This window comes from Dokdonia sp. PRO95 (genome assembly GCF_000355805.1).
Lineage (GTDB): Bacteria > Bacteroidota > Bacteroidia > Flavobacteriales > Flavobacteriaceae > Dokdonia.
On record NZ_CM001837.1, the window covers coordinates 1720108 to 1826054 of the forward strand.

A 105947-nucleotide genomic window follows, 5' to 3' on the forward strand; every position below is an offset into this window, starting at 1 on the left:
TGGTACTGCACTCGTGGGAGAGTAGGTCGCCGCCTTTTTAAAGCTCCAATACAACAGTATTGGAGCTTTTTTTATGCCATTAAGTTAAGGAAACACGAGTCTTAAATATCTTAAGCAATATATAGATGTGGATTCAGTAGCCTCGATCGCTTACTTTACTTTAAAAGCTTAAAAGGACTATGATAGTCATTATCTTTTGGACTTCCCTTAGGATTATAGAATGCTGTAGTTTTTGTATCAGATCTATAATGCTGTCTTTCTAATGTTGATACCTCAATAGTGATAAAATCAAACTCGGATACTACTTTACCGGTTATCTTATAAACTGCTTTACCTTGTATAGGGTATTTCTTTAGTGTAGGTGGAAAGTGAACAGTATCTATCCAGTCACCCTTATAATCTAAGAAGGTTCCAAAGCACATGCGATTACCATTTGAGGTACCTGTGTTCTTTGCCGTTACCAGATATCCATAGATCGCTACAGTATTATTTAAATAGCCAGGCAAGTCTTTTGCTAAGACTTTTATAGTAGGTGTAGACTGAAGTAAAATGAATGGGTCATAAAGTGAAAGACTCAGAATTTCTATCTGATCAAATGCTTTTTCTACTTCTGGAATATAAAATTCAGGTAACTTATAATTAGTAATGGATACTTTGAATAACTCTTTTTGATTGATTATTGATGGTTTTGCATTGTTTTTATAATGAGCTTCCCATAGTAGTGAGCGCTGATTGTCTTTTATGCTTCTAAAAGCTTCTACTCTTATAAGTAGGTCTAACTGCTCTAAGCTTATAGGAACCCGCTCTAAGAAGTCGTCTAATGACTTAAAAGGACCATCTACACGAGCATTTATAATCAACACTATATTTTTCTTTTCAAACGTTTGTAAATGTTGAAATCCTAAATAAATATCTTTTCCATGAATAGTTGTTTGAATATCGCTAGTATTAATACATGGTGGATGTACAGTTGCACCTTTCTTTTTGGCTTCGTGCACATATGTTTCTGTTTTATAGAAACCTCCTCCATTATTGATGGTTGCTACCATGTATTCTAAAGGGAAATAACATTTGAGATATAAACTTTGATAGGACTCTACAGCATATGAAGCAGAATGACCTTTCGCGAAAGCGTAACCAGCAAAGCTCTCAATCTGACGCCATACTTCATTTACAACTGCTATGGACTCTCCTTTTGCAAGGCAGTTTTTTTTAAACTTTTCCTTGACTTGTAAGAACTCTTCTCTTGATCTATACTTGCCGCTCATGCCTCGTCTCAATACATCTGCCTCACCTAGATCTAAACCAGCATAATGATGAGCTACTTTAATAACATCCTCTTGATATACCATCACGCCATAAGTGTCTGGCATGATACGCAGTAATACCGGATGTCCTTCTCTTTCTGCTCGTTTAGGATCTTTGTGACGTAATATATACTCGCGCATCATACCGCTTTTTGACACGCCTGGACGTATAATAGAACTTGCTGCAACTAGCGTTAAATAATCGCGAACACCTAGTTTTTTTAGTAGCATGCGCATAGCTGGAGACTCTACATAGAAACAGCCGATACAGTCTGCTTGTGAGATCATTTCGTTTATGCGATCATCTTTAAAAAACTGTTTTGCGTTATGTATATCTGGAAGTTTAATTCCGGGATGATTCTGTTTTATGATAGCTACTGCGTCTTTTATTTTTCCGAGACCACGTTGCCCAAGGATGTCAAATTTGTAAAGCCCTACATCTTCTGCTATGTGCATGTCAAATTGTACCGTAGGAAAACCTTTAGGAGGTAGATTTGTAGCAGAAAAGTAATGAATAGGTTTACTAGATATCAATATGCCAGCAGCATGGATACTCGTATAATTAGGTCTGCCATGTAATACCTGCGCATATTTTAAAACTAGTCTTTTTATATCATCTAGACTATTTGGATCATAGCGACCATCGCTTAGTTTGTCAATTTCGTACTTAGGCAAGCCAAATACTTTACCTAATTCTCTTACTGCTCCACTGTGTTTAAATGTCACATATGAGCCTAGCAGTGCAACTTGATTTTTTCCTTTGAACTCCTTAAAAATATAATCTGTAACGTCCTCACGATCCCAGGTAGAAAAATCTATGTCAAAATCTGGAGGTGTAGCTCGATAGAGATTCATAAAACGTTCGAAGTACAAATCGAGTTCTATAGGATCTACATCTGTAATACGTAATAAGTATGCCACAATACTGTTTGCGCCACTCCCTCTCCCTACGTAGTAATAGTCTTTACTACGAGCATATTCTATAATTTTCCAATTTATAAGAAAGAATGCGACGTAGTCAAGATGTTTAATAAGATCTAGCTCTTTCTTTAAGCGATTTTTGATGATATCATCTACAACTTCATAACGTTCTTTTAATCCCCTTTCACAAAGCTCGAGTAGCTTTTTATAATCTGCTTCGGGACTTTCTAATAGTGTAGTTAAGTTTTGTGAGGGTTTATTTTTACTGAAATTGAAATCAATGTTACATTCTTGTAAGAGGTTAATTGTGTTATCAATAAGTGATGGATAGTCTTTAAAAACCTGAATAATCTCTTTTCGTGAGTACATGAAGTCATTAGGACTTCCTTGATCTGTAGGTGATAGCGTGCTAAGTAACACATTAGTATCTATAGCTCTTAATAAACGATGCGTGTTGAAATCTCGCTTATCGCGAAAGCTTACCGTGTGAAGAATAACTAACTTTTTTGATAAAGAATTAAGAGAAGAAAATTTGAGTTTGTAAATATCTTTTGCTCGCACACCTATGTATTCATTATCAGCGAAAGTTATTTTATCTAACTCCATTACATTTTCAAAAGGATAAACAATAATTGCATTTTCAAAATGCGGAGCTTGGTCTGGAAATGGAGTTTTGTTATGTAAGTGTTTTGATAAGTAGTTATTTATCTCAAGGAAGCCTTGGTTATTCATTGCGAGTGCAACGTAGCACTGCTTCGTATCGTTTCTAAAATCGACACCTACGATAGGTTTTATATTTTTTTCTTTTGCGCGACGCACAAAATTTAGACAGCCAGAGGTATTATTAATATCTGTAAGTGCAAAATGAGTACATCCTTCATGTATCGCAAGGTCTAGTAATTCCTCTTCAGAAATTGTTCCATACCGTAAACTATAATATGAGTGATTATTGAGGTACATTGTTTTAATCTTGGGTTTTGATAAAATAAAGAGTCACCTTTTACTGATGTCTATGAGCTAACAGTATAGGAGGCTCTCCATTAAAAGGATTACCTTGATTACCTATGGTTCTAGATCCTTCACCTATAGTATTTGCTCGTCGCACGCTATGATCACCATATTTATTTCTTAATTCATCCATTGCTTTATACAGATTTACGGTCTTATTAGTATTTTCAAAAAGGTCTATTTGATAATGTCCCTCTGTAAGACCACCAAAGCGTACGCCTACTAACCTGATAAGCATCCTACGATTATTGAGTTTATTAAAAAGTTCTGTTACGGTGGGGATGAGAACATGATCTGCAGCAGTGTAGGGAACACGTAGCTGTTTTGAGTATGTTTGAAAATCTGAATATCTGATTTTTACTGTTACGACAGAAGTGAGTTTGTTGCCTCGTCTAAGTTGGAAAGCTAGATTTTCTGCCATGGCAGTTATAGTAGTATGTAACTTAATCATATCAATAGTATCTTGACCATACGTGCGTTCACTAGAGATAGATTTACGTTCGTGATACTGCACAATAGGGCTGTCATCAATACCATTACAACGCTCCCAGATAATGCGTCCATTTTTTCCAAAAACAGAAGTCATCATTTCTACAGGCATTTGTTGTACAAGATCTACCGTGCGCACACCGAGATTACAAAACTGAGTAAAAGTCTTCTGTCCTACCGAAGGAATTTTTTTGATAGATAATGGTGCAAGAAATACTTTCTCATAACCAGGGTCAATTTTAATCTCATTATTAGGTTTTGCTTCTCCAGTAGCTACTTTTGATACCGTTTTATTAGGAGACATCCCGAAGGAAATAGGTAAACCTGTTTCTCGCATAATACGCTGGCGAAGCTCTTTTGAATATTTATAGGCTCCAAAAAACTTATCCATCCCAGTGAGATCACCATAAAACTCATCTACACTTGCTTTTTCAAGAACAGGGAGTTCTTCTTGTAGAATTTGCGTTACCTCTTTAGACATTTTTGAATACGTACCACCATTTCCTCGTATGTAAATCCCATTAGGGCATAGCTGTCTAGCTACTTTAATAGGCATAGCGCTATGTACACCATAGGTACGAGCTTCATAACTTGCAGCACTTACCACGCCGCGATCACCAGTACCACCTACAATAACGGGTTTGCCCATAAGGCGACTATCTAACCTACGCTCACAAGAAACGAAGAAAGTATCAAGATCAAAATGAATAATTGTACGTTGCATAATATAGAATTAATCCAAAATTATGGAAATATTCCTATTTAAGTCGTAGGTAAACTCATTTTAGTTATTAACATTGGTTATTTGTGATTAATCGCGTTAACACTATTTAACAACTTTTCGGTTTCTGTTTTGGTTATCTTGATCCTCTTTAATTTTAATATATTTTCGATGAAAATCACACGTCTTATAGCCCTTATTGCGCTGGTAACTATCACATTCTCGTGTAAGCAAGAAGGTGGAGATATTACCGCTTTCGCGAAAGCGGAAACCCCACAATTCAACGTTCCATTTGAAAAGTTTACGCTAGATAATGGACTTACCGTAATCTTACATCAAGACGACTCAGATCCAGTAGTCGCAGTAGCACTTACAGCACACGTAGGATCTGCAAGAGAGATAGAAGGACGTACAGGGTTTGCTCATTTATTTGAACACTTATTATTTTTAGAATCTGAAAACTTAGGAAAAGGTGGGCTAGACGCAATGAGTGCGCGTATAGGTGGTTCTGGAGCAAACGGATCTACAAGCCGTGATCGCACAAACTATTTTCAAACAGTACCAAAAGATGCTCTTGAAAAAATGATTTGGGCAGAAGCAGATAAGCTTGGATACTTCATAAATACGGTAACAGATCCAGTACTTGCCAAAGAAAAGCAAGTGGTAAAGAATGAAAAAAGACAGTCTGTAGATAACCGTCCTTATGGTCACGCACGTTATGTGGTAGGGAAGAATCTTTACCCAGAAAATCACCCATATAACTGGCAGGTAATAGGATCGCTAGAAGATTTACAAAATGCAACATTACAAGATGTAAAAGATTTTTATAATCGATGGTACACGCCTAATAATACAACGCTTACCATCGCTGGAGATTTTGATATCGCGCAAACTAAGGAGTGGGTAGAAAAATATTTTGGCGAAATTCCTAGAGGAGAGGAAGTTCCAGCAATGGAAAAGCAACCAGTAACAGTAGCAAATACAAAGCGACTGTATTATGAAGATAACTTTGCTAGATTACCACAATTATCAATGACATGGCCTACGGTGCCTAATTATGATAAGGACTCTTATGCACTTGAAGTGCTGGCTAGTTACCTCTCTAAAGGAAAGAATGCTCCGTTTAATAAGATTTTAATTGATGAGAAGCAGCTTACGGCTGGTGTGAGAATGTTCAATTTTGGTTCTGAACTTGCTGGAGAATTTGGTCTAAGTGTAAATGCATATCCTGGAAAAGATCTTGACGAGGTACTTGTAGGAGTTAATGAGGCTTTTACAAAATTTGAATTAGAGGGAATCTCACAAAAAGATTTAGACAGAATTAAAGCAGGGCAAGAAACACAGTTTTATAACGGCTTATCAAGTGTATTAGGAAAAGGATTTCAGCTAGCGCAGTATGAGATTTTTGCTGGTGATCCTGCATACATCACAGAAGATGTAGATCGTATTCTTGCAGTGACTAAGGAAGATGTACAACGCGTTTACGAGCAGTACATAAAAGGGCATAATTATATTGCTACTAGTTTTGTGCCTATAGGTCAAACAACACTTGCACTTGAAGATTCTGATCTTGCACAAGTAGTAGAAGAAAAAATAGTAGAAGGAGCAGAGGAGACATTTGATGCGAGTATCGCAGCAGATTATGAGCGTACTCCTTCATCATTTGATCGTAGTAAAGAGCCAGCATATGGCACTACTGCTCAAGTTGCTGTTCCTAATGTGTGGGAAGATAAACTCTCTTCTGGACTTGAAGTGTATGGAATAGAAAATGACGAAGTACCTCTTGTACAATTCCAAATGAATATACGTGGAGGATTACTTCTAGAGGATATCAATAAAGTAGGCGTTTCTAGCTTACTCGCAGATTTACTTTTGAAAGGAACTGCAACAAAAACTACCGCTGCTCTTGAAAATGAGATAGAAAGCCTAGGAGCAAATATTTACACGTATTCAGACAAGGAGAATATATACATAGGTGGGAACACACTGGCTAAAAACTATGATAAAACCATTGCCTTGGTTCAAGAAATCCTCTTACAGCCGCGCTGGGATAAGACGGAGTTTGATTTATTAAAGCAGAGTACATTAAGTCGTCTGGAGCAGCAACAGGCAAATCCTAATAGTATTGCGGCCATACAATTTGATAAATTAATATATGGAGAGCGTAGCTTACTAGCTCAAAATACATTAGGAACTCCAGCCTCTGTAAACGCAATCACGATTGAAGATTTAAAGAGTTATTATACTAATTATGTAGTTCCTAATCTTGTTAAGATGCAAGTAGTAGGTGCCGTAGGTAAAGAACAAGCAACAGCAGTTCTTGCAGGACTTAATGATAACTGGAAGGCTAGAGAATTTACAATACCCGTAGTAGCCGTTCCTAAGGCTCCAGAGCAGTCTAACGTGTATTTTTATGATGTGCCAGATGCAAAACAGTCTGTACTTCGTTTTGGATATCCAGCAATGGCAGAAACCGATAAAGATTTTTACCCAGCACAAATGATGAATTACCGTTTAGGTGGTGGTGGTTTTGCCTCACAACTCACACAAGAGCTTAGAGAAGGAAAAGGATACACTTATGGCATACGTTCAGGTTTTTCTGGATCTACACTACCTGGAGCGTTTGCTATCTCAAGTGGTGTGAGGTCTAACGTTACCTATGAATCTTCGGCGCTAGTAAAAGATATTCTTAAGAACTATGGGAAAAACTTTACCCAACAAGATCTTGACGTCTCAAAAAGTTTTCTATTAAAAAGTCAAGCACGTGCTTTTGAAACTATGGGAGCAAAGCTCAATATGCTAGATGATATTGCAAACTTGGGTATATCTCCAGATTATATCAAGGAACGCCAGGCTATCGTAGAAAATATGACAGTAGAAGAAATCAAGAAGTTATCAGATAAATATCTCAATCCAGATAAAATGATATACTTGATAGTAGGCGATAAGAAAACGCAGATGGATAAATTAGAGCAGCTAGGTTATGGTACTCCGGTACTTTTGAATGAGAGTAAAGAGCCAGTGAAGAACTAGAAACTCAAATGTCTTAATTAAAAAAAGCGAACTCTTGATGGAGTTCGCTTTTTTTATGCTTTCGCGAAAGCGTAATTCTATATATAACCTATACTACAGCTATTTTAAGCTCTTCTCTTTACCCAAACGTTAAGGAGCATCCCTATAACCAGAATTCCCATTCCTACAAGAGGAGCAGTATCGTAGCGTTCATTAAAAAGGAAATAACCTAAGATTAACGCATATACGAGTTCCATGTATTTAATAGGAGCTACGGTAGCTGTGTCTGCAAGCTGAAAAGAACGCGTTAAGAAAACTTGTCCAAAAAGCCCGAACACTCCAATGCCACTCACATACCACCACTCAACACCCACAGGCATACGCCAGTGTTGTATGAAGAAAAGGCTTCCTATGATGGAGATTACCATAAAGTAGTTGATTATGGTTAAAAAGTGCTCACGTGACCCTAAGTAACGCACGATGGTAAACACACCACCTACGAGTACAGAGGACAGAATAATGAGTATAAAACTTATGGTATCTATTCTAAAATCTACTCCTTTTAAAACCAGTGCTCCTATGACTGAAATTACTAGCGCAACCCATTGCCATGGTTTTACTTTTTCCTTTAAAAACCACAACGCAAAAATGGCACTAAATAAAGGAGCTGTATATCGCAAGGCAACGGCAGATCCCAATGGGATGCGCTGTATGACTACAAAATAAAGAGCGAGAGAAACAAAACTCAATATCCCTCTAGTTATGAGCCAAGAAAAATTATTTCCTATAACGGGAACTTTCTTGATTAGCATGTAAGGAAAAATAAAAATAAAGGTGCCCACGCATCTAAAGAATACAACTTGTAGCGGGTGAAAATCTTCTAGGTATTTTGCCAGTAAGTTCATCCACGTAAACGCAAATGCGGCAATAAGCATGTAAACAACTCCTTTTATCACTGGAAGAATTTTGCCGCAAAGGTATCTGATATTAATCTTAAAATTATGAATAATATAAGTTAATTGTAACTACTCATTAACAGTGCTCCATGAACAGTAGCAGTACTTTTACACTCTAACCAATAAACAATCATTATTATGAAAAAAGTATTTGTAGTACTAGCACTTGTAGGATTTACATTTTCAACAATCTCTTGTAGAGAAACAACTCAAGATAAAATTGAAAACTCTGCAGAAGCAGCTGGACAAGATATAGAAAATGGACTTGAAGAAGCTGGAGATGCTATTGAAAATGCAGCCGAGAAAACTGGTGATGCTATTGAAAATGGAGCTAACAAAGCTGGTCAAGAAATAGAAGAGGAAATCGAAGGAACAGACGATTATAATGGTGATGACGATAACAATTAAGAAGTCGTTATTAGTGTAAAAAAAGCGAGCAGTGATGCTCGCTTTTTTTGTGCGTTAGATTTTTACGCTTTCGCGAAAGCGGACTTAAATCACCACTCGTTTACTCTATTACCATCTAGTTTTACAAAGATAAATAGCAATATAGTGAAGCCCCATAACCCTGAGCCTCCGTAACTGAAAAATGGTAGCGGTATTCCTACCGTAGGCAAGAGGCCGATTACCATCCCTATGTTTACCACAAAGTGAATGAATAAAATCCCTGCCAGGCTGTAACCGTAAATCCGAGAGAAGTCATTTTTTTGTTTTTCTGATAGTTGGATGACTCTTAAAATAAGTGCTATAAATAAAATAATGACAAGCGTACTCCCAAAGAATCCCCACTCTTCACCTACCGTTGAAAATATATAATCTGTATGTTGTTCTGGAACAAACTTACCTTTAGTTTGTGTTCCTTCAAGAAATCCTCTTCCAAACCAGCCACCATTACCTATGGCAATCTCACTTTGTTGAGTGTTGTAGCCTATACTTTTTGCATCTACTTCTTTACCTAAAACAATATTAAAACGGTCGCGGTGTCGTTGTTCGAAGATATTTTCAAAAATGTAGTTTACAGAAAATGCAAAAAGACATGCAGCTGCTACGAGACCTATGTAAAGACGTTTGGAAGGTCGTTTTTTTCTATTTCTAGCAAACAGTATCAAGGCAATCGCAATTACAATCACTGACACATATATAGGTCCTAAAACTAGTGTAAGCACAAATAAAGTAATCGTAGATGCTCCTAGAATTAAATAACTAGCGGCAAGTCCCTCTCGATATAATGGAAAGAAAAATGCAGCATAAACTAGTGCACTTCCAGGGTCTGGCTGCGGCACAATGATAAGTGCTGGTATTGCGATAATAGCAAGCGCCCGAACTTGATCTTTTATGGTTTTTATATTGGTTTGTATATCGCTCAAGTATTTGGCAAGCGCTAGTGCGGTAGCGGCTTTGGCAAATTCACTAGGCTGCAAACTCATAAATCCAAGGTTGTACCAACTTGTGGCTCCAGATATGGTCTTACCAAAAACGAATAATAATATTAATGAGAGCAACGAGCCTATGTAAATAACACTAGAGAATCGCTCAAAGAATTTTGAATCTAAAAATAGAATAAATGTAATAATAAGAAAGCCTAAGAATATCCATACAAGTTGCTTGAAGTACAAGTTGTTCATACTTACAAAGGCTTCTGTGTCTGGATCAAAGGCAGCAGAGTAGATGTTAACCCAGCCTATAGCTACAAGAGCTAAGTATAATAGAATAAGTAGCCAGTCAAAACTACCAACATTCCGTGAAAATCGGCTCATTAGTAATTTATTTTAAAAGGTTTACCACTTAGTGGTTTTGCATATTCTTCTTCTAGAGAGTGGGTGAGTATCCAGTTTTCTAAGTCTTTACGAGTCACTTCTCTATTGATGTATTTTTCAATCATAAGTGATGCAATACGTCCTCCATAACGAGATCCCCAATATCCATTTTCTACAAAGATGGCTATGGCAATCTTAGGATTATCTTTAGGAGCAAATGCTACAAAAGTGGAGTGGTCTGTAAGTTGTGTAGTTACCCCATCTATTTTTGTATAATTTTCTGCTGTCCCTGTTTTACCAGAGATGTCTATACCTGGGACTTTTAGATTTGCTGCAGTTCCATAATTGTACACATCATTGAGGCCTTGGATAACAGGCTCGAAATGTCTAGCATCTATAGTAGTATAATTTTTTTGTTCATAAAGTGAAGGGATTGAGTCCTGTCCTTCTATTTTTTTTATGATGTGTGGTCTGTAAAACCATCCTCTATTTGCAATAGTCGCTGTAAAGTGGGCCATTTGCATTGGGGTAAGGGAAACTTCACCTTGACCTATAGAATTAGAAAGCGTCGCAGCACTTCCCCACTTCCTATTAGGGTAATCATGTATTCTATTATAATAAGATGCTTTTGGTATAAATCCTGGTCTTCCTATAGGTAAGTCATATCCCATGAAATCTCCTAGTCCAAAACTTTCAAGATGGCTTTGCCATGCTGTAATTCCTTCTTGTGGAGTGTTATATTTATTAAGTGTATTTAAATAAGCGGTCCCAAAGTAAGCATTGCAAGAATATGCAATACCATCTATCATTTGTACTGGGCTTTTGTGGTGGTGACAGCCAAAGGTTCTTCCTCTCCCATAACGCATGCCTCCATTACAATAAACACGATCCTCTAGTGTAATTGCTCCTTCTTGAAGCGCAATAAGACCTGTTAGTGCTTTAAAAGGAGATCCGGGTGCATATTCTCCTAGTAGCGCCCTGTCATACATAGGTTTTGCAATGGAATCATTATCAAGTTTTGAGTAGTTTTTAGAACGCTCGCGACCTACCATTAATGCAGGGTCATAATTAGGAGCAGTTACTAATGCTAGTATTTCTCCAGTAGATGGCTCGATAGCTACAATACCGCCACGCTTACCTTGCATTAATTCTTGACCGTATTTTTGAAGCTCGGAATCTATAGTAAGATGTATATTTTTTCCTTCTTCAGGTTCTTGGTCAAGGGTACCTTCTTTGTAAGGGCCTATCACTCGGTTAAATCGATCTTTTTGAAGATACTTAATCCCTTTTTTTCCACGTAAGATTTCTTCGTACTTCTCTTCAACACCTTGTCTTCCTATAAGATCACCGCTTATGTAGTATGGTTTTTCTTTAATAATTCCTTGGTGTACTTCTTGTATGTAGCCTAGGAAGTTTGCACCAAAATCTATCTGATAGTCACGTAACGATCGTTTCTGGATAAAGAAACCCTCAAACTTGCGCATTTGCTCACCCAAGTATGCAAACTCTTCTTGTGACATGGTAGGTACGATAACAGAAGGGTGCCTAGGAGAATAATGTATTGCCTTGTTAAGTTGCTTTACAAGTCTCTCTTTATCAATGTTTAATAATGAGCATAGCTTAAGTGTATCAAAAGGTTTGATTTCTCGAGGTATCGCCATTAAGTCATATGAGGGCTGGTTTGATACTAGAAGTTTACCATAGCGATCATAAATACGCCCACGTTGTGGTATTTCATATTGTTGTTTTATTGCATTATTCTCAGAAAGAATAGCTGCAGAGGTGTCATAAACCTGTAGATAAAATAATCTAGCAATAAACAGTACACCCGTAGTCAAGACAATAAAGAGGAGGAGTAATTTTCTCATTCGTTACGGCTGCTAAAAAGGATATTAATAGTCAAACAAAGTATAATGGTAAAGATACTAGTGATTAACGTCTTGTTTAAGGTGTAGAGTATGTTACTTATGTTAAAAACCTCAAGTAAAAACAATACCAAATGGTGAATGAGTACCATTATAGAAATAAAGATGAATCGCTCGTAAAAGCTCACCTTAGATAATTTTATGGCATTGTATTCGTAGCTTACTCCAAAAGAGAAGCGCAATGCAACCGGCCTGAGATATGCAAGGAAGAGGCAGGCTGCCGCATGCACACCACCACTATTGCCAAACATGTCCATTGTAAGCCCCGTTAAGAAAGCGATAAAAATATATAAAGCTCTATTAGCTGTAAATGGAAAGACTAAAAGAAACAAAATGTAAGGATAAGGGTTGATGTACCCAAAGAGATTTACATTATTAAAAATATAAATCTGCACAATCATGAGTGCTATAAACCTAGCAATATTTACAGAGACACTATTCTTCATCCTGCTGTGTTTCTAGTGCTATAATTTCCTTCTTATAACTGTTTTCTACCACGTATACATGGCCTAGATTAGTCATGTCATTTATAAGCTTTATAGAAAGAGTATAGAAGTTTTTACTTGGATCTAATTCAAACTCATCAACTGTACCTATAGGAATCCCTTTCGGGAAAATTGCCGATTTCCCACTGGTTTCTATGGTATCACCTAGTTTTACAGGTGCTTGTTGTTGCATGTCAATAACCTGAACGATATTTGGATTTTTTCCGTCCCATTGCATTGTTCCAAAATGTTCTGACGCTCTTAGCTTTGCACTTGTGGTAAAGTTAGAGTTGAGAATGGATAGTACGGTGCTGTAGCCAGCAGATGTTTTGTCAATGATGCCTACGATTCCTTTGCTAGTAATCACTCCTTGGTCTTTGTGAATACTATCTTTTAATCCACCTAGAAGAGTAATGAAATTATCTGTCTTTGCGTAGTTGTTATTGAGAACCTTTGCAGGAATGTATGAGAATTTTCGCAAACTATCTGACGGGATAGGGGATGTTGCATCTGTAAGAACGTCAAGATCTAGATTATCCTCGTTAGGTGATTTCAACATTTCGCGTAAGCGGGCATTCTCTTCTAGAAGCTGTTTGTTGTATGTTTTGAGTTTAAAATAATCTTGAACACTAGTTACAGATCCATAAATGCCACCCGTAAACCAGTTTGCAGAGTTTACAAATTTACTACGGTGATAAGAATGAGATTGTATGGTAAAAACAAGCGACAGCATTAGTAAAAATGCAAACAGCAGGAAGTGCTTGTTCCTGATCAAGAAATTGATAATCTGATGCATAACTTAAGAGTTTTCTATTTAATGAGAACGCTCTTATACTTAGCAATATTTTTAAGGCAAATTCCAGTACCTCTTACTACAGCCCTAAGCGGATCTTCGGCAATATAAACAGGTAGATCTGTTTTTTGAGAAAGACGCTTGTCAAGACCTCGTAACATAGATCCTCCACCAGCAAGGTAGATTCCTGTGTTGTAAATATCGGCAGCGAGTTCTGGAGGAGTTTGAGATAATGTTTCCATTACTGCATCCTCTATACGAAGTATAGATTTATCAAGTGCCTTTGCAATCTCGCGATAGCTTATTTGCACTTGTTTAGGTTTACCTGTAAGAAGATCACGTCCTTGAACGCTCATTTCCTCTGGCGGAACTTCAAGATCCTCTGTAGCGGCACCTATTTGTATTTTAATTTTTTCGGCACTGCGCTCACCTACGTAGAGGTTGTGCTGGGTGCGCATATAATAGATGATATCATTTGTAAATACATCACCGGCTATTTTTACAGACTTATCACAAACAATTCCTCCTAGAGCAATCACCGCAATTTCTGTAGTACCACCACCTATATCTACAATCATGTTACCCTTAGGTTGCATGATGTCTACACCTATACCTATGGCCGCAGCCATAGGCTCGTGTATTAAGTAAACTTCTTTTCCATTTACACGCTCTGCACTTTCTTTTACTGCTCGCATCTCTACTTCTGTAATTCCAGAAGGAATACAAATCACCATGCGCAATGCTGGTGGAAAGAATTTCTTTTTAAGCGCAGGGATTTCTTTAATGAACATCGCAATCATTTGTTCACTCGCGTCAAAATCTGCAATTACACCATCCTTAAGAGGTCTAATTGTTTTGATATTCTCATGCGTTTTTCCCTGCATTTGAGCAGCTTCCTTACCTACAGCGATGATTTTTTTGGTCGTCCTATCCCTAGCAACTATGGAGGGGCTATCTACCACTACCTTGTCGTTGTGAATAATCAGTGTGTTTGCGGTACCGAGGTCAATTGCTATATCTTCGGTTAAAAAATCAAAAAATCCCATAGGGTTATTGTGGAGGTATTAAATGTTAGCAGTTACGCGTTTGTATAAATGTACAAATATTAAAGGGTAAAATTACGCTTTCGCGAAAGCGTACTCCCTTAAACTTATATTAATGTTTAAAATGTCTTGTTCCCGTCATTACCATTGAGATATTGTTCTCATTACAGTAATCGATGGTAAGTTGATCTTTTATAGATCCACCAGGTTGAATTACCGATGTGATACCTGCATTATCTGCAATCTCAACACAGTCTGGGAAAGGGAAAAATGCATCACTAGCCATCACAGATCCTTTAAGATCAAAACCAAAAGAGGTTGCCTTCTCTATAGCTTGTCTTAAGGCATCAACTCTAGAAGTTTGACCTGTACCACTTGCACAAAGTTGTTTGTTCTTTGCAAGTACAATGGTATTAGATTTTGTGTGCTTACATATTTTTGAAGCAAACAGTAAATCTTCTATCTCCTTATCTGTAGGAGCAGTGGTTGTTGCGTTTGTTAAATTTTCCTTCACATCTGTCTTGTTATCGCGACCTTGAACGAGTGTTCCGTTAAGGCAAGTGCGCACGGTTGTCTCAGGTAATACGATATTTTTGAGCGTAAGGACTATCCTGTTTTTCTTTCCTTTTAAAATTTCTAGTGCATCTGCGTCGTAAGACGGCGCTATCACTACCTCACAGAACAATTTATGAATTTCATTTGCAGTCGAAATATCTATGTTTCCGTTTGCGATTAACACTCCTCCAAAGGCAGAAGTAGGATCTCCAGCTAGTGCATCTACATATGCTTGATGCATAGTCTCACGCTGTGCAAAACCACAAGCGTTGTTATGTTTAAGAATAGCAAACGTAGGTGCTTCTCCTTGAAATTCTGAAATCAAGTTTACGGCAGCATCTACATCAAGCAGGTTGTTGTATGATAATTCTTTACCGTGAAGCTTTTCAAAAACTTCATCAAAATCTCCGAAGAAAAACCCTTTTTGATGCGGGTTTTCTCCATATCTAAGTGCTTTCCCATCATTACTACTATGTCTAAGTACCGGGATTTCTTGGTCTGTATTGAAGTAATTAAAGATTGCAGTATCATAATGAGAAGAAACTGCAAAACTCTTTGCTGCAAAACGTTTTCTCTCTTCTATTGTAGTACTTCCGTTACCAGCCGTAATAATGTCAAGAACTTCTGCATAGTCTTCCATAGAAGATATACATAGTGTGTCTTTAAAATTCTTGGCTGCGGCACGTATAAGTGAAATACCACCGATGTCTATTTTTTCTATAATATCTTGTTCTGGCGCGCCAGAAGCAACAGTTTTTTCAAAAGGGTATAAATCTACAATTACAAGATCAAGTTGCGGAATTTCAAACTCTTCCATTTCTTTTACATCACCTTCGTGATCCTGACGATTAAGAATACCTCCAAAAACTTTTGGGTGTAACGTTTTTACACGGCCACCTAAGATAGAAGGGTATGAAGTTACATCCTCAACAGGCACAACTGGGATTCCTAAATCTTTAATAAACTTCTCTGTTCCACCAGTAGAATAGAGGGTTACTCCTTGTTCGTGAAGCTTTTGAACGATAGGGGCTAAGCCGTCTTTATGAAATACTGAAATTAGTGCTGCGCCTATTTTTTTTGTTGTGCTCATTGTGAGAAAATTAATAGATTTTGGTTGATCCCGTTAAGGTGGGTTTTAAAAGCTTCAAAAATAGGTATTTCAAGCCTTTTTGTTTCGGGTTTCTATTAACAAATTGATATGACTTTGTAACAATTTTTAGTGTGTGGCGTCTTACTCGTATCTTTAGATAAAATCAATCAATGCTAATATATTTAAGAGCCTTAGGGGAGAGTTTTAGATTTGCTGTAAATGCATTGCGCAATAACAAGCTTCGTACGTTTCTTTCATTGATGGGAGTAACGGTTGGGATTTTCTCAATTATCGGGGTGCTAGCAGCGGTAGATTCACTTGAAAAAGACATTAAGGGAAGTCTTTCATCCCTTGATCAAGAGAGTATGATTATCTGTCATATCTCCTTTGGACCCACAGAGGTTCCACGCTGGAAGCGAGAGCGTTTCCCGCTTGTTACATACGAGGATTACCAGAACTTACAGCGCAATTTGCCTGGCTTAGGGGCTATAAATTATACCATGTCTATACCTTCACAAAAGATAAGTTATGAAGGTAAAGTAGTAGAGAGTGTTCAAGTAGATAATGCAACGGAGGGACTCTTTGAGATAGAAAAACTAGAATTTGAAGATGGACGTTTTTTTAATGAACAGGAATCTACAAATGGTGTTCCCGTTGCAATCATAGGATCTGTTTTGCGTGATAACCTCTTTGGGGAAGGTGTAGACCCAATAGGAAAACAAATAAAAACCTTAAGTAGAAAATTTACCATCATTGGAGTTCTTAAGAAGCAAGGTATCAACGCCTTTGGAGACTCTAAGGATGAGAAAATAGTAATTCCCGTAAATATTATAAGACGTATTTATGGGGATAATAATAGATCTACATTTCCTACAATGACAATCGTACCTGCAGAAGGTGAAGACGCAGACGAATTCTACGCTATTGCCGAACAGAAAATGAGAGCGGGTAGGTCTATAAAAGCTGGAGAAACTAGTGATTTCTTTATCAATAGACTTAGCGGCTTTACAGATGCTATTGATGGGATCATAGGAGTACTTACTACGGTAGGCTGGTTAATAGGTGGCTTTGCATTACTAGTAGGTGGTTTTGGGATTGCAAATATTATGTTTGTGAGTGTCAAGGAACGTACAAATCTCATAGGTATACAGAAGGCACTAGGAGCTAAGCGTCGTTTTATTTTATTTCAGTTTTTATTTGAATCTGTATTGCTATCTATTTTTGGCGGTTTTATTGGCTTAATTATGGTTCAGCTTATAGTATGGCTCTTAGATGTTTCAAAAATTGCAGGAGACTTTGAGTTTGTGTTATCATTTGATAATATTTTCTTAGGGCTTTTTACAACATTTATTATAGGCATCATCGCAGGGATTATCCCCGCAATAGGTGCTTCTCGATTAGATCCTGTAGAAGCAATAAGAACAGGGATGTAATAGCTTCACATATTATAAAAAAAAGCCTCAATTCTAAATTTAGAATTGAGGCTTTTTAATTAGTGGGAGGTACTTCTTACAGCAGTGCTGCAACTTGCACATTTACAAACTCAAGGAAATCTTCATCATCCTTTGTAAAAGGATCTACGTGACTTGAGTCTATATCTATCTGCCCTATGTTTTTACCATCTTTAAATAATGGAATAACAATCTCACTTTTTACAGTGATAGAGCAAGCAATATAATTGTCTTGTGCTTTTACGTCTGGCACTACAAAGTTTGCATTAGATTCTGCTACCTGACCGCATATTCCTTTTCCAAAAGGAATTACCGTGTGATCTGTAGGTTCTCCAGCAAATGCTTCTAGGTGTAATGTGCGCTTTTCATGGTTTGCCATGTAAAAGCCTACCCAGTCATAATATTCTATGCGCTCGCGCAATAACTCGCATATTGCAGTCATTTTGCTTGTAGCGCTATCTTCTTTTTTATCCGCGATGCGGCTTACTTCTATTTTTAAATCTTCAAAAGCCATTTTTCTTGTATTTTAGACGTCAAAACACGCCCCTTGCTTAAACTACTACGCAAATATAAGTCCGTACTTCGATTTCTCATTATCTTCATAGGAAGTTATTTGGTTTTTGTGGTGCTTTACCAACTATTTTTAACCTACGGAGGCAGTAGTCGCTATTTTCCCGACATTATTACACATACGGTTGCCAGGCAAAGTCAATCTGTCATCACATCATTAGGTTATGACATGCAAGTAGTGCCAAGTAAGTGGGAACCTGCTATGAATCTCACAATGAATGGAAAAACGCTTGCTCGCGTTGTAGAAGGTTGTAACGCTGTAAGTGTAATGCTATTATTTATTTCATTCATGCTAGCATTCTTTGGTGATATGAAGCGCACGCTCTTATTCATTTTTGGAGGAGTAGCACTTATTTATGGGATGAATGTCTTGCGCATTGCATTACTTACCATAGGTATTTATGAGTATCCACAATATGCAGATGTACTTCATGGAACCATCTTTCCGGCGGTAATTTATGGTACCGTGTTCTTGTTATGGATAGGTTGGATCAACTCTTATAAAAAACCGGTGAAGGATGAATAAGTTAATCCGCGTCCTGATAGGTGGATTGTTTTTGTTGGGGTTGTTGTATGTACGCTTTCGCGAAAGCGAACTATTTTACGATCCGCTTATTGATTACTTCCATGGTGATTATCAGAATACAGCAATACCTCAGTTAATTGAAGGGAAGTTTTTTTTAAATGTACTTTTAAGATATTTCATTAACATGCTACTGTCTCTTGGAATTTTATGGATAGTTTTTACAGATAGGAGTATTTTAAAATTCACGAGTATATTTTGCTTGATAGTTTTGGTGATATTATTACTGCCATTTTACTATTTACTGCATCATCATAACCCTTCAGAATACCTGCCTCTTTTTTATGTGCGTAGATTCTTAATACAGCCATTGTTAATTTTTATCTTATTACCTGCTTTTTTTTATTACCGTAAGGTTGATAAATAGGGTATGTGTATTTTTGTAGCCTAACATGTTATAAGATGAAAAACACTTTATTAGTAATAGCAGCTCTAGCGATTGTGTCGTGTAAACAACAAATAGTTTCAGATGTACAAACGGCACCTACTCAAATAGGTGTAAACGCTGTAGTTACAGAAAATGGAGATTTAAATGTGACTAACGCTGTTGAAGAGGTAACATTTAAGACGGATGAAGCGTCACAAATTCACGCAGCATATTTAAGTTTAAAAGGAGCCTTGGTAAATACAGATCCTTACGAAGCTGCAGAAATTGCTTCTAACTTTAAGAGCACACTTGAATCACAAACTGAAAGTGATATCGCAAAAGGTTTAAACGATGATCTTACACTTATCTCAGTGTCTAAGGATGCTGCAGAGCAACGTGTAGCTTTTGAAAATATTTCTAAAAAGGTAGAGGTGTACTTATCTAACGAGATTACATCTGGCACTATATATAAGCAATACTGCCCGATGGCATTTGAGGGTAAAGGTGCTTACTGGTTATCAAATTCTAAAGAAATACGCAATCCTTACTACGGTGATAAAATGCTTAAGTGCGGCGTAGTAGATAAGGAGATACAATAAGGACTTGTTTAATATATTCCTTGTCAATAACAGACCTACCTGTTGAAAGCAATTTACGCACTTATACTATTTTCCATTTTTGCATTACGTCCAGTTATGAACGTAAGCAATGTGCTGTACTATGAGCTTAATATAGATTATATAGTAGAGACGTATTGTGTAAATAAAGATAAACCAAAGCTACAGTGTAACGGTAAGTGTTATTTGTCTAAGCAGCTATCACTAGATACTTCAGATAGTAGTAAAGAAACTCTGGGTTTACGTATTGTAGAGGCGTTTTACCCCTTATACTTTCAGTCAGAACAGTCATTTTCTATAACATCTTTAGTAGGTAATTACACTCAGAATTTTTACTCTTTAATAGAGGGTAAAATAGCCTCCTATCAATCTGATATAGATTGGCCTCCACAACTATCAGTATAGTTATTTCCGAGAATGGTACGTATATGTACTGTTCAAAACCTTATGCATTCTCTATGAAGAGATATGCTCATTTTACTATACAATAATTTACATATAATAATGAAAAATTTTATAATGGTTTTGCTAGCTATAGCAATGACCACAGTATTAAGCGCACAAGAAACTCAAACTCAAAACCCTTGGTCAAGTAATCGTCCAGATGGGCATGCTCCTATATCTGTTATGGGTGACCATACTCACAAAAAAGGAGAATTTATGTTTTCATATAGATATATGAATATGCAAATGAATGATCTTAAAAGAGGTAATGATGATGTAAGTTTTGAGAGTGTATTACTTCCTAATGGTGGAGAGTATATGGTTACACCTACAGATATGCCTATGAATATGCATATGCTAGGAGGTATGTATGCCGTATCAGATAAAGTAACCCTAGCTGCAATGATAGGATACACATCTATGGATATGGAGCACCTTACTGCAATGGGAGGAAATTTTGAAACTTCATCTAGTGGCATCTCAGATCTTAAAATCTCTGGTCTAGTTACACTTTTTAATAAGAACAGACAGCAGTTACATGGTAAAGTAGGGGTGTCATTACCTACGGGAAGTATAGATGAAATGGATGTTACTCCTGCATCTAATGGTAATGAGGTGATATTGCCTTACCCTATGCAGATAGGAAGTGGTACACTAGATGCATTACTAGGTGCGACTTATATCTGGCAGTCAGACTCTTTTTCTGGTGGTAACCAGCTAGATGCTGTTGTGCGTACGGGTACTAATGATCGTGACTACCGTTTGGGTAATAGTTATGCTTTAAATAACTGGGTGGCCTACAAGGCAACAGATTGGATTAGTTTTTCTGCAAGGGTAAAAGGAACTGTAGTTTCAGAAATAGACGGAGCAAATCCAGATTTAAATCCGCTTATGGTAATCACTGCAGATACTAGAAACTCTGGTGGTACTTATATAGATGGAGGATTAGGGTTTAATCTTTATGCTTACAAAGGAGCATTAAAGAATGTACGTCTCGGTGTTGAGGTAGGTACACCTTTATTGCAAGATGTAAATGGAGTACAGCTTAAGCGCAAGGAAACTGTGACAGTTGGACTGCAATACTCATTATAATCAGTGCTACTATATAATTACTATGTGATCATATAGGCACAGTAATTGTTATTAAAAAGCCAAGTAACATCATTGTTATTTGGCTTTTATTTATTTTTGCATTAATGAAAAACGGTTTCCATAAAATAACATCTTTGTTTTTAGCGCTTTTAGTGCTAGGATCAACGATGTCTTTTAGTGTAGATAAGCACTATTGTGGAGATCACTTAATTGATGTTGCGATTTTTGGTGAAGCTGCTCCTTGTGAGATGATGCAATCCTTAGACGCTAAGTATGGCAAAGACACTTACAAAAAAATGGGATGCTGCAAGAATGAGCAAACCGTTTTTGAAGGTCAAGATGAGCTCAAAATACAATTTGATCAATTTACTACAGATCAACTTGTATTTTTAAAAGCCTTCACCTACAGCTATACATATCTTTTTGTAGAAGCAGATAAACACTCTGCATCGGTTACAAATCATCCTCCTCCCTTGATAATTACAGATTATCAAGTTGCTTACAATCAATACCTAATATAATACCTGTATACACAGGTATCTCTTCGTGCAATATCATTGCATATTTGGGATTCCGCTATGGTTTTTATGCCATAAAGATACAAGCTAGTTGCTCTTTTTAGTAACTACACTTTTATTACTAATTACCCAATCTTTGGGTATAACGAGAATCACAATGAAAAAAATATTTATAGTCTTATTGGTGACATTCGCTTTCGCGAAAGCGTACTCACAAGGACCACCACTTACCGCAGATAAACCTATCATGTTAGGTGGCGGAAGTTTTATAGCAAAAACACTCACCGAAATACGCGTTTCAGAAGATGGTACAGCAACGCGAGTACCTCTTATGCTGCATTATTTACCTTCAGCTAACACACTTGTAGCGGTGCATTTACCTTACGTAACTTATGATTATGACGATTTTCGCGGAAGCGGAAGCACATTAGGTGACATTAACATTGTAGGTAAATATCAGTTCTATAGAAAAGATGGAACGGGTAAAACCTTCCGAATGGTTGCCAAAACGTTACAGACCTTACCTACCGGAGAAGCTCTTGATATTGAGGGTATAAGTACCGGTAAATACTCAGGGTATTATGGTGTGGTAGCAGGTTATGAATCGCTTAAATATGGTATTTCTAACGAAGCAGGATATAGCTGGATGCCAGATGGTTCTCTTGATAAATTGGTTTATAAATTAGGATTTGGATTGCCATTGCTCAAACCTACGTATCCTGTAAATCAAGTAAACTTGTATTTTGAATATTCTAGCGAGTGGTTTTTAGAGCGTGATCAATTTGAATTGCTGTATGCTCAAGGAATTCAATATGCAAGAAAACAATGGACGTGGGAAGCTGGTGTTCAAGTACCGCTTAGCCAAAACGTTCCTGAGGCAATAGAGAGAAAATATTCTATATATCTAGGAACACGTTTTATACTTTAATAATAACAGTATCTCATATAGAGAATTAAATTAAATACTATGAAAACAATAATATCAATATTAGTAATTGCCTTGTTTGCCACTATGGGTGTGCAAGCGCAAAAAGAAATGGATCAATTTGAAGTACAGGTAGACGGTCTAGGTTGTCCATTCTGTGCATACGGATTAGAGAAAAAATTCAAAGAGTTTAAAGGAATAAAGAAAGTAGCCATCGATATTGAAACAGGCGACTTTAGTTTTTTATATCCTGCAGGAAAAGCACTTACGATGGATGCTGTCGTAAAACAGGTAGAAAAAGCTGGATATACACCTATTACCTCAAAAATCACTAGAGCTGATGGCCAAGTGGAACTCTCTGAAACGAATACTACGGAGCTAACAGAAGAGAGCATTGTAAAAACTCAGAAAATGCTTGTAGCAGGAAAGTGTGGAATGTGTGAGGCACGTATTTTAAAAGTTACAAACGGCATAGAAGGAGTGACAGACGCTGCTTGGAATCAGAATAATCAAATGCTCGAAGTTAGCTTTGATAACAGCCAGACTACAACAGATGCGATACAAAAAGAAATAGCTAAGGCTGGCCATGACACAAAAGCCCACAAAGCTACAGCAGGTGCTTATGACAATCTTCCGGCTTGTTGTAAATACGAGCGTTTAGTACAATAGTGTCTTTCACCCCTAAGGTAGAGACGAGTGAGGCAGTTATGTGATAAGCATGCCGCTGCCTCTCTTTTTTAAACACAAAACAACTATGAAAAATTTATACATTATACTCATTGCGGCTCTCACTGTATATAGCTGCAAGGAGGAGCCAAAAACTCAAGTCGCTTGGGTGCATACTAAAACAATTAATCTTCAGGGCATAAATCCAATAGGAATTGCACAAGATGAAAATGGACTATGGCTAAGTGATGGAGATCACAATAGGGTCGTTCAAGTCAACCTTAATGGAAGTGTACAGAATACTATAGATTCATTAGATAGACCTATGCACATTGCAGCAGATGCTGGTATTGTATACATCCCGCAATACGGTAATGATGAGGTGTTGTCTGTATTAGGGACTACAAAAAAGCCTATTGTAATCACAGATAGTCTAGATGCGCCTGCTGGTATAGATGCTAGAGGAAACGCCATAGCCATAGCAGATTTTTATAATAACCGTATTTTATATACTGAAGATGGTGTGACTTGGTCATCGTTTGGGAAAGAGGGTAAGGCAGCTGGAGATTTTTACTACCCTACTGATGTGCAAATCACAGATGATGCCATCTGGGTAGCCGATGCTTATAATAATAGGCTTCAAAAGTTTGATAAAAAAGGAAATCACCTGATGACAGTAGGCGAAGATCAAAAGATGAATGCAGCCACAGGTATTTATGTTTCAGATGATGAAGTGTTTTCTACAGACTTTGAGAATAATAGGGTGTTAGTTTTTGATCATGAGGGAAATTTTAAACAAGAAATTAATGATGCTGTTTTAAAACCTACAGATATGTTGTTAGTAGGTGAGATATTATATGTGACTAATTATAAAGGGAAGTCGCTGAGTGTTTATGAGCAAAAAGAAGTGCTCGTAGAAGCTCCTCTTGAGGAGGAACACCATGATGACCATAATCACTAATGGCTATGATAAAGCAAGCGTATACGGTAAAGGGAATGACTTGTAATGGTTGCAGGGCAGGTGTAGAAAAAAAGCTAGGCGATATTGATGGTGTTACAAATGCAATTGTTTCTCTAGAAGATGAAGAGGTTATCCTTATGATGGTTGATCATATTTCTATAAAGACACTGCAAGATGCTTTGCCAGAAAAATATAGCTTGTCATCAAAAATTGTCTCGAGAGCTGCTATTGAAACGCAAGAGAGCAGTTCTGGAGTGTTTGTAAATAGTGAGAAAGCTGCGCAAGTGGTTGAAGAATCAAAATTGCAACAACTCAAACCGTTGTTTTTGATATTGTTTTACATTACAATAGCATCTACATTACTTAATTATAGAGAAGCAAACTGGCAGTCTGCTATGCTAGATTTTATGGGCTTATTTTATATTGTCTTTAGCTTCTTTAAAATGCTAGATCTCAAAGGTTTTTCAACAAGCTTTTCTATGTATGATCCGCTGGCTCATTCAGTACCGGTTTATAGTAGGGTATATCCATTTATTGAAACTATACTAGGGCTTATGTTTTTAATGCGTTTTCAGGTAGAAATAGCACTTATAGCTACTATTGTTATTCTTGGTATTACCACGGTGGGTGTGAGTAAAACACTGTTGAGTAAAAAAGAAATTCAATGTGCATGTTTAGGTACAGCATTAAAACTACCTATGACAGAAGCAACATTTATTGAGAATGCTATTATGATTGTAATGGCAATAATTATGCTTATAAAATTTATATGAAACTAAAGTTTACCACTGCCCAGATTTGCACTATTATTTTAGTGTTCTTCTATATTGTATGGGAATATAATATTCAAGTATATTTAATTGATGAGAATCTCGATTATGGGGTTGAGGTTCGCTATGATTTGATTTTTATTATTCCATTATTGCTAGTTATGATAGGGGTTTCTCTATGGCAATATTTCAAAAAGAAGTAATTACGCTTTCGCGAAAGCGTAACAATAACCATAAAAAAACCTCTGCTTAAAAGCAGAGGTTTTTGATTTTTAGAACCACTCCGGGAGTAGCTCATAAATATATATGGCGATTCGCCATTACATCATTCCTGGCATTCCGCCTCCTCCCATAGGTGGCATTGCTGCTGGAGCATCTTCTTTAATGTCTGTAAGTGCACATTCTGTAGTAAGAATCATTCCTGAAACAGAAGCAGCATTTTCAAGTGCTACACGTGTTACTTTCTTAGGATCGATAATTCCAGCTTTAAGCATATCTGTGTACTCTCCATTTTTTGCGTTAAAACCAAAGTCTTTCTTTCCTTCTAGTACTTTAGAAATCACAACAGCTCCTTCACCACCAGCATTAGAAACAATCGTTCTAAGTGGAGACTCAATCGCACGGTTTACGATCTGCACACCAGTCTCTTGGTCTGCATTTTCTGTTTTGATTTTGTCAAGAGATTTCTTTGCACGCACAAGAGCAACACCTCCACCGGCAACGATACCTTCTTCTACAGCGGCACGAGTTGCGTGTAAAGCGTCATCTACACGGTCTTTTTTCTCTTTCATCTCAACCTCAGAGGCAGCACCTACATAAAGTACAGCAACTCCACCTGCAAGTTTTGCAAGGCGCTCTTGTAGCTTTTCTTTATCATAGTCTGATGTAGTAGTCTCTATTTGAGATTTGATTTGCCCTACGCGAGCTTTAATCATGTCTGAGTCTCCAGATCCGTTTACAACAGTTGTGTTGTCTTTGTCTATAGTAACTGTCTCTGCAGTACCTAGCATATCTAGCGTAGTGTTTTCTAGTGTAAAGCCTCTTTCTTCTGAGATTACAGTACCTCCAGTAAGGATAGCAATATCTTCTAGCATAGCCTTACGACGATCTCCAAAACCTGGTGCTTTTACAGCAGCAATTTTAAGAGCACCACGTAGTTTATTTACCACAAGTGTAGCAAGTGCTTCGCCATCTACATCTTCTGCAATGATAAGAAGTGGCTTTCCTGTTTGCGCCACAGGCTCAAGTACAGGAAGTAAATCTTTCATATTTGAAATCTTCTTGTCAAATAGTAAGATGTACGGGCTATCTAGCTCTGCACTCATTTTCTCACTGTTGGTCACAAAGTATGGAGAAAGGAAACCGCGATCAAACTGCATACCCTCTACAACATCTACATACGTTTCTGTTCCTTTTGCTTCTTCTACAGTGATAACACCTTCTTTACCTACTTTCCCAAAAGCTTCTGCGATAAGCTCTCCTATAACTTCATCATTGTTTGCAGAGATAGATGCTACTTGCTTTATCTTGTCTGAAGAGTTGCCCACTTTTGCAGTTTGCTTTTCTAGATCTGCAACGATAGCCTCTACTGCCTTATCAATACCTCTTTTAAGGTCCATTGGGTTTGCACCAGCAGCTACGTTTTTAAGTCCTTCTGTTACGATAGCTTGTGCAAGTACTGTTGCTGTAGTAGTACCGTCACCAGCAAGGTCATTAGTTTTTGAAGCAACTTCTTTTACCATCTGTGCTCCCATATTTTCAAGAGCATCTTCTAGTTCTATTTCTTTTGCTACAGTTACACCATCCTTTGTTACGTGTGGCGCTCCAAAAGATTTTGAAATAATCACGTTACGACCTTTAGGTCCTAAAGTAACTTTTACCGCGTTTGCAAGTTTATCTACACCACGCTTTAATCCGTCGCGTGCTTCTATATTAAATTGAATGTCTTTTGCCATTTTCTTTTTACTTTTTCAGAGGCTTTAAGCTGTATGCTCTAAGCACTATGTTTAAAATATTTTAATTTTTTCTTAGTACGCTTTCGCGAAAGCGAATACCTATTTATACAATCGCAAGGATATCATCCTCTTTCATAATCATATAATCTGCACCGTCAAATTTTAGTTCACTACCCGCATACTTTCCGTATATAACAGTGTCACCCACTTTAACGGTCATCTCGTGATCTTTTGTTCCAGATCCTACAGCTACTACTTTACCTCTTTGTTGTTTTTCTTGTGCGCTATCTGGAATATATAAACCAGATGCTGTTTGAGTTTCTGCCGCAACAGGCTCGATTACAACGCGGTCTGCTAATGGTTTGATTTTAATTGCCATTGTTATAGATTTAATTATTGAGTTGAATTGTTTTTGTAACGCTTAACTGGTTACGCGAGCGTAAAAGACAGAAATTATGCCACTCACTAAGCACTGACAAATTTTCATAAAACAAAAGAGCCAGCTAAAATAGCTGGCTCTTCTAATATGTTATGTTATGAGAGTCTATTGATCTCCTCCATTGTCAGGAAGGTTTACCGGTGCTGGTGCAGGAGTAGATTGCTCTACAGCATCTGCATCAAAAACTTGAGACTCATTTCTTACACTACCGTCAAAAATACTTAGGTTACTTGCAAGAATTAATACTAATAAAATAGTCGCAAGTGCCCATGTAGCTTTGTCAAGAAAATCTGTTGTTTTCTGAACACCACCCATTTGTTGTGTCCCGCCACCTCCAAAAGAAGAAGATAATCCGCCTCCCTTAGGGTTTTGTACCATAATAACGACTACAAGAAGGAAAGCTACTATAATAATCAATCCTAAAAATATATAAAACGTAGTACTCATAATATTCTAATCTTTTTGTTCTTCAAGTTGTTCTACTGCCCGAATTTGGTCTGCAAAGAAACCACTTTTTTCTGGATATTTCAAACTTAAAATGCGGTATGCTTGTTTTGCCTTTGCAAAGTTTTTTTGCTCAACATAAACACGTGCTAAAGTCTCTGTCATCAGGGCGTCAGGAGAATATGGCAACTCTTTAATAATCTTCTTTTTTTCTGACTTAACAGATTTTATGGCGCTTATTTTTGGATTTGTTTCTATAAAAGAATCTATGATTTTGCGCTTACGCTCCTTGCTATTGTCTTCTTTTTTGAGAGTTAAAATCTCGACATTGTCTTCACTTCTTGTTGATTCGGCATCTTCTTTCGTGTCACTAGTGTCAACTCCAACGGTGTCATCTTGAGAACGGTCAATAGGTGTGAAAGAAGAAAGCTGTAGCCACTCAGAAAAAGAATGTGCTTCAGATTTTGTAAAAGGAAGTGGTTTGCCTACTTGAAGTGTATCTTCTGCCTTTGCCCTAGTCATTATAGAGTCTTTTTTCTCTACAAATAAATCTGGGTCAAGAATTTGAGAGGCCTTCGCTTGTTCTTCTTGCTCAACCTGTACAGATACATCTAGTGCATCTGTTATTTCTAAATCCCTTAAGAGTTTTTCTTGATCTTTTATTTGAGTACTTACAGCCGTCTGTAAGAAATGCTCAGATGTTATGTAGTCAAAAAGTACAGCTCTATCTGCCGTGTGACTAGCTGTACGTTTTAGTGCTTTGTTATAAGCAAAGCTCTCTTGGTTTTTTAATCCTTTTAAATACAGTGCGTGAGCACTTTGAAAAAATGGAAATGCATCAATGATAGTGCGTAACTCGCCTGTCTGCTCAGTATTAATCTGGTCAGGATGTTCTAGTAAATATGTGTATTGTTCTGTAGTCATTTTTACCAGCGAGCTAGTGATGCGTTAAAAACATCTTGAGTGATACGCTCGTAAATTTCATCTAAGGCGCCATCGAGTGCACTACCTACTAATTGTGTCTCGCCAGGTACATCTGAGAAAAATGAAAACCTACGTTCAAAATCATACTCACCATCCTCACGAGTATTATTAAAAAATCTAACATTTACAGTAACTGTAAGTCGATTTTGTGCTGCTAGATTTTCAGATGTAGAAGCTTGTGGTGCAATGTAATATTCTATTATCTCGCCTTCATACACTACATCTGCGTTGCTATTTGTAAGCACTAGTGGTGATTGGTTTTGGATAATATCTCTAAGCTGTTCTGTAAACTCTCTATCTATTCCAGGCTCAACAATTGCAGCCTCGTTTTGAAAAAAGCGAACTTCAAACGTCTCTTCCTTATCTATAGATACGCCACTTAATGAATACATACCACAGCTTTGAATGGTCAAAGCTGTTATGATTAAAATGAATAGGTTATTTAAAGATTTCATGTGGTGTATGGTAAAACGATAATTTTTGAACTTTGGTACAATACGTTTGCTGCTACAAGTCAAACTGCTTAATTTTTCTATATAATGTGCGCTCGCTTATGCCTAGTTCTTGAGCGGCCACTTTGCGTTTGCCTTTGTGACGTTCTAGAGATTTCTTGATAAGTTCAAGTTCCTTATCGTGTAGCGATAGTGTTTCTTCTTCCTCGATTTCCTCTGCAAAATGATATGGATCTGTAGTAGGCTCTGGTTGAGGTGGAGTAGGGGTTTGTGCTTGTGATTTTTGAGGTATCTGTAGCACGTCCATTACTTCTTCTACGGTTTCATAAGAATCATCGTCGTCATCATAAATCTTCTTAATGAGACTTTCATTCTCTTGGCGTACATCTTGCGTATTCCCGTTTTTCATTAACTCTAGTGTGAGCTTCTTGAGATCATTCAAGTCGGCTTTCATGTCAAAGAGGACTTTGTATAGAATCTCACGCTCGTTTGAGAAGTCAGACTTTTCTTGAGACTTTACGATAGCAGGAAGTCTAGATCCTGTGTCGGGAAGATAGTTACTTATAGTTGCTGCCGATACTTCTCGATTAGTTTCTAGTACAGACACTTGCTCTGCTACGTTGCGTAGCTGGCGTATATTTCCATTCCATCGATATTGTAAGAGCAATTGTACAGCCTCGTCAGAAAGTCGTATGGTGGGCATCTTGTACTTCATCGCAAAGTCTGATGCAAATTTTCTAAACAGTAAGTGTATATCTCCTTTACGTTCCCTCAATGGTGGGAGTGGGATGTCTACAGTACTCAGTCTATAAAATAAATCCTCACGGAACTTCCCTTCCTCTATGGCTTCAAACATCGAGACGTTAGTTGCTGCAACGATGCGTACGTCTGTTTTTTGTGTTTTTGAAGAACCTACTTTTAAAAATTCCCCATTCTCTAAAACTCTTAATAAACGTACTTGGGTAGGTAGCGGTAGTTCTCCAACTTCGTCTAGAAATATAGTCCCACCATCTGCTTCTTCAAAGTATCCACTTCTTGTAGTGGTAGCACCTGTAAATGCACCTTTCTCGTGTCCAAAAAGCTCACTGTCTATCGTTCCCTCAGGGATTGCCCCACAGTTTACAGCAATATATTTGTTGTGTTTTCTATGAGAAAGCGAGTGTATAATGCGAGGGATACTCTCCTTTCCTACTCCAGATTCTCCTGTCACCAGTACAGAAATATCTGTAGGAGCCACTTGTATAGCCTTTTCGATAGCGCGATTTAGTGCAGGATTATCTCCTATTATGCCAAATCGTTGTTTTGTGGTTTGTATTCCTTCCATAGTAAACGCCCATTACAGTGGGTATCTATTTGATTAGTATAAAATATGTTACGCTTTCGCGAAAGCGTTATTCTAACAAAAAACTATTGCTAGTGCATCACTTTTGGTTTTTATTGCCAGTACTCTGCGTAGCCTGTTGCCTCACCTATAAGTGTGCCTGTTGTACATTCATTAATTTTTACATTAACGAAGTCGCCTACTTTGTAATCTCCTTTTGGGAAAACGGCAACGACATTCTGATCATTACGACCGCTCCACTCATCTTTATTCTTTTTTGACTCCTTTTCTATAAGAATCTCTACCGTTTGATCTTGGTAGCGAAGTAAATTGTCCCTAGAAATTGCTCTTTGTAGGTCAATCACATCTTGTAGGCGTCTCTTTTTTACCGCTAGCGGGATGTCATCTTCCATCTTACGTTCTGCCAGAGTACCTGGACGCTCAGAGTAGTAAAACATAAAGCCAAAATCATATTTTACATAGTTGATAAGATCAAGAGTGCCTTGATGATCTTCTTCGGTTTCTGTAGGGAAACCAGTAATCATATCTTGACTAATTCCAATATGAGGGATTAGATTTTTAATATTATCAATAAGAGTTTTATACTCTGAAACCGTATGCTGACGATTCATTAATTGTAAAATCCTATCGCTTCCAGACTGAACTGGCAGGTGAATGTAATTACATACATTCTTGTGCTTTGCCATTACCTCTATCACATCAAGCGTCATGTCTTGAGGGTTTGAGGTAGAGAAACGTATGCGCATTTTAGGCTGAGCCTTTGCAACGGTGTCCATGAGCTGTGCAAAATTTACCGCAGTAGCCTTTGCCATTTCACTAGCTTTATCAAAATCTTTCTTGAGTCCGCCGCCATACCATAAGTAGGAGTCCACGTTTTGACCAAGTAGTGTGATTTCTTTAAAACCTCTATTAGCAAGATCTTGTACTTCTTCTAGTATAGACTGAGGATCACGGCTACGCTCGCGACCTCTCGTAAAAGGAACGACACAGAACGTACACATATTATCACAACCACGAGTGATTGATACAAAAGCAGTAACACCATTAGTTAATAAACGTACTGGTGAGATATCTCCGTAAGTTTCTTCTTTGGATAAAATTACATTTACTGCATTTCTACCTTCTTCTACCTCGCTAAGTAAGTTAGGAATATCTTTATAGGCATCTGGACCTACTACGAGATCAACTATTTTTTCTTCTTCAAGAAATTTGCTTTTAAGACGCTCTGCCATACAGCCTAGCACTCCTACTTTCATATTAGGATTTTGCTTGCGCTTTACGGCTTGGTATTTTTCTAATCGTTTACGTACAGTTACCTCTGCCTTCTCACGTATAGAACAAGTGTTTACGAGTACGAGATCTGCTTCTTCAAGAATTTGAGTAGTATTATACCCTTCATTTGCAAGAATGGAAGCCACTACCTCGCTATCTGCAAAGTTCATCTGGCAACCGTAACTTTCTATAAAAAGCTTTTTTGTGTTCTCAAGTTTGCGCTCTAGTGTAAGCGCTTCCCCTTGTTTGTGTTCTTCTATTATTTTTTCCATCTGCTTATTCGTCCAAAATCTTTGTCAAGGTTTATGCAAAGATACGTCTAATGTGGAGTTGTGACAAAGTGGCAGACGTCAAGAATTACATAAAATTCTCGTTATTTGCTTTTATAAAACCCGAAGATTGCTACATAAACTATTTATCTTATCGTTGTTACTAGTCATTCAGACTGGTTATTCCCAATCTGTTGAGGAGACTAAAACACAACGATTGTTACAGCAAATCGCTGTGCAGCATGATAACGACTTTGTCTTTGCTATAGATCGTTATTATACAGCAGGAACATTCTTAAGTTATAGTAGGCAATTAAAAGGAGACTTTATTTTTAAAAAGCAAGAGTATCCGCTGCAATTAGATGTTACATTAGGTCAGGAAACCTACACGCCTAGGGAACTTTTTGAAACTAATTTTGATTTTTTTGAACGTCCATATGCAGGGTATCTTTTTGTAAAAGGCTCCGTTTCAAAAGCGCAAGAAGATGTGCTTTTTAAAATTGATGCAGAACTGGGACTTGCGGGTGAGCAGTCTAAGGCAGGCGATATACAAGTTGCTTATCATGAACTTATCAATGAATTCATACCTGTTTGGGAAGGTGAGATAGGCAATAGTTTGCATTTTAATGGCTATGGAACTTTTGTTAAAGACTATCATTTAGAAAATTCTAATTTGTTTAAAAACGTTGCATTTCAGTCTACGGTAGCGTTAGGTACACGAAGAGTTTTTGTAAGACAAGAAGCGCTCCTTTTCATAGGTGATCGTGATGTGGTAGCTAGCTCTTCGGCTTTTGGGAGATTGGGACGTAAGCATGAGTTTTATGGCTTTGCGGGAGTAGGAGCAGAGTATGTATTTCTTAACGCACTTATTGAAGGTCATCCCTTTGGAGATGATTCTCCCTTTACATTACCTGTAGTCTCAACCCTCTTGTCTTTTAAATCTGGTATTACGTACCGTGGAGAAAAAAATCTATACAGTGTTGTTTATAATTTTCGAACAAGAGAAACAAAACGCGAAGGCAGAAGTCAGTATGTTGCCTTGCAATTTGCTAGGAGATTTTAGTCTGACTGTCGATTAATCTTATATTTTTACGACCTTAATAAAAGATAAAAAATGATATTATCAGATATGCTTGTCAAAATTAGACAAGCACCACATATTGATTTTGGAGACTTGTTTGGTCGAGCGATTGATTTGTTTCAAAAAGTATGGCTTCAAGGTTTACTTATGCAAGTGTTAACGATTGCTGTTTCTTGGGGAGTGTCTATGGCGGTCATGTTGCCTATGGGCTTAGGTGGTGCTTTTATAGAATATGGCGATGTCTCTTATAATGATGATGAGGTAGGTATCGTTGCAGCTATTCTTATGATGGTGATGTATGTAGTGATTCTAGTGGTTATGTCTGTAGTCAACTTTGCACTTCAAGCGGCTTTTTACAGAATCATACGTATGAAAGACCGCAACCGAAGTGGAGATCGCGGAGTAGGTTTCGGGATGTTTATCAAGAAAAAGTTTCTCAAGAAGGTGTTAGTACTTTCAATGATGCAGGTGGGGATTGCTGTGCTAGCCACCCTGTTTTTTATAATTCCATTGTTTTATGTGTTGGTGCCGTTACAATTTGCCATTGTGATATTTGCTTTTAATCCTGATTGGTCCGTAAACGATATCTACAAAGCAGCTTTTGCACTAGGGAATAAAAAGTGGGGAATTACTTTTGGGACTTGTGTTGTTATTGGTTTTCTAGCTATTGTCGTTGGGGTTATGGCCTGCTTTATTGGTGTGTATGCAACCGTTTCTGTTGTCTATTTACCGGCTTACCTTATATATAAAGGTGTGGTTGGTTTTACGGAAGATGAAGATATGATTGCTCAGATAGGAGCGTAGTAAAGTTACGCTTTCGCGAAAGCTGCTATAAACAGACTTTTATGATTTAAATAAAAAGCAATTAATTAATGTAAACATTCTTGACAGCCTTCTCTTCAAGCTTCTTAAGTTTTTTTTGGCTTTTTCTTAGAAATAGAGTAATACCGATACCTAGTTGATCACCACTTAGAGAATAAGTTCCCTCTGTGCGTTCAGATATTTCTAGATTGTCAAAAAGATATTCTCCAGTGAAATAATTAGGTATAGCTTTCTGGTAAATGATAGACACTTGATATAAAATAGGTTTAGTCATATAATAAAAACCTGGACTAATCTTTAGATTTGGATAAATAGGAAATTTACGTGTTTGCCCCCTTATTCCAAAAATCTCTCTTCTCTCGTTTAGATCTTCTACAAAAGCGCTTACTGTTCCTTCTACCGAACCTTCTCGTAATAAGGTTAAGTTTACGCCAATTCTAGCAGAAAAATAGATTCTAGATCCCATCTGCTTTTTCAGTTCCATTTCAAGTGGTACTGAAATTATGAGTTGACCTAAAGTACGCTCGTTAGATTCAAAATTCGTAAATCCTGGTATATCCCCATCTGGTAGTCTAAATTGAATACTTTCTAAAGGCAGTAAATTAAGATGTACACCATATCTAAATGAAAGCTCTCTTTCTGGTTGAATTACTTTATTAAAACCAAAATTTACTCCAGGAATGCTATTTCCTTTAATATCAATGTTTCCTAATGTTCTAGTGTAGTTAGGGGCTCTGTTTAATACGGGATTAAAGGTGAATCCCCAAGTTTTATAACTAGCAAACTCTGGAAATTTATTTTTACTGTTTTGAGCGTAGGTCTTTTGTTTTGTTACAAAAATGAGAAGAATAGCAACTAAAATTTTTGTAAATCGAGATGTGTTTATCAAGTTAATTCAGGTTTTTGTTGCTAGTTGTTATTTGCTTTGCTCATAATAACCGCCAAACTCGGTGTTTATTATGTTGGTTCCTAAAGGATTTCTTTTTTTTGAGCGTTTTTTTTTGATTTTTTATTACGCTTTCGCGAAAGCGTAATAACCCCACAAAACCGTGATTTATGATGCTTCAAAAATTGAAATATCACAGAAATAATGCCCTTGCGGATTGCGATATAAATAAAACATCTACTTTTGTACCCTGAAAAATAAGATGTATGGCAAAGAATCTCGTCATTGTGGAGTCACCTGCAAAGGCTAAAACAATAGAAAAATTTCTAGGCTCTGACTATAAAGTTGAGAGTAGTTTTGGGCACATAGCAGACCTTCCCTCTAAGGAGTTAGGCGTTGATGTAGATGGAGATTTTACTCCTAAGTATAAAGTCTCAGACGACAAGAAAAAAGTGGTTAAGAATCTAAAAGCACTAGCAGCAAAAGCCGATATGGTTTGGCTAGCAAGTGATGAGGATCGCGAGGGTGAGGCCATTGCATGGCACCTCGAGCAAGAGCTTGGATTAACTGCAGACCGCACGAAGCGCATCGTTTTTCATGAGATTACAAAGACTGCGATTTTGAGAGCAATCGATAATCCGCGACAGATTGATTACGATCTCGTAAATGCACAACAAGCGCGTAGGGTTTTAGATAGACTTGTAGGTTATGAACTTTCACCAGTGTTATGGAGAAAAGTTAAAGGAGGGCTTTCGGCTGGGCGTGTGCAATCTGTTTCTGTAAGACTTATTGTGGAGCGTGAGCGCGAGGTGTTGAACTTTGAGCCAAAGGCATCTTATAGAGTAGATGCAGAGTTTACAACAGAAGATGGGAAATCTTTTAGAGCAAAACTTCCTAAAAATATTACTACTAAGAAAAAAGCACAGGAATTTCTTGAGAAAAACCTAAAAGCAACTTTTAAAGTAGATGCGCTTACAAAAAAGCCAGCCAAAAAATCACCAGCACCGCCCTTTACAACTTCTACACTACAACAAGAAGCGAGTAGAAAGTTATACTTCTCTGTGAGTAAAACGATGAATATGGCGCAACGTCTCTATGAGGCAGGGCACATTACTTATATGAGAACAGATAGTGTAAACCTATCTAAAGATGCAAAAGCCGGTGCGCAAGCAGAAATACTAGCTGCTTACGGTAAAGAATTTCACAAAGAGCGTAACTATAAAGGGAAATCCAAAGGAGCACAAGAAGCTCACGAAGCGATACGCCCAACAGATTTTTCTAAACATTCTGTAAATATGGATCGCGATCAAATGCGTCTGTATGAATTAATCTGGAAGCGTGCTATTGCTTCACAAATGAGTGAGGCGCAACTAGAACGTACTAATGTTCAAATAGCTTCTAGTGCTGGTACAGATAACTTTACTGCAAATGGAGAGATTTTAAAATTTGAAGGATTCTTAAAGGTATACCTAGAGGGTAGTGATGATGAAGATGTGGAAGAGACTGGATTACTTCCAGATCTTAAAACAGGAGAGGCGTTGCTTAACAAATACATTACCGCAACAGAACGTTTTACGAGACCACCATATAGATATACAGAGGCTTCGTTAGTAAAGAAATTAGAAGAGCTTGGTATCGGTCGTCCATCTACTTATGCACCTACTATTACGACGATACAAAATCGTAAGTATGTGGAGAAGGGAACTGTAGATGGTAAAGAGCGATCATATGATGTTTTGAGTCTTGAGAATAACGAGATAAAAGATAGAACCTTAACAGAAATGGTAGGTTCAGATAAAGGAAAGCTAGTTCCTACAGACGTGGGAATGGTAGTAAATGATTTCTTGGTACAGCACTTTGAAAATATTCTTGATTACAACTTTACAGCAAAAGTCGAAGCAGATTTTGATGATATTGCAGAGGGTAAGCAGGAGTGGACGAAGATGATGAAGGATTTTTACACAGATTTTCATCCTCATGTAAAAGATGTTGAGAAAAATGCAGAGCGTGAAGTAGGTGAGCGTATTCTGGGTAAGGACCCAGAAACGGGTAAGCCAGTAAGTGTTCGTCTAGGGAAATTTGGGCCTATGGTGCAAATAGGCTCTGTAGAAGATGAGGAAAAGCCACGTTTTGCAAGTTTAGGACCAGATCAAACGCTAGCAAATCTTACCTATGAGCAAGCAATGGACTTGTTTAAGTTGCCTAAAGATTTAGGGACTTTTGAGGAAGAAGAAGTTTCTGTAAATAATGGACGCTTCGGGCCTTATGTGAAGTTTGGAGCAACTTATGTCTCATTACCTAAAGGTCGCGATCCAATGGATGTAGACCTAGATGAAGCTATTGTATATATAAAAGAGAAGCAAAAGGCAGATGCTCCTATCTATATGTATGAGGATTTGCCAGTTCAGAAAGGTACAGGTCGTTTTGGCCCTTATATTAAGTGGAATGGTATGTTCATTAATGTAAATAAGAAGTATGATTTTGATAACCTTTCTGACGATGATATCGTAGAGCTTATAGAAATTAAGAAGCAGAAGGAGATAGATAAGGTTCTTCAAGACTTTCCAGAAGAAGGCATTCGTGTAGAAAAAGCTAGATGGGGTCGTTCTAATATCATCAAGGGGAAGACTAAAATCGAACTAAGTAAAGATATAGACGCGGCAGCGCTTACCTTAGATGAAATTAAAGCCTATATAGAGAAGAAAGCGCCCAAGAAAAAAGCAGCAGCAAAGAAAAAGGCTCCGGCCAAAAAGAAAGCTACTGCTAAGAAAAAGGCGCCTGTAAAGAAAAAAACGACTGCAAAAAAGAAGTAATATATGGCCTTTGAGGTGCTCAGCCCTATACCAGAAATTGCGCTTGCGCATATACAATTACAACACCACCAGTCACTAGGTAATAACATTAGATTACATAGCGGGGAGTTTGGAATGCCAGATCTAGAAGGTGTGCAAATTGCTATTATTTGCTTGCGCGAAAATAGGCGTGATCAAAATAACCTCGGAGAGTCATTATCATTTACAGAATTAAGGACTACTTTTTACGAACTCTTCCCTGGTAACTGGCACACAACAATTGCCGATTTGGGTGACATTCATGGAGGTGAAAGTGTAGATGATAGTTATTTTGCTATTAGAACCATCAACGAAGCACTTTTCAAGCGAGGAATTGTACCTATGTACATAGGAGGAAGCCAAGATTTAGTATATCCTATTTATAGATCGTATGATAAGTTGGATCAAATGGTAAATGTGGTGAATGTAGATAGTCGTTTTGACTTAGGAGATGCCAGCCAGCCTATCCATAATAAATCGTATGTAGGGAAGATTATTGTTGAGAAACCATATAACCTTTTTAATTACTCAAATATTGGATACCAAACCTATTTTAACCCTCAGGAGGAGATAGATTTGATGGATAAACTTTATTTTGATAGTTATCGATTAGGTAATGTCTCGGCCATGATGAATGTTGTGGAGCCCGTAATGAGAGATGCAGATCTCGTCGCGATAGATTTAAATGCTGTGCGTAGTAGTGAGCTGGGTACTAGGTATAATAAAATGCCTAATGGGTTTGATGGTAAGGAGATATGTACTATTGCTCGATATGCGGGTATTAGTGACAAGGTAACGTCATTTGGAGTTTTTGAATATAAGAATGATGCTCATGAGGAAAAAGCAGCGATGCTTGTTGCACAAATAATGTGGTATTTTATTGAGGGGGTGAATTTTCGCGCAAGCGAAAACATGGATGTTGAGAAAGGTAACTTTCTAACATATCAAGTTCCAATTGAAGATGAGGTGTTAACGTTTTACAAAAGTGAAAAAACAGCCAGATGGTGGATTGAAATTCCATTTATTATGGGCTTGAATAATAAATTAAAAAGGCACACGTTATTACCTTGCACGTACCAAGATTATCTGGATGCTTGTAACCAAAACATACCTGAACGCTGGTTCAAAGCAAGGAAGAAAAACGAAATTTGACTATGTGTTTCAACGATGAAATGATTATTTTTGGCGAATAAATTGTTTATTACAAATAAAATAAATAGGTTTACGCCCTTAACTTTAGAATACTTAACCTAATATCCTATGAAAAAGTATATTGCATTTATTGCGATAGTAGCTTTGCTGTCTAGTTGTGGCAAAGGCGATCGAGGGGAACTCGTCGGTGCCAAAGGCAAGCGATGGAACCCTGAAAAACCTTATGGAATGACCCTCGTTTCTGGAGGTGCTTTCATAATGGGTAAGAGTGATGATGATTTTGCTGCGGTAAATGATGCTCCTACAAAAACAGTGACTGTGCGCTCTTTCTATATGGACGAAACAGAAATCACTAACGCAGAATATAGACAGTTTGTGGAGTGGGTACGTGATTCTACAGTACGTACAAAACTTGCGATTCTAGCAGATGAGCTTGGAGAAACTCCAGGTAATGGTGGTATAGGTGAGTTTGCTTTTAGCGATGCAGATCCAGAAAATATGACGCCGTACGAACAATACATGTATGACAACTACTTTGGATTAGGTGAAACTGGTTTTGAAGGTCGTAAACTCAATAAAGATTTAGATATCATTTGGGATACGGCAGAGTATCCAGATGAGTATTATGCTGAGGTAATGGATACCATGTATATCCCAATGGAAGAGGCTTATAATGGACAGCGTACTATTGACGTTGATAAATTAGAATTCCGTTATACATATCTCGACATTCAAGAAGCCGCAAAGAAAAATGGCGGCCGTCGTAAAGATCATATCAAAACAGAAACAGTAAAAATCTATCCAGACACAACGGTTTGGATTAAAGATTTTGCATACTCGTACAATGAGCCTATGCATAATGATTATTTCTGGCATGATGCATATGGTGAATATCCAGTTGTTGGAGTTACTTGGATGCAGGCAAAAGCTTTTTGTGAATGGAGAACGATGTACAAAAACGCTCACCAAAAATCAAAAAAGAGACAATTTGTAAATCGTTTTAGACTTCCTGGTGAAGCAGAGTGGGAGTATGCTGCTCGTGGCGGACTAGAAAGTGGTGATTACCCTTGGGGTGGTCCTTATGCAAAGAATGATAGAGGTTGCTTCCTTGCAAACTTTAAACCTCTAAGAGGTGATTATGGTGCAGATCAGGCATTATATACAGTAGAAGCAGATGCTTACGAACCTAATGATTACAACCTGTACAACATGGCAGGAAATGTGTCAGAGTGGGTAGCTTCTTCTTATGATCCAGCTTCTTATGAATATATGTCTACTATTAACCCTAACGTAAATGACAAAGACAATCGTCGTAAAGTTATACGTGGTGGTTCATGGAAAGACGTTGCTTACTTCCTACAGGTAAGCTCACGTGACTATGAGTATCAAGACTCTGCTCGTAGTTATATCGGTTTTAGAACCGTGCAGGACTTTATGGGTGTTGATGAGAAAATCAACCTTAGAAAGCCGAACAAATAACGAATTGAATAATTCCCAAATTATAACAATTACTTAATCTAATTTAACTTACTTAACTAAACTTAACTAAAAGAATTTATCATGGCACAATCTCAAACAAGAAAAAAAATAATGAATGCCGTTTACGGTATTGGAGCAGCTGTAGTTATCATTGGTGCACTTTTTAAATTAATGCACTGGCCAGGCGGAGATTTAATGCTTATTATAGGACTTGTAACTGAAGCATTAGTTTTCTTTATCTCTGCTTTTGAACCAGTTGATTCAGATCTCGACTGGGCATTAGTTTACCCGGAACTAGCAGGTGGTGCAAGTGGATCAAAGAAAAAGGCAGCAACTCCTGTAGATGCTGAAGCTCAATTATCTAAAAAATTAGATAATATGCTTAAAGAAGCAAAGATTGACTCTGAACTTATGACGAGCTTAGGAACTAGTATCCGCAGCTTTGAAGGTGCAGCAAAAGGTATTGCTCCTACAGCAGACGCAATGACTTCTACAAAAAAGTATTCTGAAGAGATGTCTCTTGCAGCTGCGCAAATGGAATCATTAAATAGTCTTTACAAAGTACAAGTTGAGTCATCTAGCCGTCAAGCGGAAATCAACGAGCAAGTAACTCAAAATGCTGGTAAACTTAAAGATCAAATGGAAAGTCTAGCGACAAACCTTTCTTCTTTAAACGGAGTTTATGGTGGAATGCTTTCTGCAATGAACAAAAACTAATTTTAGTTGTTTACACAATTAATAAACTAACAACTAAAATTTAAAAAATGGCAGGAGGAAAACAAACCGCAAGGCAGAAGATGATAAACTTGATGTACTTGGTGTTTATAGCGATGCTAGCACTACAGATGTCAAGAGAAGTATTATCTGCTTTCGGATCAATAAATGAAAAGTTTGAGCGTTCAAATGTTTCATTTGAAGCTAAAAATGACTTAGCATTTGCAGATATATCAAAAAAAGCAAATGAGAATGAAGAGTTCAAAGCAGCTGCAGTTACGGCTAAGAATGCTAAGGAACTAGGTAACACGTTGTTTTCATTTTTAGAAGAGGAGAAAGCCGCGCTTACTGGAGATATGGAAGATCCTACAGATTATGAGGCAATGGATAAAACGACTTTCATAGATGAGAGATACTATGCTGGCGGAAAAATCACACCAAAAGGAAGTGAGTATCTAAGTCAAATGGACACTTACCGTGAAGGTATGTTGAAATTAGTTGGTGATAATGAAGCATTGGCTACTCAAATTAAAAATGACTTTAGTACTAGCGATGTAGTAACTGGGGGTGAAGGTGATGATGTTAAGAAAACTCAAGACTATATTTCTTATCACTTTGTAGGTTTCCCATCAGTTTCTTCTTTAACTAAGATGTCTCAATTACAGAATGATATTAAGGTTGTTGAAAACGAACTATTAACTAAACTACTTTCGGGTAATCTTAAGGAGCTTGCTTCTTTAGATAACTATGAAACTGTAATGACAACTTCAAAAGGAGCTTATTATACTGGTTCTACTTTTGATGGTGTTCTTTCTTTAGGTCGTGTAGATGCATCTACAAAGCCTTCTAGAGTAGAATTAAAGCTAGATGGACGCCCAATTCCAGAAAGTAAAGTTTCTTACGACGGTGGTAAACTCGTTTTAGGAGTTAATACTGGAGGAGTAGGTGATCATAAAATTACAGGATCATTGTTTTACCCTCAAGATGGTAAAGAAATTGAAGTAGCGGTTGAACAAGCTTTTACAACGATTAACAAGCCTAACTCTGCAACTATTGCTGCAGATAAAATGAACGTGGTATATCGTGGTGTTGCAAACCCGATGACTATATCATTTGCAGGTGTTGCAAATAATGCTGTAAGTGCATCTGGTGCTGGTCTTTCTAAAAGATCTGGTACTAGCTACACAATGACACCTGGTCAAGGACGTGAAGTAACTATTAATGTAACTGCAAAGCTTCCTGATGGAGGTGGTACGGTTTCTGATAAAGCTGTTTTCCGTATTAAAGATATTCCACGTCCAGTAGGTACTCTAGGTGGAGATGATAAAGGAAATCTTAAAAAGCCTAGAAATACAGTTGCAGCGGCACCAATAGGCGCTAGTCTTCCGGATTTTGATTTTGATCTTAACTTAAGGGTTAATAGCTTCAAGTTTAGAGCAGGAGATGCGGCAACAGTTTCTGTACAAGGAAACAAGCTTAATGCAGCTGCTAAATCTGCACTAAAGCGTGCAAAAAGAGGATCTACAGTACAGATCTTTGATATTAAAGCAAGTATACAAGGTAACTCAGGATACAGATTGAAGACAGTTTCTCCAATTATCATTGAGTTAGCAAACTAAAATATAAGTAATTATGAGTCTTAAACGTTTAATTTTTGTTGCACTCGGTCTATTGATGGCAGTCCCAGCTTTTGCGCAAGGAAATATCCTTAATGCAAAGACACCGGATGAAATGTTTGAAGTGACCGAAGAGCAAAAAGCAAAGGACAATGACAATCCATTGCCATATGGTTATGTTGAAAAACGTGACGTATTATGGGCAAAAAATACTTGGGAGGTTGTTGATCTTGATGAGCGCGTAAACTTCCCTTTATACTATCCTATCGATACTGTAAATATGGGGTCAGATCGTCGTTCACTTTTTGATGTTCTTGTCAAGAATATTAAGAACGGTAAAATAGATGCTATTTATAGAGACTCATACTTTACAGAAAAAATTCAGTTAGGAGATCTTTCTGCCGCAATGGTAAAAATTGATACTTCTGATGCTGGATATGATCAACTAAATGCTGGAGAATCTATCTCTGATTATAATATTGAGCGTACAGAGATTACTGCTTATGATATTAATGCATACCACATACGTGGTTACTGGTATATCGATAAGCGTCAGGGAGAGCTTAAATACCGCTTATTAGGTATTGCTCCAGTTTCTGGTGATGTAAACTTCTTAGATGATGCAAGTGCTGCAGATATTGAACTTTTCTGGATATGGTTTCCAGGAGCGCGTGACGTATTGCACAATGCAAAAGCATTTAATCGTAAGAATACATCAATGCCTATCTCATTTGATCACTTGTTAAATAGTAGACGTTTTAATGCTACTATCTATAAGGAGGACAATGTTCAAGGTGATCGTAAGGTTAAAGAGTACATCAATGATAACTCAATGATGCAGTTATTAGAGTCAGATCGTATCAAAGAACGCATTAGAGATATTGAACAAGATCTTTGGAATTACTAGAATAATTTCCAATCATATTATAAGCCACCTAAGCAATTCGTTTAGGTGGCTTTTTTACTTTATAACTTTTAACTTATAAATAGGAGTGCTACCTACAAGCTGTTAGGCTACTATTCTTGTATTTTTGTAAGGTGAAAGAAGTAGATTATATTATTGTAGGTCTGGGGCTGGCAGGAATCGCCTTTTGTGAAGAATGTGAGCGCAATGGGAAGACTTTTATTGTTATAGATAAAGGAATAGAAGGAGCTAGTCGTGTCGCCGCTGGTTTGTACAATCCAGTAATACTTAAACGTTACTCATTACCTTGGAAGGCTATTGAGCAATTTGATCTTGCAATACCGTATTTTAGAACTTTAGAAGAGAAACTTGGTGAGTCCTTTATGGAGGAGTTGCCTGTGCGCAAAGTATTCCATTCTATCGAAGATCAGAATAATTGGTTTACTGCAAGTGATAAGCCTGGCCTAGATCGGTTTGTGAAAACGGCGATAATAAAGGAAGAACGAGATGAGATTTCCGCACCATTTCACTATGGGGAAGTGCTAGAGACAGGGAGAGTTGCAATTACAAAACTGCAGTCTTCTTATGAGAAATATCTTGCGGGTAAGTCCGCTTTCGCGAAAGCGGTATTTGATTATGACTTATTACAATTACAAGACTCCTCAGTAACTTACGATGGTTATAGAGCCACTCGAATCGTCTTTGCCGAAGGTTATGGAGTGAAGAGAAATCCTTATTTCGGAAAATTGCCCTTAGTAGGTAATAAGGGAGAATATATAATTATCAGTGCGCCACAATTACAATTAAATGCAGCGATAAAATCTTCATTTTTCATCGTTCCATTGGGAAATGATCTTTATAAAGTAGGAGCAACTTATAATTGGACAGATAAAGACTGGCAAACTACAGTAGAGGCTCGTGAAGAGCTTTTAGAAAAGCTTGATGCGCTAATTAATGTGGCTTATGAGGTAGTTGGCCAAGAGGCAGGTGTGCGTCCAACAACGGGGGATAGAAGGCCACTGCTAGGTATTCACCCTATCTACAGCCAGCTAGCTATATTAAATGGGCTAGGTACAAGAGGTATTATGGCAGGGCCGTTGCTAGCAAAGTTGCTATATAATTTTTTAGAATATCAAGAAGCGCTCCCTACTGAAGTGGATGTGATGCGTTTTCCTAAAAAATTTAAGTAGTGAAAACTTTTATTTGCTTGATAGTTGATCTTTAGTGGGGTCATACTTCATGAAGAAGTTAATCCAAATATTGCGAGCTAGTCGCATGATCACAGGCATGAATATAATCATAGTTCCTACAATTGCAATAAATGTATTAACTAGCGTTGCCTCAAAAAAGAAGTAGGTGATTACAAATGCTGCTGTCGCAAAAGCAATCCCAACAGGGTAGCTTACATACATCGCTCCGTAAAAGAAAGAAGGCTCTATTTTATATTTGGTGTTGCAATGAGAGCAGCGTTCATGCATTTTAAGCGTTTGGGAAAGTACGTACGGATTTGGGTTTTTGTACATAGATTCATTTTGACAAACCGGACATTTTCCATTAATAATACTGTTTAGTTTGCTGCCTTTTAGAATTCCCATAATCTCTTTGGTTTATGAGTACAAATTTAAGCATCTTTGCAGTCCTCATACTTTATAAATCATAATATTTACTTATCTACTTATGCTTAATATTCATAACCTTTCTGTCTCATTTCAAGGTGAATATCTTTTTGAAGAAATCACTTTTCGTCTCAATGGTGGAGATCGTGTGGGACTTGTAGGTAAAAATGGTGCAGGTAAGTCTACTATGTTGCGCATTATTTCTGGAGAGCAACCTTATGATACAGGCTCAATTGCCATTGAGAAGGAAATAAGTATTGGTTTTCTTAAGCAAGATATTGACTTTATTGAAGGGAGAACTGTACTTGAAGAGTCATATGAAGCATTTAAAGAAATTAAAGAGCTAGAGGCAAAACTTGATGAAATTAACAATCAGCTGGCTACTCGTACGGATTATGAGAGCGAAGGCTATAACCAGCTGATGATTGATATTAATGATGTGCAACATCAATATGAAGTACATGGAGGTTATAACTATAAAGGAGAGACAGAACGTATACTTCAGGGATTAGGATTTAAACGTGAAGATTTTGATAAGCTTACAGATACCTTTTCTGGTGGATGGCGTATGCGTATTGAGCTAGCAAAGCTATTACTTCAAAATCATGATATCTTATTGCTGGATGAACCTACAAACCACTTAGATATAGAATCTATTATCTGGCTTGAGACTTTTTTAAAAGGATATTCTGGGGCTGTGGCAATTGTATCACACGATAAAATGTTTTTAGATAACGTTACAAATCGTACAATAGAGATTTCTTTAGGTCGCATATATGATTATCCAAAACCGTATACAGAATACCTCGTATTACGCAAAGAATTAAGAGAGCAGCAGCTAGCTTCTCAAAAGAACCAGCAAAAGCAAATAGAGCAAACCGAGAAACTCATCGAGAAGTTTCGTGCAAAAGCTTCTAAGGCTACTATGGCGCAATCGCTTATTAAAAAGCTTGATAAGATAGATCGTATCGAGGTAGATGAGGATGATAATAGCGTGATGACATTAAAATTCCCAGTATCTATTACTCCCGGAAAGGTGGTGGTAGAGGCAAATGATGTAGAAAAGAGCTATGGTGATAAAAAAGTACTTAATAACATAGATCTACTTGTTGAGCGAAATACAAAAACTGCCTTTGTAGGGCAAAATGGCCAAGGTAAATCTACGCTGGCAAAGATAATTGTAGGAGAGCTAGAGCATCAAGGGAATGTGAAGTTGGGTCACAATGTGCAAATAGGATATTTTGCTCAAAATCAAGCTGAATATTTAGACGGTTCAAAAACCGTTGAGGAAACTATGATTGACGCAGCAGATGAGCGCACCAGGCCACTTGTGCGTAATATTCTAGGTTCTTTTCTCTTTAGGGGAGAAGAGGTTGATAAATACGTACGTGTACTTTCTGGAGGTGAGCGTAACAGACTTGCACTGGCTAAGTTGATGTTACAGCCTTTTAATGTGCTTGTGATGGATGAGCCTACTAATCACCTTGATATAAAATCTAAGAATGTGCTTAAGGATAGCCTTAAGCAGTTTGAAGGAACTCTTATCGTTGTATCTCACGATCGTGATTTCTTACAAGGACTTACAGATCGTGTTTATGAATTTAAAGACCACCGTATACGCGAGTTTCTAGGTGATGTAGATTACTATCTTGAACAGCGCGAGGTGACTAACTTACGCGAGATTGAAAAAAGAGACGTTATTAAAAAAGAAGCTCCTGTAAAAAGTTCAAAAAAATCATACGAAGATCAGAAGAAGCTCAAATCGCTTAATAATCGGTTGAGTAAGGTGGAGTCTAATATCAATAAGTTAGAAAGAGAAGTTAAGCAGCTTGATGCAGACCTAGCAACTAATTATGATGAGACCGTGGCTAAGCCAGATTTCTTTGATAACTATAATAGTAAGAAAAAGAAACTAGATGGATACATGGAAGATTGGGGTAAGATAACGGAGGAGCTGGATGCGTTAAATTAAGATTTTAGTTACGCTTTCGCGAAAGCGTACTCATCACAACACATAAACTGTAGACCCCACTATTTGAGTGGGGTTTTCTTTTTGTAAACATTTTTTTTAGAAATAGTATCAAGTGTTATTTGGTTTTTATTAAGAATGAGGGAGTTAAGGGTGAGATTGTCACCGTTAAATCTTACTTCTGTATCCATAACCTAATCAGTATTTTAAGTGGTGGAGGTTCATTTTGTGCTTCTAGGAGTTATGAGGTTTTTTAAGACATCGTTAACAACAGTCGCGGCTTGACATGGTTAGCTTTGCGTATTGATCATTAGGTCATATTCAACCAAAAAAAATACGATGCGTAAAATCATCCTTTCTCTATTAGGAGTACTACTCATAATAGGCGCTTTCTTTGCTTCTGAGGCAATTGTTGCTAGTAACCAACGTACACGGCCAAAACCTGAAAAGGTGGTTAAAACAGTCTTTGTAGAGGACGTGGTTAATGGTGTGGTTCCTATCGAGATTTCGGCAAATGGTAACCTTGTGGCGCAACGCAGATTAGAGGTGTTCTCTGAAGTACAAGGAATTTTACAAAAAGGAAGTAAGCTCTTTAAGCCAGGTCAAACCTATAGAAGAGGAGAAACTATATTACGTTTAAATAGTGCAGAGTATTATGCATCTGTGCAATCTCAAAAGAGTGCTTTGTTTAATCAAATTACTGCTATTATGCCAGATTTGAGATTAGACTATCCAGAGGCTTACCCTAAATGGCAGAAGTATATTAGCAACTTTGATGTAAATAAGTCAACACCTGCACTTCCAGAAATTACCTCAGAAAAGGAAGGTTACTTTATCTCAGGGCGTAACATTCAGACTGCATACTATAATGTGAAGAACCTCGAGCAACGACTTGGGAAGTATAATATAGTAGCACCTTTTACTGGAATACTAACCGAGGCATTGGTTACTGAGGGAACTTTAGTGCGCCCAGGTCAAAAACTAGGAGAATTTATTGACACAAGTGTTTATGAGCTTGAAGTTGCAATAAGTAAGAATTATGCAGATTTGCTTAAAGTGGGTAATGAAGTAGCGCTTACAACGATTGATGGAGACCAATCGTACACTGGGAAGGTGACAAGAGTAAACGGTAATATAGATCAAGCTTCACAAACTATAAATGCATACATAGAAGTAAAGGACAGCGCGCTTAGAGAAGGTGTTTATCTTGAGGCTGTGCTCCAAGCTAAAGAGGAGACAGATGCGATTGCAATAGCAAGAGGATTGCTGCAGCCAAATAATCAAGTCTTTACCGTAAGAGATTCTATTCTTGATATTATCGATGTAAAGCCAGTGTACTTCTCAGATAAAGAGGTTGTTGTAAAAGGAGTGCCTAATGGAACAAAGCTTGTAAGCAAGCCAGTTCCAGGAGCTTATGCAGGTATGCTTGTAAAAATTTACCAGGAGAAAGATTCATCACAAGCACCAGCCGAGTAAGATGCGTAAAATTATAGAGTACTTCATAAAGTACCACGTAGCTGTTAACGTGGTGGTATTAATGTTTGTGGTTTTTGGGATATTTGGAGCCTTATCATTAAAGTCTTCATTTTTTCCACTTGTAGATTCAAAAAATATAAACATTACTGTTGTTTACCCTGGAGCTTCCCCACAGGAGGTAGAGGAAGGTATTGTACTCAAAATAGAAGATAATCTTAAAGGCCTAGATGGTGTAGAGCGAGTAACTTCTACTTCAAGAGAGAATAGCGGAAATATAAATGTAGAGATCGAGAAGGGAAAGGATATTGACTTTATGCTTCTTGAGGTTAAGAATGCTGTAGATCGTGTGCCATCTTTTCCCTCTGGTATGGAGCCACTAGTAGTGGCAAAGCAAGAAGCAATACGCCAGACCATATCTTTTTCTATAAGTGGAGAAGATGTGACGCTAGCTACGCTTAAACAAATAGGGAGGCAGGTTGAGAATGACCTAAGAGCAATTGAGGGTATATCACAAATAAACGTATCAGGTTATCCTGATGAGGAAATCGAAATCGCCGTAAACGAGAATAGCTTGCTAGCTTATAATCTTTCGTTTGCAGATGTATCTCAGGCAGTAAGTAGATCAAATATCCTTACTACGGGAGGATCTATAAAAACAGAAGCAGAGGAGTATCTCATACGAGCAAATAACAGGGCTTATTATGGCGACGAACTCTCTAATGTTATTGTAAGATCTGACGCCAGCGGAAGAACCATACGTCTTAAAGATGTAGCAACCGTAAGAGATCGCTTCTCTGAAACACCTAATGCAAACTACTTCAATGGAAATCTTGCTGTAAATGTTTCTATCACCTCTACAAACACAGAAGACCTTATAGGTGCTGCAGAGAAAGCAAAAGAATATATTGCAGACTTTAATGACAAATACAATAACGTGCAACTTGCCGTTGTAAATGACTTATCTATAACACTTGTACAGCGTACTGCTTTACTTACAGAGAATGCTGTAGTAGGGATGATACTTGTGCTTATTTTTCTATCATTATTTTTAAATACCCGACTTGCCTTCTGGGTAGCCTTTGGACTTCCAGTAGCTTTTTTAGGAATGTTTATGCTGGCGGGGTATTTTAATGTAACTATAAACGTATTGTCTTTATTTGGGATGATTATCGTTATAGGTATTCTAGTAGATGATGGTATTGTAATTGCCGAAAATATCTATCAGCATTATGAACGCGGTAAGTCACCAGTGCAAGCTGCAGTAGATGGTACCATGGAAGTATTGCCTCCTATTATTTCTGCTATATTAACGACTATTCTTGCGTTTGGTATTTTCTTATTCTTGGATGGGAGAATAGGGGAGTTTTTTGGAGAAGTTTCTGTAATTGTAATGCTTACCCTAGCAGTATCATTAGTTGAGGCTCTTATTATTCTTCCGGCCCACCTTGCGCATTCTAAAGCCTTAAAGAAACAGGATAACCGCCCCAAAAAAGGAATTGCAAATGTGTTTTCAAAACTGCGCTATGTAAACGAGTTTGGAGATCGCATTATGGTCTGGTTACGTGATAAAGTGTATAGCCCTATATTGCGTTTTGCATTAGACTACAAATTTTTGATGTTCTCCTTCTTTATTGTTTTTATCTTATTGACTTCAGGGAGTTTTCAAGCGGGGATTATAAGAGGTGCATTCTTTCCTAATGTAGCAAGTGATAATGTACGTATAACTCTCAATATGCCTAACGGTACAAATGCGGGAGTGACAGATAGTATTATCTCTATGATTGAAATGAAAGCTATTGAAGTAAATAAAGAGCTTTCAGAAAAATACAACAACGAGATAGACGGACCATTGTTTGAGAATATCATCAAAACATTAGGCCCTGGAACTTCTACAGCGACGCTCAGTGTAAACTTACTCCCTGGTGAAGAAAGACCTAATGATATTACTTCCATTCTTGTTGGTAATATGATACGTGAGAAAGTGGGGCCAGTCATAGGGAAAGAGAGCCTCGTGTACGGAGGTGGTGGAAACTTTGGAGGAAGCCCAGTAGCAGTTTCCTTACTAGGAAACAATATTACAGAGCTTAAAGCAGCTAAGGCAGAATTAAAGCAATCTCTTGAGTCCAATCCTGTACTTAAGGATATTACAGATAATGATCCAGCGGGAATCAAGGAAATAAGACTACAGCTTAATGAGTCTGCTTATGCTCTTGGCCTCAACTTGCAAACAGTAATGACGCAGGTGCGTGCAGGATTCTTTGGGTCACAAGCACAACGTTTTCAAAGGGGGCAAGATGAGATAAGAGTTTGGGTGCGATATGATCGTGATAATAGATCTTCTATTACAGACCTAGATGATATGCGCATACTTACCCCTAGTGGTTCAAAAGTGCCACTTAATGAGATAGCGAGCTATACCATAGAAAGAGGTGATGTGGCTGTTAACCACCTAGAGGGAAGGAGAGAAATACAAATACTTGCAGATCTCAAAAATCCAAAAGAGGTAAGTGCTACAGATGTTATGACAGATTTGCGCACTAATGTAATGCCAGAAATCTTATCAAAGTATCCTACGGTAACCCCATCTTATGAAGGTCAGAATAGAGAGGCTGGTAAATTAACAGGTTCTTTAAAGCCGGTGGGACTTACTGTGCTCGCGCTTATATACATTGTGATTGCTTTTACCTTTAGAAGTTATAGTCAGCCATTAATGTTGTTGCTTTTAATTCCTTTAAGTCTTCCTGCAGTAGCATGGGGGCATTGGGTACATGATTTTCCGCTTAATATTTTATCTATGTTAGGTATTATCGCACTCGTAGGTATTATGGTAAATGATGGCCTCGTATTAATAGGTAAGTTCAATACTAATCTTAGAGAGGGGATGACCTTTGACGATGCTATTTTTGACGCTGGGCGTTCACGTTTTAGAGCTATATTCTTGACATCTATAACAACGATAGCAGGACTTGCACCACTTATTTTTGAAGAAAGTAGACAAGCACAGTTCTTAATACCTATGGCGATTTCTATCGCTTATGGAATTGGTTTTGCCACGATACTTACACTTGTAATGCTACCTATTTTTCTTTCCTTTAGTAACTGGGCAAAAGCGACCACAGATAGACTTATAAAGGGGCGTAAAACTCCTCGAGAAAATCAAGAGCGAGCAGTAAAAGAGATGGAAGAAGAGGCAGAAAATGAAGCTCAAGAAGATCGAGCAGCTTTACCACATAATACAAACATAGCTTAATATGAATTTGTATAAAAATCATACACAACGTGAGATACTAGCAGTGCTAGAGCAAAGCGATAAACTTACGTACGAGGCGAAGCTTAACTTGCTTAGAGAGATAAACAAACGTTCTATAGCGGTACCTACAGACGCGTTGCAGTCGCAAATCGCACAAAAAGAAGTTGCAATTAATAATCTAGACTATTTAAAGGACATAGGATTCATTTATGTTATGGATGAGCAAACGGATACTATCACCATACGTAGAGCTTCTGGAGCAAAGTTAATGGACATAGCAGCAGTTGTTGTAGGAGTGATTTTATCACTTGTGGGACTCATTCATTGCTGGTTGTTACTTGCTATTTTTACTGGAAGTAATGAATTTACGCTCACAAAACTATTTACCTACGCATTCATGATAAGTCTGGGACTCATTGGGTTTAAGATGCTAGGAGGGATTAACCGTTTTTTAGATTACAATAAGTTTTTACTAGTGCAACATCGAGACACTGTAAGAATTAAGAAGGGTGATGTAAAAGGCGAGCATACATTTAATACAGCAGATTTAAAGCTAGAAGAAGAAGGTGAAGATGAGCTTATTTTAAGTGCAGGTGAGATTGAGATTATGCGTAGCTCCCCGCACAATTTAGTTCAAAAACTCACTATGGAAGCGCTATTGCATAACATTTTAAGGAATCAATAATGAAACTTTCAGTACAAAATATAGCAGTATTTCTTTTATTGTTCGCTTTCGCGAAAGCGTACTCTCAAGAAACTCCAACCTCATTGCTTACTAAGGAAGAGGCGGTACGTACTATGCTTGAGAATAATTTTGGGATTCTACTTGCCAATAATCAAGTGGCAGTTGCCGAAAATAATACAGGAATTTTAAATACAGGATATTTACCTACGATAAGCACTACAGCGGGTATAAATTATAATGTAGACAATCAAGAAGCTACTTTTCAAGATGGTACATCAAGATCTGTAAATGGAGCAGAGACGACAAGATACAACGCGTCTGTAAATCTAGATTATACACTTTTTGATGGCTTAGGGAGGTATTATAACTACAAGACTCTCAAGGAGCAATATGGTTTATCTAAGCTACAGGCTAGAGAGACAATTGAAAATGTGATGGTGCAGCTATTTACAGTATATTATGAAGTTGCGCGTGTCGAGGAGAATCTGGGTGTGCTAGAAAATGCACTTGAAATATCAAAAGAGCGTGAGCTTAGAGCACAATATCAATTTGATTACGGGCAAGTAAACAAGCTTGAAATCCTTAACGCGCAAGTAGATATTGTAACAGATAGTACAAATATTCTTAATGCAAGACAGCAGCTGCGCAACGCACAGCGTGATCTTAATGTGGTGCTCGCAAGAGAACTTGAAGACCTGAAGGTGGCAGATACTACAGTTGCTTTTATAAACCCTATAAGCATAGAAGAGTATATTAATGAAGGGACTGTAAATAACATTTCGCTTTTACAATCAGAACAAAATATAATCATTAGTGATTACCAGATAAAGCAGGCTAAATCACTTTTACTTCCTACAGTAGGAATAACAGGAAGCTATGGATGGAATGAAGGGAATTTTCCTGCGACTAACTTTCTTGCTTCAAGTACATCTACTGGTTTTCAAACGGGAGCAACCTTACGATGGAATTTATTTGATGGAGGTAGTACTATAGTTGGCATTAAGAATGCTAAAATAGCACTTGACAGCCAAGAGTATATTAAAGAGCAACTTAAGCAACAAGTAGAACGTGATATTTCAAATGCAAAAGGCAACTATTATAATGCACTTGCAATTTATAACTTACAAGAACAGAATGTAATTACGAGTAAAGCAAACTTTGATAGGTCTGAGGAGCGGTTTAAATTAGGTCAAATCACAAGTATAGAATTTCGTCAGGCGCAGTTAAATCTCCTTAATGCGCAAACTACCAAGAACGCAGCAAAGTATACCGCAAAGCTAGCAGAGATACAATTATTACAGCTCACAGGTCAATTACTTAATGTAGATTATTAATACGTAGGTGGCGCTTTCGCGAAAGCGTACTCCTATATAAATTAGATCATCATGTACGAACATTTTTTTCAATGCCCATACTGTTGGGAAGAGATTTCTATGCTCTTAGATCCATCTGTAAGTAGTGTTTATGTAGAAGATTGTGAGGTGTGTTGTAATCCTATTGAACTACAAGTAGGTTTTGACGATGGAACTTTAACCTCATTCTCTGCTATAGACATTGAACAATAGACTATTTTCTTACAATACGTTTTACTTTTCCATTCATAAAAGATTTATCTTTCTATTAATAAATTCTTCATGATTATAGAACTTAATATCGCAGATGACACTCTAGGCTTTGTTTATGAAAACAAAATAGCGCAAGATGGTGTTAATCAAGTGAAGGCGGCGATAGAGAAAAAGCTTGAGAGTCACGATAAAATCAATATCTATCTTGAAGATGACGATGTGGATGAGATTGAGATAAGAGCATTTATTGACCATACTTTTTTTGATATCTCTTATGCAAAGCGTATTAATCGATTAGTGATCGTATCTAAGAGATCGTGGATACGCCGAGTAGTGCGTCTCAAGGATTTATTAATGACCTCAGATGTGAAGGCTTACCCATCAAAAAAACGTGTAGATGCTTTGTGCTGGGTTATGAAAAAGTAAGAATTACCCTTTTCCTGCGAGCGTTTTTATCAAACCAGACTTGAGGTTAAGCCAAAGATAATTGAAGAATGACTTAGTTGTATCTCTTTCTGTCTCACCAGAGCCTTCTCTAAAATCTGTAGGTTTATCATTACTATCTTCTTTGATAAATAGGTTTATAACCTTAGATAATAACTTGTTAATGCCTTTCCCTTTTTTACGCATTATTTCAATCTCAAAATCATCATATTTCATACGCATATCAATGCTAGACTTGCTAGCATTACCGCCTATGGTAAAGTAGGTATGGTGCGTTTCTCCAGTAAGTTTTGCATTGAGATTAGGAGCCGTAAATTGATTCATTTGCTCTCCTTCTAATTTGCCTATGCTACCTTGAAATAGAAACTGATCACTATAATCGTTTACATCAAAAGACCAATCCACTTCAATAGGAGTGTTATCCATAAAAGTAGCGGTGAGTTTTAAGGCTGTTTTATCGCCAGCGGGATATGTGTTTCCTAGTTTGTTTATAGATGCATTAAGAGCAGAAAATTCAATGCGCCCTCCTTGATCTTCATCCTTTAATTTTTCTTGATAAACAATACTGCCATCTTTAATAGTAACATCATCTACTAGGAGGTTAATAGGAGCATCCCTGAGCATTTTACTATAAAGAGGCTTGTAACTATTATCATCAGTAACTAGCTTGTCTCTATAAACATCTAAAGTAGGCTTGCTAATGGTAATTGAGTTAGCTCCTGCAAATAACTCACTATTTTCAAATCCAAAAGTGGGATTGTCTATTTCAATGACTGCTATTTCTAGATTAAAATGATCTCTTTCCGCTGGGATTACATTCGAGAGGTCAGCCTTACTGTATTTTGTATTCAGTGTGATATTGTTGAAACGTCCTTTTCTATCAGTTATGGTAAAATCGTCAAGAGTGAGTCGTTCGTAGTTGCCTACTTTTAGAGATATATCAGAACCTTTAGCATTGTAGTCGGAGTAATCTAGAGGTAGCTTTCTGGTTAACGTCTTACTATCTATATAAATGTCGTCTATTTCTAAAGTTATATCTGCTACGCTAACGGATATTGAATCTTTCGTTCCATCATAAATCTTCAAGGAAGCATTATCTATACTTAATTCTTCAACCAGAATGGGTTTAAAAACTTTGGCAAGAGGTTTTCTTACCGTGTCTGTTGATTTCTTGAATTTATGCTTGCTGTAAGTAATTGCTGCATCGTTGAGTTTTATATCTTCTATTCTAATTTCTTTACGAACTAGATAGCTCCAGTAGCTCACATCTTCAATTGTAAATGAGTTTGCCTTAACAATTGTGTGCGTTATAGTATCCGTTTTGTTCTGAATATGCACTTCTGGATCTATAATAGTGATAGTTCCAGATAGACTTTTAAGATTTATGTCTTTATAAGTGACGGTAAAATGATCAGGAAGTCGATTTTTTAGAAAAAATTCTGCTTTATTTTTTACTGCACGATTTATTAAAAGTTGAGCTGTAAAAAGTGCTAGTATTAAGATTGCCAGCGAGATGAGAATCGTTCTTGTTTTTTTATTCATAGGTTAAATATAATATGCAGTAATGGCTGAGAAAAAAGTTTGTGATTTCTTGTTAAATATGCCCTTTGTGATTTGGTAATAAGGAAAAGTTTGTTGTATATTTGCACTCCAATTAACGCAGTACTGATGGCCTAATCAAGAAACGTGTTACTGGAGCATATATCGCGGGATAGAGCAGTAGGCAGCTCGTCGGGCTCATAACCCGAAGGTCACTGGTTCGAGTCCAGTTCCCGCTACTAAGTAAAAAGCTTCACAGCAATGTGGAGCTTTTTTTATTTCCTCTAGTTTCCTACTGTACCTACAGTATATTCCCTCTACTTCATAATGCTGCTGCAGCATGCTTTTTTGCTATTCTTTAGCATTTAGACAGTTTTCTTAAATAAAAGTTTTCACATTCTAGTTGATTACTCTAAAGTGTCGCCTGAAGTAAGTATCCTCAAAATAAGTCGTCCAAACCCTAAACTATTTTACTACTATTGTTGTGTAACCTAAATGATTAATATTTGAAGACAATCACAAAATACTGGTTTTTAGAGGGTTTTAATCTCTTTAAGAAGCTCGGAATGATCAACATGATGAAAATGTGCGAGATTCTTGAAATGGATACTATAGAAAAAGGTAAGCGCATCGAACTTAGAGATGAGCATAAGAATAGTGTTTTTTTCTTAAAAAAGGGAAGTGTCAAAATTGTAGATAAAACGAGCAACACTGCTAAGTACATAGTTAAAAGGGGAAATGTCTTTGGGGAGCTTGCTTTATATGATAAGGCAGCTGCAAGTGAAGAAATTGCTTATGCGTTAGAAAGCTGTGTTATATGTTATATAGAATCCAATGAGATGGAATCGCTTATGGATAAGCACAAATCCCTTAAAAATGGACTTCTCAAAATCTATGGCTTACGTATTCAAAAACTTGAACGACGACTACATGATTTGTTATACAAAGACAGTACAACAAGAATTAAGGAGTTTATATCAGATTATCTAGAAGAATTTGGAGAGGCTGAAGTATCTGGTCGTTTACACGACAAGAACCTTTTAAGACACAAGGATATTGCAAACCTCACAAATACTTCTAGGCAAACTGTTAGCAATGTATTGAGTTCCATGAGAAAAGAAGGCTTTATAAATTATAATATGGAATTCATTTCAAAAGCATCTCAGAACCTTGATGAGGTTTAAAGAGACTATTTGAACAATTGTGTTGAGTGATTCTAGCTTACTATAGAGATTTCAATTTTTAACGTAGTGCACAGTGGTTCTGCAAACGTATAAGTTCTTACTTGAACAGGTAATGGTTGATTACCATTTAAAGGACAAAATATTCTCAAGTTCTATGATTTGTGAATGAAAGCTATTAGCTACTCTATATAATAATTAACAAATTTTTTCAATTTATGAAAGGAATTTTAACATATGTCGACATAAACCAAACTAACTGATTGAAAATTAGATGAAACTAACCAAATTTTTAGGCTATTTAGGCCTTTTCGCTTCGCTCCTTGTTGGGCTGGGTGAGTATCTTTTGCATTACTCTCCTGATATTTTAGAACATTCAAAAGACTATGAATTTTTCAAATACGTGTCTTTAGGTAATCTATCGATGGGACATTATATAGCAATTATAGGATTACCATTTTATTTTGCGGGTTATATACACATATATAGAATGCTTAAATCTGGTAGTGAGATGTTAGCTCGAGTGGTTCTAGTGATAGGTTTTATTGCATTTGCAGTAGGAGGTGTTTGGATAGGTTCTCGAGCATCAATAGGTAATGTAGTGCATCTAAAAAATAGTATAGACGCTACTACCTACACAACCCTCTTAGATCATTATACAGGCCACATGGAAGTGCTGGTCAAAATACTCCGTATAGTTATAGCAGTATTATCTATTGCCTTCATTGTGGCGATCCTTAAAGGTGGAACCTACTATAAAAAATGGATGGCTTTCTTTAGCCCTATAGCGATTCTCATATTATTAGTAATTATAGGTAAAATTATTCCATCTTTAGGAGCACACATGTTACCTATTTTAATGAATGTAACTCATTTCATGCTCTTCACGCTTTCTCTTATTCAATTAAAAAACCTTACTAACAACCATCAAAATGCTTAAAAAAATACTTAAAACACTTGGCGTCATTATTCTTCTTTTAATCATTTTGGTTTTAGGTTTTTTTTGGAGAGATTCAGTTTCAGATAAGTATGATATTACAATCTCAGAAGAAAAAATACCAACATTCACTCCAATCTCTATAGACTTTAATCATCAATATAATGGTGATAAATCATTGCCTATTGCTCCATCAGCATTAATTGATATTGACAATGATAATGTAGATGAGGTCTTCTTTGGAGGTGGGATGAATCAAGAGGATGCGATTTTTGCCTTCAGAAATAACGAATTTGTAAATATTTCTGAAGAGATCAATTTACCTACAAAGGGTAAGACCACCACTACTGTTGGTGTTGTCTCTGCAGATTTTGATAATAATGGGTTTGCAGATATTATTTTAGGTAGGGAGGATGGCCTCCGTATTTACTATAATACGAATGGCAAATTCACTGAAAAAATTATTGACACTCCTATGAATGCCAAATCTAACCCAGCTGGAATTACTGTCGGTGATATTGATAAAGATGGTGATTTAGATATTTTTCTTGCCACATACCTTAAAAAGGAATTGATGGAGGGGCAAACCATATTTGAGGATTATACCTACGGTGCTACTAGCGAGCTCTTACTTAATAATGGCGATGATACGTTTGTAAGTATTACCAAAGCTGCCGGTCTAGATTACATTCATAATACTTTTCAAGGAGTATTAGTAGATATTGATGATGATACGTGGTTAGACTTAGTTGTGGTCCATGATACAGGAGAGGCTAGAACTTATAGGAACAATGGAGATTTAACTTTTACGATGAAGCCTAATCCGCTCACTAAGAAGTTTGCTTATCCTATGGGATTAGCGGTAGGTGATTATAATAATGATGGATTAGTTGATTTCATGTTTTCAAATACTGGTAGTACTTTACCTAGAGTACTTGCAAAGGGAGACATAAAAGACGCTTCATTGTTTAATGAGAAGTGGATTTTATTTAGAAATGATGGAGATTTTAAATTTACAGATACAGCAGAGGAGGCTAAAATAGCAGACTATGAATTTTCATGGGGTTGTACCTTTGCAGATCTTAATAACGATGGTCTTCAGGATCTTATGGTTGCAGAGAACTATGTAGACCTAGCTCCTAATAAACTTTTTAAACTACCTAGTAGAGTCCTTATTCAAAAAGAAGATGGAACATTTGCTCCTACTGAGAAAGAAAGTAAACTTGTAAATCCTCACTATGCGATTACATCATTAGTAAGTGATTTTAATCAAGATGGCTATTTGGATATGATTTGGGTAAATATCGATTCTCCTGCGCTTGCTTATTTAAATGAGGGTGGCACAAATAATTACCTACAGGTAGATCTAGGCGAGACAATTAATGCGCAAGGTGCTAAAATAACTGTAACGACGCCTACAAAGAAATTAACAGATTGGTTAGTTACTGGAGAAGGCTTAGCTAGTGATCAAACATCATTAATTCAATTTGGACTAGGTGCAGAAACTACCGTTTTAAATATTAATGTACGCTTATCAAATGATAAGGAGGTTAATGTTGCAAATCCAAAAATTAATAGCATTGTTGACTTAAAGTCTTTAATTAGAGATAGTCAGGATACCGAAGAAGTTTTAGATACTCAAGAATAATACAATATCAAGATGAATTTTATAAAAGAATTATTTGGAGATAAGGTTAAAGCTGTATCTGATCTATCGATAGGGTACTGTCCAAATTGTTGGGGTGATCAGGAGTATGATAATCTTATAAGAGAAAAGTATAATGACGTCCAAATAAATGTAAACAACCACACTGCTAGTTATGCGTTTGTACAGGATTTCATTGTAACTCATATGAATGGAATCAAACTTAAGAGTACTGTAAAAGGTACTGAGTGTCCTACTTGTAAAATTGTAAACAAGAAATAATGAGTACAAAAATCACATACTATTTAATTGTTGTACTCTTAATTATAGGGCTGTATGGAGCGGGAACTCTCGTGATTGATGAACTCGCCACTGGTGATAGTTGTCCAAAAATACTGTACATACCGATGTGCATTGTAGTACTAGTATGTTTTTTAGTACCACTTGTAGCACATCTTCTTAAAAAATGGAATGTATTGTATTTTCTATTTGCAGGATTAGCTTTTGGCATAGCCTTCATCGCATCTATAATGCAATACCTAGGAGAAGCTGAGTGCCCAAAAACAGAATCAGGGACACCTATGTGTTACTATTCCTTAGTGCTATTTAGTAGCATAATTGGTTTAAGAATTTTTTATTTAAAATCTAAGAATGACCACTAATATGAAAACTTTCCATCTAAAAAAATCACCTCTATTATGTGCGTTACTATTAGTAAGCTATTTTGCTACTGCACAACAATTAGAGACTTCCATATTTGTAACTGCAAATACAGGAAATACAGACGATCAAGCTGTTTTAACTAAAATAAATAATGAAGCCAAAACATTGAGTGATTCACAATTACTCATACTTGGTAATGCAGTATCTGACAATGGTTTTACAAAAGGAGCTAGTGCAGAAATAGCATCGCAACTAGAAATATTAGAATTATTTAATGGTAAAGTGATTTTTACTCCAGGTCAGAACGAATGGGCCGCTAATGGGCACAGAGATGTGAGAAAGATAGAAGCGTTTATTCAAGAAAATAGTAAGTCAAAATTCTATCCAGATAAAGGTTGCCCCATTAAAAAGGTAAATATTACTGACAACGTCGTTCTAATAACTGTAGACTCACAATGGTATCTAGAAGACTGGAATGAGCATATCTATCTAAACGAAGATTGTGATATTAAAAACAGGACAGAGTTTTTTCTAGCTTTTGAGAGTATGCTTAAAAAGTCGCAAGGAAAAACAATAATGGTAGCAATGCATCATCCTGTTTTTTCAAATACTAATGAAGGATTAATAGCTAGAACAGGTGGGACTTCTCTACACGATTTTCAAAACAAGCAAAACAGAAAATTTAGGAATCGTCTAGTCACTCTTGCAAGGCAGACAAAGGATATTTTCTTTGTTTCTGGACACGATAAAAATTTACAATACATTAATAAATATGGAGTTCCTCAAATAATAAGTGGAGCCGCAGGTAAAACAAGAAAGGCATCTGTAAAAGGTGATAAAGATTTCGCTTCAAGCGAAAATGGCTATGCACGAATTGATGTTTTTAAAAACGGTACTGTAAAAGTTTCTTTTCAAGGTATCTCAACGCCATTCTCAGCTACAATCATGGAGGCAGAGAAGGAAGAAATCGTTAATTATAAAGAAAGAAGTAGCTTTAATAATACGTTTAGCTCATCTGTATATACGTTAGAAGAAACCGAAAAAAGCAAACTGTACAAAGGGCTTTGGGGAGACCATTATAGAGAATACTATAGTAAATCAGTAAATGCTAAAGTAGCTTTTATAGATACCTTAAAAGGAGGGCTCACTCCTGTAAGGCGAGGAGGTGGCCACCAGTCTAAATCGCTGCGACTAGAGACTAAAGACGGAAAAGAATATGTAATGCGAGCTCTAAAGAAAAGCGCGATTAAGTTTTTACAATCTACTGCGTTTCAAGACAAATATGTAGAAGAAGAACTAGAAGGAAGTTTTGCAGACAAATTTCTCTTAGATTTTTATACAACTGCTCATCCTTACACTCCTACAACTATAGGAACTCTCGCAGATGCTGTAAATATTTTCCATACTAACCCAGAGTTGTACTATATACCTAAACAACGAGATTTAGGTGAGTATAATGACGAGTATGGTGATGAATTGTATCTTATTGAAGAACGCGTAGAATCTGGACATAAAGACTTAGAAAGTTTTGGAAAGCCAAAAGATATTTTAAGCACAAGCGACGTACTCTTAGAAATAAATAAAACGGGAAAGTCTATAGTAGATGAACCATCATACATTAGAGCAAGACTTTTTGATATGCTCATAGGCGACTGGGACAGGCACGAAGATCAATGGCGTTGGGCACTTTTTGAAAATGAAGACGGTTCGGAAATATGTAAACCTATTCCAAGAGACAGAGACCAAGCGTTTTCAGTTTTTGATGGAAGTATATTGGGATTTTTGCGTTGTGCAGTTCCGAGCTTACGTATGATGCAGTCGTTTGATGAGGAATTACCAAGCCCTAAGTGGTTTAGTTTTGAGCCATACCCATTAGATATGACTTTTATTAATCAATCTAATTGGGAAGATTGGGAAAGAGAAGCAATAACCTTACAAACTGGATTAACAGATGAGGTAATAGAAAATGCATTCCAAAATCTACCAGCAGAAGTTGAAGGTCAAACAATTGAAGAAATTAAGAAAAGTCTTAGAGGAAGAAGAGGTAATATTATAGATATCGCTCGCAGATACTATGATTATGTAAACAAACACGAAGTTATTACTGGAACACAGAAAGATGATGTCTTTGATATCACAAGGCTTCCAAACGGGCAAACTAAAATTACCGCTCAAAGAAAAGACCTAGAAATCTTTGAAAGAATATTTAATAAAGATGAAACTAAAGAAATTTGGATTTATGGTTTAGATGGTAATGATACCTTCAACGTAACAGGAGAAGGAAACAATCACATCACTATAAAGGTTTTAGGAGGAAAGAAAAATGACATTTATAATTTTGAGAATACAAAAAAAGTGAAACTCTATGATTATAAAGGGAAGAATAATACCATCGTTAATAACAAGTCAAAAAAATGGCTAGTAGATGATTATGAGATAAATAACTACGATTATAAAAAACGTAAATATAGTATTAATCAATTTTTGCCCATCATAGGCGCAAACCCTGACGATGGATTACGTATAGGTTTTGTGAATAACTTTACAACATATGGGATTCAGCGCAATCCATTTACTACAAAGCATTCGGTGAGTGCTTCATATTATACTGGTAATTCCGGTTATGATGTTTCTTATAAAGGAGAGTTTGCAAATATATTTCATAACTGGAATTTTGGAGTAGAGGGGAAATATACGAGTCCAAATTTTGCACAAAACTTTTTTGGTTTTGGGAATGAAACGCTTTATGATAAAGATGAAGTGGAGATTGATTTTAATAGGGTAAGTATAAAAGAATGGAATGTAGCTATTTCCTTGATTTGGAATGGTAGAGATGGAGGTTCGTTTTACTTCAAACCTTTAATAGAATCTTTTGAAGTAGAAAATGTAGAAGATAGATTCATAAACTTTCTACCTGCGACGGCTTCAGTTTTTGAAAAACAAACCTATGCAGGTGCAGAAGTTAATTACAGTTTTAAAAACAAGGATGATATCGCTTACCCTACATTAGGATTAGATGCGAGTATCACGGCAGGTTATAAAGCTAATATTGATGGAGAAGACATCGACAATAATTTTGGATATGTACGTCCTCACATAGCAATAGATCATAGATTAAACAAAAGTGCCAGTCTTGTACTAGCAACAAAGATAGGTGGAGAAGCTATTCTTGGTGATAATTTTGAGTTTTACCACGGGGCTTCTTTAGGCGGTAATCACAGTCTGCGAGGGTTTAGAAAAGAACGTTTTATTGGTAAGTACTCAGTATATCAAAATACAGACTTGAGATTGCTGTTAGGTAAATTTAAAACCAGTTTTATACCACTTAAGTATGGTGTAACTGGAGGTTTTGACTACGGGAGAGTATGGGTAGAAAACGATAATTCAGATAAATGGCATAATAGCGTTGGTGGCTCCTTTTGGGTAAGTGGCTTAGAAACATTTACTACTAATCTAGGGTATTACTCAAGTACAGATGGTGGAAGGATTGTGTTTTCCTTAGGCTTTGTCTTTTAATATTAAACTTCAAAAATTATATCAAATATGAAACAACCTGTAGCAATAATTCAAGTAGATAGCTTAAAGAATAAAGAACCAGAGCACGCACTCGTTAATGGATTAGATTTAGTGATTGTGAAGTTTGATGAAGAAATTTCTGTTCTGTATGGAAGGTGTCATCATAGAGGAGCTTTAATGTCTGACGGTCACGTAGATGGCGATAATTTAATTTGTGGAGTTCACGGATGGGATTATCGCGTAGACTCGGGTGTTTCAGAATATAATAATAGTGAGGTGCTACATAAATTTTCTACTAAAATAGAAGATGGGAAGCTTCTGGTAGATGCTTTTGAGATAGATGCATATCTCAAAAAGAATCCACAACCTTTTAATAGAGATGAATATCTAGGAGCCTATGCAGATACCCATCCAGAAGACACAGAACCTTATACGGGTTATATAAAAGAACTTGCAAAAAATGGACTAAAGAATGTAGGTCATCACGGGTTTTCTGCATCGATGGGTGTAGATAGAAACACACTTCCTAAATGGGATCATATTCAGTTTTTACCTGCGCAACTAGCCTCAAGACCCTTATTAGATGAAGATGCGGTTGCTACTAAAGTCGTTATAGGAGCAAAGGCAAAGAAGCCGTTAATCCTTGATATACCATTATTTGTAAGTGATATGAGCTTTGGTGCACTATCTCGTGAAGCAAAAGTAGCTTTATCTAAAGGTGCTCAACTAGCAGGAACAGGTATTTGTTCTGGAGAAGGAGGGATGTTACCAGAAGAGCAAGCTAATAATTCAAAATATTTTTATGAGCTCGCTTCCGCGAAATTTGGATTCTCTTGGGATAAACTAGATAACGTTCAAGCTTTTCACTTTAAAGCTGGGCAAGGTGCCAAAACTGGTACGGGAGGACACCTGCCAGGTAGCAAAGTAAGTAAAGAAATTGCTGAGGTGAGAGGGTTAAAAGAAGGAGAGACAGCAATATCACCAGCGACATTTCCAGATTTTCACGGTGTTGAAGATTTTAAAGCTTTCGCGAAAGCGGTAAGAGAACGCACAGGAGGTATCCCTATAGGATTTAAAATTGCAGCTAGTCATATAGAAAAGGATATCCAGTTTGCTCTAGATGTAGGGGTAGACTATATCATTCTAGACGGTAGAGGAGGAGGTACAGGCTCTGCACCTAAAGTATTAAGAGATCATATTAATGTCCCTACCATACCAGCACTTGCTAGAGCACGTACTTATCTAGATAAAGTAGGAGCAAAAGATGTAACCCTTATAATTACAGGAGGTTTACGCGTAGCAGAAGATTTTGCCAAAGCATTAATGCTAGGAGCAGATGCAATAGCAGTTTCAAACTCTGCATTACAAGCTATTGGGTGTTTAGGAATGCGTGCCTGCGGAAGCAATAATTGTCCAGTAGGGATCGCTACACAAAAGGAATCTTTGCGTAGTCGTTTAATTATTGACTCATCGGCAAAGCAGTTACAGAACTACTTTGAAGCTACAAACAATTTAATTAAGGTCGTAGCGAGAGCTTGTGGGTATGACAATATTGAAAAGTTTAATCAAGATGACCTTTCTACATATGATAGAGATATACATTTCTTGACTGGAATTAATTATGCTGGAATTTAATAAGATACATTATGGACACTATAGAAAAACAATTACACATCGCTTCTCAATATCTAGCCGCAGCAGGAATAAGTTTTTTGCCTAAAAAAGAAGACGATAGTCATACAAACCTAGGATTTAACCCAGAGGAAGCTATCCTTGAGACGCACTCGCTGTCTGATGCTAATGATAAGCTCATTTTGAATTATAAAAACTTTAGTTTAGAATGGAGATCTGATGCAGTTTCAAAAGTAATAGACTTAGATGGAGCTACTCATAAAGGACTTGTAGAATGGATTTCTAGTAACTCTCGTGAATTTATCAACAAAGAATATTCGTATAAATTCCATTATGAATTGCCTTACTCTATTGATGATGATTTTACTTTTAAGTTGTCTGATGTTGAGGATTTGAGTGAGATGATGCATCTACGTATTCTAGCTCAATTTATTCTAGAAAGAATAGATATTCACTATAATCTTAATACATCTATAAGAATCTGGCCACACCATTTTGACACTGGCATTTATAGCCTAATTCCAGATTTACATATAACAGTGGGCTTAGGACTAGCTATTCCAGATAGCCTTTGCGAAAATCACTATTTATACATCACAGGTTACAAAGGAGGTCAAGCTATAGATCCATCTGGATTAGAATCATTAACCATAGGTGATTGGAAATCTAACGGTTTTAAAGGAGCCATACTCGATGCTAGGGGAATTGTGGAGGCAGATGGTGTAAAGTTTTTTAAAGAAGTGATTAGTCAATTACAAGCCGTATAAAATGTATGGCCGTCTACAACGCTTTGTATATTTAAGTAATCCAAACGTTATTTAACTCTATGGAAAATTGGTATCTACCTATAACGATAGTTCCAGGTTTGGGATTACTTATTCTTTCTACATCTACCTTAATGGTAGCTTTGAGTAATGAGATTAACCAAATGATTGAGCAGTCCAAGCAAGAGAAGATGATTACAAAAAAGCTTGTGCAGTTAAAATTGTTAAATACAGCTATGGTTTTTCTTTATACAGCAGTAGGGTTTCTATTGATCTCAAGTGTGATAAATGGGCTATTTGATTTAGAAAAAACTTCATTATATACTAGTGTTCTTGCTATTGTTTTAGCATTAATAGGGATTCTGTCTTTAATAACTTATTCCTATAGAGCAGTAAAAATACGCCAACAACAATTTAAAAATAAGTTGAATTAAATACACAAGTTATGGACTCAAAGGGGAAAAAGTGGTACAAGGTATTAGACAATAGAAAAATGCTCCCTGAGGGACGAGTCCAGACTGTAACTGCTGGTCATCAAGGTATCTGTTTAACGCATTACAAAGGAAAATTTTCAGCATTAGATAATGCTTGTCCACATCAAGGTGGACCTCTAGGTGAGGGGTCTATTGAGAATGGTATGCTGCGTTGTCCATGGCATGGCTGGGACTATGATCCTTGTACGGGAAATTCTCCTGGAGGCTTTGACGATGGAATAAAGAATTTTGAAGTGAAGGAGGAGGGTGAGGCTATTTATGTTGCAATCCCAGAAGAGGAGCCACACAAAGAGACCATATCTGACGTGATGATTGAGACCATGGTAAATTGGGGTGTAGATACCGTTTTTGGAATGGTAGGGCATAGTAATCTTGCTGTGGCAGATGCAATGAGAAGGCAGGAGGAAAAAGGGAAGTTGCAATATTTTGGAATCAGACATGAAGGTGCAGCAGCCTTTGCAGCCTCAGGATATGCAAAATTAACAGGTAAGCCTGCTGCTTGTTTTGGTATTGCAGGTCCAGGTGCGACAAATATGTATACTGGAATGTGGGATGCAAAGGTGGATAGAGTACCCTTGCTAGCGCTTTCAGGGCAAATTAATACTCAGGTAGTTGGGACTGGTGCTTTTCAAGAAGTAGATCTTGTAAAAGCTTTTGAAAGTGTGACTCAATTTAATCACGCAGTGCATTTAAATTCTAATCATAGTGAGTTGATGTCTCTTGCTTTAAAGACGTCTCTTGTAAAGAGAGATGTCGTGCATTTAACCTTTCCAGATGAGGTAGCGTTTACAGAGAAACCAGAAGGGTCAAAGGCACAAACTCCAGAAGATAGAATTACTCCTTTTAATATAAGCCCTCCGAAGGAGATGGTTGAAAAGGCTCTACAGCTACTTAAAAAAGCAAAAAGACCAGCAATTATAGTGGGGCATGGTGCACGTTTTGAAATGGAAGCTATTACCGCTTTCGCGAAAGCGTTAAACTGTCCAATCATCACCACTTTTAAAGCAAAAGGATTAATAGCAGATAAGCACCCTTTAGGTTGTGGAGTTTTAGGCAGAAGTGGTACTCCTATAGCATCGTGGTTTATGAATGAAAGTGACTTGTTATTTGTGCTAGGTGCTTCTTTTTCTAATCATACGGGTATCACTCCAAAGAAGCCAATAATTCAAGTTGATTACGACCCTATGGCTCTTAGTAAACATCATAAAGTAGATGTTGCTTTATGGGGAGAAATCTCAGAAACAATGAAAATCATTACGGCTCAGACTAATAATATGACTGTGGCGGTAGATCAACGTGGAGAAATAAAAGAGCGCTGGAGACTATGGCGTGAAGAAAAAGAAAGCCGCCTTCAAGACTGTGGCGATGGACTTAGTTCTATCTCTGTATTTGATGCCATGAATAAAGTTACGCCAGAAAATGCAGTAATAGCTGTAGATGTAGGTAATAATACGTATTCATTTGGAAGGTATTTTGAGCCTACAAATCAGTCTGTATTAATGTCTGGTTATTTAGGTTCTATAGGTTTTGCTTTGCCAGCAGCCATGGGTGCTTGGGCAGCAGAAGGTGATAAGAGACCTATATGGTCTGTGTCTGGTGATGCTGGTTTAGGTCAATACCTAGCCGAAATAAATACTTTAGTAAAGTATAATATGAATATTAAACACATTGTACTCAATAATTCAGAACTAGGGAAAATATCAAAGGAGCAACGTGCGGCAGAGGTTGATGTATGGCAAACCTCATTAACAAATCCGAGTTTTGCAAAATATGCAGAAAACTGTGGTGCTCTCGGGATTCGCGTTGAGAAACTTGAGGATTTATTGCCAGCTATGAAGAAGCTTAATGATCATGATGGCCCTGCGCTATTAGAAGTAATCACAGACGTAAATTTAATATAGACACTACACATCAGAACAGGTTTATGAAGTAAGGAGTTTGATAACTTAGGGTATTGTTTTAGAAAGCTTATTGATCTGTAAAGTGGACTAGAAGTAGATCATTAATATAGCAAAAGAGTCTAAGTTGAAGTTGATTGCTAGTAGAAGGGTTAATTTATAAATTATAAATAAAATGAGTAGGCTTAATTCCATAATAGCAAATTATAAATACCTGATTGCTATATTAAGTGTGTTCAACTTTCTTTTAACACCTTTTCATATTCTAATTACGGGTATAAGCCCGGCTTATGTTACTGTCATAAATTATACCTTATTAATCATAGGGAGCTCCTTACTGGCAACTAACAAGCTCGCCAAATCTATCACCTATATCATTGGCTTTTTTACATTGCTCGCTATATGGTTAGAACTGTCTAATGACGGTTCGATAGTGATATTAATTTATAGATTAGTGTCCTCCTTTTTATTATTTGCTTGTTTTTGTGTCATTTTAGTGAGACAATTATTGCTCATAAAAGAGATAAACCTACAGTTTATTTTAGGGCCTTTATTGGGATTCCTTTATCTAGGTATAATAGGAGGGGTTCTTTTTGAATCTATTGATTTAATAAATAGCGATTCATTTAGGTTAATTGAGGGATACTCTGGTTATAGCTTTTACTATTTTAGTTTTATAAGCATTACTACAGTTGGTTATGGTGATATCACACCACTTACAGCACCTGCTCAGTCTATAACATTAGTGATGAATATAATAGGCCAATTTTATCTAGCTATTGTAATCGGAGTGTTTGTAGGGAAGTATATTAATACAAAATCAAAGTAATATGTTTGAATCTTTTAGTATTGTATTTACAATTGCGGCTCTTTTTAGTTATATAAATTACAAGTGGTTAAAATTACCGACAACGATTGGGTTAATGATTTTAAGCTTGCTTTTAATAATTCCATTAACATTAAGTGAAACTATATTCCCAGAATTTTACAAATTCTTTTGTGATATTATCGTTAAGGCAGATTTTAAAACGCTTCTACTCGACGGGATTTTAAGTTTTTTATTATTTGCAGGAGCATTACATGTTAATCTTGCAGCACTTAAAGAACAGAGGAAATCAATTTTATTATTTGCCACCTTAGGTGTCCTCATATCCACTTTCTTAGTAGGAGGCCTTGTCTTTTTTGGTGCGCAATTAATTGATGTAGAGCTACCCTTTTTATACGCACTTTTATTTGGAGCGTTGATATCACCTACTGATCCTATTGCTGTAATGGCGATTCTCAAAAAGGCAAATATTGCAGAGTCTTTAGGTATAAAAATAGAAGGCGAATCTTTATTTAACGATGGGATAGGCGTTGTCGTTTTTTCTGGAATATTATTGATTGCCACAGCTACAGAGCATCATAGTGCTGCCCAGATAGGCACAGAGATTGGACTCTTATTTCTAGAAGAAGCTGTAGGAGGCATTCTTTATGGACTTCTCATCGGATTTTTAGGATTGAAGTGTATCAACTCATTAAAAGAAAACCCACAACTAGCCGTAATAATCACCCTAGCTGTAGTCATGGGAGGAACATCTGGCGCATTTTTATTGAATGTCTCGGCGCCATTAGCTATGGTAGTAGCAGGGTTACTTATAGGAAATAAAATACATATAAATGAAGATAAAAACCCGATACAAAAAGCAATCAATTCTTTCTGGGAAATACTAGATGAGGTCTTTAATGGTATTTTATTTGTCCTTATGGGGCTCGCTATTCACTTATTAGAATTTAATAGTAGTTACTTCATATTAGGAATAATGGCTATTTTAATTGTTCTTTTTGCCCGGTTTTGCTCTGTGTTTTTACCGTACTCATTACTTAAACATGATGAGAAGAAGCCTATTAAAACTATTGCAATTTTGACTTGGGGTGGATTGAGAGGCGGTATATCTATTGCACTAGCACTAAGTTTAAGTGATGAGTTATCAAAAGACTTAATACTGCATATTACATATATAGTAGTGCTATTTTCTATAATCGTTCAAGGACTTTCAATAGGTGTTTTTGCAAAAGCGATATATAAAAATGACTAGCAATATAAACTCTTAGTATTCATATTAAGAGTCATTGTTATATTTGACATCAAGTAACTGTAATTGACAGGTACGCAGCTGTTTTGATTAGTAATTAAGAGTGCGTCTCAGGCGATGAGTAATTTTTTAAAGGTAATTATGAGCGATAAAAAAGAGAAAAAAGAAGAAGATAAATATTTAATGGCAGAGCTTAATATAGATAAGGAAGCCTTAAAGCAGTTAAAAAAGAAGCTTGCAAAGCTAGAGCCACGCTCAGAACGTGGGGTAGAAACTTTGTTTAGACTGCTTTCTAAAAATCAATATACATTAAATACAATGATTGATACAAAATCAAATATTTTGATTTCTATCAATGCACTTATTTTGTCTTTAGTATTAGGAACTGTCATGAGCCAGCTTAGCACAGACCCGCACCTAATATATCCTGTAGTTCTCATTCTCATTACAAACTTGTCTTCTATCGCTTATGCCATATTTGCAACCCGTCCAGAATTGATTCATGGAGATAGGAATGCCCGTAACTTAATGTTTTACGGTAATTTTCAAGATATGGAGGAGAATGAGTATGTTGAGAATATTACCTCATTGATGAATGAGGGTGATGAGCTTTATAAAACAATAGCAAAGGATACGTATCATTTAGGTAAAACGATGGATAGAAAATTTAAACTATTAAGAAAATCTTTTAATATTTTTCTAGTAGGTATTATTCTTTCTGTAGTGGCTTTCTTGGCTTGTCATATGCTGTTTGGAGGGATGATATAAAGATTAGGCATAGATCCCCGCCGCTATGATTAAGAAGTAACGACTCTTATAAAAAAGCTTCACAGCAATGTGGAGCTTTTTTTGTGCGTGGTATTTTGTTTTAGATACAAGATAAATGTCTCGCTCTTTAGCTATTGTAAAGTTGATTTTTGCTTTACAAGAATGCACATAAATATTTGTTGTAAATAATATTAAATAACCACTTATTAGATTATCTTCTCCACAAAAGAAACTAAATCCACATTATGAGAATTGTAGTGCTATCACAGAATCCAAATTTATATTCCACAAGGCGTCTTATCGAAGCAGGGGAGAAAAAAGGTCACGAGATGATCATTATTGACCACACTAAGTGTAACCTCGTTATCGAAAAGAAAAACCCTACGATTGTTTATAAGGGCGAGGAAATAAAAGATATTGATGGCGTTATCCCGAGAATAGGGGCTTCTGTAACATTTTTTGGTACAGCAGTGGTGAGACAGTTTGAGATGATGAAGGTTTTCTCTGCAACAGAATCCCAAGCATTAGTAAGATCACGTGATAAATTAAGAAGTTTACAGATATTATCAAGAGCTGGTTTAGGACTTCCTAAAACAGTTTTTACAAACTACTCTAAGGATGTTGGTCAAGTTGTAGATGGAGTAGGAGGAGCGCCACTTGTAATTAAATTACTTGAGGGGACGCAAGGTCTAGGCGTAGTACTAGCAGATAATAAGAACTCTGCAGAGTCTATACTAGAAGCTTTTAATGGTTTACAAGCAAGAGTAATTGCACAAGAATTTATTAAAGAAGCTGGAGGTGCAGACATACGTGTATTCATTGTAGATGGAGTAGTAGTGGGTGCTATGAAAAGACAAGGTAAAGAAGGAGAGTTTAGATCTAACCTACACAGAGGCGGAAGTGCAAACGTGATCGAACTCACAGACGAAGAGGAAAATGCAGCGCTTAAAGCAGCAAAAGCAATGGGATTAGGAATTGCAGGAGTAGATCTCTTACAATCTTCTCGTGGACCGTTAATACTAGAAGTAAATTCGTCTCCAGGTCTTGAAGGAATTGAGACCGCAACAGGAAAAAATATTGCAAACTACATTATAAAGTACGTAGAGAGAAATGCCTAATGATATTGAAATACTAGGGAACGCTGTTTCTTTAGGAAAAGGGTTACAAGTAAACCTTGACATTGCAAAGCTTCACACTAGAACAAAGATTGAGGTGCCCATCATTATTGAGCGAGCACCAAAGCCTGGTCCATGTATTCTTATTACTGGTGGTATTCACGGTGATGAGGTTAATGGAGTAGAGATTGTTAGGCAGATTGTTTCAAAAAAATATAATAAGCCTACTTACGGGACGATCATATGTATTCCTGTAGTAAATGTTTTTGGTTTTCTTAATCAGACGCGAGAGTTTCCAGATGGAAGAGATCTCAATAGAGTGTTTCCAGGAAGTATAAGAGGATCACTTGCTAGTAGATATGCTTATAATTTAATGACAGAGATCATTCCGCATGTGGATTACTGTATCGATTTTCACACAGGCGGTAGAGAGCGTTTTAATGCTCCGCAGGTGAGAATTAATGAGGATGATGAGACCCTAGAACTTGCAAAAGCTTTTGGCGCGCCATTTATACTTAAATCAAAAAACAGGGAGAAATCTTTTAGAGATTCATGTGTAAAAAAAGGTAAGAAAGTCTTGCTTTTTGAAGGAGGAAAATCCCTTGCAATAGATAGCGATATTACAGATGCTGGCGTTACTGGAGCATTAAAAGTAATGCAACACCTAGGTGTGCGTGACTTTACAGAAGAACTTTCTGATGACTACAGCTGGAGGGTAGAGGCAAAGTCTATAATTATCGAGAAGTCATTCTGGATAAGAGCTCGTCATTCTGGAATGTATAGACCTCATGTAAAAGCAGGAACCTATGTAGAAAAAGGGGATGTAATTGCCAGCGTTTCTGGTCCTTTTGGTGATTTTGAAAAAAATATAAAAGCACCTAATTCAGGATATATTATCTGTATCAATCATGCCCCGATAGTAAATCAAGGAGATGCTATTGTACACATTACAAAATAAGAGATCTTTTTAAGTAATTACGCTTTCGCGAAAGCGTAACAACAACACTCAAAATACATAAAGGATAAACAGCCTCTAATGAGGTAGTTTATCCTTTAATAGTCCATATACGAATGTACCCAACAGCGAGGCTCCGATAACTACAAGAATAGGAACGTAACCTGCTCCTATTAAGGTGAACATAGGTCCTGGACAAGCTCCTGCTAGTGCCCAGCCTAAACCAAATAAAATGCCACCTATCATGTAACGACTAAAGCTTTTTGCCTTAGGGTGAAAATGAATCGTCTCACCATAAAATGATTTAATGTTGAGACGTTTAATAAGTTGTACTACTATAATGCCTATCACTAGCGCAGATCCTATAATTCCATACATGTGAAATGACTCAAACTTGAACATTTCATAAATACGAAACCACGAAGCAGCTTCAGATTTAAACATGGTTATTCCAAAGAGAATACCGATTAATAAATATATAAGTGTTCTCATGTTTTAAAATATAAAGGGGAATAGTACGTGAATCATAAACAGGCCGCCTATAAAAAATCCTATAACGGCGATAAGTGATGGTAGTTGTAAATTACTCAAACCAGAAATGGCGTGACCAGAAGTACATCCACCCGCATATCTAGCACCGAAGCCCACTAGAAATCCACCTATAATTAATAAGGCTAAGTTTTTAAAGCTAAGTAATGCGCTTGTATCAAACATCTCTGTAGGTAAATAGGCTTTTCCCGCACTATTAAAGCCTAGGTTGTTGAGGTCTGTTATTGTATCTGGATTAATAGCTACTGCAACGTCTGTAGATAGCCATTGAGATCCTATATAACCGCCTATAATCGCACCTAGAACCACAGTGAGATTCCATCGTTGATGTTTCCAGTCAAATTTGAAGAAATCTGCTTTGTTTCCTGCGCCGCAGATGGTGCACATTGTTCTTAAGTTAGAAGACATTCCAAAATTCTTACCTACCATAATAAGTAAAAACATGATGAAAGCAATGATGGGTCCTGATACATACCAAGGCCACGGGGAGAAAATCCAATTCATGTTATTATTTTATGCAAATATCCACTTTTAAAGCAAGCTTATTTGTAACCTAGGTTACTCAAATAGATGATCGTAATAAAGAAAGCACACTAGAAGGTCTAGTGTGCTTTTAATGTGAGGATTATGCTTTTTTAAACACGCTGTTAATAACTGTGGTCATCTAGTTTTACTTTACCTGCAAAGGTTTTATACACAAAGAAAGTATAACCAAGAACCAGCGGAGTCCCTATAGCAACCATGGTCAAGCTTATGCCTAAGGACTTATCTGAAGATGCGGCATTGTAAATAGTAATACTATTTGCCGGATCAATTGTTGAGTATAGCAGCGTAGGGTATAACTCTATAGCCACAAGCACCATCATTAAAGAAATGGTAAGTGCAGAGAAGAAAAAGGCTATCTTAAAACGCTTTTTGTGAGCCAGTCTTGGGATGTTTGCAATACTTAAAAACGTAAGTATTGGTATGATAAATAAAGCTGGACTTGCTTTAAAATCATCAGAAAGATGAGGTATGTAAATAAGCGTGTATAAAGATGTGATTAGAAAGAACACTATAAAAAGAATAATGGCCTTTTTAAGAAGTCCTTCTAGTTTATCAAAAAGCTTTCCTTCTGTTTTGAGTAGTAAATAGATAGCTCCGTGGGTCATAAACAAGAATAGTGTAGTAAATCCTGTAATGATTGCATACGGATTTAAAAAGCCAAGAAATGGGCTTCCATCATACTCTAGGTCTGGACCTATAGGTATTCCTTGCAGTACGTTGCCCATTACGACACCTAGTAAAAACGCTAGCATGATGCTACTCACACTGTAGCATATATCCCACATTTTGCGCCACCATAACCATTCTTCTTTACTTCTAAATTCTATAGCAATTGCTCTAAAAATGATAAACATTAAAAAGAGCATAAAAGGGATATACAAACCAGAAAAGAAAGTAGCATACATCACGGGAAATCCTGCAAAGAGCGCCCCACCACCTATGACCAGCCATACTTCGTTCCCATCCCACACAGGTCCTACCGCATTAAGAGCGATACGCCTGCTAAGTTCTTTTCTAAAAAACAAATGCCACGCACCTGCTCCAAAATCAAAACCATCTAGTATGGCATATCCAGAAAAAACACCTCCTACCACGAGGAACCAAAGTGTAGGGTAATCTATACCTAATAAAGTTTCCATAGTTATGAGTTTAAAGTGTTTGCTACCTGTTCTGTAATTTCCTTAGTAAAGGTTCTTTCTTCCATATCATCGTCGTCTTCTTTATAAGGGCCGTGTTTGATCTTTTTAGTTAACAAGTAAAGAAATAAGAAAAGTAATAAAGCGTAAACCACAAAGAATAGTACCAGTGAGAACACAATTTGATTTGCAGTAACGGCTTGTGAGAAAGCTTCAGAAGTCCTCAAATGCCCATATACTACCCAAGGTTGTCGTCCCATCTCTGCAGCAAACCATCCTACTTGATTACCTAGTTGAGCTAGTATTACAGATGGCACAAATATTTTAAGCAACCATTTTGTTTGAAACAGCGTACCTCGCCACCATAAAAAACAAGCATACAGCGTAAGCCCAATGAAGAACATACCGATTGCAATCATAATATGATAAAACTGGAAGACCGCATTTACTTGTCCAGGTCTGTCTTCTTCTGGAAAAGCATTAAGACCAGTTACTGGGGCGTCAAAATCTTGATGCAGTAAGAAAGATAATCCTCCTGGTAATTTAATCCCTGTGACTTCTTGTGTCTCATTATCAACCCAACCAAAAAGATATAAATCTGCTGGGCCACTTGCCTCATAATGCCCTTCTAAAGCAGCGAGTTTTGCTGGCTGATTAACAGCAACTCCCTCTGCCGAACTGTGACCAGTGACTAATTGCATTAACGAAAAGATAGTGGCAACTCCTAGCGCAATTTTAAAAGCCATTTTAGAAATCACAACATAACGACCTTTAATAAGGTAATATGCATGTACACTAAGCACTAAGAATGCTCCAGCGAGAAATGCGGCAAACCACGTATGAGTAAGTCTATCTACACTTGATGGATTAAAAACCATTGCCCAGAAATCTGTAATTTCTGCACGGGCATTCATTCCTTCTCCTACAATATGATAACCAGCAGGCGTTTGCTGCCAGCTATTTGCTACCACAATCCAAACGGCAGAAAACATAGAGCCTAAAAATACGCCTATAGTTGCAACGAGGTGTACCCAAGGTTTTACACGGTTCCATCCAAAGAGTAAGATACCTAGAAATCCGCTTTCTAGAGCAAAGGCAAAAATACCTTCAGCGGCTAGTGCACTCCCGAATATGTCACCGACATAGCGAGAATATGTTGCCCAGTTTGTCCCAAACTCAAACTCCATTACGATTCCCGTAACCACTCCTATCCCAAAAGTAAGTGCAAATATCTTAGTCCAAAACTTGGCAAGTATGTGATATTGTTCATTTTTTGTGCGTATCCACAAGCTTTCCATAATCACCATAATAAGACCTAGGCCTATGCTCAATGGTGGGTAGATGTAGTGAAAGGAGATGGTAAAAGCAAACTGGATTCTAGCAAGAATTTCGGTATCCATAGTTCTTAAGATTTTGTAAACAAAAATAAAAATTAAACATTTTTAGATAGGTAACAATGGTTACATAAGTGAAGTTTTAATTTTTATTTGTTGTGTAACCTAGGTAGCTTATAGAAAGTAGATTTCTCAATATTTTTGATTAGTTAACTTTTTTTAATTACGCTTTCGCGAAAGCGTACCTGTCACCTATAAGTTTATTTAGTGAAGCTGTTTGCCATGTCCATACTATCATTGTTACTCTTGAGCAATAGCTTAAGAGTATCTGCTGTTTATGGATGGTACACGCTGGATATAGAAAGTTTTGTAGCACAATTATGTGAGAACACAGACAAGCCAGAACTAAAGTGTGACGGTAAATGTTTTCTAACTAAAGTAGCAGCCAATACATCATCTCAAGATGAACAAAAGACTCCAATTTTAGAGTGGGATCAATTGGTTTTTTGTCAGCTTGAGGTGAGCTTCCAAGAAGTACCTTTAGTGCCAGCCACAAAAGGCAATAATCATCACTACACGACTTTGTATAGTGATATGTTTTCTTACTCAATTTTCCATCCTCCAAAGGTGTGTTCTTTTTTTATTTAGAAAAGGAGAGGGAATAGATGTATGCTATTTCCTCCATATCACTGTGATGTAATTTGGAAAAAAGAAACAATGAATATAAAAAGAATTGCGCTTCTGTGCGCACTTATACCTGTATCAATGATAGCTCAAGAAACAGGAAAAAAACAAGACACAATAACTTCAAAAACTATTCAATTAAATACAGTACTTGTCACTGGACAGGGAAATACGGACCCAGTACTAACTACAGTTAAAACAGATCTTCTTAAGAAAGTAGTGCAACCCAAAAATGTAGCCGACTTATTTAATGATTTTAATGGCTTTTCATTAATTAAACGCGGTAACTATGCCATAGACCCGTCTTTTAGAGCTAGTCAATATGAACAGCTTAATATTCAATTTGACGGTGGTACAAAGGCAGTGCATGCTTGTCCTAACAGAATGGATCCTATTACCACTCATGTTGTGCCTGAAGAGATAGAGCGTATTGAGGTCATAAAAGGGCCTTATACCGTGAGGTATGGAGCAACTTTTGGCGGAGTGATTAATCTAGTGACTCAGAAACCTCAATCTATGGACAACGGCTTGCATGGTCGTGTAAATACTGGATATGAATCTAATGGTAATTCTCTCGTATCTTCTTTATCGCTAAATCAAGTAACTGATAAATATGATATCACTGCAAATGCTGGTTATCGTGATTTTGGTAATTATGAAGATGGGGATGGTGTTGAGATTCCTTCGTCCTTTAGAAGTTTAGACTATGGTTTGAGGTTAGGGTATAACATAAACGATAACCAAAGAATTCAAGCGCACTGGAGACAATCATTTGGCAGAGATGTATTACACGCTGGATTACCAATGGATACAGAAGAGGATAATAGTTCAATTTTATCCATAGACTATAAGAAGACTAAGGAGAATGGTTTTATAAAAGAGCTTAATGCAAAAATATATTACTCTTATGTAGACCATATCATGTCTAACGAAAACAGACCTTCGTTCATGACTACAGAGGCGCTGTCTGCTATAGATGCTACTACGGTAGGAGGCAAGCTAGAGTTAAAAATGAAACCAACAGATAATTGGATTCTCTATGGAGGTCTTGATGCCATGCTTATTGCAAGAGATGGTGGTAGGACGAGAGTTGTAAAACGCAATATGATGGGTATGGAGCTTGCAGAACCTTTGGTCTTTCAAGATAAAGTATGGCAAGACTCTTATGTAAATGACCTTGGGTTATTTGTAGAAAATAAATATGCATTCTCAGATAAGACAATGCTTACTGCAGGAGTGAGATATGATCTTGTAATCTCAGACATTCAAGATCCAGAAGCAGATTTTCTAGCGTTATATAATAACTTAGAGCAGCGAGAGGAACATAATATCTCAGCAACGGTGTCTGTTAAGCATAAAGTGTCAGATAATGCGACTTTAGAGGCAGCTTATGGGCGTGGCGTGCGATCTGCAAATATGATAGAGCGTTATATAAATCACTTCTCTGTAGGACAAGATCCTTTTGAATATGTGGGAAATCCTTTTCTAGAAGCTGAGGTAAATAACCAGTTTGAAATAGGAATAAAAGGTAAAAAAGCTTTTACTACGGGAATTGATGCCATTAGATATGGCCTGTCGGGTTATTACTCATTTTATGAGAACTATATTGTACCTGTAGTAGACCCTGCACTAGACCGTAAATTTATGCCTACGGCACAACCACAAGAAGTAAAGCGTTTTGTAAATCTTGATAAAGCCTACAAAACAGGTTTTGAAGCCGATGTAGCAATCGATTTTGCTCGTTATTTCAATGTCAATACTAGTCTCTCTTATGTTTATACTAAAAATAAAGATCTAGATGAGTCGCTGCCACTAACGCCTCCTTTGGTTACAAGACTAGGAGTAAGTTTTGAAAAAGATAGATACTGGGCTAGTGTAGATTATACAGTGACATCAAAACAGGATGATATAGCGTCAAGCTTTAGAGAGCAAGAAACAGCAGCTTATGAAACCTTAGATATACGTTTTGGTATGGAAGTTATTAAAGACTTTAATGTAGGTCTAGCAGTCTTAAATGCATTTGATGAGACTTATAATAATCACCTCAACTTTTCTTTTGTAAATCAGGCAGATTTTACAAGAGTACCTATAAACGACCCAGGTAGAAATTTCTCTGTATTTGTACAGTATGGATTTTAGATGGTAACTATAGAAAAAGCCCTTTTGATTTTATCAAAAGGGCTTTTTTATTATGTAAATGTTAAGTGCTAGTTGCGGTATGCAGAGAGCATCCACACTAGCTTTTCTTGTTGTGTGATGTAATCACTCATTAAAGCAACAGTACCCTCATCACCACCATCTCCAGCAGTTGTAAGTATTGTTCTTTCCTTTTGTAATAAAACTTTTAAAGATTCAAGGATGTTATCTATTGCCTCTTCACCATCAGTTACATTTTTGGCAGCTTCAATGTCTGAGCTATCTAAGTAATCCTTAAATGAATGAGTAGGGGTAGCACTTAAAGTAAGTACACGCTCTGCGATTTCATCTACTTTGATGAGTGCATCATTATATAACTCTTCAAACTTCACATGTAGTTCAAAAAATTTCTTTCCAGTAATATTCCAGTGAAAACCTCTTAGGTTCATATAAAAGATCTGGTAGTTAGAAAGTAAGTCGTTAAGTTGTGTTGCTGTGGTTTGAGATGTTGAAATGTCTAAACCGATGTTGTTTGTATTGCTCATAATAGAGATATTGTATGGTTGTTTTTTATTTTATTATAAAGTGTAAATAGTCATGTTTTAGATACTCTTCTTTGCGAGATACCAAGTAACTTTTTCTACAGAATCATCTGAAAGTCTCTCGTTTAGTGCATCTAGTGTTTTAGGTGGAGAGCAAATCACTTGATCACCTCTTTTCCAGTCTAGCGGCATAGATACCTTATGCTTATCTGACATTTGCAGTGCATCTAGCGCTCTTAGAATCTCATCCATATTACGACCTACATTAAGCGGGTAATACATAATAAGACGAATTTTTTTGGCAGGATCGATAAAGAAAACAGCTCTTACTGCTGCAGTCTCACTCTCGTTAGGCTGTAACATCCCGTATAGCTTTGATACCTTCATATCAATATCTGCTATGATAGGAAAATCAAAGTAAACACCTGTGTTTTCTCTTACATTTTGAACCCATCCTAAGTGAGCGTGTATACTGTCTATACTAAGACCTAGCAGTTCTGTATTTAAGGCGTCAAATTCTGGTTTTCTAATCGCGAAACCACTCATTTCTGTGGTACACACAGGAGTGAAATCTGCAGGGTGAGAGAACATCACTGTCCACTTATCTTTTGCAAACTCAGACATTTTGATAGTTCCCTTTGTCGTAACTGCCTCAAAATCTGGCGCTGTGTCACCTATTCTTGGCATTGAGATTACTTGTTCTGGCAATAGGTTTTCTTCATCCATAATAGTGTGTGCTTATCGTTAAGTTTTATTGTATAAAGATACGCTATAGATGTAGGTGGCTTAGTAACCTATGTTACATACTTAGTTTTTTTAAAATAACTTTAACAAATGAGGGTGATTATGCTTTCGCGAAAGCGTAACTACCCTCATTGCTATTTATACTATATTATGAATTAAGCAATCACTATTCAAATAAATCTGACGAAAGATATCTATCTCCCCGATCACAAATGATGCTTACTATAACTCCGCTTTCTAGTTCGCTAGCTAGTTTTAGAGCAGCCGTAGTTGCGCCACCACTACTCATACCTGCTAGTATTCCTTCTTCTTGTGCTAGCCTTCTAGCCATGGCAATAGACTCATCACGACTTACTTCAATCGTTCTATCTACTTTTGAAGCATTAAAGATTTTTGGTAAATATTCTTGTGGCCATTTACGTATGCCTGGTATTCTAGATCCATCTGTAGGTTGTACTCCTACAATCTGGATATCGCTGTTTTGTTCTTTTAAAAATGTTGAGGTTCCCATGATGGTACCTGTAGTTCCCATAGAAGACACAAAGTGCGTTACCTCACCTTGAGTATCTCTCCATATTTCTGGACCTGTGGTTTTGTAGTGAGCCTGCCAGTTATGATCATTTGAAAACTGGTTAAAAGAGAAGTATCCTTCATTTTCAACCTTATTAATAGCATAATCTCTAGCGCCTTCTATCCCGTCAGGGTGAAGTGTAACTTTTGCTCCGTAAGCTCTCATGGTTTGCACGCGTTCTTTAGTTGCCTTTTCAGGCATTACAAGTTCTATTTCTAGACCATAAATAGCAGCAATCATGGCAAGTGCTATACCTGTATTACCACTTGTAGCCTCAATAAGCTTGGTGCTTTTATCTATAGCGCCGCTATCTAGCGCGCTTTTAATCATATTATAAGCAGCTCTGTCTTTTACACTACCTCCAGGATTATCACCTTCTAGTTTAAAATATAAACTCACATTTGGGTTTGTATTTAATGCTATAGACTTGACTATGGGAGTATTTCCTATTTGATCTAAGAGTGTCTTATTCATTGCTTATTTATTTTTTATTGCGAATTTCTACTTTAGGATTGTGGAGGACTATAGAGTTTTGAGGTACTGTCTTTGTCACCCAAGTATTACCTCCTATGATACTATCTTTTCCTATAACTGTAATCCCACCTAGTATTGTTGCATTTGCATAAATCGTAACATTATCCTCAATGGTAGGGTGTCTTTTTATGCTCTTTAATTCCTTGTTTACCGTAAGTGCACCTAGGGTAACTCCTTGATATAGTTTTACATTATTATGTATTTCGGCAGTCTCTCCTATGACCACTCCGGTTCCGTGGTCAATAAAAAAGGATTCTCCTATTTGCGCTCCTGGATGAATATCTATACCCGTAAGCTGGTGTGCATATTCTGTCATTAGTCGTGGTATGAGTGGTAAACCTAACTCATAAAATTCTCTTGCCATTCTATAAATCGCAATAGCAAAAAAACCAGGATAGGCTAGGTACACTTCTTCTAGAGATTGTGCAGCGGGATCATTGCGATAAATAGCCTCTGCATCCTTTTTTAAACTACAAAAGAGCGTAGGTATTACGAGAGTAAAGTCATCCCATTTTTTACACGGACTACCTTTAATCTCTGGACAAGCAAGATCTCTTATGGTAATAAATAAGGCTTCAAGAGTCTCAAGAGTCTTTTCTGTATCTGTTCCATTATCAAACAGTGTGTTAAATAACAACTGTGTAAATCGTTGCGATTCTTGCTTCAACAAAATGGAAACTTTGATTTCCTTTTTCTGTTTATTGATAGATGTAATTAAATCGGTATAATTCATTTTTATATCTCTGTAGGTAATTATAAACATTAGTTAATGAAAATGAGACAAAACTTATATTTTGTCTCATTTTTAACGCGTTTATGTAGGTCTATACGTTTTCTCCCTTCATCATTTTATTCCAGTATAAGTAGGGTAGCATGAATTTTTTAAGTGTCCAAAGCCACTAGTGTTTATTACATTGTTAACTTTTAAGCTGCGTAATATCTTCTAATGCTTCTTTTTACATATAAGAAACGTATTAAGCCTATTAGAAACAGTGCAGGCGCTATGATGCTTAGCATAAAGCCTATCCACTTTATTTCTGTGAGAATGTCGAGTTTGATAATCGCTAGACCAGAACTCAAAAACACAATAAAGGTTCTAAAGTAGGCTAGAAAAGTACGCTCGTTTGCAAGTTTTGTTCTGTCTATCGCTAGTTTGTCAGTGAGTGATAGTGATAATTTTTTCATATGTCATTTCATTTTTCCGGTAGCGCAACTTACAAAAGATTTTGCCTTAGAGAGCACTCCATTTTCATCTTCAATAGATGGGTAGCCTAATGACTTGAGTTTTTCTTTTACACTTAAAGCGTCTTCTGTACCTTGAGCAGTAAAGGAAACAGTAGCAGTTTCGGTGTCCACATGTACGTTTGATATATTGTCAAGTTCAGATATTTTTGATGTGATTGTTTTTGCACAACCACCGCATTTTAAGTTCTGTACTATAATTGATGTTTTCATAAGATATGTATTGAGTAAAAAATTATCTAAAGAGGCAGCTTGAAATAGGAGCTTTGTGAGTGGTATGTTACGCTTTCGCGAAAGCGCAATTAAAAAAATGTAATCGAATAAATCTGTTTTTAAGCAGATGAATAAGTTTTACTGCCAAGCCATAAATCCTCCCTTTAAGTCAAAAATCTGTTTGAATCCTAAGCTGTCTAAGGTTTTTGAAGCTTTCTTACTCCTGTTTCCAGATCTGCAGTAGATATAAACTGGCTCTTCTTTATTGTAAGAATTGAAAGCAGAAATGAAATTATTCTTATCAAAAATATCAATGTTTACAGCTTTCTGTATATGACCACTATCGAACTCATTCTTAGTTCTCACATCTACTAGCTGTACTTTTTTATTTGTGATTGCCGTTTTAAAATCTGCTGCATTAAGAACAGTGATATTGCTATTTTGTTGAGGCTTACTTCCAAAAAGGAATGATAATATGGACATAATAAGGATTATTTGTTTCATTGTTTCGTTTATTAAAGATAGCTTTCTAGCTCTTCACTTCCAGTAACTTAAGTTACATTTCATGTTAATTTAAAAACGAGATTATCAGTAATGATAACCTCGTTTTTTACTAACCAATCAATAAGACCATAGTCATCACTCTATGGAATGTCTTTGCTTTAATAGCAATTATTTTATTGTCTCATGAGCTATAGCGCTCATAGGGATACACTTATTTTGTGATTTTCTAGAGCGTAGTAGGACAGACAAATTCTGACACCGGTGTCCCGGTTTCTTTAATATCTTTAAATCCTCCTTTTACATCAATCAGATTGTGAATTCCTCTACTTTTTAAAATCGATGAGGCTATCATACTTCTATAACCTCCAGCACAGTGCACATAAAAAGGCTCATCTGGGAACTCGGCTAGATGATTGTTTAAGAAATCTAGTGGCGTGTTATTAGCCCCAATCACATGTTCTGATAGGTACTCACTTTCTTTGCGCACATCAAAAACAGGCTTGTTACCTTTTTCTAATTCGTTTTTAAATGTTGTGGCTGTAATAGAGCTCACCGTATCGTATTCCATGGCAGCTTGCTTCCATGCAGTAAATCCTCCTTTTAGATATCCTAAGGTGTTGTCAAAACCTACACGAGATAATCTAGTAATCGTTTCCTTCTCTCTTCCTGGTTCTGTAACTAACAATAAAGGTTGTTTTACATCTGCAATTAAAGCACCTACCCAAGGAGCAAAACTTCCATCTATACCTATAAAAATAGATCTAGGGATATGCCCTTTGGCAAATTCATCTTGATGACGCACGTCTAATACAATGGCTCCTGTCTCATTTGCCGCAGCTTCAAAAGCTTCTGGAGATAATGCCTGTGTGCCTCTTTTCAGAACTTCATCTATATCCTCATATCCTTCTTTATTCATTTTCACATTGAGAGGGAAGTATTGTGGTGGTGGTAGGAGGCCGTCTATAACTTCTGCTATAAATTCTTCCTTAGTCATATCTGCACGTAAAGCATAATTCATTTGCTTTTGATTACCTAGTGTGTCTACCGTTTCTTTCATCATGTTCTTTCCGCAAGCAGATCCAGCTCCGTGAGCAGGGTATACCGTAACGTCATCTGCTAGCGGCATAATTTTATTGCGTAAGCTATCATAAAGAAAACCTGCGAGATCTTTTTCTGTGAGTTCGCCCATTTTTTGAGCAAGATCTGGTCTTCCCACGTCGCCTAGAAATAAGGTGTCTCCACTAAATATTGCATGATCCTTCCCGTCTTTATCTCTAAGAAGATACGTGGTGCTTTCCATTGTATGACCAGGCGTGTGCAAGGATACAATAGTGACATCTCCTAGTGGAAATTCTTGTCTATCTGTTGCTATAATAGCATCAAAACTTGGGTTTGCATTTGGTCCAAAAACAATAGGAGCACCTGTCGCCTTAGATAAGGTTACGTGACCACTTACAAAGTCTGCATGAAAATGAGTTTCAAAAATATATTTGATTTTTGCATCATCTTGTTTTGCCCTATTTAAATATGGCGTTACCTCTCTTAAAGGGTCAATGATAGCTACTTCACCATTACTTTCAATGTAATATGCTCCCTGAGCTAGACAACCAGTATATATTTGTTCAACGTTCATAAGTATATTTTTTTTACGCTTTCGCGAAAGCGGACTCAACTATTAATAATGTAAAATTACCTAATAGGAGTAATTGCTACAGTAACTTAGGTTACAGAGGGAAAAAATAAATAGAGCTCTTACCATTATAAGGGTGAGAGCTCTTCAAATACATAGCCGGTTATAACAGAGTGGTAGGGCATACATACTCAGACCTAGGAACCGTAGTTTCTGTAATTTGAGCAAAACCACCTCGTACATCGCTGAAATCTTGCCAGCCGCGTTGCTTTAAAATAGAAGCAGCAATCATACTTCTATATCCTCCGGCGCAGTGAAGAATGAAAGGCTTGTTTTTTGGGAATTGTGCGAGATGCTGGTTAATCTCATTGAGAGGCACGTTAATAGCCCCGAGTAGGTGTTCTGACGAGAATTCACTCTTTTTACGTACATCAAAAACAAGAGGTTGTCCCATTTTATATTCGGCTTCTAGCTGTTGAGGTGAAATACGAGTGATTGTTTCAAAATCTTTGCCGCTCTCTTTCCATGAGGAGAAGCTATTTTTTAAGAAACCAATAGTAAAATCATAACCTACACGAGAAAGTCTAGTAATCGTTTCCTCTTCTTTGCCTGGATCTGTAATTAATAAAATTTCTTGTTTTACGTCAGGAATCATTTCTCCTACCCATTGTGCAAAATTACCGTCTAGGCCTATGTTTATGCTGTTAGGTATAAAACCTTCTGCAAAGACTTCGGCATCGCGAGTATCTAGCATAAGTGCACCTGTTTCATTTGCTATTATTTCAAAGGCTTCTGGATCAAGTGGCTTAGTTGCACGATCAATTATAGTGTCCAGGCTTTCATATCCTTTAATGTTCATCAAGACATTTTGTGGGAAGTATCCAGGAGGTGTGGTAAGTCCAGTAAGTACAGCTTTTATAAACTCATCTTTAGACATTTCCTGAAGCGCATAATTGAATTTTTTCTGATTACCTAAGGTGTCTGTGGTTTCCTTACTCATCATTTTACCACAAGCAGATCCAGCACCATGATTAGGGTACACAATAAGATTGTCATCTAGGGGCATTATTTTGTTTCTCAAAGAGTCGTACAAGTGACCAGCGAGTTTTTCTTCTGTGAGGTCAGACACTACATGTTGCGCAAGATCTGGACGACCTACATCACCTATAAAGAGTGTGTCTCCAGTGATAATACCGTGCTCGTTTCCTAGTTGGTCTATGAGGAGATATGTTGTGCTCTCCATGGTATGACCAGGAGTGTGGATAACTTTAACTTTGTAATTACCTACCTCAAAAATTTGACCATCTGTTGCTATAATAGCATCATAAGCGGGTTTTGCTTCGGGACCAAAAACAATATCTGCTCCTGTTTTTTTACGTAAATCAAGGTGGCCACTTACAAAGTCTGCATGAAAGTGTGTTTCAAAAACATACTTGATTGTAGCATTATCTATTTGTGCACGTTCTAGGTATGGTTGCACCTCTCTTAAAGGGTCAAAGACTGCAGCCTCTCCGTTACTTTCGATATAATATGCTGCATGAGCAATGCATCCTGTATAAATTTGTTCTACTTTCATTTTATGTGGATTTTTAAATTACAACAACATAAAAGTAAGCAGTCATTTCAAGTATGTAGGTTACTTAAGTTACACAAATGTAGATAGTTTATAAACTATGATATTTGTCATGTTATGTCTTGGTAGCGACAAGTGTTCTCACAAAAAAAAGGCTATTTCTAATAGTAAGAAATAGCCTTTTTTGTAATTTTTATTCTCTTTAGTGTTTTACAAAAAACTCCATGTAAAAAATGAATATTGCCATTACAAATATAAAGTAGCCAAAACCTCTTTTTAATTTATCTCCATCTATAAAATTACTGAGGTAACTGCCTATAAAAATCCCTGCAAATGATATGCTTGTAAATATGGAAAGAAATAACCAGTCAATATCCATGGTTATGGCATCTCCTAGAAAGAAGCCCATCAATGATTTAAAAGCAATAATGATTAAAGAAGTACCTACGGCAACCTTCATTTCTACATTTGCTAGTATAACCAGGGCGGGAATGATGAGAAAACCTCCTCCAGCGCCTATCATTCCAGTAATACCTCCTACGATGAGACCTTCTATTAAAATAAGTGGGTAATTGTAAGTGACAGTGCCGTCACCTTTTTGTTTATTATCCTTTCTTTTTTTAAGCATAGAAAAGGCTGCAGGAATCATGAGGATTGCAAAGAGTCCAAACATTGCCATCCTACGAGTAAACTCAAAATCACCTGTGGTAAATAAAATATCTGGTAATGCAGGTACTACGTAGTGTCTCACAACGGTAACTCCCACAATAGCGGGTAGTCCAAAAACAATTGCTGTTCTCCAGTCTACATAGCCTTTAAGATGTTGTTTAAAACCACCTACGAGGGCACTTGCTCCTACAATGAATAAAGAATATGCAGTAGCGACTTTTTCATTTACAGAAAATAAGTAAGCTAGTACTGGTACAGCGAGTATAGAACCACCACCACCTATTAGACCTAAAGAAATGCCGATGATCAAGGCGCTTATATATCCAAGTATTTCTAGTATCTCCATTATGAGCTTCTTTGTATTGAGAAGCAAAAATAGACTTGCAATATATACCTAGGTGTAACCCAAGTTACTTAAGGGCTATAAATTTATAATTTGAATGTTATTTCTGTGGAGTTCGATTTTGCCTAAGTTTTCGAGCTTCTTGAGAAGTCTTGATACCACTACTCTTGAGGTGTGTAATTCATAAGCAATCTCTTGATGCGTGTTATGAATAATTTGCTCATCGTTTACTCTAGCCTTTTCTTTTAAGTAGTTTAAAAGGCGTTCATCCATGTTATCAAATGCGATACTGTCAAGAGTTTGTAATAGCTCGTTAAGGCGGTTATGATAACTCTCAAACACAAAATTTCTCCAAGACTTATATTTAGCCGTCCATTCTTCCATTTTTTGAACGGGTACCATAATGAGCTTGGTGTCTGTCTCTGCAATGGCTCGTATTTCACTCTTTGTTTGCCCCATGCAGCATGTCATTGTCATAGAGCAGGTATCTCCTTTTTCTAGATAGTAGAGTAGGAGTTCGTCACCATTTTTATCTTCTCTCAGTACCTTTATCACTCCAGAGACCAGTAGAGGCATGCCTTTTACATAACTGCCTATTTCCATGAGTTTAAATCCTGCGGGAACTTCTTTGTAAGTTCCTACTTGGAGTATCTCATTAATAAGCACATCTTCAAAGAGATGACCGTAGCTCGTTTTTAATTCTTGAATCATTATTCGGCTTTTTTGAGAATGTTAGGGTCGTATTTAAAAAAGAAATGAGCCCAAATCGACTTTGATACAGCTCCAATGTAAGGCATCGTCAAGATAAGAGCAATCACAATACTGGTTAAAATACCTGTAGGACCAAAATCTAAACCAAAAATAAGAGATAAAACATAAACGGCCACAGCAACCGCAATACCAACTCCATATGAAACATACATAGAGCCAGTATAAAAACTAGGTTCTATGCTATATTTTAATTGACATTTGGGGCAGTTCTTTTTAACCTTATTCATATTAGATAGCTTATAAGGATGTGCTTCAAGAAATTCGCCTTCTCTGCATTGAGGACATTTTAAAAATAAGATGCTATATACTATCGATTTACCCATATATAATTCAATTTTATGTAAAGTTAATAGTATTAAAATATGCTCACAGTAACTTATGTTACAAAGCGAAATCAAAAAATGTAATTACAAAATGCCATACCGAATGTAACTGGCAAATTTTAAAGGTGTTTCTAGGTGTAATGGTATGATTGTCTATCAATTAGTTTTAGTCAAGGTGTTTGATAGGTGTAGTGAAAAGAAGTAGCCTTTTTAAATTTGTGACGGACGAGATTGTAAAGTATCTTCGCGCGTTCATGTCAGTACGCGTTACGTGCTAAAACAATAAAAAATAATGGAAATCAATCCTACAGAAATTGTCGGTTACCTAGCAAGTCTTTTTGTATTGCTATCATTTTTAAATAAAGATTTACGCAAGTTGCGTATTGTAAACTCTATAGGCTGTGCATTATTTGTAACGTATGGAGTGTTATTAGGTAGTATTCCTATCATTATTACTAATCTTGCAATACTATTTGTAAACGGATATTATCTCTTTGTAAAGAAGGATTAATGTATCTCTCTGTTTTACAGTGCTTATCGTGAGTGAGGAGAGCCATAGTTTAATTTGTGCTTTTTGATTCTACAAATGAATATTGCTAAACATAAATTTGCATAAATCCTTGTAAATTAGTATGAGTTCGCTTATATTCGCCAAAATTTGAAATACTGTATGAAATTAATGGAAGAAGCGGTGGCTTTTGAAAATGCTTCAATGAGCAATATGTCCACCAGTGATCGCGTTGCTGCTTCAAGAGAGGCAAAACGACTCATTCTTGCACTGAATGAGATTTTTAAAGAGACAAAAGACTCTGAAATAATGGATGCTATGAAGCGTCTCACCGAAAAGAAAAAAAAGATAGAAAAACGCTTGAAGGGTAGACCTGATAGTATGTAAAATAAAAGAGGCCTCACTTGTGACGGTCTCTTTTTTATTGAACCCCTTTTAAGCGTGTGGCTATGCAACCAGACAACTTTACAAACGAATTTTTTGGGATTGGGATACAGAATGGTAAGACACCAGAAAACTTGGGTGTTTTATGGCGCTCTGCTCAAAACCTAGGAGCCAGTTTTATATTTACCATCGGTAATCGATATGCTAAGCAGGCGAGCGATACTCACAATGCTGTAAAGTCGATGCCGTATTATCATTACGATACTTTTGAGGATTTTTTTAAGCATCTTCCTAAGGGTGTGCGTATTGTAGGTGTAGAGCTAGATGATCGTGCTGAGATGCTTGAAACCTTTCATCACCCGCGGCGTTGTGTTTACTTACTTGGTGCCGAAGACAATGGTCTTACTAACGAGGCGATTGCAAAGTCGCATTTTCTTATAAAATTTCCTTCTACCTTAAGTCTCAATGTTGCAGTGGCGGGAAGTATCGTACTTTACGATAGGACTAGGGTAAAGCCTAGATCTTGATGCATTACGCTTTCGCGAAAGCGTACTTAAGCAATTTTCAAAACTCTTATCCTATAATTATTAATCTATAACCGCAGTTCTCGCTTGGTAGCGAGTGCAGCGAGGCAAATTAAAGTATCTTTGCCTAAAATAAAGTATTATGTCTCATAAAGCAGGATTTGTAAACATCATCGGTAACCCTAATGTGGGTAAAAGTACGCTTATGAATGCCTTCGTAGGCGAGCGTCTTAGTATCATCACTTCAAAAGCTCAAACTACGCGTCACCGTATTCTAGGTATTGTAAACGGTGAAGATTTTCAGATGTTATTAAGTGATACACCTGGTATTATCAAACCGGCATATGAGTTACAGGCGTCTATGATGGACTTTGTAAAAAGTGCTTTTGAAGATGCAGATGTGCTTTTATATATCGTTGAGCTGGGTGAAAAAGAGCTTAAAGATGAGGCATTCTTTAATAAAATACGAGGCTCAAAAATCCCTGTTTTATTACTTATTAATAAGATAGATAAAGGAAATGAGGAGCTACTAGGAGAGGCATTAAAGTTATGGTCTGAAAAGGTTCCTAATGCTGAGGTATTTGCCATTTCTGCCCTAGAGAGCTTTGGAGTGCCGCAGGTGTTTAATAGAATTATTGAGCTTTTACCAGAATCCCCACCTTTTTACCCTAAGGATCAACTTACAGATAAGCCTGAGCGCTTTTTTGTAAACGAGATCATCCGTGAGAAAATCTTAATGCACTATAAAAAGGAAATCCCTTATGCGGTAGAGATTGATACCGAAGATTTCTTTGAAGAGGATGAAATTATACGCATGCGATCTGTAATTATGGTAGAGCGTGACAGTCAGAAAGGTATTATTATTGGTCATAAAGGTAGTGCGCTTAAGAGAATAGGTGTAGAGGCTAGAAAGGATTTACAGAAATTCTTTGGTAAGCAAGTACATATAGAGCTCTACGTAAAAGTAAATAAGAACTGGAGGAGTAACTCTAACCAGCTTAAACGTTTTGGTTATAACCAGAAATAATATAAGTGCGCTTTCGCGAAAGCATAAGTTTATAAAGTATTACGGCTACACCAACTGACACATGAATAGGAAACTTAAAAATAGCGAACTCAACCGAAAATCTGTTGCCGACTTTAAGGAAGCAGAAAAGACGCCTATAATTATTGTACTTGATAATATACGTAGTCTTAATAACGTGGGGTCTGTATTCCGAACTGCAGATGCTTTTTTGATAGAGAAAATATATCTCTGTGGTATTACTGCAACGCCACCGCATCGAGATATACAAAAGACAGCGCTAGGAGCTACCGATACTGTTACTTGGGAGTATGCCGAAGATAGCGTTGCTCTTGTACAAAAATTAAAGAAAGACGGTGTTCATGTCTGTGCGATAGAGCAAGCAGAGGGAGCAGTGATGCTTGATAAATTTATGCCTATTACAGGCGAGAAGTATGCCGTTGTTTTTGGTAATGAAGTAAAGGGTGTTCAGCAAGAAATCGTGTCCTTAAGTGACACGGTAATTGAAATTCCGCAAGTGGGAACTAAGCATTCTCTTAATATTTCTGTGAGTGCTGGAGTAGTTATCTGGGACTTGTTCAGCAAGTTAGGTGTTTCTTAATGGTTTGTTAAGCTGTTATTTAACAGTGAGTTAAGATTGTGTCTTTTTATTTTGTTTATCTTTATTAAATAAAAACTAAACAAGATGTCAAAATTCACAATGCCAATCAGATTTGCTTTTGCAATGAGCGGAGGCCTCATAGCGTACTTCTTAGTACTTTCTCTTTTTAACTTACATACTAATATTTTATTCTCGCTTTTTAATGGAGTGATTGTAGGTTTTGGTATTTACGAGGTTATAAAATACACGAAGATTAAAAACGAATCAAAGTTCACCTACTCGCAGGGTCTTACTAATGGGGTGGTCTCAGGATTTGTAGCCACTATATTATTTACAGGATTTTTTGCGCTATATGCGGGTAATATAAATCCAGAATTTTTAGATGGATTGATAGGTCCATGGGAGCAAACATATAATACAAGTATAGGCTCTGTTGTGTTTACAGTAGCGATTGCAGGTTTTGCAACTGCAGTGTGTTTGTCACTTTGCTTCATGCAATTATTTAAGCCAAGCTGGAATACAGAAGGAACTAAGAAAGTCCTAAAAGATAGAGGTAACTCTGTAAGAGCTTAATTTATGCCCATGCAATAAAATAACAAAAACCGCCAATTGGCGGTTTTTTTATTGTTTTGTGCTAGAAGGCTCTAGTTTACTCTAGCGTAGGTTTGTACTACGTTTATTGTATAAGACAGTCCATCTACTCCTAAATTTTGTTCCTCATTAAATCTTAGCTCTAACGTTGTTTCGTTCAGAGTTTCAATAGTAAAAGAAGGTTCTATGTCTGCTTGGATAATTTGAAGATCTCCAGCTGCAATGAGTTGTTCTCCTTCAAAAGTAAGTTGATCACCGTCTAAAGTCCATTCAGCCTGTTCGTCATTAGTTGTTATAGTTTGTGTTTCTGTAGATATAGTCCCATTTATATCTGATGTAATTGTTTCATCGTAAGTTCCATTTGCAGAAACTGTATTATCGTTATTAAATACAACGGTAAAGTCAAAGTTAGATCCAGTTGATGTGATTGTTGCATCTACTTCATTGCCTTGTGCACTACCACTAAAGCTGCTTTCTTGAGATGTTGCTGTAAGTGACCAGGTGCCTATCAGATTTTCTTCACTTACATTGTTGCTTCCACCATCATCATCTGTAGAGCAAGATGCGAGGGTGAATGTTATTACGATTAATGTGATGATTGATTTTAAATGTTTCATTTTTAATTGATTAGTTAAGTGGGCGAAAATATATCTACAATAGTTAAGAGGCAAACAATTACATTAAAACATTTGATATTTATAGATTTATGAAGTTTATGACGTTTTCTAGGGTGAATAAATTGATTTTTTTAAGCTCACTTTTGAAGGTCTTGTAGGTTGTATTTTAATATTTTGTAATAATTTCTAGAGAGGACTGGTATTATTATGTAAAAACAAATGATGCTTATTGTAAATCTGAAGATAAGTAGTATATTTGCACCCGCTTAAACTGAGAGGTTTGGGCTATTATTAGTGTAATAACAATATTTTAATTAATCGCTATGTACGCAATTGTAGAGATAGCAGGGCAGCAATTTAAAGTTGCAAAAGACCAAAAAGTCTTTGTTAACCGCCTATCTACCGAAGAAGGAAAAAAAGTCGATTTCGACAAAGTACTTTTGGTAGGAGACGGATCTAACATCACTTTAGGCGCCCCAGCTATAGACGGAGCTCTAGTAGGAGCAAAAGTCTTAAGACACCTTAAAGGTGACAAAGTAATCGTTTTCAAAAAGAAGAGACGTAAAGGATACCGTGTAAAAAACGGACACCGTCAGTCACTTACTGAAATCGTAATTGAAAGTATCGCTACTTCTGGAGCTAAGAAAGCTGCTCCAAAGAAAGAAGAGAAAAAAGCTGAGCCTAAAGCTGCTGTTCCTGCAAAGGAAGCTGCTCCTAAAGCTACTGCAAAAAAATCTTCTAAAGCAGACGATCTTAAGAAAGTAGAAGGAATCGGACCAAAAATTGCATCAACTCTTGTTGAAGCTGGTATCGATACATTCGAAAAACTTGCAAAAACTGACGCTGCTAAGATTTCTGAAATCATCGCAGGTGTACGTGGAAACCACGTAACTGACACATGGCCAGCACAAGCACAAATGGCTGCAGATGGTAAGTGGGATGAGCTTAAGAAATGGCAAGACGAATTAGACGGTGGTAAAGCTTAATTGCTATACTATCAAGTATAACTTATAAAACCGAAACAAGATGGCTCACAAAAAAGGAGTTGGTAGTTCTAAAAACGGTCGTGAATCAGAATCGAAACGCTTAGGTGTTAAGATCTTTGGAGGACAAGCTGCAATCGCAGGGAACATCATCGTACGTCAAAGAGGTAATACGCATCACCCAGGTGAGAACGTATACGGAGGGAAAGATCACACACTACACGCAAGAGTAGATGGTGTTGTGAAATTCCAGAAGAAAAGAGACAACAAATCTTACGTTTCTATCGTGCCTTTTGAGGCATAATAAACGAGGATAATTTCTCAATTATTATATGAAACCCTTACCGTAATTCGGTAAGGGTTTTTGTGCTTGCACCTATCTTAATGGGAGCGGGGTTTTTGGTATATTGTTTGTTGCTTTGTCTAAAACACATGAAATGAGGTATTTGTTAGGGTTACTCTGTTTAGTTATTTTACAATCTTGCTTTCCGGTAGCAATAGCTCCTGATTTGAGTAATGGATCCATTAAAAAAGCAAAAAAGTTCAATAAAAAGCTACCTAAAAGATATTCGTACATTTTTACAGACCCAAAAGCTGCCGATGAGTTTTATACCTACGTAAATACAAAGTATGACCTAAAGCACAATTACGTAGAAGATAATGTCCCAGTAGTCCTGGATGGAAATAATTATTACGTCTCGTTTTATGAAGTAAGTAAAAACACTAAAACTGTTAACCTACTTAGGCCTATGGCTAATAAAATCATGGAAGAAAACGGAGTTCCAGCCATATTTAATGATGACCCTGTAAGAGATTATGGCGATACGTGGTATATCGCTTTACTTATCTCAGACGAGGAGTTTAATGATGGTCTTAATCCATCTTATGCAAATTTTGCAAGGGTAGAAGAGTATGCTTCCTCATTGCACAAAGAATATTATAGTATGCGCAACTATAAGCAGGCTATTTTGACCGTGCAAAAGGATAAGTGATTAATCTTTTATAAGTATATCTGTTCCTAAGTATCCATCATCCTTGTTGTAATACCAAGCTCGATTTTTTGGCATTTTAATTCCTTCTATGACTGCTATGTCATCAAGAAGAATATACTCGCCTGTAGTCTCATCTGTGCCTTTGAAAAATTGATATACTTCTAGAGCATACGTAGATGGGTTAAAGTAAAATTGCCAAACATCTGAACCTACAGCTTCGTCATAGGTCACTTTTACCACGATGTACTCTTTCCCCTTGAAAGTGATGTTTTTAACCGTAGGATCTATCTGAGTACCTGGATCATTAAGCTTCATAGGAAGCCCGTATAAGTAGGAGTAGTAATCCCGATACATTCTTGTTCTCTCGCACTCATCGCTATCGGTGGTGGTGTTTACTTCTCCAGCTTCAGCTGTATATTTACAGGTATCATTACTTATCTCCCTAAATGATGTGTCACCATCTTGTTCTGTGGTGAGATTAAAGTATTCATTTGGAATGTCTAGTGTAATGACACTTTTTCTAGCGGCCTTTTCTGGCATTTCAAGTGACAAGATGAATTCCCCTTTAAAGGTTGGCCAGTGACCATTTGGATCGTGGTATGCTATAGATTTTTTAATGATTTCAGCACCTGTGACTGGTCTTAATGATTGTGCGTGTGCTAAGTCCGCTTTCGCGAAAGCGAGACAAAAAACAATACTCGTTATTAATAATTTTTTCATACCTATGTTTTGAAGATGAAGATACACATTGCTTTTTGGATTATCCTAACTAACTTTAGTATGCTCTTAACAGCACAGGGAGAAGATAAACCTTACTTTAAAAGTATGATAGAGAAAGATGTAATACCTACTGAAGATGCGGTTCTCAATCTTGAGAATAAAGTAATCCCCAAAGAAATATATGATGAAGCCATTCTTGCTTTAGAACACTATCCAGAGTTGTGGAATACTGCAATTACTTTTCAATTTAAAGATAACATAAAGAAATCTACCATGCAGGCGCAACCGCGATGGGCAAGCTTCTTGAAGTCTCGTAAAAAGCGTGAGTATATCATTCTTATATCAAGAACAATACAAATTGACCAAGATGAACTTAATTTTTCTGAAGTGCCCAGTGATGTGGTTACTGGATGGCTAGGGCATGAGCTTGGTCATGTGATGGATTATAGAGAACGTTCTGGGTTTGGGATGTTGGTTTTTGGGCTGAAGTATTTGTATTCTGGCCTCATATTAAAGAAGTAGAGCGCACGGCAGATGTATATGCCATTACTCATGGAATGGGTACTTATATCTTAAAAACTAAAAACTTTATTCTAGATCACGCAAATATCTCTGAGGCTTACAAAGAACGTCTGCGTAGTCTATATATGTCTCCAGAGGAAGTGATGCATTTATTAGAAGAGCAGCATTAAGCTTTAGTCTAAGTATATGAGAAACGGCTATAACTTTAAAGTTATAGCCGTTTCTTAGTTTGTAAAGTTATAGTTATTGTTTTGATACAAAGTCTTCAAAGGCTTTAAACTTCTCTTCATCCATCACTTTTTCCATTTTTACCTGGCCTCCTTTTTTCTTGTTTTGACCACTCCATTCGTGAAAAATATTAGGGTCCATTGTGGTGACTTTTACTCCTTTAAGAGATTTTCCTCTAGCCACTTTATAATTCTTATTTGCTTCTTTTAAACTTTTATCTAGAGCTTCTGCAAGTTTGCTTTCATTTGTAGTCGCCGTAGTGCCTAGATACCAGCAGTGATAAAACTCTCCGTCTATCTTTTTTGCACTTAATGTGAACTCAGGTATTTTAATATCAAATTGTTCTTCAAGTTCTCTTAAGGCTGTTTCCATTTTATTCACAGAAAGTTGAGAGCCTACTACATTTAAGAAAAACTTAGTACGTCCTGTTATTTTGATCTCTGCTCTTTCAACATCAGTAAATGCGATGGTGTCGCCTATGAGATATCTCCACGCGCCAGAGACCGTGCTTATAATAAGCACATAATCTACGTCTGTTTCTACTTCCTTTAATGTAAGAGATGGTGCATCTTGTGATAGTGAGCCATCATTGTTAATATACTCAGGTGTAAAGGGTACAAATTCAAAGTAAATACCAGCATTTGTAGAAAGCTTCATGGCAGTTGTCTCTGGCCTGCTCTGGTAAGCCATAAATCCTTCTGATGCAAGGTAAGTGTCAATTACCGTAATATCTCTGCCTAGGAGCTGTCTAAAGCTCTTCTCATATGGCTTAAAAGCAACGCCTCCACTCGTGAAAACTTGTAGGTTAGGCCAGATCTCATGTATATTATTTACACCATGGTATGCAATAACTTCTTTAAGCATAAGTTCCATCCATGATGGGATACCACTTAGTGCGCCTATGTCCCATGTTTTTGCTCTCTCTGCAATAGTTTTTACACGTTCGTCCCAGTTTTCTATTTTAGCAATATCTTCTCCAGGTTTGTAGAATCCTTTAAACCAAAACGGAATATTACTAGCTGTAATACCACTTATTTCGCCTTCTAAGAATTCATCATTTTCATTAAGATCTGTAGAGCTTCCCAATGCCATTACTTCCTTGTCAAAAAAGTCTGTTGGTAGGTTATAATGCGCTAGGGCAGATACTTGAGCGAGACTGGTGCTTCTTATGGCAGCAACCATTTCCTCCGTTACTGGAATTCTTTTGCTTGTTTTTCCTGTGGTGCCACTGGAAAGAGCAAAATAGTGAGGTTTTCCAGGCCAGGTGATATCTTCTAGCCCGTGCTTTATGCGATCCCACCACATACTATCCATCTGGTTATAATCGTGATAAGGAACCATTTTTGAGAATGCCGCCGCTGTATCTTCTTCTTCAAGTAGCTGCGAAAATCCATAGTATTTACCAAAGGCGGTATCCTTTGCCGTATCTAGCATGTCTGCTAGAACTTGCTCCTGCTCTTGTATAGGATTAATCTCTGAAGATAATGTATCCTTCAAGTCAATTGCGCTTTTGATAATAGATCCTAGTATAGCCATGGTTGTAGTTGTTTTTACAAATATGCTAAAACTGACGATTGCTCTAGTTAAGATTATATCAAGTTTAACCCAATCTTAAGGAAGAATTGTGAAAAGATAATGTTGTTGTATTGTTTGCTAGACCCCTAGTGGTGAACTACTTTAAATACAGGCAATTATATTGATAATCAATAATCCCTTTTCCTGCATTGAGTACATCTGCTCCTAGAATTCCGTGTACGGGTTCGGCATCGTGGTTTCTCAGTGCTGTATTTACATGTGACATATCAAAGAGGACGATGTCTAATTTTTTATACTCCCATTTTTGAATGGTAATGGTATTTTTTCGCGAAAGCTTAGTAATCATATCAGTTGCGCCAGCACCTGCAGCTAGGACTTCACTGTCTTCAGAAAGTAGCCCAAACAACGCTGCAAATTCAAAGTCTATGCACGAACTAGAGGCTCCTGTATCAAGTATAAAGGAACCTTCTACACCATTAATTTTTGCTTTCATTTCAAGATGATTAGTCACGGTAGGGAAGAGGCGTGAACGGCAATATTTTTTTGAAAGTAGAAACTCGCGTAATGACGGCATATCTATTAGTGTATTACTCAAAAATACTACAATCCTATAGACTTGTAGCTTTGTGAAGCATTGCTCAAGTTTATGTGTTTTCCCTTCTCTCTTTTCTATGCGCTAGCTATTTTTGTGCTCTATGAATTTTACAGATACCCATACCCATTTATACAGCGAGTCTTTTGATGAAGATCAGGACGTGATGATACAACGAGCAATTGATGCTGGTGTAAATAGATTTTTTATTCCTGCGATAGACTCTGAGTATACAGAGCGTATGTATGCGTTAGAAAAAAACTATCCAGATCATATGTTTTTAATGGCGGGTCTACATCCTACGCATGTTAAGGAGAATTACGAAGAAGAGCTGGCGCATGTGGAGGCGCAATTTGCCGCTCGTGATTTTTATGCAGTAGGAGAGATAGGGATAGATTTGTATTGGGATAAGTCTACTTTAGAAATTCAGCGAGATGCTTTCAAACGACAAATACAACTCGCCAAAAAGTATCAAAAACCTATCGTTATACACTGTAGAGAGGCTTTTGACGAAGTTTTTGAAGTGCTAGAAAGTGAGAAAGGAGATGATCTCTTTGGGATTTTTCACTGCTTTTCTGGAACTAAAGAACAAGCAGAGCAGGCCATCAGTTACAACATGAAGCTTGGGATAGGTGGTGTAGCAACTTTTAAAAATGGTAAAATAGATCAATTCCTAGCAGAGATATCATTATCCCATATTGTACTAGAGACAGATGCACCCTATTTAAGCCCAGTGCCGTATCGTGGTAAACGCAATGAGAGCAGCTACGTGGTTTTAGTAGCCGAAAAGTTGGCGACAATCTATCAAAAACCTTTAGATGAAATCGCGGCAATAACTTCTAGTAATGCAGATGAAGTATTTTTTACAAAGCGTGCATAGTATCTTCTCGTAAATAGTAGATGAAGACTCAAAATATTTTGTTCTTTTGTGACAAACAATCCAGACTATTTTGAATAGATTCGATCATATACGCCCTTATAATGATAATGAAGTAAACCAGGCATTACTTCAGGCAGCAAGACATCCTATGTTTAGGATTTTACTGCAATTTACATTTCCAGATAAAACACAAGAAGAAATTGTAGAGGTTCTGAGTACCTGTTTTTCAATAGCCGACTTTCAAGAAAAAGTCATCTATAAATCGGTAACAAATTTACTTGATAAAAGCGCCGAAGATTTTACGTGTAGTGGGTTTGATACGCTTTCGCGAAAGCGGTCTTATCTATACCTGTCAAATCATCGTGATATTGTACTTGACACGTCACTACTTAATATGACGCTTATAGATCATGGTCTTATAACAACAGCCTCTGCAATAGGGGACAACCTTGTGCAGAAAGATTTTTTAATGGAGCTGTCTAAGCTTAATAGAAATTTCTTGGTGCTAAGAGGACAGTCACCACGTGAGATGTTAATGAGCTCAAAGCTACTGTCGGAATATATAAAACACTTACTAGTATCAAATAGGTCTGTGTGGGTAGCACAGCGAGAAGGAAGAACAAAAGACGGACTTGATAAAACACAGCAAGGCGTACTCAAGATGATCACCATTGCTCGTGACAAGACGCCACTAATGGAGTATCTCAAAGAGCTCAACATAGTAGGAGTTGCCATCTCTTATGAGTATGATCCTACAGATATTTTAAAGGTGCCAGAGGTTGTGGCAAAACAAGAGAATGTACCTTACATAAAAACAGCAAACGAAGATTTTAATAGCATCCTTAAAGGTGCGCTAGGAAATAAAAGAAATATACATATTGCTGCGGCACCAATGCCAGAGGAGATTTATGATCAAATTGCTCAGGATTATGCAAGTGATAATGATAAGCTACAAGCATTTGCCAGCGCTTTAGATACTATAATATGGAAGCATTATAAGTTGTGGCCGTCTAATTATATTGCATATGATCTATACCATAAAAGCAATAAGTACAGCGCTCATTATGATGAGAAAGAATTACGTCATTTTGAACGTAGGTTAGAAGTGCGAGTAGATAAAGAAAAGCAGATAGAGGTAGACAGTTTCTTATTAATGTATGCAAACCCAGTAGTACAATCAGAAAAAGTATGAGCAAGGCTAAAATTCTCTTAATATATACAGGTGGTACTATAGGTATGATCAAAGATTATGAAACGGGAGCTTTAAAAGCTTTTAACTTTGATGAATTACTTGAAAAAATCCCAGAGCTTAGATTGCTAGATTGTGAGATAAGCACCGCCTCATTTGATACCGTGATTGATTCGTCAAACATGAACCCTACCTATTGGAACGAGCTTTGTGATTTTATTAAAGAGGGTTACGATATCTATGATGGTTTTGTAGTGCTGCACGGTAGCGATACCATGAGTTATAGCGCATCTGCCATAAGCTTTATGCTAGAAAATCTATCTAAGCCTGTGGTGTTTACGGGATCACAGCTTCCTATAGGAGATTTGCGCACAGATGCAAAAGAAAATTTAATTACTGCAGTTCAAGTAGCTGCTTTGAGAAAACGTAATAAACCACTTATAACTGAAGTGTGTCTCTACTTTGAGTACAAGCTATACAGAGCAAATCGCACCTCAAAAATAAGTGCTGAAAATTTTGAAGCGTTTACTTCTCCTAATTATCCAGAACTCCTCACCTCAGGAGTACATCTCACTATTAATGAAGATGCACTCTGGAAACCGAATAAAAAACCACTTAAAGTTCACAGAACCTTAGTTACAGAGATTTTACTACTTAAAATATATCCTGGTATTTCGCAGTGCTTAGTAGAGGGTATGCTTAACATTCCTTGTACGCGCGGAGTAGTTTTAGAAACTTTTGGAGCTGGAAATACCTCTACGCAACCATGGTTTGTAGATGCTCTTAAAGCAACCATCAAGCGAGGTGTCCCTGTGGTAAATATAACACAATGTATTTCTGGTAGTGTGCACATGGGCAATTATGAAACTAGTGTAGCCTTAAAGAAAATGGGAGTTATTAATGGAGGTGATATGACTACAGAAGCCGCCACTACAAAAATGATGTATTTACTAGGGCAGGAGCTCGGGCCTAAAGTGTTTAAAACAGTCTTTGAAACTTCTTTAAGAGGAGAGCTCACATAAAGTGTGTAACTCTTGAATGAGTTATTATTTTTTTGTTATTTCGCAATCCTTTAGAAAGAGTATGATTTATACGCTTTCGCGAAAATTTAAAATACTCACATTAGTGAGTTGTAATCAGCTATTGTAAAGGATAAATATCTGTAGAGCAATTGCTTTACGTCTATAATAGAGAGGTGGCCGAGTGGCTTAAGGCGCACGCCTGGAAAGCGTGTATACGGCAACGTATCGAGGGTTCGAATCCCTTCCTCTCTGCTGTAAGTGCTATACTTTAAAGTGTAGCACTTTTTTTTTGACATGTATATTATATGTTTAGATCTGTAATATAGATGATAGTATCTAGGATCTTACCAATCACACTCTAAAGTAGCTTCTTGAGCTGGTGGTAAGTACGTGTGGGATATGTGAGTCTTAATTGAAGAATTTTCTTCAAAACAATTAGTTGTCAATTTTGCAAAATGAGTATTGAATTTGACCATCGTGTAAATCATCTTCTGAAATAAAAGAAAGTAATTCTTAATTGCTAAAATTTTAATTGTAATTTATGTGTAACTATCATGAATGCGTCATTTAATCTATTGAAATCGATTTTTTGTCGCAATTGTCAGATTGACTGTTGATAACTTCTAATAATTTTTTGTAATGATTTAGAAGTTGTTTATCTTTCTCCCTTGAAAAAAAATCTAGTGTCAAAACATTGAATACTAGTTCACAGTTCTAACTGACCCAAATCCTTTTAAAATCATCACGTATGATTCATAAAACTACCCATTCAAAATTTCTATCGTTCTTGTTTCTTTTCACAGCTGTTTTTGTGTGTGGATTGAATGCTTATGCACAAACTCAGACTTTAGCTGAAATTCAATCTAAGCCAGGTTGTGCGACAATAACTCAAGCAATTGTTAATGAATTTTATAGTCCTATTCCTGCTGGAGGCGCAAATCCAGGAGATGCAGGTATCGTTGTGGATATAGATATTACAAATGAAACACCTGCTGGAGCAGCTACTTCAGGTAACTATGAAGCGGTAACTGCTGGAAATTTAACAGATGCTCAATATTGTCAAGTAGGAACAGAGGGGCCCGATTTTCTATATAATTTTTCAGTTCCAGCAACGGAAACAGTTACTTGCTCAAGTGCAACTACGGTAATTAGTACCCAAGGTGACTTTAATAGTGGTACAGAGTGGATTGTGGTCATAGATGAAAACAATGAAATAATAGGTGGGATACCTCCAAGTGGGTTGGGCGAATGTACGGGTACTGTAAGTACAATTACTATAGAATTAATAGGTGATGACATATCAGCGCTAGCAGTTGATGGTATTGTAAGTTTAGAATTGAGATCAAAAGGTGGTACAATTGGAAACAGCGGAAATGAAACTGACGGTCCTTGTCCTTCGCCAGGAAATTGTGCACGTATTGATAGTATTACGTGGGACGTACTTTCTGAGCCAATTTTAAATAATCCTCTTGGGTCAACAGATTTATGCCCAGGAGAATCTACCACAGTTACTGCAGATTCATCTGGAGATAGACCTATAATATATTCATGGTCAGTAGGTCAAGGTGATATTACACTCACGAATACAAATCAACAAACTGTCACCGTTACCGCTGGTACTACGTCAGGTGTTTATGAACTCCTTTTAGAGATGACATATGCGGGAGAACCCGGATGTACAGAAACTTTTTCAGATTCTGCAACAGCGAGAGTGTTGCCGCAGCCTACAGTTAGCTCTACGACTATAGAAGAGTGTCAGCAATCACCAACCCAAACCCTTGATGCCAATTTGTATCTCTCACTACAACCTGGAGAGAGCGTAACTTGGTATGATGCTCCTACTGCAGGTGTTATTATTCCTAATCCAATTCAGGACTCAGTTGGCTCTTCTACTTATTATGGAGAAATAACAAATAGTGATGGTTGTTCAAACCCAATTCGTTCAGACATCACTTTAACAATTTTTCAAGCTCCATCTAGTACAGACGCTTCAGATGCAGTCTGTTCTGATGAGTTCTATTTGAGAGATCTTACTACGCTTTCTACAGGAAATAGCTTTACGTATAGTGCAACATCTTCAAACCCTGGAGTAATTCCGGCTCCTGCAAATGGTTCTGGAAATGTTATTTCAGGAACATTTACTAATGAAAGTTTAGCTCCTATAACTCTTACATATACAATTACTCCTACAGGTCCTGCACCTAATAACTGTCCAGGAGAAACTTTTGAGCTTGCAGTTACAGTAAATCGACAACCGCAGCTCACTTCTTCACAGGATTTAACAGTTTGTACTGCTACAGACCCTCCTCTTCCAGCAGATTACTTGAGAGCAAATGATGCAATTGTAGTAGCCGCAGGGACGACGGTTACTTGGTATGATGCGTTAACTGGTGGGAATGCAATTCCCGGAAATGATCCAGAACTTACCACTATAGGATCCATTTCTTATTTTGCTGAGATTAGTGATACAGGAACTGGATGTGTTAATCCTATTAGAGAAGAGGTGAACCTTCAGATTGCTACTCCACCATTTCCAGCCTTATCAGAAACTGTATGTTCAGGAGAGCAATTAAATATAGGCTTGAATACTTTTGATACCACTTATACTGTCTCTTCTTCAGATCAGGGTAATGTTCCTGCAGGAGCAGATCGTACAACCCCAGTGACAGACAATATTACAGATACGTATATAAATACAACGGCAAATGTTGTTACCATTATATATACCGTTACCTATGAAGATCCAGGAGCATGTAACGGAAATGTCTTTGAAATAGCAGTCACCGTTAATCCTGAACCAGTTGTGTCTAATTTGCTCGACACAACGGTATGTAGCGATATGCCTATCGGTGTAAATCTTGATGTACGAACCACAAGTGTCGCAGCTGAATCGTGGAGGCTCGTTAGTGTAACTCCACAAGCGGGATTAATTCCTGCAAGTTCTAATGCATCAGTCGCGCCAGTGTTATTTTCTAACGCAATTGCTAATGATGTATTTACAAATACTACCGCGGGAGATTTGACGGTAGAGTATGTAGTCCAAGCAACCTCAAATTCTGGATGTGAAGGAGAAACGGAAACAATTACCGTAACTATTGCACCTGCACCAGAAGTGGATGCTGGTCCAGCCTCAGC

The 105947-nt window shown here is 37.0% G+C and carries 101 protein-coding genes and 2 tRNA genes; 63 read left to right on the top strand and 40 right to left on the bottom strand.

Annotated features, from left to right (window positions below; all coding sequences use genetic code 11):
• Positions 1 to 155: 155 nt before the first annotated feature.
• Together dnaE and dinB are read right to left on the bottom strand one after the other, a co-directional pair.
• On the bottom strand, positions 156 to 3188 hold the full coding sequence (gene dnaE / locus D017_RS07615; RefSeq protein ID WP_035335722.1) for a DNA polymerase III subunit alpha: 3033 nt from the start codon (positions 3186 to 3188) through the stop codon (positions 156 to 158).
• A 40-nt stretch (positions 3189 to 3228) separates the two neighbouring features.
• Positions 3229 to 4449 (bottom strand): DNA polymerase IV, encoded by a 1221-nt coding sequence (gene dinB / locus D017_RS07620; RefSeq protein ID WP_035335723.1) that lies wholly within the window; start codon positions 4447 to 4449, stop codon positions 3229 to 3231.
• A gap of 168 nt (positions 4450 to 4617) precedes the next feature.
• Between dinB and D017_RS07625 the strand changes: the two genes are divergently transcribed.
• Positions 4618 to 7479: a pitrilysin family protein gene (locus tag D017_RS07625; protein WP_035335724.1), complete on the top strand. Its 2862-nt coding sequence runs from the start codon at positions 4618 to 4620 to the stop codon at positions 7477 to 7479.
• A gap of 104 nt (positions 7480 to 7583) precedes the next feature.
• On the opposite strand, the gene D017_RS07630 is transcribed toward D017_RS07625, so the two are convergent.
• Positions 7584 to 8414, bottom strand: coding sequence for a DMT family transporter (locus D017_RS07630; protein WP_081804659.1), 831 nt, complete (start codon positions 8412 to 8414; stop codon positions 7584 to 7586).
• A gap of 138 nt (positions 8415 to 8552) precedes the next feature.
• On the opposite strand from D017_RS07630, the gene D017_RS07635 reads away from it, so the two are divergent.
• Complete coding sequence (locus D017_RS07635; protein WP_035335726.1) at positions 8553 to 8822, top strand: hypothetical protein; 270 nt, start codon at positions 8553 to 8555, stop codon at positions 8820 to 8822.
• A gap of 89 nt (positions 8823 to 8911) precedes the next feature.
• Here the strand turns inward: D017_RS07635 and rodA are convergent, their stop codons facing one another.
• The 6 genes from rodA to purH all read right to left on the bottom strand — a co-directional run bounded on the left by rodA (position 8912) and on the right by purH (position 16062).
• On the bottom strand, positions 8912 to 10171 hold the full coding sequence (gene rodA, locus D017_RS07640) for a rod shape-determining protein RodA (protein ID WP_035335727.1): 1260 nt from the start codon (positions 10169 to 10171) through the stop codon (positions 8912 to 8914).
• Positions 10171 to 12039, bottom strand: a complete 1869-nt coding sequence (mrdA, locus tag D017_RS07645; RefSeq protein WP_035335728.1) for a penicillin-binding protein 2 — start codon at positions 12037 to 12039, stop codon at positions 10171 to 10173. The genes rodA and mrdA overlap by 1 nt, the downstream gene beginning before the upstream one ends.
• Positions 12036 to 12542, bottom strand: a complete 507-nt coding sequence (locus D017_RS07650; RefSeq protein WP_035335729.1) for a hypothetical protein — start codon at positions 12540 to 12542, stop codon at positions 12036 to 12038. The genes mrdA and D017_RS07650 overlap by 4 nt, the downstream gene beginning before the upstream one ends.
• On the bottom strand, positions 12532 to 13377 hold the full coding sequence (gene mreC / locus D017_RS07655) for a rod shape-determining protein MreC (protein WP_035335730.1): 846 nt from the start codon (positions 13375 to 13377) through the stop codon (positions 12532 to 12534). The genes D017_RS07650 and mreC overlap by 11 nt, the downstream gene beginning before the upstream one ends.
• Positions 13378 to 13391: 14 nt before the next feature.
• A complete protein-coding gene (locus tag D017_RS07660; RefSeq protein ID WP_013751144.1) occupies positions 13392 to 14420 on the bottom strand; it encodes a rod shape-determining protein in 1029 nt (342 codons plus the stop codon).
• Positions 14421 to 14529: 109 nt separating this feature from the next.
• Entirely contained in the window at positions 14530 to 16062 is a 1533-nt protein-coding gene (purH, locus tag D017_RS07665) for a bifunctional phosphoribosylaminoimidazolecarboxamide formyltransferase/IMP cyclohydrolase (protein ID WP_035335731.1), read from the bottom strand.
• A gap of 170 nt (positions 16063 to 16232) precedes the next feature.
• Here purH and D017_RS07670 point away from each other — a divergent pair, with 170 nt between their 5' ends.
• Positions 16233 to 17495: an ABC transporter permease gene (locus D017_RS07670; protein ID WP_035335732.1), complete on the top strand. Its 1263-nt coding sequence runs from the start codon at positions 16233 to 16235 to the stop codon at positions 17493 to 17495.
• A 76-nt stretch (positions 17496 to 17571) separates the two neighbouring features.
• Here D017_RS07670 and D017_RS07675 read toward each other — a convergent pair whose 3' ends face one another.
• Positions 17572 to 18027 (bottom strand): GAF domain-containing protein, encoded by a 456-nt coding sequence (locus D017_RS07675; protein ID WP_013751147.1) that lies wholly within the window; start codon positions 18025 to 18027, stop codon positions 17572 to 17574.
• A 33-nt stretch (positions 18028 to 18060) separates the two neighbouring features.
• Here D017_RS07675 and xrtF point away from each other — a divergent pair, with 33 nt between their 5' ends.
• From xrtF to D017_RS07730, 10 genes are all read left to right on the top strand, one after another.
• Positions 18061 to 18609, top strand: a complete 549-nt coding sequence (xrtF, locus tag D017_RS07680; protein ID WP_035335733.1) for an exosortase family protein XrtF — start codon at positions 18061 to 18063, stop codon at positions 18607 to 18609.
• 459 nt (positions 18610 to 19068) lie between these two features.
• Positions 19069 to 19632: a DUF3347 domain-containing protein gene (locus D017_RS07690; protein WP_051583835.1), complete on the top strand. Its 564-nt coding sequence runs from the start codon at positions 19069 to 19071 to the stop codon at positions 19630 to 19632.
• A 42-nt stretch (positions 19633 to 19674) separates the two neighbouring features.
• Positions 19675 to 20055, top strand: coding sequence for a hypothetical protein (locus D017_RS14940; protein WP_051583836.1), 381 nt, complete (start codon positions 19675 to 19677; stop codon positions 20053 to 20055).
• 99 nt (positions 20056 to 20154) lie between these two features.
• Positions 20155 to 21186, top strand: a complete 1032-nt coding sequence (locus D017_RS07700; protein ID WP_035335735.1) for an alpha amylase catalytic subdomain protein — start codon at positions 20155 to 20157, stop codon at positions 21184 to 21186.
• Positions 21187 to 21290: 104 nt separating this feature from the next.
• Positions 21291 to 21707 carry a hypothetical protein gene (locus D017_RS07705; RefSeq protein ID WP_035335736.1) on the top strand — a complete coding sequence of 139 codons (417 nt, stop codon included), beginning with the start codon at positions 21291 to 21293 and terminating at the stop codon, positions 21705 to 21707.
• Between the two features lie 154 nt (positions 21708 to 21861).
• Positions 21862 to 22632, top strand: coding sequence for a hypothetical protein (locus tag D017_RS07710; protein WP_035335737.1), 771 nt, complete (start codon positions 21862 to 21864; stop codon positions 22630 to 22632).
• Positions 22633 to 22671: 39 nt separating this feature from the next.
• Complete coding sequence (locus D017_RS07715) at positions 22672 to 23298, top strand: heavy-metal-associated domain-containing protein (RefSeq protein WP_035335738.1); 627 nt, start codon at positions 22672 to 22674, stop codon at positions 23296 to 23298.
• Between the two features lie 85 nt (positions 23299 to 23383).
• Complete coding sequence (locus D017_RS07720) at positions 23384 to 24256, top strand: NHL repeat-containing protein (protein WP_035335739.1); 873 nt, start codon at positions 23384 to 23386, stop codon at positions 24254 to 24256.
• Between the two features lie 5 nt (positions 24257 to 24261).
• A complete protein-coding gene (locus D017_RS07725) occupies positions 24262 to 25029 on the top strand; it encodes a heavy metal-associated domain-containing protein (RefSeq protein WP_225969282.1) in 768 nt (255 codons plus the stop codon).
• Complete coding sequence (locus D017_RS07730) at positions 25026 to 25229, top strand: hypothetical protein (protein ID WP_035335740.1); 204 nt, start codon at positions 25026 to 25028, stop codon at positions 25227 to 25229. Before D017_RS07725 ends, D017_RS07730 begins: the two co-directional genes overlap by 4 nt.
• A gap of 117 nt (positions 25230 to 25346) precedes the next feature.
• Here the strand turns inward: D017_RS07730 and groL are convergent, their stop codons facing one another.
• From groL to miaB, 7 genes are all read right to left on the bottom strand, one after another.
• A complete protein-coding gene (gene groL / locus D017_RS07735; RefSeq protein ID WP_021778235.1) occupies positions 25347 to 26981 on the bottom strand; it encodes a chaperonin GroEL in 1635 nt (544 codons plus the stop codon).
• A 103-nt stretch (positions 26982 to 27084) separates the two neighbouring features.
• Positions 27085 to 27360, bottom strand: coding sequence for a co-chaperone GroES (locus D017_RS07740; RefSeq protein WP_035335741.1), 276 nt, complete (start codon positions 27358 to 27360; stop codon positions 27085 to 27087).
• A gap of 165 nt (positions 27361 to 27525) precedes the next feature.
• Positions 27526 to 27867: a preprotein translocase subunit SecG gene (secG, locus tag D017_RS07745; RefSeq protein ID WP_035335742.1), complete on the bottom strand. Its 342-nt coding sequence runs from the start codon at positions 27865 to 27867 to the stop codon at positions 27526 to 27528.
• Positions 27868 to 27873: 6 nt separating this feature from the next.
• On the bottom strand, positions 27874 to 28788 hold the full coding sequence (locus D017_RS07750) for a hypothetical protein (RefSeq protein WP_035335743.1): 915 nt from the start codon (positions 28786 to 28788) through the stop codon (positions 27874 to 27876).
• Positions 28789 to 28790: 2 nt separating this feature from the next.
• A complete protein-coding gene (locus D017_RS07755; protein WP_035335744.1) occupies positions 28791 to 29303 on the bottom strand; it encodes an LptE family protein in 513 nt (170 codons plus the stop codon).
• A 52-nt stretch (positions 29304 to 29355) separates the two neighbouring features.
• Entirely contained in the window at positions 29356 to 30624 is a 1269-nt protein-coding gene (locus tag D017_RS07760) for a sigma-54 dependent transcriptional regulator (RefSeq protein WP_035335745.1), read from the bottom strand.
• Between the two features lie 110 nt (positions 30625 to 30734).
• Positions 30735 to 32186 (bottom strand): tRNA (N6-isopentenyl adenosine(37)-C2)-methylthiotransferase MiaB, encoded by a 1452-nt coding sequence (miaB, locus tag D017_RS07765; RefSeq protein WP_035335746.1) that lies wholly within the window; start codon positions 32184 to 32186, stop codon positions 30735 to 30737.
• A 127-nt stretch (positions 32187 to 32313) separates the two neighbouring features.
• Between miaB and D017_RS07770 the strand changes: the two genes are divergently transcribed.
• A complete protein-coding gene (locus D017_RS07770) occupies positions 32314 to 33246 on the top strand; it encodes a lipid A deacylase LpxR family protein (RefSeq protein WP_160164966.1) in 933 nt (310 codons plus the stop codon).
• A gap of 51 nt (positions 33247 to 33297) precedes the next feature.
• Positions 33298 to 34068, top strand: a complete 771-nt coding sequence (locus D017_RS07775) for a hypothetical protein (RefSeq protein ID WP_035335749.1) — start codon at positions 33298 to 33300, stop codon at positions 34066 to 34068.
• A gap of 61 nt (positions 34069 to 34129) precedes the next feature.
• Here the strand turns inward: D017_RS07775 and D017_RS07780 are convergent, their stop codons facing one another.
• Positions 34130 to 34975: a hypothetical protein gene (locus D017_RS07780; protein WP_035335750.1), complete on the bottom strand. Its 846-nt coding sequence runs from the start codon at positions 34973 to 34975 to the stop codon at positions 34130 to 34132.
• A 263-nt stretch (positions 34976 to 35238) separates the two neighbouring features.
• On the opposite strand from D017_RS07780, the gene topA reads away from it, so the two are divergent.
• From topA to D017_RS07815, 7 genes are all read left to right on the top strand, one after another.
• Positions 35239 to 37785: a type I DNA topoisomerase gene (gene topA, locus D017_RS07785; RefSeq protein ID WP_035335751.1), complete on the top strand. Its 2547-nt coding sequence runs from the start codon at positions 35239 to 35241 to the stop codon at positions 37783 to 37785.
• Positions 37786 to 37788: 3 nt separating this feature from the next.
• A complete protein-coding gene (locus D017_RS07790) occupies positions 37789 to 38955 on the top strand; it encodes a formimidoylglutamase (protein ID WP_035335753.1) in 1167 nt (388 codons plus the stop codon).
• Between the two features lie 108 nt (positions 38956 to 39063).
• Entirely contained in the window at positions 39064 to 40434 is a 1371-nt protein-coding gene (gldK, locus tag D017_RS07795; RefSeq protein WP_035335754.1) for a gliding motility lipoprotein GldK, read from the top strand.
• 81 nt (positions 40435 to 40515) lie between these two features.
• Entirely contained in the window at positions 40516 to 41151 is a 636-nt protein-coding gene (gldL, locus tag D017_RS07800; RefSeq protein ID WP_035335755.1) for a gliding motility protein GldL, read from the top strand.
• Positions 41152 to 41198: 47 nt separating this feature from the next.
• Positions 41199 to 42767, top strand: coding sequence for a gliding motility protein GldM (gene gldM, locus D017_RS07805; RefSeq protein WP_035335756.1), 1569 nt, complete (start codon positions 41199 to 41201; stop codon positions 42765 to 42767).
• A 13-nt stretch (positions 42768 to 42780) separates the two neighbouring features.
• Positions 42781 to 43671 carry a gliding motility protein GldN gene (gene gldN, locus D017_RS07810; protein WP_035335758.1) on the top strand — a complete coding sequence of 297 codons (891 nt, stop codon included), beginning with the start codon at positions 42781 to 42783 and terminating at the stop codon, positions 43669 to 43671.
• A 131-nt stretch (positions 43672 to 43802) separates the two neighbouring features.
• Positions 43803 to 44858 (top strand): FAD-dependent oxidoreductase, encoded by a 1056-nt coding sequence (locus D017_RS07815; protein WP_035335759.1) that lies wholly within the window; start codon positions 43803 to 43805, stop codon positions 44856 to 44858.
• A 9-nt stretch (positions 44859 to 44867) separates the two neighbouring features.
• Here D017_RS07815 and D017_RS07820 read toward each other — a convergent pair whose 3' ends face one another.
• A complete protein-coding gene (locus D017_RS07820; protein ID WP_035335760.1) occupies positions 44868 to 45263 on the bottom strand; it encodes a DUF983 domain-containing protein in 396 nt (131 codons plus the stop codon).
• 82 nt (positions 45264 to 45345) lie between these two features.
• Here D017_RS07820 and D017_RS07825 point away from each other — a divergent pair, with 82 nt between their 5' ends.
• From D017_RS07825 to D017_RS07855, 7 genes are all read left to right on the top strand, one after another.
• Complete coding sequence (locus D017_RS07825) at positions 45346 to 47256, top strand: ABC-F family ATP-binding cassette domain-containing protein (protein WP_035335761.1); 1911 nt, start codon at positions 45346 to 45348, stop codon at positions 47254 to 47256.
• Positions 47257 to 47592: 336 nt separating this feature from the next.
• Entirely contained in the window at positions 47593 to 48729 is a 1137-nt protein-coding gene (locus tag D017_RS07830) for an HlyD family efflux transporter periplasmic adaptor subunit (protein WP_035335762.1), read from the top strand.
• A gap of 1 nt (position 48730) precedes the next feature.
• Entirely contained in the window at positions 48731 to 51979 is a 3249-nt protein-coding gene (locus D017_RS07835; RefSeq protein ID WP_051583837.1) for an efflux RND transporter permease subunit, read from the top strand.
• Between the two features lies 1 nt (position 51980).
• A complete protein-coding gene (locus D017_RS07840) occupies positions 51981 to 52664 on the top strand; it encodes a hypothetical protein (protein WP_035335763.1) in 684 nt (227 codons plus the stop codon).
• On the top strand, positions 52664 to 53998 hold the full coding sequence (locus D017_RS07845) for a TolC family protein (protein WP_035335764.1): 1335 nt from the start codon (positions 52664 to 52666) through the stop codon (positions 53996 to 53998). Before D017_RS07840 ends, D017_RS07845 begins: the two co-directional genes overlap by 1 nt.
• Before the next feature lie 51 nt (positions 53999 to 54049).
• A complete protein-coding gene (locus D017_RS07850) occupies positions 54050 to 54229 on the top strand; it encodes a CPXCG motif-containing cysteine-rich protein (protein WP_035335765.1) in 180 nt (59 codons plus the stop codon).
• 69 nt (positions 54230 to 54298) lie between these two features.
• The gene (locus tag D017_RS07855) at positions 54299 to 54655 is read left to right on the top strand and encodes an STAS/SEC14 domain-containing protein (RefSeq protein ID WP_035335766.1); all 357 of its coding nucleotides are present in this window, start codon (positions 54299 to 54301) and stop codon (positions 54653 to 54655) included.
• Between the two features lie 3 nt (positions 54656 to 54658).
• Here D017_RS07855 and D017_RS07860 read toward each other — a convergent pair whose 3' ends face one another.
• On the bottom strand, positions 54659 to 56215 hold the full coding sequence (locus tag D017_RS07860) for a hypothetical protein (protein WP_035335767.1): 1557 nt from the start codon (positions 56213 to 56215) through the stop codon (positions 54659 to 54661).
• 163 nt (positions 56216 to 56378) lie between these two features.
• On the opposite strand from D017_RS07860, the gene D017_RS07865 reads away from it, so the two are divergent.
• The 16 genes from D017_RS07865 to D017_RS07940 all read left to right on the top strand — a co-directional run bounded on the left by D017_RS07865 (position 56379) and on the right by D017_RS07940 (position 73858).
• A tRNA-Met gene (locus D017_RS07865) sits at positions 56379 to 56451 on the top strand.
• Between the two features lie 267 nt (positions 56452 to 56718).
• A complete protein-coding gene (locus D017_RS07870) occupies positions 56719 to 57396 on the top strand; it encodes a Crp/Fnr family transcriptional regulator (RefSeq protein WP_081804661.1) in 678 nt (225 codons plus the stop codon).
• A gap of 271 nt (positions 57397 to 57667) precedes the next feature.
• Positions 57668 to 58333 carry a DUF6796 family protein gene (locus D017_RS07875; protein ID WP_035335769.1) on the top strand — a complete coding sequence of 222 codons (666 nt, stop codon included), beginning with the start codon at positions 57668 to 57670 and terminating at the stop codon, positions 58331 to 58333.
• Positions 58326 to 59978 carry a CRTAC1 family protein gene (locus D017_RS07880; RefSeq protein ID WP_152023876.1) on the top strand — a complete coding sequence of 551 codons (1653 nt, stop codon included), beginning with the start codon at positions 58326 to 58328 and terminating at the stop codon, positions 59976 to 59978. The genes D017_RS07875 and D017_RS07880 overlap by 8 nt, the downstream gene beginning before the upstream one ends.
• A 12-nt stretch (positions 59979 to 59990) precedes the next feature.
• Positions 59991 to 60257: a hypothetical protein gene (locus D017_RS07885; RefSeq protein WP_035335770.1), complete on the top strand. Its 267-nt coding sequence runs from the start codon at positions 59991 to 59993 to the stop codon at positions 60255 to 60257.
• The gene (locus D017_RS07890) at positions 60257 to 60637 is read left to right on the top strand and encodes a hypothetical protein (protein WP_035335771.1); all 381 of its coding nucleotides are present in this window, start codon (positions 60257 to 60259) and stop codon (positions 60635 to 60637) included. Before D017_RS07885 ends, D017_RS07890 begins: the two co-directional genes overlap by 1 nt.
• A 1-nt stretch (position 60638) precedes the next feature.
• The gene (locus tag D017_RS07895) at positions 60639 to 64154 is read left to right on the top strand and encodes a hypothetical protein (RefSeq protein WP_035335772.1); all 3516 of its coding nucleotides are present in this window, start codon (positions 60639 to 60641) and stop codon (positions 64152 to 64154) included.
• 27 nt (positions 64155 to 64181) lie between these two features.
• Complete coding sequence (locus D017_RS07900; RefSeq protein WP_035335774.1) at positions 64182 to 65789, top strand: glutamate synthase-related protein; 1608 nt, start codon at positions 64182 to 64184, stop codon at positions 65787 to 65789.
• A gap of 11 nt (positions 65790 to 65800) precedes the next feature.
• On the top strand, positions 65801 to 66553 hold the full coding sequence (locus D017_RS07905; protein WP_035335775.1) for a hypothetical protein: 753 nt from the start codon (positions 65801 to 65803) through the stop codon (positions 66551 to 66553).
• Between the two features lie 59 nt (positions 66554 to 66612).
• Positions 66613 to 66984, top strand: coding sequence for a hypothetical protein (locus D017_RS07910; protein WP_035335776.1), 372 nt, complete (start codon positions 66613 to 66615; stop codon positions 66982 to 66984).
• An 11-nt stretch (positions 66985 to 66995) separates the two neighbouring features.
• Positions 66996 to 68945 carry a thiamine pyrophosphate-binding protein gene (locus D017_RS07915; RefSeq protein ID WP_035335777.1) on the top strand — a complete coding sequence of 650 codons (1950 nt, stop codon included), beginning with the start codon at positions 66996 to 66998 and terminating at the stop codon, positions 68943 to 68945.
• A 172-nt stretch (positions 68946 to 69117) separates the two neighbouring features.
• Positions 69118 to 69771, top strand: coding sequence for a potassium channel family protein (locus D017_RS07920; protein ID WP_035335779.1), 654 nt, complete (start codon positions 69118 to 69120; stop codon positions 69769 to 69771).
• A gap of 1 nt (position 69772) precedes the next feature.
• Complete coding sequence (locus tag D017_RS07925) at positions 69773 to 71020, top strand: sodium:proton antiporter (RefSeq protein ID WP_035335780.1); 1248 nt, start codon at positions 69773 to 69775, stop codon at positions 71018 to 71020.
• A gap of 138 nt (positions 71021 to 71158) precedes the next feature.
• A complete protein-coding gene (locus tag D017_RS07930) occupies positions 71159 to 71785 on the top strand; it encodes a Pycsar system effector family protein (RefSeq protein WP_152023877.1) in 627 nt (208 codons plus the stop codon).
• Between the two features lie 245 nt (positions 71786 to 72030).
• The gene (gene rimK / locus D017_RS07935) at positions 72031 to 72903 is read left to right on the top strand and encodes a 30S ribosomal protein S6--L-glutamate ligase (protein WP_035335782.1); all 873 of its coding nucleotides are present in this window, start codon (positions 72031 to 72033) and stop codon (positions 72901 to 72903) included.
• The gene (locus D017_RS07940; protein ID WP_035335783.1) at positions 72896 to 73858 is read left to right on the top strand and encodes a succinylglutamate desuccinylase/aspartoacylase family protein; all 963 of its coding nucleotides are present in this window, start codon (positions 72896 to 72898) and stop codon (positions 73856 to 73858) included. The genes rimK and D017_RS07940 overlap by 8 nt, the downstream gene beginning before the upstream one ends.
• 75 nt (positions 73859 to 73933) lie before the next feature.
• On the opposite strand, the gene D017_RS07945 is transcribed toward D017_RS07940, so the two are convergent.
• The 4 genes from D017_RS07945 to D017_RS07960 all read right to left on the bottom strand — a co-directional run bounded on the left by D017_RS07945 (position 73934) and on the right by D017_RS07960 (position 77486).
• Positions 73934 to 74347, bottom strand: a complete 414-nt coding sequence (locus tag D017_RS07945; RefSeq protein WP_035335784.1) for a DUF6691 family protein — start codon at positions 74345 to 74347, stop codon at positions 73934 to 73936.
• 3 nt (positions 74348 to 74350) lie between these two features.
• Positions 74351 to 74908, bottom strand: a complete 558-nt coding sequence (locus D017_RS07950; protein WP_035335785.1) for a YeeE/YedE thiosulfate transporter family protein — start codon at positions 74906 to 74908, stop codon at positions 74351 to 74353.
• Between the two features lie 143 nt (positions 74909 to 75051).
• A complete protein-coding gene (cydB, locus tag D017_RS07955; protein WP_035335786.1) occupies positions 75052 to 76089 on the bottom strand; it encodes a cytochrome d ubiquinol oxidase subunit II in 1038 nt (345 codons plus the stop codon).
• Positions 76090 to 76091: 2 nt separating this feature from the next.
• The gene (locus D017_RS07960; RefSeq protein ID WP_035335788.1) at positions 76092 to 77486 is read right to left on the bottom strand and encodes a cytochrome ubiquinol oxidase subunit I; all 1395 of its coding nucleotides are present in this window, start codon (positions 77484 to 77486) and stop codon (positions 76092 to 76094) included.
• Positions 77487 to 77702: 216 nt separating this feature from the next.
• Here D017_RS07960 and D017_RS07965 point away from each other — a divergent pair, with 216 nt between their 5' ends.
• Together D017_RS07965 and D017_RS07970 are read left to right on the top strand one after the other, a co-directional pair.
• Complete coding sequence (locus tag D017_RS07965) at positions 77703 to 78068, top strand: hypothetical protein (protein WP_152023878.1); 366 nt, start codon at positions 77703 to 77705, stop codon at positions 78066 to 78068.
• Positions 78069 to 78137: 69 nt separating this feature from the next.
• On the top strand, positions 78138 to 80243 hold the full coding sequence (locus D017_RS07970) for a TonB-dependent receptor (RefSeq protein WP_225969283.1): 2106 nt from the start codon (positions 78138 to 78140) through the stop codon (positions 80241 to 80243).
• A 68-nt stretch (positions 80244 to 80311) separates the two neighbouring features.
• Here D017_RS07970 and D017_RS07975 read toward each other — a convergent pair whose 3' ends face one another.
• The 12 genes from D017_RS07975 to D017_RS08030 form a co-directional block, all read right to left on the bottom strand.
• Positions 80312 to 80785, bottom strand: a complete 474-nt coding sequence (locus D017_RS07975; RefSeq protein WP_035335792.1) for a DNA starvation/stationary phase protection protein — start codon at positions 80783 to 80785, stop codon at positions 80312 to 80314.
• Positions 80786 to 80842: 57 nt separating this feature from the next.
• Positions 80843 to 81508: a peroxiredoxin gene (locus D017_RS07980; protein WP_035335793.1), complete on the bottom strand. Its 666-nt coding sequence runs from the start codon at positions 81506 to 81508 to the stop codon at positions 80843 to 80845.
• 184 nt (positions 81509 to 81692) lie between these two features.
• The gene (cysM, locus tag D017_RS07985) at positions 81693 to 82571 is read right to left on the bottom strand and encodes a cysteine synthase CysM (protein ID WP_035335794.1); all 879 of its coding nucleotides are present in this window, start codon (positions 82569 to 82571) and stop codon (positions 81693 to 81695) included.
• Between the two features lie 7 nt (positions 82572 to 82578).
• Entirely contained in the window at positions 82579 to 83364 is a 786-nt protein-coding gene (epsC, locus tag D017_RS07990; protein ID WP_035338111.1) for a serine O-acetyltransferase EpsC, read from the bottom strand.
• A gap of 191 nt (positions 83365 to 83555) precedes the next feature.
• Positions 83556 to 83816: a DUF202 domain-containing protein gene (locus tag D017_RS07995; RefSeq protein WP_035335795.1), complete on the bottom strand. Its 261-nt coding sequence runs from the start codon at positions 83814 to 83816 to the stop codon at positions 83556 to 83558.
• A gap of 3 nt (positions 83817 to 83819) precedes the next feature.
• Positions 83820 to 84086 (bottom strand): heavy-metal-associated domain-containing protein, encoded by a 267-nt coding sequence (locus D017_RS08000; RefSeq protein WP_035335796.1) that lies wholly within the window; start codon positions 84084 to 84086, stop codon positions 83820 to 83822.
• A gap of 138 nt (positions 84087 to 84224) precedes the next feature.
• Positions 84225 to 84590, bottom strand: coding sequence for a rhodanese-like domain-containing protein (locus D017_RS08005; protein ID WP_343215411.1), 366 nt, complete (start codon positions 84588 to 84590; stop codon positions 84225 to 84227).
• Positions 84591 to 84816: 226 nt separating this feature from the next.
• Positions 84817 to 86223, bottom strand: coding sequence for an MBL fold metallo-hydrolase (locus tag D017_RS08010; RefSeq protein ID WP_035335797.1), 1407 nt, complete (start codon positions 86221 to 86223; stop codon positions 84817 to 84819).
• A gap of 160 nt (positions 86224 to 86383) precedes the next feature.
• Positions 86384 to 87796, bottom strand: a complete 1413-nt coding sequence (locus D017_RS08015) for an MBL fold metallo-hydrolase (RefSeq protein ID WP_035335798.1) — start codon at positions 87794 to 87796, stop codon at positions 86384 to 86386.
• Between the two features lie 199 nt (positions 87797 to 87995).
• Entirely contained in the window at positions 87996 to 88808 is an 813-nt protein-coding gene (locus tag D017_RS08020; protein WP_035335799.1) for a sulfite exporter TauE/SafE family protein, read from the bottom strand.
• Between the two features lie 75 nt (positions 88809 to 88883).
• The gene (locus tag D017_RS08025) at positions 88884 to 89516 is read right to left on the bottom strand and encodes a Crp/Fnr family transcriptional regulator (RefSeq protein WP_035335800.1); all 633 of its coding nucleotides are present in this window, start codon (positions 89514 to 89516) and stop codon (positions 88884 to 88886) included.
• A complete protein-coding gene (locus D017_RS08030; protein ID WP_225969284.1) occupies positions 89516 to 89803 on the bottom strand; it encodes a DUF983 domain-containing protein in 288 nt (95 codons plus the stop codon). Before D017_RS08030 ends, D017_RS08025 begins: the two co-directional genes overlap by 1 nt.
• A 388-nt stretch (positions 89804 to 90191) precedes the next feature.
• Here D017_RS08030 and D017_RS08035 point away from each other — a divergent pair, with 388 nt between their 5' ends.
• From D017_RS08035 to D017_RS08060, 6 genes are all read left to right on the top strand, one after another.
• Positions 90192 to 90410 carry a YgjV family protein gene (locus D017_RS08035; RefSeq protein WP_013751230.1) on the top strand — a complete coding sequence of 73 codons (219 nt, stop codon included), beginning with the start codon at positions 90192 to 90194 and terminating at the stop codon, positions 90408 to 90410.
• A gap of 159 nt (positions 90411 to 90569) precedes the next feature.
• On the top strand, positions 90570 to 90794 hold the full coding sequence (locus D017_RS08040) for a hypothetical protein (RefSeq protein ID WP_013751231.1): 225 nt from the start codon (positions 90570 to 90572) through the stop codon (positions 90792 to 90794).
• A 62-nt stretch (positions 90795 to 90856) separates the two neighbouring features.
• Positions 90857 to 91318, top strand: coding sequence for an RNA methyltransferase (locus tag D017_RS08045; protein ID WP_035335802.1), 462 nt, complete (start codon positions 90857 to 90859; stop codon positions 91316 to 91318).
• Positions 91319 to 91457: 139 nt separating this feature from the next.
• On the top strand, positions 91458 to 92342 hold the full coding sequence (gene era, locus D017_RS08050; RefSeq protein ID WP_035335803.1) for a GTPase Era: 885 nt from the start codon (positions 91458 to 91460) through the stop codon (positions 92340 to 92342).
• 61 nt (positions 92343 to 92403) lie between these two features.
• Positions 92404 to 92940 carry an RNA methyltransferase gene (locus D017_RS08055; RefSeq protein WP_035335804.1) on the top strand — a complete coding sequence of 179 codons (537 nt, stop codon included), beginning with the start codon at positions 92404 to 92406 and terminating at the stop codon, positions 92938 to 92940.
• Positions 92941 to 93024: 84 nt separating this feature from the next.
• Entirely contained in the window at positions 93025 to 93513 is a 489-nt protein-coding gene (locus D017_RS08060) for a DUF4199 domain-containing protein (RefSeq protein ID WP_035335805.1), read from the top strand.
• Between the two features lie 71 nt (positions 93514 to 93584).
• On the opposite strand, the gene D017_RS08065 is transcribed toward D017_RS08060, so the two are convergent.
• Positions 93585 to 94148: a hypothetical protein gene (locus tag D017_RS08065; protein ID WP_035335807.1), complete on the bottom strand. Its 564-nt coding sequence runs from the start codon at positions 94146 to 94148 to the stop codon at positions 93585 to 93587.
• 323 nt (positions 94149 to 94471) lie between these two features.
• Between D017_RS08065 and rplU the strand changes: the two genes are divergently transcribed.
• From rplU to D017_RS08080, 3 genes are all read left to right on the top strand, one after another.
• A complete protein-coding gene (gene rplU, locus D017_RS08070; RefSeq protein WP_035335809.1) occupies positions 94472 to 95134 on the top strand; it encodes a 50S ribosomal protein L21 in 663 nt (220 codons plus the stop codon).
• Between the two features lie 40 nt (positions 95135 to 95174).
• Entirely contained in the window at positions 95175 to 95435 is a 261-nt protein-coding gene (gene rpmA, locus D017_RS08075; protein WP_013751238.1) for a 50S ribosomal protein L27, read from the top strand.
• A 133-nt stretch (positions 95436 to 95568) separates the two neighbouring features.
• Positions 95569 to 96123, top strand: coding sequence for a hypothetical protein (locus tag D017_RS08080; RefSeq protein WP_035335810.1), 555 nt, complete (start codon positions 95569 to 95571; stop codon positions 96121 to 96123).
• On the opposite strand, the gene D017_RS08085 is transcribed toward D017_RS08080, so the two are convergent.
• Complete coding sequence (locus D017_RS08085) at positions 96124 to 96843, bottom strand: DUF6503 family protein (RefSeq protein ID WP_035335812.1); 720 nt, start codon at positions 96841 to 96843, stop codon at positions 96124 to 96126.
• A gap of 60 nt (positions 96844 to 96903) precedes the next feature.
• Between D017_RS08085 and D017_RS08090 the strand changes: the two genes are divergently transcribed.
• Complete coding sequence (locus D017_RS08090; protein ID WP_343215412.1) at positions 96904 to 97365, top strand: hypothetical protein; 462 nt, start codon at positions 96904 to 96906, stop codon at positions 97363 to 97365.
• Positions 97366 to 97400: 35 nt separating this feature from the next.
• Entirely contained in the window at positions 97401 to 97535 is a 135-nt protein-coding gene (locus D017_RS15575; protein ID WP_343215413.1) for a hypothetical protein, read from the top strand.
• A gap of 73 nt (positions 97536 to 97608) precedes the next feature.
• On the opposite strand, the gene D017_RS08095 is transcribed toward D017_RS15575, so the two are convergent.
• The gene (locus tag D017_RS08095) at positions 97609 to 99129 is read right to left on the bottom strand and encodes a GH3 auxin-responsive promoter family protein (protein ID WP_035335813.1); all 1521 of its coding nucleotides are present in this window, start codon (positions 99127 to 99129) and stop codon (positions 97609 to 97611) included.
• A gap of 136 nt (positions 99130 to 99265) precedes the next feature.
• Positions 99266 to 99703 carry a retropepsin-like aspartic protease gene (locus D017_RS08100; RefSeq protein ID WP_035338117.1) on the bottom strand — a complete coding sequence of 146 codons (438 nt, stop codon included), beginning with the start codon at positions 99701 to 99703 and terminating at the stop codon, positions 99266 to 99268.
• A gap of 121 nt (positions 99704 to 99824) precedes the next feature.
• Here D017_RS08100 and D017_RS08105 point away from each other — a divergent pair, with 121 nt between their 5' ends.
• The 5 genes from D017_RS08105 to D017_RS08125 all read left to right on the top strand — a co-directional run.
• A complete protein-coding gene (locus tag D017_RS08105; RefSeq protein WP_035335814.1) occupies positions 99825 to 100601 on the top strand; it encodes a TatD family hydrolase in 777 nt (258 codons plus the stop codon).
• A gap of 70 nt (positions 100602 to 100671) precedes the next feature.
• A complete protein-coding gene (locus D017_RS08110) occupies positions 100672 to 101793 on the top strand; it encodes a glycerol acyltransferase (RefSeq protein ID WP_035335815.1) in 1122 nt (373 codons plus the stop codon).
• Positions 101790 to 102812: an asparaginase gene (locus D017_RS08115; RefSeq protein WP_035335817.1), complete on the top strand. Its 1023-nt coding sequence runs from the start codon at positions 101790 to 101792 to the stop codon at positions 102810 to 102812. The genes D017_RS08110 and D017_RS08115 overlap by 4 nt, the downstream gene beginning before the upstream one ends.
• A 167-nt stretch (positions 102813 to 102979) precedes the next feature.
• Positions 102980 to 103064, top strand: a tRNA-Ser gene (locus tag D017_RS08120).
• Between the two features lie 496 nt (positions 103065 to 103560).
• A partial coding sequence (locus D017_RS08125) for a PKD-like domain-containing protein (protein ID WP_160164967.1) occupies positions 103561 to 105947 on the top strand: 2387 nt, incomplete at its 3' end.

Coding starts and splice junctions, on each gene's coding strand:
- D017_RS07995 (WP_035335795.1), bottom strand. CDS start 83,816: ATGAAAAAATTATCACTATCACTCACTGACAAACTAGCGATAGACAGA.
- D017_RS07635 (WP_035335726.1), top strand. CDS start 8,553: ATGAAAAAAGTATTTGTAGTACTAGCACTTGTAGGATTTACATTTTCA.
- D017_RS08060 (WP_035335805.1), top strand. CDS start 93,025: ATGTCAAAATTCACAATGCCAATCAGATTTGCTTTTGCAATGAGCGGA.
- mreC (WP_035335730.1), bottom strand. CDS start 13,377: ATGCATCAGATTATCAATTTCTTGATCAGGAACAAGCACTTCCTGCTG.
- D017_RS08055 (WP_035335804.1), top strand. CDS start 92,404: ATGAATAGGAAACTTAAAAATAGCGAACTCAACCGAAAATCTGTTGCC.
- D017_RS08015 (WP_035335798.1), bottom strand. CDS start 87,796: ATGAAAGTAGAACAAATTTATACAGGATGCATTGCTCATGCAGCATAT.
- D017_RS07975 (WP_035335792.1), bottom strand. CDS start 80,785: ATGAGCAATACAAACAACATCGGTTTAGACATTTCAACATCTCAAACC.
- rplU (WP_035335809.1), top strand. CDS start 94,472: ATGTACGCAATTGTAGAGATAGCAGGGCAGCAATTTAAAGTTGCAAAA.
- purH (WP_035335731.1), bottom strand. CDS start 16,062: ATGAGCACAACAAAAAAAATAGGCGCAGCACTAATTTCAGTATTTCAT.
- D017_RS07660 (WP_013751144.1), bottom strand. CDS start 14,420: ATGGGATTTTTTGATTTTTTAACCGAAGATATAGCAATTGACCTCGGT.
- cysM (WP_035335794.1), bottom strand. CDS start 82,571: ATGAATAAGACACTCTTAGATCAAATAGGAAATACTCCCATAGTCAAG.
- dinB (WP_035335723.1), bottom strand. CDS start 4,449: ATGCAACGTACAATTATTCATTTTGATCTTGATACTTTCTTCGTTTCT.
- D017_RS07920 (WP_035335779.1), top strand. CDS start 69,118: ATGAGTAGGCTTAATTCCATAATAGCAAATTATAAATACCTGATTGCT.
- D017_RS07755 (WP_035335744.1), bottom strand. CDS start 29,303: ATGAAATCTTTAAATAACCTATTCATTTTAATCATAACAGCTTTGACC.
- dnaE (WP_035335722.1), bottom strand. CDS start 3,188: ATGTACCTCAATAATCACTCATATTATAGTTTACGGTATGGAACAATT.
- D017_RS08105 (WP_035335814.1), top strand. CDS start 99,825: ATGAATTTTACAGATACCCATACCCATTTATACAGCGAGTCTTTTGAT.
- D017_RS07970 (WP_225969283.1), top strand. CDS start 78,138: ATGAATATAAAAAGAATTGCGCTTCTGTGCGCACTTATACCTGTATCA.
- D017_RS08020 (WP_035335799.1), bottom strand. CDS start 88,808: ATGGAGATACTAGAAATACTTGGATATATAAGCGCCTTGATCATCGGC.
- D017_RS07850 (WP_035335765.1), top strand. CDS start 54,050: ATGTACGAACATTTTTTTCAATGCCCATACTGTTGGGAAGAGATTTCT.
- D017_RS07875 (WP_035335769.1), top strand. CDS start 57,668: ATGAAACTAACCAAATTTTTAGGCTATTTAGGCCTTTTCGCTTCGCTC.
- rodA (WP_035335727.1), bottom strand. CDS start 10,171: ATGAGCCGATTTTCACGGAATGTTGGTAGTTTTGACTGGCTACTTATT.
- topA (WP_035335751.1), top strand. CDS start 35,239: ATGGCAAAGAATCTCGTCATTGTGGAGTCACCTGCAAAGGCTAAAACA.
- D017_RS07750 (WP_035335743.1), bottom strand. CDS start 28,788: ATGACTACAGAACAATACACATATTTACTAGAACATCCTGACCAGATT.
- D017_RS07830 (WP_035335762.1), top strand. CDS start 47,593: ATGCGTAAAATCATCCTTTCTCTATTAGGAGTACTACTCATAATAGGC.
- gldK (WP_035335754.1), top strand. CDS start 39,064: ATGAAAAAGTATATTGCATTTATTGCGATAGTAGCTTTGCTGTCTAGT.
- D017_RS07910 (WP_035335776.1), top strand. CDS start 66,613: ATGGAAAATTGGTATCTACCTATAACGATAGTTCCAGGTTTGGGATTA.
- D017_RS07675 (WP_013751147.1), bottom strand. CDS start 18,027: ATGGCTTTTGAAGATTTAAAAATAGAAGTAAGCCGCATCGCGGATAAA.
- D017_RS07700 (WP_035335735.1), top strand. CDS start 20,155: ATGAAAAATTTTATAATGGTTTTGCTAGCTATAGCAATGACCACAGTA.
- D017_RS08115 (WP_035335817.1), top strand. CDS start 101,790: ATGAGCAAGGCTAAAATTCTCTTAATATATACAGGTGGTACTATAGGT.
- D017_RS07760 (WP_035335745.1), bottom strand. CDS start 30,624: ATGGAAGGAATACAAACCACAAAACAACGATTTGGCATAATAGGAGAT.
- D017_RS08085 (WP_035335812.1), bottom strand. CDS start 96,843: ATGAAAAAATTATTAATAACGAGTATTGTTTTTTGTCTCGCTTTCGCG.
- D017_RS07945 (WP_035335784.1), bottom strand. CDS start 74,347: ATGAGAACACTTATATATTTATTAATCGGTATTCTCTTTGGAATAACC.
- D017_RS07730 (WP_035335740.1), top strand. CDS start 25,026: ATGAAACTAAAGTTTACCACTGCCCAGATTTGCACTATTATTTTAGTG.
- D017_RS07625 (WP_035335724.1), top strand. CDS start 4,618: ATGAAAATCACACGTCTTATAGCCCTTATTGCGCTGGTAACTATCACA.
- D017_RS07890 (WP_035335771.1), top strand. CDS start 60,257: ATGAGTACAAAAATCACATACTATTTAATTGTTGTACTCTTAATTATA.
- D017_RS07775 (WP_035335749.1), top strand. CDS start 33,298: ATGATATTATCAGATATGCTTGTCAAAATTAGACAAGCACCACATATT.
- cydB (WP_035335786.1), bottom strand. CDS start 76,089: ATGGAAACTTTATTAGGTATAGATTACCCTACACTTTGGTTCCTCGTG.
- D017_RS07825 (WP_035335761.1), top strand. CDS start 45,346: ATGCTTAATATTCATAACCTTTCTGTCTCATTTCAAGGTGAATATCTT.
- D017_RS08005 (WP_343215411.1), bottom strand. CDS start 84,590: ATGAAACAAATAATCCTTATTATGTCCATATTATCATTCCTTTTTGGA.
- D017_RS07860 (WP_035335767.1), bottom strand. CDS start 56,215: ATGAATAAAAAAACAAGAACGATTCTCATCTCGCTGGCAATCTTAATA.
- D017_RS07835 (WP_051583837.1), top strand. CDS start 48,731: ATGCGTAAAATTATAGAGTACTTCATAAAGTACCACGTAGCTGTTAAC.
- D017_RS08065 (WP_035335807.1), bottom strand. CDS start 94,148: ATGAAACATTTAAAATCAATCATCACATTAATCGTAATAACATTCACC.
- D017_RS07905 (WP_035335775.1), top strand. CDS start 65,801: ATGGACACTATAGAAAAACAATTACACATCGCTTCTCAATATCTAGCC.
- era (WP_035335803.1), top strand. CDS start 91,458: ATGTCTCATAAAGCAGGATTTGTAAACATCATCGGTAACCCTAATGTG.
- D017_RS07790 (WP_035335753.1), top strand. CDS start 37,789: ATGGCCTTTGAGGTGCTCAGCCCTATACCAGAAATTGCGCTTGCGCAT.
- D017_RS07950 (WP_035335785.1), bottom strand. CDS start 74,908: ATGAATTGGATTTTCTCCCCGTGGCCTTGGTATGTATCAGGACCCATC.
- D017_RS07915 (WP_035335777.1), top strand. CDS start 66,996: ATGGACTCAAAGGGGAAAAAGTGGTACAAGGTATTAGACAATAGAAAA.
- D017_RS15575 (WP_343215413.1), top strand. CDS start 97,401: ATGGGTACTTATATCTTAAAAACTAAAAACTTTATTCTAGATCACGCA.
- rpmA (WP_013751238.1), top strand. CDS start 95,175: ATGGCTCACAAAAAAGGAGTTGGTAGTTCTAAAAACGGTCGTGAATCA.
- D017_RS08030 (WP_225969284.1), bottom strand. CDS start 89,803: ATGAATAAGGTTAAAAAGAACTGCCCCAAATGTCAATTAAAATATAGC.
- epsC (WP_035338111.1), bottom strand. CDS start 83,364: ATGAATTATACCGATTTAATTACATCTATCAATAAACAGAAAAAGGAA.
- D017_RS07845 (WP_035335764.1), top strand. CDS start 52,664: ATGAAACTTTCAGTACAAAATATAGCAGTATTTCTTTTATTGTTCGCT.
- D017_RS07690 (WP_051583835.1), top strand. CDS start 19,069: ATGAAAAACACTTTATTAGTAATAGCAGCTCTAGCGATTGTGTCGTGT.
- mrdA (WP_035335728.1), bottom strand. CDS start 12,039: ATGAGAAAATTACTCCTCCTCTTTATTGTCTTGACTACGGGTGTACTG.
- D017_RS08035 (WP_013751230.1), top strand. CDS start 90,192: ATGGAAATCAATCCTACAGAAATTGTCGGTTACCTAGCAAGTCTTTTT.
- D017_RS08025 (WP_035335800.1), bottom strand. CDS start 89,516: ATGATTCAAGAATTAAAAACGAGCTACGGTCATCTCTTTGAAGATGTG.
- D017_RS07960 (WP_035335788.1), bottom strand. CDS start 77,486: ATGGATACCGAAATTCTTGCTAGAATCCAGTTTGCTTTTACCATCTCC.
- D017_RS08090 (WP_343215412.1), top strand. CDS start 96,904: ATGCTCTTAACAGCACAGGGAGAAGATAAACCTTACTTTAAAAGTATG.
- groL (WP_021778235.1), bottom strand. CDS start 26,981: ATGGCAAAAGACATTCAATTTAATATAGAAGCACGCGACGGATTAAAG.
- D017_RS07670 (WP_035335732.1), top strand. CDS start 16,233: ATGCTAATATATTTAAGAGCCTTAGGGGAGAGTTTTAGATTTGCTGTA.
- D017_RS07980 (WP_035335793.1), bottom strand. CDS start 81,508: ATGGATGAAGAAAACCTATTGCCAGAACAAGTAATCTCAATGCCAAGA.
- D017_RS07895 (WP_035335772.1), top strand. CDS start 60,639: ATGAAAACTTTCCATCTAAAAAAATCACCTCTATTATGTGCGTTACTA.
- D017_RS07650 (WP_035335729.1), bottom strand. CDS start 12,542: ATGAAGAATAGTGTCTCTGTAAATATTGCTAGGTTTATAGCACTCATG.
- D017_RS08080 (WP_035335810.1), top strand. CDS start 95,569: ATGAGGTATTTGTTAGGGTTACTCTGTTTAGTTATTTTACAATCTTGC.
- D017_RS07930 (WP_152023877.1), top strand. CDS start 71,159: ATGAGCGATAAAAAAGAGAAAAAAGAAGAAGATAAATATTTAATGGCA.
- D017_RS07880 (WP_152023876.1), top strand. CDS start 58,326: ATGCTTAAAAAAATACTTAAAACACTTGGCGTCATTATTCTTCTTTTA.
- D017_RS07725 (WP_225969282.1), top strand. CDS start 24,262: ATGATAAAGCAAGCGTATACGGTAAAGGGAATGACTTGTAATGGTTGC.
- D017_RS07705 (WP_035335736.1), top strand. CDS start 21,291: ATGAAAAACGGTTTCCATAAAATAACATCTTTGTTTTTAGCGCTTTTA.
- D017_RS08045 (WP_035335802.1), top strand. CDS start 90,857: ATGCAACCAGACAACTTTACAAACGAATTTTTTGGGATTGGGATACAG.
- D017_RS07925 (WP_035335780.1), top strand. CDS start 69,773: ATGTTTGAATCTTTTAGTATTGTATTTACAATTGCGGCTCTTTTTAGT.
- rimK (WP_035335782.1), top strand. CDS start 72,031: ATGAGAATTGTAGTGCTATCACAGAATCCAAATTTATATTCCACAAGG.
- D017_RS08100 (WP_035338117.1), bottom strand. CDS start 99,703: ATGCCGTCATTACGCGAGTTTCTACTTTCAAAAAAATATTGCCGTTCA.
- gldM (WP_035335756.1), top strand. CDS start 41,199: ATGGCAGGAGGAAAACAAACCGCAAGGCAGAAGATGATAAACTTGATG.
- D017_RS08040 (WP_013751231.1), top strand. CDS start 90,570: ATGAAATTAATGGAAGAAGCGGTGGCTTTTGAAAATGCTTCAATGAGC.
- D017_RS08010 (WP_035335797.1), bottom strand. CDS start 86,223: ATGAACGTTGAACAAATATATACTGGTTGTCTAGCTCAGGGAGCATAT.
- secG (WP_035335742.1), bottom strand. CDS start 27,867: ATGAGTACTACGTTTTATATATTTTTAGGATTGATTATTATAGTAGCT.
- D017_RS07940 (WP_035335783.1), top strand. CDS start 72,896: ATGCCTAATGATATTGAAATACTAGGGAACGCTGTTTCTTTAGGAAAA.
- D017_RS07855 (WP_035335766.1), top strand. CDS start 54,299: ATGATTATAGAACTTAATATCGCAGATGACACTCTAGGCTTTGTTTAT.
- D017_RS07820 (WP_035335760.1), bottom strand. CDS start 45,263: ATGGGAATTCTAAAAGGCAGCAAACTAAACAGTATTATTAATGGAAAA.
- D017_RS07715 (WP_035335738.1), top strand. CDS start 22,672: ATGAAAACAATAATATCAATATTAGTAATTGCCTTGTTTGCCACTATG.
- D017_RS08000 (WP_035335796.1), bottom strand. CDS start 84,086: ATGAAAACATCAATTATAGTACAGAACTTAAAATGCGGTGGTTGTGCA.
- D017_RS07965 (WP_152023878.1), top strand. CDS start 77,703: ATGTCCATACTATCATTGTTACTCTTGAGCAATAGCTTAAGAGTATCT.
- D017_RS07840 (WP_035335763.1), top strand. CDS start 51,981: ATGAATTTGTATAAAAATCATACACAACGTGAGATACTAGCAGTGCTA.
- D017_RS07710 (WP_035335737.1), top strand. CDS start 21,862: ATGAAAAAAATATTTATAGTCTTATTGGTGACATTCGCTTTCGCGAAA.
- gldN (WP_035335758.1), top strand. CDS start 42,781: ATGAGTCTTAAACGTTTAATTTTTGTTGCACTCGGTCTATTGATGGCA.
- D017_RS07885 (WP_035335770.1), top strand. CDS start 59,991: ATGAATTTTATAAAAGAATTATTTGGAGATAAGGTTAAAGCTGTATCT.
- D017_RS07720 (WP_035335739.1), top strand. CDS start 23,384: ATGAAAAATTTATACATTATACTCATTGCGGCTCTCACTGTATATAGC.
- D017_RS07740 (WP_035335741.1), bottom strand. CDS start 27,360: ATGGCAATTAAAATCAAACCATTAGCAGACCGCGTTGTAATCGAGCCT.
- D017_RS07900 (WP_035335774.1), top strand. CDS start 64,182: ATGAAACAACCTGTAGCAATAATTCAAGTAGATAGCTTAAAGAATAAA.
- gldL (WP_035335755.1), top strand. CDS start 40,516: ATGGCACAATCTCAAACAAGAAAAAAAATAATGAATGCCGTTTACGGT.
- miaB (WP_035335746.1), bottom strand. CDS start 32,186: ATGGAAAAAATAATAGAAGAACACAAACAAGGGGAAGCGCTTACACTA.
- D017_RS08095 (WP_035335813.1), bottom strand. CDS start 99,129: ATGGCTATACTAGGATCTATTATCAAAAGCGCAATTGACTTGAAGGAT.